This window comes from Pseudomonas sp. ANT_H4 (genome assembly GCF_008369295.1).
Lineage (GTDB): Bacteria > Pseudomonadota > Gammaproteobacteria > Pseudomonadales > Pseudomonadaceae > Aquipseudomonas.
Window position 1 is genome coordinate 57211 of the sequence record NZ_VOBG01000014.1, and the last position, 92471, is coordinate 149681.

Annotated in this window: 72 protein-coding genes, 1 tRNA gene and 3 pseudogenes (1 of these 76 running past the window's edge); 17 read left to right on the forward strand and 59 right to left on the reverse strand. The window is 60.1% G+C overall.

Translation table 11 applies throughout. From position 1 onward, the window contains the following. From FQ182_RS18370 to FQ182_RS18400, 7 genes are all read left to right on the forward strand, one after another. Positions 1 to 315 carry the 3' portion of an SfnB family sulfur acquisition oxidoreductase gene (locus FQ182_RS18370; RefSeq protein WP_149413886.1) on the forward strand. Its footprint begins 927 nt before the window's first position, so 315 of the gene's 1242 nt are visible here — the last part of the coding sequence; its start codon lies beyond the left edge, outside the window; it ends in the stop codon at positions 313 to 315. A 42-nt stretch (positions 316 to 357) separates the two neighbouring features. Beyond that, complete coding sequence (locus tag FQ182_RS18375) at positions 358 to 1551, forward strand: SfnB family sulfur acquisition oxidoreductase (protein ID WP_149413887.1); 1194 nt, start codon at positions 358 to 360, stop codon at positions 1549 to 1551. Continuing rightward, positions 1551 to 2903 carry an LLM class flavin-dependent oxidoreductase gene (locus FQ182_RS18380; protein ID WP_149413888.1) on the forward strand — a complete coding sequence of 451 codons (1353 nt, stop codon included), beginning with the start codon at positions 1551 to 1553 and terminating at the stop codon, positions 2901 to 2903. The genes FQ182_RS18375 and FQ182_RS18380 overlap by 1 nt, the downstream gene beginning before the upstream one ends. A 67-nt stretch (positions 2904 to 2970) precedes the next feature. Further along, positions 2971 to 3780 (forward strand): MetQ/NlpA family ABC transporter substrate-binding protein, encoded by an 810-nt coding sequence (locus FQ182_RS18385; protein WP_149413889.1) that lies wholly within the window; start codon positions 2971 to 2973, stop codon positions 3778 to 3780. A 2-nt stretch (positions 3781 to 3782) separates the two neighbouring features. Then, complete coding sequence (locus FQ182_RS18390; protein ID WP_149413890.1) at positions 3783 to 4901, forward strand: methionine ABC transporter ATP-binding protein; 1119 nt, start codon at positions 3783 to 3785, stop codon at positions 4899 to 4901. Then, on the forward strand, positions 4891 to 5535 hold the full coding sequence (locus FQ182_RS18395) for a methionine ABC transporter permease (RefSeq protein ID WP_032856565.1): 645 nt from the start codon (positions 4891 to 4893) through the stop codon (positions 5533 to 5535). The genes FQ182_RS18390 and FQ182_RS18395 overlap by 11 nt, the downstream gene beginning before the upstream one ends. A 103-nt stretch (positions 5536 to 5638) precedes the next feature. Next, entirely contained in the window at positions 5639 to 6265 is a 627-nt protein-coding gene (locus tag FQ182_RS18400; protein ID WP_149413891.1) for a bifunctional 2-polyprenyl-6-hydroxyphenol methylase/3-demethylubiquinol 3-O-methyltransferase UbiG, read from the forward strand. Positions 6266 to 6498: 233 nt separating this feature from the next. On the opposite strand, the pseudogene FQ182_RS18405 reads toward FQ182_RS18400, so the two are convergent. The 4 genes and pseudogenes from FQ182_RS18405 to FQ182_RS18420 all read right to left on the reverse strand — a co-directional run. Continuing rightward, positions 6499 to 7805, reverse strand: a pseudogene (locus FQ182_RS18405) (glycoside hydrolase); the annotation flags it as partial. Positions 7806 to 7968: 163 nt separating this feature from the next. Further along, positions 7969 to 11028 carry an efflux RND transporter permease subunit gene (locus tag FQ182_RS18410; RefSeq protein ID WP_149413892.1) on the reverse strand — a complete coding sequence of 1020 codons (3060 nt, stop codon included), beginning with the start codon at positions 11026 to 11028 and terminating at the stop codon, positions 7969 to 7971. After that, positions 11025 to 12095, reverse strand: a complete 1071-nt coding sequence (locus tag FQ182_RS18415) for an efflux RND transporter periplasmic adaptor subunit (RefSeq protein WP_149413907.1) — start codon at positions 12093 to 12095, stop codon at positions 11025 to 11027. Before FQ182_RS18415 ends, FQ182_RS18410 begins: the two co-directional genes overlap by 4 nt. Before the next feature lie 11 nt (positions 12096 to 12106). Continuing rightward, positions 12107 to 13210 carry an efflux RND transporter periplasmic adaptor subunit gene (locus FQ182_RS18420; protein WP_149413893.1) on the reverse strand — a complete coding sequence of 368 codons (1104 nt, stop codon included), beginning with the start codon at positions 13208 to 13210 and terminating at the stop codon, positions 12107 to 12109. Positions 13211 to 13401: 191 nt separating this feature from the next. On the opposite strand from FQ182_RS18420, the gene FQ182_RS18425 reads away from it, so the two are divergent. Further along, complete coding sequence (locus FQ182_RS18425) at positions 13402 to 14562, forward strand: AAA family ATPase (protein WP_149413894.1); 1161 nt, start codon at positions 13402 to 13404, stop codon at positions 14560 to 14562. Positions 14563 to 14608: 46 nt separating this feature from the next. On the opposite strand, the gene FQ182_RS18430 is transcribed toward FQ182_RS18425, so the two are convergent. The 10 genes and pseudogenes from FQ182_RS18430 to FQ182_RS18475 all read right to left on the reverse strand — a co-directional run bounded on the left by FQ182_RS18430 (position 14609) and on the right by FQ182_RS18475 (position 22775). Continuing rightward, a complete protein-coding gene (locus tag FQ182_RS18430; protein WP_149413895.1) occupies positions 14609 to 15484 on the reverse strand; it encodes a transporter substrate-binding domain-containing protein in 876 nt (291 codons plus the stop codon). After that, on the reverse strand, positions 15481 to 16257 hold the full coding sequence (locus FQ182_RS18435; protein WP_149413896.1) for an amino acid ABC transporter ATP-binding protein: 777 nt from the start codon (positions 16255 to 16257) through the stop codon (positions 15481 to 15483). Before FQ182_RS18435 ends, FQ182_RS18430 begins: the two co-directional genes overlap by 4 nt. Further along, positions 16254 to 16913: an amino acid ABC transporter permease gene (locus tag FQ182_RS18440; protein WP_063033610.1), complete on the reverse strand. Its 660-nt coding sequence runs from the start codon at positions 16911 to 16913 to the stop codon at positions 16254 to 16256. The genes FQ182_RS18435 and FQ182_RS18440 overlap by 4 nt, the downstream gene beginning before the upstream one ends. After that, entirely contained in the window at positions 16894 to 17559 is a 666-nt protein-coding gene (locus tag FQ182_RS18445; RefSeq protein WP_133103013.1) for an amino acid ABC transporter permease, read from the reverse strand. The genes FQ182_RS18440 and FQ182_RS18445 overlap by 20 nt, the downstream gene beginning before the upstream one ends. A 447-nt stretch (positions 17560 to 18006) precedes the next feature. Next, the gene (locus FQ182_RS18450; protein WP_149413897.1) at positions 18007 to 18789 is read right to left on the reverse strand and encodes a MetQ/NlpA family ABC transporter substrate-binding protein; all 783 of its coding nucleotides are present in this window, start codon (positions 18787 to 18789) and stop codon (positions 18007 to 18009) included. Positions 18790 to 18938: 149 nt separating this feature from the next. Continuing rightward, positions 18939 to 19871, reverse strand: a pseudogene (locus FQ182_RS18455) (sigma 54-interacting transcriptional regulator). A gap of 48 nt (positions 19872 to 19919) precedes the next feature. Further along, positions 19920 to 20501, reverse strand: a complete 582-nt coding sequence (locus FQ182_RS18460; protein WP_149413898.1) for an alpha/beta hydrolase — start codon at positions 20499 to 20501, stop codon at positions 19920 to 19922. 280 nt (positions 20502 to 20781) lie between these two features. Next, positions 20782 to 21183 (reverse strand): biopolymer transporter ExbD, encoded by a 402-nt coding sequence (locus FQ182_RS18465; RefSeq protein WP_149413899.1) that lies wholly within the window; start codon positions 21181 to 21183, stop codon positions 20782 to 20784. Between the two features lies 1 nt (position 21184). After that, positions 21185 to 21910: a MotA/TolQ/ExbB proton channel family protein gene (locus tag FQ182_RS18470; RefSeq protein ID WP_149413900.1), complete on the reverse strand. Its 726-nt coding sequence runs from the start codon at positions 21908 to 21910 to the stop codon at positions 21185 to 21187. A 43-nt stretch (positions 21911 to 21953) separates the two neighbouring features. Then, positions 21954 to 22775, reverse strand: coding sequence for an energy transducer TonB (locus tag FQ182_RS18475; protein ID WP_149413901.1), 822 nt, complete (start codon positions 22773 to 22775; stop codon positions 21954 to 21956). 326 nt (positions 22776 to 23101) lie between these two features. On the opposite strand from FQ182_RS18475, the gene FQ182_RS18480 reads away from it, so the two are divergent. Together FQ182_RS18480 and FQ182_RS18485 are read left to right on the forward strand one after the other, a co-directional pair. Beyond that, on the forward strand, positions 23102 to 24283 hold the full coding sequence (locus FQ182_RS18480; protein ID WP_149413902.1) for a CynX/NimT family MFS transporter: 1182 nt from the start codon (positions 23102 to 23104) through the stop codon (positions 24281 to 24283). Between the two features lie 96 nt (positions 24284 to 24379). Then, positions 24380 to 25300 (forward strand): LysR family transcriptional regulator, encoded by a 921-nt coding sequence (locus FQ182_RS18485; protein WP_149413903.1) that lies wholly within the window; start codon positions 24380 to 24382, stop codon positions 25298 to 25300. Between the two features lie 75 nt (positions 25301 to 25375). On the opposite strand, the gene FQ182_RS18490 is transcribed toward FQ182_RS18485, so the two are convergent. Continuing rightward, the gene (locus tag FQ182_RS18490) at positions 25376 to 26449 is read right to left on the reverse strand and encodes a fatty acid desaturase (protein WP_149413904.1); all 1074 of its coding nucleotides are present in this window, start codon (positions 26447 to 26449) and stop codon (positions 25376 to 25378) included. Positions 26450 to 26564: 115 nt separating this feature from the next. Between FQ182_RS18490 and FQ182_RS18495 the strand changes: the two genes are divergently transcribed. Beyond that, positions 26565 to 27569: an AraC family transcriptional regulator gene (locus FQ182_RS18495; protein ID WP_149413905.1), complete on the forward strand. Its 1005-nt coding sequence runs from the start codon at positions 26565 to 26567 to the stop codon at positions 27567 to 27569. A 372-nt stretch (positions 27570 to 27941) separates the two neighbouring features. Here the strand turns inward: FQ182_RS18495 and FQ182_RS18505 are convergent, their stop codons facing one another. Further along, the gene (locus tag FQ182_RS18505) at positions 27942 to 28307 is read right to left on the reverse strand and encodes a response regulator (protein ID WP_149414224.1); all 366 of its coding nucleotides are present in this window, start codon (positions 28305 to 28307) and stop codon (positions 27942 to 27944) included. A gap of 38 nt (positions 28308 to 28345) precedes the next feature. Continuing rightward, complete coding sequence (locus FQ182_RS18510; protein ID WP_149414225.1) at positions 28346 to 29032, reverse strand: Crp/Fnr family transcriptional regulator; 687 nt, start codon at positions 29030 to 29032, stop codon at positions 28346 to 28348. An 83-nt stretch (positions 29033 to 29115) separates the two neighbouring features. Between FQ182_RS18510 and FQ182_RS18515 the strand changes: the two genes are divergently transcribed. Then, on the forward strand, positions 29116 to 29640 hold the full coding sequence (locus tag FQ182_RS18515) for a DUF962 domain-containing protein (RefSeq protein WP_149414226.1): 525 nt from the start codon (positions 29116 to 29118) through the stop codon (positions 29638 to 29640). A gap of 235 nt (positions 29641 to 29875) precedes the next feature. Here FQ182_RS18515 and FQ182_RS18525 read toward each other — a convergent pair whose 3' ends face one another. The 6 genes from FQ182_RS18525 to dibA form a co-directional block, all read right to left on the reverse strand. After that, positions 29876 to 30856 carry a sulfate/molybdate ABC transporter ATP-binding protein gene (locus FQ182_RS18525; protein WP_149414227.1) on the reverse strand — a complete coding sequence of 327 codons (981 nt, stop codon included), beginning with the start codon at positions 30854 to 30856 and terminating at the stop codon, positions 29876 to 29878. A gap of 3 nt (positions 30857 to 30859) precedes the next feature. Beyond that, positions 30860 to 31732, reverse strand: a complete 873-nt coding sequence (gene cysW / locus FQ182_RS18530; RefSeq protein ID WP_149414228.1) for a sulfate ABC transporter permease subunit CysW — start codon at positions 31730 to 31732, stop codon at positions 30860 to 30862. Positions 31733 to 31745: 13 nt separating this feature from the next. Next, entirely contained in the window at positions 31746 to 32564 is an 819-nt protein-coding gene (gene cysT / locus FQ182_RS18535) for a sulfate ABC transporter permease subunit CysT (protein ID WP_133103001.1), read from the reverse strand. Positions 32565 to 32704: 140 nt separating this feature from the next. Continuing rightward, positions 32705 to 33715: a sulfate ABC transporter substrate-binding protein gene (locus FQ182_RS18540; protein ID WP_149414229.1), complete on the reverse strand. Its 1011-nt coding sequence runs from the start codon at positions 33713 to 33715 to the stop codon at positions 32705 to 32707. A 77-nt stretch (positions 33716 to 33792) separates the two neighbouring features. Further along, positions 33793 to 33975 (reverse strand): sulfur starvation response protein OscA, encoded by a 183-nt coding sequence (gene oscA / locus FQ182_RS18545; RefSeq protein ID WP_003170956.1) that lies wholly within the window; start codon positions 33973 to 33975, stop codon positions 33793 to 33795. A gap of 187 nt (positions 33976 to 34162) precedes the next feature. After that, positions 34163 to 36073 (reverse strand): phosphodiesterase DibA, encoded by a 1911-nt coding sequence (gene dibA, locus FQ182_RS18550; protein WP_149414230.1) that lies wholly within the window; start codon positions 36071 to 36073, stop codon positions 34163 to 34165. Between the two features lie 166 nt (positions 36074 to 36239). On the opposite strand from dibA, the gene desA reads away from it, so the two are divergent. Together desA and FQ182_RS18560 are read left to right on the forward strand one after the other, a co-directional pair. Beyond that, the gene (desA, locus tag FQ182_RS18555) at positions 36240 to 37424 is read left to right on the forward strand and encodes a delta-9 fatty acid desaturase DesA (protein ID WP_149414231.1); all 1185 of its coding nucleotides are present in this window, start codon (positions 36240 to 36242) and stop codon (positions 37422 to 37424) included. Between the two features lie 227 nt (positions 37425 to 37651). After that, complete coding sequence (locus FQ182_RS18560; protein WP_149414232.1) at positions 37652 to 38653, forward strand: sensor domain-containing diguanylate cyclase; 1002 nt, start codon at positions 37652 to 37654, stop codon at positions 38651 to 38653. A 9-nt stretch (positions 38654 to 38662) separates the two neighbouring features. On the opposite strand, the gene FQ182_RS18565 is transcribed toward FQ182_RS18560, so the two are convergent. The 3 genes from FQ182_RS18565 to gabD form a co-directional block, all read right to left on the reverse strand. Further along, positions 38663 to 39871, reverse strand: coding sequence for an HDOD domain-containing protein (locus FQ182_RS18565; RefSeq protein WP_149414233.1), 1209 nt, complete (start codon positions 39869 to 39871; stop codon positions 38663 to 38665). Between the two features lie 134 nt (positions 39872 to 40005). Further along, complete coding sequence (gabT, locus tag FQ182_RS18570) at positions 40006 to 41283, reverse strand: 4-aminobutyrate--2-oxoglutarate transaminase (protein ID WP_149414234.1); 1278 nt, start codon at positions 41281 to 41283, stop codon at positions 40006 to 40008. Between the two features lie 186 nt (positions 41284 to 41469). Next, a complete protein-coding gene (gabD, locus tag FQ182_RS18575) occupies positions 41470 to 42912 on the reverse strand; it encodes an NADP-dependent succinate-semialdehyde dehydrogenase (RefSeq protein ID WP_149414235.1) in 1443 nt (480 codons plus the stop codon). A 394-nt stretch (positions 42913 to 43306) separates the two neighbouring features. On the opposite strand from gabD, the gene FQ182_RS18580 reads away from it, so the two are divergent. Both FQ182_RS18580 and FQ182_RS18585 read left to right on the forward strand, forming a co-directional pair. Continuing rightward, positions 43307 to 43383 (forward strand) — tRNA-Arg (locus FQ182_RS18580). A gap of 80 nt (positions 43384 to 43463) precedes the next feature. Continuing rightward, complete coding sequence (locus tag FQ182_RS18585) at positions 43464 to 44504, forward strand: virulence RhuM family protein (protein ID WP_149414236.1); 1041 nt, start codon at positions 43464 to 43466, stop codon at positions 44502 to 44504. Between the two features lie 69 nt (positions 44505 to 44573). On the opposite strand, the gene FQ182_RS18590 is transcribed toward FQ182_RS18585, so the two are convergent. The 33 genes and pseudogenes from FQ182_RS18590 to FQ182_RS18755 all read right to left on the reverse strand — a co-directional run bounded on the left by FQ182_RS18590 (position 44574) and on the right by FQ182_RS18755 (position 89166). Continuing rightward, positions 44574 to 45194, reverse strand: coding sequence for a hypothetical protein (locus FQ182_RS18590; protein WP_149414237.1), 621 nt, complete (start codon positions 45192 to 45194; stop codon positions 44574 to 44576). Then, the gene (locus FQ182_RS18595; protein WP_149414238.1) at positions 45191 to 45763 is read right to left on the reverse strand and encodes an RNA polymerase sigma factor; all 573 of its coding nucleotides are present in this window, start codon (positions 45761 to 45763) and stop codon (positions 45191 to 45193) included. Before FQ182_RS18595 ends, FQ182_RS18590 begins: the two co-directional genes overlap by 4 nt. A 32-nt stretch (positions 45764 to 45795) precedes the next feature. Beyond that, positions 45796 to 47469, reverse strand: a pseudogene (locus tag FQ182_RS18600) (von Willebrand factor type A domain-containing protein). 133 nt (positions 47470 to 47602) lie between these two features. Then, positions 47603 to 48256 (reverse strand): DUF799 domain-containing protein, encoded by a 654-nt coding sequence (locus FQ182_RS18605; RefSeq protein WP_149414239.1) that lies wholly within the window; start codon positions 48254 to 48256, stop codon positions 47603 to 47605. Beyond that, positions 48253 to 48612: a DUF4810 domain-containing protein gene (locus tag FQ182_RS18610; protein WP_149414240.1), complete on the reverse strand. Its 360-nt coding sequence runs from the start codon at positions 48610 to 48612 to the stop codon at positions 48253 to 48255. Before FQ182_RS18610 ends, FQ182_RS18605 begins: the two co-directional genes overlap by 4 nt. 29 nt (positions 48613 to 48641) lie before the next feature. Continuing rightward, the gene (locus FQ182_RS18615) at positions 48642 to 49322 is read right to left on the reverse strand and encodes a CsgG/HfaB family protein (RefSeq protein ID WP_149414241.1); all 681 of its coding nucleotides are present in this window, start codon (positions 49320 to 49322) and stop codon (positions 48642 to 48644) included. A 41-nt stretch (positions 49323 to 49363) separates the two neighbouring features. Further along, entirely contained in the window at positions 49364 to 49945 is a 582-nt protein-coding gene (locus FQ182_RS18620; protein ID WP_149414242.1) for a hypothetical protein, read from the reverse strand. Between the two features lie 111 nt (positions 49946 to 50056). Then, a complete protein-coding gene (locus tag FQ182_RS18625) occupies positions 50057 to 50533 on the reverse strand; it encodes a hypothetical protein (protein WP_149414243.1) in 477 nt (158 codons plus the stop codon). A gap of 243 nt (positions 50534 to 50776) precedes the next feature. Further along, positions 50777 to 51250, reverse strand: a complete 474-nt coding sequence (gene comJ / locus FQ182_RS18635) for a competence protein ComJ (protein ID WP_149414244.1) — start codon at positions 51248 to 51250, stop codon at positions 50777 to 50779. 41 nt (positions 51251 to 51291) lie between these two features. Next, entirely contained in the window at positions 51292 to 51990 is a 699-nt protein-coding gene (locus FQ182_RS18640) for a transposase (RefSeq protein ID WP_149414245.1), read from the reverse strand. A 374-nt stretch (positions 51991 to 52364) separates the two neighbouring features. Next, positions 52365 to 52847: an SMI1/KNR4 family protein gene (locus FQ182_RS18645; RefSeq protein WP_133103742.1), complete on the reverse strand. Its 483-nt coding sequence runs from the start codon at positions 52845 to 52847 to the stop codon at positions 52365 to 52367. A 1-nt stretch (position 52848) separates the two neighbouring features. Continuing rightward, entirely contained in the window at positions 52849 to 61896 is a 9048-nt protein-coding gene (locus FQ182_RS18650; RefSeq protein WP_149414246.1) for a filamentous hemagglutinin N-terminal domain-containing protein, read from the reverse strand. A 31-nt stretch (positions 61897 to 61927) separates the two neighbouring features. Further along, positions 61928 to 63649, reverse strand: a complete 1722-nt coding sequence (locus tag FQ182_RS18655) for a ShlB/FhaC/HecB family hemolysin secretion/activation protein (RefSeq protein ID WP_149414247.1) — start codon at positions 63647 to 63649, stop codon at positions 61928 to 61930. 376 nt (positions 63650 to 64025) lie between these two features. Further along, complete coding sequence (pgaD, locus tag FQ182_RS18660; RefSeq protein ID WP_133103613.1) at positions 64026 to 64502, reverse strand: poly-beta-1,6-N-acetyl-D-glucosamine biosynthesis protein PgaD; 477 nt, start codon at positions 64500 to 64502, stop codon at positions 64026 to 64028. Beyond that, positions 64499 to 65845, reverse strand: a complete 1347-nt coding sequence (gene pgaC / locus FQ182_RS18665; protein ID WP_149414248.1) for a poly-beta-1,6-N-acetyl-D-glucosamine synthase — start codon at positions 65843 to 65845, stop codon at positions 64499 to 64501. The genes pgaD and pgaC overlap by 4 nt, the downstream gene beginning before the upstream one ends. A 3-nt stretch (positions 65846 to 65848) precedes the next feature. Further along, positions 65849 to 67846 (reverse strand): poly-beta-1,6-N-acetyl-D-glucosamine N-deacetylase PgaB, encoded by a 1998-nt coding sequence (pgaB, locus tag FQ182_RS18670; protein ID WP_149414249.1) that lies wholly within the window; start codon positions 67844 to 67846, stop codon positions 65849 to 65851. A gap of 12 nt (positions 67847 to 67858) precedes the next feature. Next, positions 67859 to 70318 (reverse strand): poly-beta-1,6 N-acetyl-D-glucosamine export porin PgaA, encoded by a 2460-nt coding sequence (gene pgaA, locus FQ182_RS18675; protein WP_149414250.1) that lies wholly within the window; start codon positions 70316 to 70318, stop codon positions 67859 to 67861. A gap of 216 nt (positions 70319 to 70534) precedes the next feature. After that, positions 70535 to 72031 (reverse strand): YdgA family protein, encoded by a 1497-nt coding sequence (locus FQ182_RS18680; protein WP_149414251.1) that lies wholly within the window; start codon positions 72029 to 72031, stop codon positions 70535 to 70537. A 152-nt stretch (positions 72032 to 72183) separates the two neighbouring features. Next, positions 72184 to 72816 carry an NADH:ubiquinone oxidoreductase subunit N gene (locus FQ182_RS18685; RefSeq protein ID WP_149414252.1) on the reverse strand — a complete coding sequence of 211 codons (633 nt, stop codon included), beginning with the start codon at positions 72814 to 72816 and terminating at the stop codon, positions 72184 to 72186. 82 nt (positions 72817 to 72898) lie between these two features. Continuing rightward, positions 72899 to 74341, reverse strand: coding sequence for an efflux transporter outer membrane subunit (locus FQ182_RS18690; protein ID WP_149414253.1), 1443 nt, complete (start codon positions 74339 to 74341; stop codon positions 72899 to 72901). Continuing rightward, positions 74338 to 75228, reverse strand: a complete 891-nt coding sequence (locus FQ182_RS18695) for an efflux RND transporter periplasmic adaptor subunit (RefSeq protein ID WP_149414254.1) — start codon at positions 75226 to 75228, stop codon at positions 74338 to 74340. The genes FQ182_RS18690 and FQ182_RS18695 overlap by 4 nt, the downstream gene beginning before the upstream one ends. Beyond that, positions 75225 to 75434: a DUF1656 domain-containing protein gene (locus FQ182_RS18700; RefSeq protein ID WP_149414255.1), complete on the reverse strand. Its 210-nt coding sequence runs from the start codon at positions 75432 to 75434 to the stop codon at positions 75225 to 75227. Before FQ182_RS18700 ends, FQ182_RS18695 begins: the two co-directional genes overlap by 4 nt. Then, positions 75431 to 77509 (reverse strand): FUSC family protein, encoded by a 2079-nt coding sequence (locus tag FQ182_RS18705; protein WP_149414256.1) that lies wholly within the window; start codon positions 77507 to 77509, stop codon positions 75431 to 75433. The genes FQ182_RS18700 and FQ182_RS18705 overlap by 4 nt, the downstream gene beginning before the upstream one ends. Continuing rightward, positions 77506 to 77937 (reverse strand): MarR family winged helix-turn-helix transcriptional regulator, encoded by a 432-nt coding sequence (locus FQ182_RS18710; protein WP_149414257.1) that lies wholly within the window; start codon positions 77935 to 77937, stop codon positions 77506 to 77508. The genes FQ182_RS18705 and FQ182_RS18710 overlap by 4 nt, the downstream gene beginning before the upstream one ends. A gap of 144 nt (positions 77938 to 78081) precedes the next feature. Then, positions 78082 to 78333 (reverse strand): DUF2789 domain-containing protein, encoded by a 252-nt coding sequence (locus FQ182_RS18715; protein ID WP_149414258.1) that lies wholly within the window; start codon positions 78331 to 78333, stop codon positions 78082 to 78084. Positions 78334 to 78399: 66 nt separating this feature from the next. Continuing rightward, positions 78400 to 80007 (reverse strand): glycosyltransferase family 39 protein, encoded by a 1608-nt coding sequence (locus FQ182_RS18720; protein ID WP_149414266.1) that lies wholly within the window; start codon positions 80005 to 80007, stop codon positions 78400 to 78402. Positions 80008 to 80340: 333 nt separating this feature from the next. Beyond that, positions 80341 to 81189: an ABC transporter permease gene (locus tag FQ182_RS18725; RefSeq protein ID WP_149414259.1), complete on the reverse strand. Its 849-nt coding sequence runs from the start codon at positions 81187 to 81189 to the stop codon at positions 80341 to 80343. Between the two features lie 26 nt (positions 81190 to 81215). Next, the gene (locus FQ182_RS18730) at positions 81216 to 82067 is read right to left on the reverse strand and encodes an ABC transporter ATP-binding protein (protein WP_149414260.1); all 852 of its coding nucleotides are present in this window, start codon (positions 82065 to 82067) and stop codon (positions 81216 to 81218) included. A 1-nt stretch (position 82068) separates the two neighbouring features. Beyond that, complete coding sequence (locus FQ182_RS18735) at positions 82069 to 83094, reverse strand: ABC transporter substrate-binding protein (RefSeq protein WP_149414261.1); 1026 nt, start codon at positions 83092 to 83094, stop codon at positions 82069 to 82071. A gap of 14 nt (positions 83095 to 83108) precedes the next feature. Further along, positions 83109 to 83993: a TauD/TfdA family dioxygenase gene (locus tag FQ182_RS18740; protein ID WP_149414262.1), complete on the reverse strand. Its 885-nt coding sequence runs from the start codon at positions 83991 to 83993 to the stop codon at positions 83109 to 83111. A 272-nt stretch (positions 83994 to 84265) separates the two neighbouring features. Continuing rightward, positions 84266 to 85630 (reverse strand): HlyD family type I secretion periplasmic adaptor subunit, encoded by a 1365-nt coding sequence (locus FQ182_RS18745; RefSeq protein ID WP_149414263.1) that lies wholly within the window; start codon positions 85628 to 85630, stop codon positions 84266 to 84268. Continuing rightward, entirely contained in the window at positions 85620 to 87776 is a 2157-nt protein-coding gene (locus tag FQ182_RS18750) for a type I secretion system permease/ATPase (RefSeq protein ID WP_149414264.1), read from the reverse strand. The genes FQ182_RS18745 and FQ182_RS18750 overlap by 11 nt, the downstream gene beginning before the upstream one ends. A gap of 40 nt (positions 87777 to 87816) precedes the next feature. Beyond that, positions 87817 to 89166: a TolC family outer membrane protein gene (locus FQ182_RS18755; RefSeq protein ID WP_133103588.1), complete on the reverse strand. Its 1350-nt coding sequence runs from the start codon at positions 89164 to 89166 to the stop codon at positions 87817 to 87819. A gap of 339 nt (positions 89167 to 89505) precedes the next feature. Here FQ182_RS18755 and FQ182_RS18760 point away from each other — a divergent pair. After that, positions 89506 to 92471 (forward strand): retention module-containing protein (locus FQ182_RS18760; protein WP_149494038.1); only part of this gene is annotated, 2966 nt, incomplete at its 3' end.

Below are 92471 nucleotides of genomic sequence, written 5' to 3' on the forward strand. Positions count from 1 at the left end.
GCCGAAGCGCTGCTGCGTAAGGCCGGCCAGGTGTTGGACCAAGTCAGCGCTGCGCCGATCACCGCGCAATCTGCTGCCAGGGCTTCGATTGCCGTGGCCGAAGCCAAGGTGCTGACCACTGAAATTTCTTTATTGGCCAGCGAAAAGCTGTTCGAACTGGCCGGCAGCCGCGCCACCCTCGCCGAGTTCAACCTCGACCGCCATTGGCGCAATGCACGGGTGCACACGCTGCACGACCCGGTGCGCTGGAAATACCACGCGGTAGGCGCTTATCACCTCAACGGCACCTTGCCGGCCCGACACTCCTGGATTTAACCGACCAGAACACTTTCTCGACCAAGCTTCTGGAGAACAAAAATGACTTTCTCTCACCACGTCGCGGTCATCACCAGCGATGAACAAGCCCTTATTGTTGCCAGCGACCTGGCCGAAGACTTCCGTCGCGACAGCGCCCTGCGCGACCGCGAACGCCGCCTGCCCCTGGCTGAACTGGACGTGTTTTCCCGCTCCGGCCTGTGGGGCATCCGCGTGCCCAAGGAGTACGGCGGTGCTGGCGTTTCCAACGTCACCCTGGCCAAGGTTACGGCGCTGATCGCCCAAGCCGACGCGTCCTTGGGGCAGATCCCGCAGAACCATTTCTATGCGTTGGAAGTATTACGGGTCAACGGCAACCCTGAGCAGCAAAAACGCTTGTATGCCGAAGTATTGGCCGGCCAGCGCTTCGGTAATGCCCTCGCGGAACTGGGCACCAAGACCGCCCATGACCGGGTGACAAAACTGACCCGCGACGGCGACGGCTACCGCATTACCGGCCGCAAGTTTTACTCAACCGGTGCCCTCTACGCCCAGCGTATTCCCACCTCCGTAGTGGACGAAAACGGCATCCAGCAACTGGCCTTTGTCCCTAGCGACAGCCTGGGCTTGACGGTGATCGACGACTGGAGCGGCTTCGGCCAGCGCACCACCGGCAGTGGTTCGGTGGTATTCGACAACGTATGGGTGGCCGCCGCCGATGTGATCCCGTTTCAAAGTGCCTTCGAACGCCCGACCCCGGTTGGCCCGCTGGCGCAGATCCTTCACGCTGCCATCGACACTGGCATCGCCCGCGCCGCCTTCGAAGATGCCCTGCACTTCGTGCGCACCAAGACCCGGCCATGGATTGACTCCGGCAACGACAAGGCCACCGAAGACCCGCTGACCCTGAAAAGCTTCGGCCACCTGAGCATTCGCCTGCACGCTACCGAAGCCCTGCTGGAGCGCGCGGGCGTTTTCCTCGACCGTGCCCAGGCCCAGACCAATGCCCAGACCGTCGCCGCCGCGTCCATTGCTGTCGCTGAAGTGCGCGCGCTGAGTACCGAGATTTCCCTCGCCGCCGGCAGCACCCTGTTTGAACTGGCCGGCAGCCAGGCGACCCTGGCCGAACATGGCCTGGACCGTCACTGGCGCAACGCCCGGGTGCACACCCTGCACGACCCGGTGCGCTGGAAGTACCACGCGGTGGGTAACTATTACCTCAACGATGAAAACCCGCCGCTGCGGGGGACTATTTGATGAGCAAAAAGAAAATCCTGCTCAATGCCTTCAACATGAACTGCATCGGGCACATCAACCACGGCCTGTGGACTCATCCGCGGGATACTTCGACCCAGTACAAGACGGTCGAATACTGGACCGAACTGGCGCAACTGCTGGAGCGCGGATTGTTCGATGGGCTGTTTATCGCCGATATCGTTGGTGTGTATGACGTCTACCAAGACTCGGTGGATGTGCCGCTCAAGGAGTCGATCCAATTGCCGGTCAACGACCCGCTGCTGCTGGTCTCGGCCATGGCCGCCGTCACCAAAAACCTCGGCTTCGGCCTGACCGCCAACCTCACCTACGAGCCGCCGTATCTGTTCGCCCGGCGCATGTCCACGCTCGATCACCTGAGCCGTGGCCGGGTGGGCTGGAACATTGTCACTGGCTACCTGGACAGCGCCGCCAAGGCCATGGGCCTCACCGAGCAAGTCGAACATGACCGCCGCTACGACCAGGCCGACGAGTACCTGCAGGTGCTCTACAAACTCTGGGAAGGCAGTTGGGAAGACGGCGCGGTGCTCAACGATCCGCAAGCACGGGTCTACGCCCAGCCGGACAAAGTGCACAAGGTCGAGCACCACGGCGAGTTCTATCAGGTGGAGGGTTATCACCTTTGCGAGCCATCGCCGCAGCGTACGCCAGTGCTGTTCCAGGCCGGCAGTTCGGATCGCGGCCTGCTGTTCGCCGGGCGCCATGCCGAGTGCGTGTTTATCAGCGGGCAGAACAAGGCGGCAACCAAGGTCCAGGTGGACAAGGTACGCGCCAGCGCCGTCGAGGCAGGACGCAACCCGGACGACATCAAGGTGTTCATGGGCCTGAACGTGATCGTCGGCGCCACTGAAGAACTGGCCTGGGCCAAGCACGCCGAGTACCTGAGCTACGCCAGCGCCGAAGCCGGTGTGGCGCATTTTTCCGCGTCCACGGCGATCGATTTTTCCCAATACGCACTGGATGAACCGATCCAGTACGTGAAAAGCAACGCCATCCAGTCGGCCACCAAAACCCTACAAAACAATGACTGGACTCGGCGCAAGTTGCTGGAGCAACACGCCCTCGGTGGCCGCTACATCACCCTGGTGGGCTCGCCGGAGCAAGTGGCCGATGAGCTGGAATCCTGGATCAGCGAAACCGGCCTGGATGGCTTCAACCTGACGCGTATTGTCACGCCGGAAAGCTATGTGGACTTTATCGATCTGGTGGTTCCCGAGTTGCAGCGACGCGGGTCGTACAAGACGGCTTACGAGCAGGGGACCCTTCGGGAAAAAGTCTTCCATGGTTCGGCTCATTTACCCGAGCAGCACACCGGGTCTACCTACCGCAATTGATCGTTCCCACGCGCGAGGGAACGATCTACATATTGCTCAACCAAATTTTTATGACTGGAAATCCATTATGAAAAAAGCACTCCTCACCCACCCAGTCAAAGCACTGGCGCTCGCCCTCGGCCTGTTCAGCGCGGCAGTATTCGCCACCGACGCACCGCTGAAAGTAGGCACCACCGCCGCCTTTGCCATCCCCCTGGAAGCCGCCGTCGAAGAGGCTGGCAAACAGGGCCTGAAAGTCGAACTGGTGGAGTTCACCGACTGGATCGCGCCCAACGTCAGCCTGGCTGCCGGGGATATCGACGTGAATTACTTCCAGCACATCCCGTTCCTGGAAAACGCCAAGGCCGCCGCCGGTTTTGACCTGGTACCGTTCGCGCCGGGGATCATCAACAACGTTGGCCTCTACTCGAAGAAATACAAAAGCTTCGATGAACTGCCGCAAGGCGCGACCGTGGCGATTGCCAATGACCCGATCAACAGCGGTCGGGGCCTGCAACTGCTGGCCAAGGCCGGCTTGATCACCCTCAAGCCGGGCGTGGGCTACAAGGCCACTGAAGAAGACATCATCGCCAACCCCAAGAAGCTGAAAGTCCTGCAGGTGGAAGCCGTGCAACTGGTGCGCGCTTATGACGACGCCGATTTGGTGCAGGGCTACCCGGCTTACATTCGCCTGGCCAAGACCTTCGATGCCGAGTCCGCGCTGCTGTTCGACGGTCTCGACCACAAGGAGTATGTGATCCAGTTTGTGATTCAGCCGAAAAGCAAAACCGACCCGCGCCTGATCAAGTTCGTCGACATCTACCAACACTCGCCAGCCGTACGCGCCGCCCTGGATAAAGCCCATGGCAAGCTCTACCAAGCCGGCTGGGAAGGCTGAACATGAGCGCCGCCAACGCCCCATTGCGCGCCCTGGACACGACACTGCGGGACGCTGAGCAAACCGAACTGCACCCCGAGCTGAATCGGGCCCATGTGCGCTTTATCAACCTGGGCAAGACCTACGACGGTCAACCAGTGCCGGCGCTGCAAGGCATCGATCTGGCGATTCAGCGCGGTGAGGTGTTCGGTATCATTGGCCGCAGCGGCGCCGGCAAGTCGTCGCTGATCCGCACCATCAACCGCCTGGAGCAACCGAGCAGCGGTCGGGTGTTGATCGATCAGATAGACATCGGTGACTTCGACGAAGACCGACTGGTGGCGCTGCGCCGACGCATCGGCATGATCTTCCAGCACTTCAATCTGATGTCAGCCAAGACCGTGTGGCAGAACGTCGAGCTGCCGCTCAAAGTCGCTGGAGTACCCAAGGAACAGCGACAGCAAAAGGTCCGTCAATTACTTGAGTTGGTGGGCCTGCAGGACAAGCACAACGCCTACCCGGCGCAGTTGTCCGGCGGGCAAAAACAGTGCGTGGGCATTGCCCGTTCGCTGGTGCATGACCCGCAGATTCTGTTGTGCGACGAGGCCACTTCGGCGCTGGACCCGGAGACGACTCAGTCGATCCTCGGCCTGCTGCGCGAGATCAACAAACGCCTGGGCCTGACCATCGTGTTGATCACCCATGAAATGGCCGTGATTCGCGAAATCTGCGACCGGGTCGTGGTGCTCGAACACGGCAAGGTCGTCGAACAAGGCCCAGTGTGGGAAGTGTTCGGCAACCCGCAGCACGAGGTCAGCAAAACCCTGTTGGCGCCGCTACAACATGGGTTGCCGGAAGAACTGCAAAACCGTTTGCAGCCCAAGCCGGTGTCGGCGGACGCGGCCGTCGTGTTGCGTTTGCAATTTACTGGCAGTGCCCAGGACGAGCCGGACCTGGCAGCGCTGTTCAGTGCTCTCGGCGGGCGCGTGCGCTTGCTACAAGGCGGGGTTGAACGGATTCAGGGCCATGCGCTGGGGCAGTTGCTGCTGGCGGTCACGGGCTCGTCCCTGGGCGCCGAAGAATTGCGCAGCCGCGCCACGCGCTGGGCACAACAGGTGGAGGTGCTGGGCTATGTGGTTTGACCGGTTATTGCAGGGTGCCATCGACACATTGTTGATGGTCGGTGTGTCATCGCTGATCGCGTTGCTGGTGGGTATCCCGCTGGCGGTGTTTCTGGTCACCAGTGACAAGGGCGGCATCTACCAGGCCCCGGCGCTGAACCGGGTGCTGGGGGCGTTCGTCAATCTGTTCCGTTCCATTCCGTTTCTGATTTTGATGGTGGCGCTGATTCCCTTTACCCGGTTGATCGTCGGCACCACCTACGGCGTATGGGCCGCCGTGGTGCCGCTGACCATCGCCGCGACGCCGTTCTTCGCGCGCATCGCCGAGGTCAGCCTGCGAGAAGTCGATCACGGGCTGATCGAAGCGGCGCAAGCGATGGGCTGCCGGCGCTGGCATATCGTCTGGCATGTGCTGTTGCCTGAGGCGCTGCCGGGGATTGTTGGCGGCTTCACCATCACCCTGGTGACCATGATCAACTCGTCGGCCATGGCCGGGGCAATTGGCGCCGGGGGGCTGGGGGATATTGCCTACCGCTATGGGTATCAGCGATTTGACAGCCAAATCATGCTGACGGTGATTGTGCTGCTGGTGATTCTGGTGGCGGTGATTCAGTTGGGTGGGGATCGGCTGGCGCGGGTGCTCAACAAGCGCTGAGAGGGCGGTGGCTTTATTGGAGCTGCCGCACAGCCCCTCGCCACAGCAAGCCCGCTCGTCACAAGGTATAGTCGGCCCCTCTCTTTGCCCGGTGCCGCTCGCCATGAAACTCGCCCCCGACGACCTCGACCAGATCACTTCCACCACCCTGGGCCATTACAACAAGGTGGCCGAGGACTTCCGCGAGGGCACCCGCGACCATGATGTGAGCCAGAACATCGACGCGCTGTTGCGGCACATCCAGGCTGATGCGCCGTTTACCGTGCTGGATTTCGGATGCGGGCCGGGGCGGGACTTGCAGACGTTTACCCGCATGGGCCATATCGCCGTCGGGCTGGACGGCTCGGAACGCCTTGCACAGATGGCCCGCGAAGACAGCAACTGCGAAGTGTTGCAACAGGACTTCCTGAAACTCGACTTGCCTGCCGCTCGTTTTGACGGGATCTTCGCCAATGCGGTGCTGTTTCATATTCCCAAGCAGGAATTACCGCGCATTCTCAAGCAGCTCCATGGTGCATTGAAACCGGGTGGGGTGTTGTTCAGCTCCAACCCTCGCGGTGAGAACCAGGAGGGCTGGAACGGGCCGCGTTATGGGTCCTATCACGACCTTGACGCTTGGCAAGAGCTGCTGACAACCGCGGGGTTTGTCGAGCTGGAGCATTACTATCGCCCGGCCGGGTTACCCCTGGAGCAGCAACCCTGGCTGGCGAGTGTGTGGCGCAAACACTAAGTCACCCGTAGAGCTGTCGAGCCACGGCGAAGCTGCGTCAGGCGCGCCTCGGTCCTGGACCTGGCTCACTCGGCAGCGCGGCCAACGCAGCCTCGCTAGGGCTCGACAGCTGCTACGGCATAAATCGCAGGTGATTGGCCGGGTATCAACGCCGTCACGCTGCTAGCTGCATAACCCTCTCTCGCCTGCCCGGCAAAATTGGCCACCAGCCGCGTCCCATCGGCAAAGGTAGTCTGCTGCACCTGCCGATCGCCCCACCCCAGCACCGGCGTCTGCATGCCGTGGGCAAACAGGATGCCTTGGGCGGTAGTTGCATTGTCGTCTTCGGAGCCCACCGCCACCTTGAGGGCATTGCCGATCCAGCGGGAGGCTTCAATGTTGCCTTCAGCGTTCTGCGCCTGGGTCATGTTGAGCACAGAGCGGTAGCTGTCGAACAGCATGCCAGTGGCGTAGGCATCAAGGAACCAGGCGTTGAAGCCGGCCTTGGCCTGCACCGCCTTTACCCGCGCCTCCAATAGCGGTCGCACACAACGTGGGGCGGTGTAGTACCCGGACTTCTGGAAACCGGTTTTGAGCTGGCCATTTTTCAAGACAATTGCACAGTCGCGATGGGCCCTGCTGCCCAGGTGCGCGGTGGTCCAGTCCGGATTTTCCTTGGCGGACAGGGCGGTTTCATAAGAGTCATAGGGTGCCATCAAGTAACCTGCATCGACTCCTTGTCCAGCAAACCTTTCAGCTCCCCCGCCAGACCGTCATCGCTACGCAGTATCTTGCGCAGTTGCGACCAGTCGCGCACATCGCCAGGGCCCAGCAGGTCGTTGCCCCACAAGTAGACGTGGCTGGCACCCAGCAACTTCTCGGCCTCCGGCGTCTGCCGCAACTTGTCCGCCAACGGCTCGTAACGCCCCTGTTCAACCAGCCATTGTCGATAGCGCTTGGCACCGGCCAACAGATCGGGCCCTCCCAGGTGCAGGCGCAACGTCATCGGCGCAGAGGGGGCCAGGGCGGTGAACTCATGACGCACTGACAACCCCAGGCGCTTGCCCTCGGCCTGCCAGTGCAGACGATTGTTGTACGGATTAGTCATCAACCAGTTGAGGGTAAACGTGCCGGAATCGACCCCCCATAACGGCAGGCTAAAGTCCTGGGTAATGTTCACATCACCCTGCTCCAGCAGGAAGTTCTGCCAAAGCGTGTTGCCGGCGGGCACGTAATGGCCCTCGGCGAGTGGCCAGATCAAGCCCTTGCCCATGGCGCTGGTCGGTTGTTGGAGGATGTTCAGTTCGCCAGCTTCCCGGGCCGTGATGCTCAGGGCGAGGTCGCGCTGGTCGAGAGTGGCGCTCAGGCGAAAGGCGCCGTCGTCCCATTGCCAACTGGCCTGGTTGGAGGTTTGGATCAGTTGGCTGACCTTGTGGGCGGTGACGCCACTGGAGGCCTGCACGGGATCGTTATCGGCAGGCGTGACGCGCAGAGCCAAGGTGACCGGATCGAGTTCGATGCGCCACAGACTGTTTTCCAGCACGGTGCCAGCGAGGGCCAAGGGTGATCAGACCATCAGGGCATGGCGCAGGGAGTTGGTCATGGCAGGGACCTTCTCAAGTGAGGTCAGGAGGGTAGAACAATTGAATTCCGCTCGGGAAACAGGAGATGTTTGCAGATATTTCCAGGATCATTCCCACGCGCTCGCGTGGGAATGATCAATATTAGCCTTCAGATCTTTCTTTCTTCGGCTCGCGAATCTTGTACCAGGCCACATACAGCGCCGGCAAAAACAGCAGCGTCAGCAAGGTGGCGATGATAATGCCGCCGATCATCGCGTAGGCCATCGGCCCCCAGAACACTTCCCGGGCGATGGGAATCATGCCTAGGCTGGCCGCAGCCGCCGTCAGCAGGATCGGCCGGCGCCGGTGCTCAGTGGCTTCCACCACCGCATCCCACGGCGAGTAGCCGTCGCGCTCGTAGGCATCGATCTGCGTCACCAGGATCACCGAGTTGCGGATGATGATGCCGATCAGCGCAAGAATCCCCAGGATCGCCACAAAACCCATGGGCGTGCCCGTGGGAATCAGCGCCAGCACCACACCAATCAACCCCAGCGGCGCGACGCTGGCCACCAGGAACATTTTCTGCACACTGTGCAGCTGGATCATCAGGAAGGTCGCCATCAAAAACAGCATCAGCGGCACCACCTTGGCAATCGGCCCCTGAGCTTTGCCACTTTCTTCCACGGTGCCGCCGGTGGCGACTTTGTAGCCTACCGGCAAACCGGCGCTGAACTTGTCGATTTCAGGCTTCAGTTGTTTCACCAGATCGGTCGGCTGCACCTCATCGCGCACTGCCGCCTTGATGGTGATGGTCGGCTTGCGATCCCGACGCCACACCAGCGGCTGCTCCAGTTCATAGCGCACGGTGGCAAAGGCCGGCAGCGGAATCGAGGTGCCGTTGGGCGTGACGATCTGCAGGTTCTGCAAGGTTTGCGGCGTACCGCGCTCGGCGTCTTCGGCGCGGCCGACCACGTTGATCAGGTAAATATCATCATGTACCTGCGTCACCGCAGCACCGCTGACCACGCTGTTCATCAACTGCGCCACGTCTTCGGACGACAGCCCCAATTGCCGCGCCTTGTCTTGGGCGATATCAACCCGCAGGACTTTGCCCGGCTCGTTCCAGTCGTAGATGATTTCGCCAAGGTGAGTATTTTTATCGAGCAGGGTAGCCAATTCGATGGCGTGTTTGCGCACTTGGTCGATGTCCTTGCCGGAGACCCGGTACTGGATCGGCCTGCCAACAGGCGGGCCCATTTCCAGCGGCTGGACGAAGCTGCCGACGCCGACAAAATCATCGCGCAGGTGTTTTTGCAGGCGGGTAATCAACGCCCCGCGCTCTTCCAGGCCTTTGCTGACAATCACCAACTGCGCGTAGTACGGGTTCTCCAGTTGCTGGTCCAACGGCAGGTAGAACCGGATCGCGCCCTGGCCGATATAGGTACTCCAGCGGGCAATATCGGGGTCGTCCTTGATGATTGCTTCAAGGCGATCCACGGCCTTACGGGTTTCATTGATCGAGGCGTTTTGCGGCAGGTTGAGGTCGACGAGGATTTCCGGGCGGTCGGACGACGGGAAAAACTGGTTCTGCACAAACTGCATGGAAAACACCGACGCGGCGAACAGCAGCACCGTGATGCCGATGGCCCACCAACGGTTGCGCATGGCCCACAGCATGCCGCCATTGAACGCCCGGCCAACACGCCCTGGCTCGGCGCTGTGGGGTTTGACCTTGCTGCTGAGGATATGCACGCCAATCACCGGCGCGAACAACACGGCGACCACCCACGACACCAGCATCGCGACGGCGATCACCGCGAACAGGGTAAAGGTGTACTCACCGGCGGAGCTGGCGTTGAGGCCGATAGGCACGAACCCGGCCACCGTCACCAGCGTCCCGGTCAGCATCGGAAATGCGGTGGAGGTGTAGGCAAAGGTCGCCGCCTGCTCCTTGGTTTCACCTTTTTCCAGGCGCGTGATCATCATCTCCACGGTGATCATCGCGTCATCCACCAGCAGGCCGAGGGCGATGATCAACGCGCCCAACGACACCCGCTGCATGGTGATACCGCTGTACTCCATGAACACGAAGACCAGCGCCAGCACCAATGGAATCGAGCAGGCCACCACCAGACCAGCACGCACGCCGAGGCTGATAAAACTCACCACCAGCACGATGATCACCGCTTCAAACAGCGCGCTGGTAAAGCCGCCGACGGCCTCCTCCACCACTTCTGCCTGATCGGAGACCTTGTGCACACCGACGCCCACCGGCAAGTCGGCAGTCAGGTCATCCATGCGCTGGTGCAGGGCCTTGCCGAAGTCCTGAATATTGCCGCCCTTTTGCATGGCAATGGCCAGGCCGATGGCCGGCTTGCCGTTGAAACGAAACATCGGCCGCGCTGGGTCGACGTAGCCACGGCTGATGTCGGCAATATCCGCCAGCCGATAGAAACGATCATTGAGCCGCAGGTTGACGTTGGCCAGGTCCTTCTCCGAAGCAAACTGCCCCGAGGTGCGCACCGAAATCCGCTCCGGCCCGGCCTCGATCACCCCAGCCGGCGTCACCGCGTTCTGCGATTGCAGGCTCTGCACCACTTGGCGCTGATCAATGCCCAGGGCCGCGAGTTTGCGGGTGGAGAAATTCAGGTAAATCACTTCGTCCTGCTGGCCGATCATCTCGACCTTGCCCAGCCCCGGTACCGAACGAATCTCGGCGCGTACCTGTTCGACGTAATCGCGCAGTTGGCGCATCGACAGGCCATCGGCGGTAAAGGCATACACCGAGCCGAACACATCCCCGAACTCGTCGTTAAACGAAGGCCCTTGCAGCCCCTGGGGGAAGGTGCCGCGAATGTCGTCGATCTTCTTGCGCACCTGGTACCAGATCTGGGGAATATCCTTGGCGCTGGTGGTGTCGCGCAGGAACACGAACACCGTGGACTCACCAGGGCGGGTGTAGCTTTTCACATAGTCGAGGGAGTCCAGCTCTTCGAGTTTTTTCTCGATGCGGTCGGTGACCTGCTTGAGGGTTTCTTCCTGGGTCGCGCCTGGCCAGCGGGTCTGGATCACCATGGTCTTGATGGTGAAGGACGGGTCTTCCTCGCGGCCCAGATTCATATAGGAGAACACGCCCATCAGCAGCGCGACGAACATCAGGTACCAGACGAAGGACTGATGCTTGAGGGCCCAGTCGGATAAGTTGAAACTCCCTTTCATCGCGGGCTGCCCTCGTCGATTTTGACTTTTTGCCCAGGCTTGAGGCTGTTCACGCCGGCACTCACCACCCGTTCGCCGGGTTTTACGCCGCCGTTGAGCAGTGCGCTGTCAGCGTTGCGGCTGATGAGGGTGACGTCGCGTGGCTGAACGGTCTGGCTTTGCATATCGATGACCCAGATTCGGGTTTTGCCATCGACTTCCTGCAAGGTGCTGAGGGGCAGTTCGATACGCGGAGCGATGGCCGAACTCAAGGTCACGCTGATAGCCGTGCCCAGGCGAAAGGCCGCTGGCGTGTCGGCCAGGGTCAGGCGCGCGCGACGGGTGCGGGTGGCGCTTTGGGCCTGGGGCTCGATTTCGCGCACGGTGGCGGTGGTGCTGACATTCGGGTCCATCTGCCCGGCCACGCGGAACACCACGTCGAGCGGCAAGCGCTCGGCCAGGCCGGCGGGCAGGTCGATCACCGCCTCCTTGATATCGGGACGGGCCAGGGTCACTACTTGTTGACCGGCGCTGACCACTTGGCCGGCCTCGGCATTCCAGGCGGTGACGATGCCGGCATGATCAGTGCGCAATTCGCTGTAGTTGAGCTGGTCCTTGGCCTGATTAACCGAGGCCCTGGCCTGATCGAGGGAGGCCTGGGTGGTTTTCAGGTCAGTCTGGGCGATGTCCAGTTGCGCCTGGGCGCCGACGCCACGGTTGAACAGTTCCTGCTGGCGGCGGGCGTTGGCCTGAGCGTTAATCCATTGTGCCTGGACCCGAGCCTGGTCGCCCTGGGCGGCGCGCAGTTGGTTCTGTTGATCGGTAGGGTCGAGGACGGCCAGCAAGGCACCCTTCTCCACTTGCGCGCCTACGTCGACAGCACGCCGGGCGATGCGGCCGGGAACGCGAAAGCCAAGGTTACTTTCGTAGCGGGCCTGGATGGTGCCGGCGAAGCGGCCGAGGTTTTCCTGATCTTCGGATTTCACCTCAACGGACAGCACCGGGCGTATCGGCTCGGGCGCAGGCTCTTCCTTGGAGCAGGCCATCAGCAGCACGCTGGCGGCGAGTAATACCGTCAGCCGTTTCATGGTTGAGCTCTTCATGGTTGAGTGCCTTGAGCCTGGGCCTGATCCGGCGGCTGGGCAATTTCGACCAGCATGCCGGGATGCAGCAGTTGCCCACCCGCCACCACGACTTTTTCGCCGCCCTTGAGACCGTCGCTGATGATCACCTTGCCGGTGAGGTAGCGGCTGACGGTGACCTTATGCAGTTGCGCCTTGCCATCGCTGTCCACCAGCCACACGGCGGGCTCGCTGAGGTCTTTGGTCAGCGCGGCCCAGGGCAGTTCGACACTGGGCTTGGCCGGTGCATTGGCGGTGGCGCTGACCACCGAACCCAGGTCCATGCCCTTGGGCAAGGCGCTCAAGGCGATCTTCACTTGCACCGTGCCGCTGTTGGCGGCCACGGCCGGGGTGACCTCGCGGACTCTGCCCTGGGCCTTGATACTCGGGTTATCCAGCAGGCTGACGGTGATTGGCGCATCGGGCGGCGGCTCCACCAGCAAGGACTCATAGACGTTGAACACCGCGTCACGCTCGCCATCCCGCGCCAGGCTGAAAATCGGCACAGTGGCCTGCACCACTTGGCCGACTTCGGCCTGGCGGGCAGTAATTACGCCGGGAGCGTCGGCAATCAGCGACGTGTAGCCCAACTGCTCACGGGCATTGGCCAGTTGTGCCTGAGCAGCAGCCAGGGCGCTTTGGCTACTGCGCAGGGCAGCCTGGGCCGAATCGTATTCGCTGCGGCTGGTGTAGCCCTTAGGCAGGAGTTTTTCCTGGCGCACAAAGGCGGCGGCGGTCTGTTTGACCCGGGCCTGTTCGGCGACGACCTGGGCCTGGGCGGAATCGACGCTGGTCTGCAAATCCTTGGGATCAAGCTTGGCGAGCACTTGCCTGGCCGTCACCCGGTCACCGACATCGACTATGCGCTGGATGATCTTGCCACCAACGCGAAACGACAGATCGGTCTGCACCCGCGCCTGAATGTCCCCGGTGAGGGTCACGGCAGCGGCAAAATCAGCGGACTTAACGGTTTGCACGAACACCCGGGAATGTTCCTTGGGTTCGGCTTGTTCCTGGCCGCAACCGCTCAACAGCGCCAGCAGGCCAAGGCCGAGAATGATTGTCGAGGTGGGACCGCCCATGCAGGCTCCTTGCTTGATTGACGCGTCTTTGATCATGCGACTCTGAGCGTAGTTGAGGGTTCCACGGGTGCCTCTTTTCTATGGGTTGTGGCGAGGGGGCTTGTCGGATCGCCCCGTTGGGCTGCGAAGCAGCCCCTTACATGCGATGATCTTTTGCCACAACAAGCCCCGTCACCACAGGAAATTGTTCCATGCTCAAAACCCTCGCGGTGGCCAATTACCGTTCGATCAACAAATTGGTGGTGCCGCTGGATCGGTTGAACCTGATCACCGGCCCCAATGGCAGCGGCAAGTCCAACCTGTACCGTGCTTTACGACTGCTGGCGGAGACGGCCCAAGGTGGGGTGATCAACGCGCTGGCCCGTGAAGGAGGGCTGGATTCGACGTTCTGGGCCGGGCCGGAAAACATCAGCCGGCGCATGCTCAGTGGCGAAGTCGAGGTTGAGCCAAGCGTACGCCAGGGCGCCAAGCGCTTGCGCTTGGGGTTTGCCGGGGAGGATTTCAGCTACGCGATCTCCCTGGGTCTGCCGGAGCCCGGCGAGTCATATTTCTCCCTGGACCCGGAGATCAAGAAGGAATGCATCTGGGCCGGCAATGTTTACCGCCCGGCGAGCCTGTTGGTGCAGCGCTCCGGCCCGATGGTGCGCGCCCGCGATGGCCGCGCCTGGGATGTATTGGCCAAGCACACGCCGAACTACCACAGCCTGTTCGATCAGGTTGGTAGCCTGCGGGGTTCGCCGGAGGTGCTGCTGTTGCGCGAGAGCATTCGCGGCTGGCGCTTTTATGATCACTTTCGCAGCGATGTCGACGCCCCGGTGCGTCAGCCGCAACTGGGCACGCGTACGCCAGTGTTGCATCACGACGGTCGGGATTTGGCGGCGGCGTTGCAGACCATTCGCGAGATTGGCGACCCCGAGGCATTGCAACGGGCAATCAGCGATGCGTTTCCCGGGGCTCGGTTGAATATCGAGCCATTGCAGGGCGGACGTTTTGCCATCGAATTTTATCAGGAAGGGTTGCTGCGGCCGTTGTCGGCGGCGGAGTTGTCGGACGGCATCCTGCGCTACTTGCTTCTGGTTGCGGCGCTGCTAACGCCACGGCCACCAACGATGATGGTGCTCAACGAACCAGAAACCAGCCTGCACCCGGACCTGTTGCCGGCGTTGGCGCGGTTGATTATCCAGGTATCGCAGCAGTGCCAGGTGTGGGTGGTGTCCCATGCCAGCCGCTTGATTGCGGCGTTGCAGCAGGATGAGGAGTGCAATTCCATTGTGCTGGAGAAAGTGATGGGGCAGACGCAGATTGTCGGTCAGCGGGTGCTGGATGAGCCGGCTTGGCATTGGCCGAGTTAAGCGGTTAAGGATCGTTCCCACGCGCGAGGGAACGATCAGGTAGAGATTAGCCCTGCCACTTACCGCCTTCAACAATCACGCTTTCGGGCTTGGTGTCATCGCTCAGCTCTTTACGCACATATTGGTCATACAGCTTGAGCAGGAATTTCTCCTCGCCCAGCTTGGCCAATTCACTATTCACCCAATCGCGCAGTTCGATATTGCCCTTCTTTACTGCCGGAGCAATCGGCGCTTCATCACCCAGTTTCTGCTCCAGCACGCGGTAACCAGGGTTCTGCTTGGCCCAGCTGAACAGCACCAAATTGTCCTGGGCATACGCATCACCACGACCGGCGGACAGCGCTTGCAACGACTCGGAGTTTTTCTCGAACTTGAGCAGCTTCCAGTCCGGGTGGTTCTTGGTCAGCCAGATATCGGCAGTGGTACCGGTGGTGACGATGGTGGTACGGGTGGCCAGGTCATCCAGGCTTTTCACCGCACTGTCATTTGGCACCAGGGCCTGGACCGCGACTTTCAGGTTGGGGTTGGTGAAGTCCACCGCCTCCTTGCGTTCCGGGGTCACGGTCATGTTGGCGAGGATCAGGTCGACCTTGTCACTTTGCAGGAACGGAATACGGCTCGCCGGTTCAACGGCGACGAACTCGATCTTGTTCTCGTCGCCCAGCAGATCCTTGGCAAAACGCCGGCCGATGTCCGTATCGAAGCCGACGTAGCGCCCTGCTTCATCGACAAAGCCGAACGGCGGCTTGTCGGTAAATACACCGACAATCAGCTTGTCCCGCGCCTTGATCTTGTCAATGTAGCTCACCACTGCCGGAGCGGCAGCGGCGGGCTTGACGGGTTCTTCGGACTTATTGCAGCCAGCCAGCAAAGCGAGGCCGAACAGTGGCAGTAACAACAGTGAAGATTTGGCAGTTTTCATAACAGCTCCAGTTCCTTGGTCTTTTTGGGCAGTGTTGAAACAAAGGAGAATTTCTCCAGGAACTGCTGCGCGCGTGCGGTTTGCGGGTTCGTAAAGAATTCCTCGGGGGTGTTTTGTTCGAGTATGCGGCCGGCCTCCATAAACACCACGCGGTCGGCGACGGCGCGGGCGAAGGCCATTTCATGGGTGACGATCAGCAGGGTCATACCGTCCCGGGCCAGGCCCTGGATCACCTCCAGCACTTCCTTGACCATTTCCGGGTCGAGGGCGGCGGTGACTTCGTCAAACAGCATGACCTGAGGGTTCATGCACAACGAGCGGACGATGGCGATGCGTTGCTGCTGGCCGCCCGAGAGCTGTCGCGGGAAAGCGTCGCGCTTATCGGACAGGCCAACCCGCTCCAGCAGTTTTTCTGCCTGGGCGCGGGCTTCGCGGGGTTCGCGTTTTTGCACTTTCAGCGGGCCCAGCAAAATATTGTCGAGCACGTTCATATGGGGGAACAGGTGATAACTCTGGAACACCATGCCTACGTTCTGCCGCACCTGGCGCCAGTCGGTGGCCTTGTCCAGCAGTTCACGGCCTGCGAAACGCAAGTGCCCGCTGTGAGCCACTTCCAGGCCATTGAGGCAACGCAACAAAGTACTTTTGCCGCAACCGCTAGGGCCGAGAATCACCACCACTTCGCCGCTTTCGACGCTCAGGTCGATGTCCTTGAGCACCTGCTGCTCGCCGAAGAATTTGTTGAAACCCTGGAACTCGATCAATGCGCTCATGCTTGGGCCCAGCGCCGTTCCAGCACCTTGGAGGCGGCCGACAACGGGTAGCAGATAAAGAAGAAAAACAGGAACAGCGCGCCGTAGATCAACACTGACTCATAGGTGCGCTCGATGATTTGCTGGCCGACCTTGATCACGTCCACCACGCCGATCAGCACCGCCAGGGAGCTGGTCTTGATGATGCGGGTGTAGACGTTGATGGTGGGCGGAGTCATGCGTTTGAGGGCCTGGGGGAGCAGCACGTAACCGTAAAGCTGCGGGTCCGACAAACCAATCGACAGGCCCGCCTCACGTTGCCCGCGCGGCAGGGAATGCAAGGCACCGCGCACCACTTCGCCCACTTCACTGGCGCCCCACAGGGACAGCACCAGCACTGCGCACCAGAAACTGGGAATGCTCAGGCCAAAGAAAATCGGCAGGCCGAAGAACAGCAGGTACAGCCACACCAGCACCGGAATCGCCCGGAACAGCTCCAGGTAAATTCGCAGCACGAGGTTGATGGCTTTCGAATTCAGCGTGCGCAACACGCCGTACAACACGCCGCCGACGGTGCTGAAGGCGATGCTCAAGAAGGAGATCGACAGGGTTTGCGCCGCGCCCTTGCCCAGTTGCGGCAACGACACCCAAAGCAATTCAAGACCCGAACTGGCCATGCTGGAGCCTCCTTTCCAGGCGGCTGAGCAGCAGCGACAGCGGCAGGAACAACAGCACGCAAATCAACGTCAGCACGGCGAGCATTTCGTAGGTTTTGTAGTAGAGGGCGATATAGCTTTTGGCGGTGTAGAGAATCTCTGGCACCGCCACCGCCGAGACCACCGTGGTCTCCTTGAGCAGAAAAATGAAGTTAGCGAACAGTGCCGGCAGGCTGAGAATCCCCGCCTGGGGCAGGATCACGTAGCGCAACAATTGCCAGTGGGACAGGCCGATGGACTTGCCCGACTCGATCTGTGCCAACGGCACCGCCTCAACACCGGCACGCAGCACTTCAGTGAGGTAGGCGCCGCCCAGGAAAGTCATGGTGATGATAGCCGCCCAGAACCCGGAGATATTCACACCCAGGGCCGGCAACGCGAAGTAGACGAAAAACAGTTGGATCAGCAGCGGTGTGTTGCGGGCCAGCTCCACATACAACGCCACCAGGCGCCACAGGTAAGGCGTGCGAAACACCAGCAAGGCTGCGTTGATCAGCGCCACCAGCAGCGATGTGCAGATGGCGATCAGGCCCACTTGCAGCGTCACACCCACGGCCTTGAGAAACGCGGGCAGCGTACTGAGGATAAAAGCGTAATCGAAGGTCATTTGAAGTCCCTGACGCCGCAAGGGTAATGCGGCGCTGGCGCGGTCCGATTCGACGTGGGTAACGCCGAGTAGCGCGAACTTTAAAGGTATAAAAAGTAAAATTTAAATACCTAAATAGCATATTGATATCACCCAAATAGATAACCTGCGGATTCGCGGGGTTGCTGGATGACAGCTACTGTTCTCGGCGTTGTAGGAAACTTCTTTTTATCGGCGCTGAGCTCCAAGGATTGGCAGCGCTTGGCCAGACGGATGGCCACTTAACAGGCGAGGGAATGACCGATGACCGAGACAAAACCGATTGACCCGCAGGAGTTGCTGAAGTGGCTGATGGCGTTGCGGCGGGCGATTAATACCCGAAATCTCTGAAAAAACGCAGGCTAAATGTGGTGAGCGGGCAAGCCCGCTCGCCACAGCCGTCGGCGTTCAAACCTTGAAGGGGGTTTATCAGAACGCTGGCACTACCGCGCCGTTGTACTTCTTCTCGATGAAGGCTTTGACTTCAGGGCTGGTCAGGGCCTTGGCCAGTTTCTGGATAGCCGCGCTGTCCTTGTTGTCTGGACGGGCTACCAGGAAGTTCACGTACGGCGACTTGGCGTCTTCGATAACCAGCGCATCCTTGGCTGGGTTCAGGCCAGCTTCCAGGGCGTAGTTGGTGTTGATCATATCCAGGTCAACCTGGTCCAGAACCCGTGGCAGCAGCGCCGACTCCAGCTCCTTGAACTTCAGGTTCTTTGGGTTACTCGCGATGTCTTTAGGCGTGGACAGAGCGTTGGTCGGGTCTTTCAGGGTGATCAAGCCCGCCTTTTGCAGCAGCAGGAGTGCGCGGCCGCTGTTGGAGCCTTCGTTGGGGATGGCCACGGTCGCGCCATCTTTCAACTCAGCCAGGCTTTTGATTTTCTTCGAGTAACCACCAAAGGGTTCAACGTGCACGCCGATCACGGTGACCAGGTTGGTGCCTTTACCCTTATTGAAGTTTTGCAGGTACGGCAGGGTCTGGAAGTAGTTGGCGTCCAGACGCTTCTCGGCCACTTGTACGTTCGGTTGCACGTAGTCGGTGAAGACCTTGATTTCCAGGTCCACGCCTTCCTTGGCCAGGGCTGGCTTGATCAGTTCAAGGATCTCGGCATGGGGAACCGGGGTGGCAGCCACCACCAGTTTCTCGCCAGCCTGGGCCAGGCTAGCAGTCAGGGCAGCCGCCAGTGCGGTGAATAACAGAACCTTTTTCATGCAGTGTCCTTATCGAAAATCCGGGGCGCCAGCGACGGCCGCTTTTTATATGGTGTGCCAGCGAAGTGCTATCGCGGCGTGAAACGGACAATACCGATATTTTTTATTCCCGAACAATACCTTTTATTCACTTTGATATTCCATTTTGTTCATACAGACGGTAAGCCTTCCAATAGACGCTTCAAAGCACTGCGCTCGGCATCGGTGCCGTCCTGCAGGATCTGCCGGACCTGCTATTCGATCCCCGCCACCGACGGCACACTCACCGGCAAATTCAAATGTTCCGGCAAAATCTCATCGCCACTGCTGACCAGCAGCGCAAAGTGAATGACGTTCTCCAGCTCGCGGGTATTGCCCGGCCAACTGTGGTGTTCCAGCACCCGTTGCGCCGCCTCGCTGATCAATGGCACAGGCAGGTCCAGGCGCTGGCTGTAGATGCCGAGGAAATATTCGGCCAGGGACAGGATATCGCCCACCCGCTCGCGCAGCGCCGGCAACTCAAGATGGCCTTCGTTGAGGTAATGGAACAGGCGCTCGTGGAATTTACCGACAGCCACCGCCTGGGCCAGGTCGATGCTGGTGGCCGCCACCAGGCGCACATCCACCGGGCTAGGCTGGTGAGCGCCGACGCGGGTCACTTCGTGGTTTTCCAGAGCGGCTAGCAACTTGACCTGGATCGGCAACGGCAAGTCGCCGATTTCATCGAGGTACAAGGTGCCGCCGTTGGCCGACCCGAACCAACCGGCGCGACTGCTGGCCGCGCCGCTGTGGCTACCGGCGGCGTAACCAAACAGCTCCGCGTCGGCATAAGTGGGGCTGATGGCGCCGCAATTGACCGAGACAAATAAACCGGCGCGGTCACTGCCGCGGTGGATGTGCCGTGCGAGCAATTCCTTGCCGCTACCGGTTTCACCGCGAATCAACACCGGCAAGGCGCGGGGGGCAAGGCTTTCGAGGTCTTCGCGCAGTTGCCGCGAACGCGGGTCGACAAACACCAGTGCCTTGGCGCGGATGCTAAGGGGACTTTTTTCGGCGTCGGGAAAGGTCAGCAGCGGCTGACCGAAATTTTCATGCAGGCTCATGGCAGGCTCCCACCCCAATCCACTCAGGGACGGGGCGTTCAAGAAATATTACGCACGGCGCCGGGAGTGCTGCTCCAGGCGACTTTGCAGGCGATAGAGGTAAGCGAAACCCTGCTCCCAGCGCTGGTGCCCGGACTTCACATTGATGTGCCCGGCACCGGCGAGAATCCCGGCCTCGGCGCCCCAGTTGCGCGCCAGTTCCATAGCACGAGGGGCGCTGACAGCGCTGTCGTTATCGGAGCTGACGACTTGGCTGGGGAACGGCAGCAAGTCGGTGGGGATCGGTGCGAAATTACGCAGGGCGGGCGCGCAGGCAGGTCGTTCGACATCGGCCGGAGCCACCAGCAAGGCGCCGCGTACCTGGCGCAGGAAATGCACCGGGGCGGTAGCGGCCCAATGGGCGACCGTGATGCAGCCCAGGCTATGGGCGATCAGAATGACCGGGGTGCTGTCGGCGGCAATCGCTTCGGCCAGCGCCGCTACCCAGTCTTCGCGGCGCGGAGTCAGCCAGTCGGCCTGCTCCACCCGAGCGCTGTTGGGCAGACTGTTCTGCCAGTGACTTTGCCAATGGTCTTCTGGCGATCCTTGCCAGCCCGGCACGATCAGATAACGAATCGACTCGCTGTGCATGGGTGTGCCCTCCTGCAGCGTTTAACGTTGCTGACCAGTATAGGGACGAGGTTTATATTCGTTAAGGAATAAGAAGCTATTTATTAATAACCAAAAACTCAAACCTGCCGAAACTGATTGTTCCCACGCAAAGCGTGGGAACAATCACATCGACAGTAAATTTCAGGCAAAAAAAAGGCCGCACCCTGCCAAGGAGACGGCCAAAAAACAGATTCACGCTTTCAGTTGCACGCTACAAGTCAAAGCAGGCTGGCTCTTGCTTGTCGCTTGCAGCTTCGCCCTACCGGGCGGTAATCACCGACAGCTTGGTAATGCCCGCTCGCTCGATAGACGCCATGGCTCGCGCCACTTCGCCGTAGTTCACGCCATCATCGGCTTGCAGTTGTACCCGCACATTGGGGTCCTTGGCCTTGGCCGCCTGCAAGTTGAATTCCAGCAGGTTTGGCTGGATTTCGTCCTTGTTGATAAACACCTTGCCAGCGCCGTCGATGCTCACCACCAGCGGGTCTTTCTGTTCCACCGGGGCCACGGCCTCGGTCTTGGGCAGGTTGATCGGGATCGCATTGGTCAGCAGCGGCGCGGTGACGATAAACACCACCAGCAGCACCAGCATCACGTCCACCAGGGGCGTGACGTTGATCTCGCTCAGTACCTCGTCGCTGTCTTGTGTGGAGAAGGCCATATCAGGACGCCTCCTTCACTTTCTGCGTGCCGCCCTGAGTGGCCGTCTTGTGCAGGGCCGGATGGATCAACACGCGAAACGAGTTCTTCTGCGCCAGGCTGTAGAAGTCGTGGGCGAAGTCGTCGAGGTCAGCGGCCGCAAGCTTCAGGCGACGCAGGAAGTAGTTGTAGACCAGCACCGCCGGCACGGCGACGGCGATACCGACACCGGTCGCGACCAGGGCGGCACCGATGGGACCCGCCACGGTTTCCAGGCTGGCGGAACCGGCGGCACTGATGCCCTTCAACGCTTCCATGATCCCCCACACGGTGCCGAACAGACCGATAAACGGCGAGGTGCTGCCGATACTGGCGACCACGGCCAGGCCGGTTTCCAGGGAGCGACGCTCACGGACTATTTGCTGACGCAGGGCGCGTTCAAGACGGTCCTGGTGATTGATCGCCTGGCTCAGGTCTGCCGCGTGAGACGCATCGCCAACCTGGATCGCTGCATAACCGGCCTGGGCCACGCGGGCAGCCGCGCCGGGCTGGGTCTCGCTCAATTCGGCAGCCGAGTCGAGGCTCGACGCCGCCCAGAACTGTTTGTGGAACTTGCGATCCTGGGCCTTGAGGCGACCGAACTGCACGCCCTTGAGCAGGGCCAGGCCCCAGGTGGCGACGGAAAAGATCACCAACAGCCAGATCACCGTGCTTTCGATGGACTCAAGTGGAGATGCCAATAACGTCATGATGTATTCCCTCGGTGTAAGCGATTTGGTGTTGAGCCCGTGCTCAATGAATCTTGAAGTCGATCGGTACGCTGACCCAGCCGTCCTGGGCGACATCGCCCTGCTTGGCCGGCACGAAGCTCCAACGCTTCACGGCGGTCAGTGCGGCGTCGTCGAGTTGCTGGCGACCACTGCTTTTCTGAATCTGAATCTCGCCCGGCTTGCCGCTGGCCAGCACATGCACCCGCAACAACACCGTGCCTTCCCAGCCACGGCGCTGGGCCAGTGATGGGTATTCAGGCGCCGGATTCTTCAGGTACGCGGCGCTGGCCGAGGCGGGTGTCACCGGCGCTGGCGCGGGCGGGGCCGGCGCTGGAGCAGGTGGAGCCGGTTGCGGTTGCGGCGGCGCGGGCGGTTGCTCGACTGCTTTCGGGGCAGGCCTGGGCTCTGGTTTTGGCACCGGCATGGGCTTGGGTTTCGGAATCGGTTTAGGCGGCGCCGGCTTGGCGGCCAACTCATCGACAACCGGTGGCGGTGGCTCGACCACGGGTGGCGGCGGCGGCGGTGGTACAGGCGGTGGTGGCTCAACCACCGGCGGCGCTGGTTGGGAAAACTCGATGGTCATTGGTGGAATTTCCGGCGGCACTATGGGCAGCACCAGGGTTTCTTTCTGGCTGACCCAGTAGATCACCGCGCCGTGCAGGGCCAACGCCAAGAGCCCTAGCACAATGGCTTCACGGCGACTCAAGACACCCTTGGGGGTTTTCTGCAAACGCAACTGCCCCAACGGCGCGCGATGCCGCCGGCCAAGGTCGACCAACTCACCACCCGGTGCCTGGCGCCATTGCGCCTCTTGAGCACTGGCGGCGGTCTGGACATTGCCCATTGATTAACTCCCTACGATCTTCAGCGAAAAAACCGACGAACCTGCCTGGGCGGCCGTCGAGGGCTGAATCATCGGGGCTAGACACTTATCTCTTAAAGTAATCTTTAAAGTTATAGATAGATCGAAAATGAATATTGGAAATTAGCGCTAACGACAAAGCCGTGGGGCCCGTGGCCTGGCGCCAAGTCGCCGAATTTCGATGCCTTGCAGGCATACAAAATATTCGTCAAAGGCATCGATTTATTTCGTTTCAGAAAACGGCAAAGACTGCACATACTTCCCGCCCTTTTGCCCTCTAAGGAAGATTTCGTGACTGGCTGGCCCTTATGACGCTGAATAACTCGTTCGCCGGAAAACTCGCCGGCTGGGGCCTGCTGGTGGTGTTGGGGCTCAACCTGCGGCCGATCCTCAGTTCCATCAGCCCGTTGCTGGGGGAAATCCGCCTGGCCACCGGCCTGAGTTTCCAAAACAGCGCCCTGCTCACCAGCTTGCCGGCGGTGTGCATGGGCCTGGTGGCATTGGTGGGCGTGCGCCTGGAAGCGCGATTGGGCGAACGTCGGGGTATCGCTCTGGGGTTGATGATGATTCTGCTGGCATGCCTGGCACGCTGGCTGTTTGGCCAGGCGTCGGCGCTGCTGGCCACGGCCTTGCTGGGCGGTGCCGGGGTGGCGCTGATTCAGGCGTTGGTGCCGGCGATGATCAAGCGCCAGTTTCATCAGCGGGTACCGTTGGCGATGGGGGTGTATTCGGCGTCGCTGATGGGCGGCGGCGGCTTGGCGGCGTTGCTCAGCCCCCTGGTCGCCAACCATTTCCAGCACTGGCAGGCCGGGCTGGGGATCTGGCTGCTACCCGCGCTCGGCGCATTACTGCTGTGGGCCTGGTTGCCATTGGGCGCAGCGAAAAACCGGCAGGTGACGGCGCCGTTCCAGGGCCTGCGTAATCGCCGGGCGTGGTTGCTGGCGTTATATTTTGGCTTGGTCAATTGCGGCTACATGAGCATGGTGGCCTGGCTGCCGGCCTACTATCAGCAATTGGGTTGGGGCGTGTTACCCAGTGGTTCACTGCTGGCGTACATGACGATTTTCCAGGTGATCGCCGCGCTGCTGATGCCGGCCCTGGCCCAACGGGGCATCGACCGTCGCCCCTTATTGACCATCAGCCTGCTGGCCCAGACAGTAGGCTACCTCGGCCTATGGCTCGCGCCGCTGCAACAGCCGCATGTGTGGGTAGCGCTGATCGGTTTCGGCCTGGGCGCCTGCTTTGCCCTGAGCCTGCTGCTGACCCTCGACCACCGCCGCGACCCTCGGGAAGCCGGGCAACTGGCGGCATTTGTGCAAGGCGTGGGCTTTTTGATCAACGCCATGTCGCCATGGATGACCGGCTGGTTGCGGGAGCTGACCGGCAGTTTCATCAGCGCCTGGGTAGTGCTGACGGTTACGGTAGTGGCGATGTTGGCCGTGACACAGGTCTTCAGCCCGGCAACCTATCGGACTGCGCCAGCTCTATAAATATGCAATTTAGATCTAACAAGACTATTAATGATTCTTTGACGGAATAAGTAAGGCCATTAAAATCCCCGTTCCCTATGGACGCCGGAAAACCCCATGGACCTTCGCCAACTGCGTTACTTCATCGCTCTCAACGAGTACCGCAGCTTCGTGCGCGCCGCCGATGCCATGGGCATTACGCAACCAGCGTTCAGCCGCAGCATCCAGAGCCTGGAGCAGGAATTTGGCTGCGTCCTGGTGGACCGCGCCCACAAGGAACTGCGCCCCACCCCGCAAGGCCAGGTGGTGTTGCAGCACGCACTGTCCCTGGTCCAGGGTGCGGCGTTGCTCAGTCACGAAGTCACCCACATGACCAAGCTCGACGCCGGCGAACTGCGCTTTGGCAGCGATGCGGTAGCCGCGGTGAATCTGGTGCCCCAGGCGCTCGCGCAGTTCATCGGCGCCTATCCGAAGGTGCGCAGCGGTTTGCAGGTGGATAACTGGGAAAAGCTCGGCCGCAGCTTGAGTCGCGAAGAGATCGAGTTTTTCATTGCCGACGTTCGGCACTTCGAGGCCGATCCGAACTTCCAGACTCAAGCCCTGACGCCCCGTCGCAATGTATTTTTCTGCCGGGCCGGGCACCCGTTGCTGGCCAAGGACAGCCTGTCGACCAATGACCTGTTCGACTATCCGCTGGCCACACCCTTGATCGCACCGGGCAGCCGCAAGTTGCTGGCCAATTTGAGCGGGCGCATCGACTTTTTCCCCAGCATCGAACTGGAACAATTCCCGGCGCTGGCCGCCATCGTGCAGCTCTCCAACGCCATTGGCCTGGGAGCCGAAGAGGCGTTTGTCGAGGCATTCGCCAAAGGTGAACTGGCGGTGTTGCACTGGCGCAATGTGCCCCACACCTTCGACAGTTTGAATAACCGCTGCGCGATTATCAGCCGTACCGGGTTTCGCTTGTCACCGGCGGCGAAAGCGATGATTGAAGTGTTGGTGGCGGTGGACAAACAACAGATCAGCGTCGCGGTTTAGATCGCCATCACGGGCTTGCTACAAGGAGTCCGCCAGCCATCAAAAGTGGTGTAGACACCTATGCAGAGCCACTGGTTAAGCCTCGGCTGTACTACCTTCTTGAGCCTGCATCCGCTCCACCCGCTCAAACCGATTGGCCCGGGCGAACGTGCCGAAATCATTGAACCGCACGCCCATCTCAGCCATTACCTTGTGCGCTACCTTCACCGTCATCTGCCGAATATAAAACGGTTCCTTGACCACAAAATGATGAATCCCATGGGTGCTGCCGAAGTTGAAGCAGAACGCCTGCAACGGCCACATCCACCACGGCTTCAGCACCTGGGTCTGCTGGATCACGTTGCCCAACTCCACGTCGCCGTAGTAGTGCATGTTGGAGCTGACAAAGTGCAGGCAGAAGGTGCGCAGCACGTTGGGCCCGATGATCACCACGGCGGCGATATCGATGACGTGCATCATCGACAGGGTGCCGGCCGACCATTCAATCGGCGCGCCCATCAGGCTGGCGATACCGTTGGCCGCGTGAAATCCGAGAAACACGTACCAAGCGCCCCAATGCAGCAGCGCCAGCGGTGCGTAGACCAGCAACACACGCTTTAGGATGCTCAGTTTGTACTTCCAGGACGGCGCCCGCAGGATGCTGATCAGCGCCGACATGATGTTGTCGCCCACCATCAGCAACCGGGTGATGCCCCAGGGTTCGCCGTTGGTGATCGCGCGTTCTTCGATGTCGGTCGCGGTGCCGGAGACTTTGTGGTGATTGAGGTGCAGATGGCGCCGCACCCACGGGTTGATGGTGCTCGGCCGCGCCAGCCAGACCAGGCCCATCATCAGGTTGTGTGGCAGGCGCTGTTTGCGAAAGTACATGCTGTGGATCAGGTCGTGTTCCAGCTCATGGGCCAGTGACGCCAGGAAAGCATTGAGCAGCAGGCACACCCACCAGGCCATATGCCCCGTGATGTAGAACGCTGCCGAGCCAATCATGCCCATCAGTGCAAAGGCCAGGATGCCCGCGCCCAAGGCGTCCTGATGCAGCAACCAGGGGTGGCGCTGGCGCAATCTGACGCCTTCGGCCAACACCACTTCGCGTATATGCGCTGAGCGTTGCTGTGCGTTCATCTGTTGGGGACTTGCAGAAGTACCGTCCATGCTTCCATCCTCTTAAGTATCAATGCGTGCTTATTCCTGCATGCATCCTGCCAGACGCGGTCGTGCAGGACGCTAGCCCCGCACGCCAACTTGTTGACCGCAAGCGCCAATCCCTATGCCTGAAGCCACTTCCCTCGCCAGCTGGACCCGCGCTCTGCGCAAGCAACTCGACGCCCTGGGCCTCGACAGCGCGGCACTGTGCGCCCAGGCCGGGCTCGACCCGCAGCAGATGGACGATCCAAAAGCGCGTTACCCGTTGTCGGCCACCACGCGGTTGTGGGAACTGGCGGTGCAGGCCAGCGACGATCCGGCTATCGGTTTGCGGGTGTCGCGGTTTGTCAGCCCCACCACGTTTCACGCTCTGGGCTATGCATTGGTGGCCAGCGGCAGTTTGCGGGAAGTGTTCGAGCGGATCGTACGTTATCACCAGGTAGTCAGCGACGCCCTGGTGCTGGAGCTGACCCGGGAAGGCGAGCGCTATTGCTTTCGTTTGCTGCAACCTGGCGACAGCCCGGCGCCGGCCTTCGAAGCCATCGATGCCTTTGCAGCGATTTATGTGCGCACCTGTCGCAACCGCCTGGGACGCGACTATGCACCGCTGGCGGTGTATTTGCGGCGACCGGAACCGGCCGATCCCACGTCCTGGCACACGGTGTTTCGCGCACCGGTATTCTTTGCCGCCGATGAAGACCGCCTGGAGTTCGCCGCCGTTGATTTCGACAGTCACCTGGACGACGCCAACCCGGAACTGGCCGAACACAACGAAACCGTGCTCAACCGTACCCTCGCCCAACTGCAACCGCTGACCTGGGAACGCAGGGTGCGCTCGGCCATCGAAGCGCAACTGCCAGACGGCGAACCCAGCGCCGAGCACATTGCCCAGGCCTTACACTTGAGCCTGCGCAGCTTGCAGCGGCACCTGGCAGATGAAGGCTGTCGGTTTGATGCGCTGCTCAATGAATGCCGGGAGAATCTGGCGTTGCTGCACCTGCGCGATCCCCAATGCTCATTGGCAGAGATCAGTCACTTGTTGGGGTTTGCCGATACCAGCAGTTTCAACCGCGCGTTCAAGCGCTGGACCGGGATGACGCCGGGGCAGTTTCGCGATGGGTTGAGGTAGGGGGCTGCGGCTAAACCGGCGTCCTGCCGGTTTACCCACGGATCAATGCCTGCGTTCAGCCATCGTGGTTAACGGGGCGCCTAAGATCAAAAGCAAAAGCACGGCGGCCTGGTAGCCGACCTGAGTGGTGAGAAGCAAGAGCAGATCCCATGCCCACTGCCCACTGTAGGAGCGAGCTTGCTCGCGATGGTCGTTAACGATGACGCTGGCTTCCTGAATCACCGCGGCGCCCACCCTAAGCCGCCGTTACCGCAGCAGCGGATAGGTACTCAATCACCCCCTAGAACCGAACATGCCGCCCCCCAGCCATCAGAGACGTGTAGATACCATGCCGCGATAAGGCCCTCACAGACACCGCCAAACCACAGCCGATCAGCGCCCGCGATCGCGCCGCAATAACTTCCTCACCCGCGCCACCAACTCCTTGGACTCGAACGGCTTGAGCAAGTAATCATCCTCGTGCAGTTCCAGGCCACGCAGGCGATCCTCAATCCCGTCCTGGGTGGTCAGGAACAACACCGGCGTCTCGCCCTTCTGACGGATCGCCTGCTGCAGCTTCCAGGCATTGAGCCCCGGCAGCATCACATCAAGGATCACCAGGTCGTATTCGCTGCTCTCGACAAAACGCTGGGCAGCCATGCCATTGGCCGCTACTTCAACCGTGTAACTGGCCTCGTTCAGGCCCCGGGCCATCCACTCTGCCGTCTCCGACTCGTGTTCCACTAGCAGCACACGCATAACACACCTCGAATGATCGTAACTGCAGGCTAACACCCTCAGGCGTGGGCCGCCTCCCGCAACCGCTGCGCATCGAGGATTTCGATCTCGCCATAGCCCAAACGCAGGATGCCCTGCCCTTGCAAGTCCTTGAGCAACGCGTTGGTGGTCTGGCGCGATAGGCTGAGCATCGCTGCCAGGTCTTCCTGGGGCAGTTGCAGCACACGTCTTGACCGTTCGATCTCGCCGTAGCCCTCGGCGATCATCAACAAACGGTGGGCCACCCGTACCGACGCCGGCATCAGGCTCAGTTGCTCGATGTTGATAAAGGTCAGGCGCAACTTTTGGCTCATCAGCAGGGCCATGTCACGCCAGTAAACGGGGGTTTCGTCGAGTATCTGCAGCAGGGCCGGCTGCGGCACCTGCAACAACGTGCAGGGCCCGACGGCGCAGGCGTCATGGGTACGCGGCAAACCGTCGAACAGGGAAATTTCGCCGAGCCAGTAAGGCGATTCCGCCAGGCTCAACACCGCCTCCTTACCCTGCTCGTTCACCGCACTAATGCGCAAGGTACCTTCCAACACCGCATACAAGCCACACGGCGGGTCGCCGCGTTTGAACAGGTATTGCCCCGCCGTCAGCTGCCGCAAGCGGGCATGGGCGAGCAAGCTATCCTGTAACTGAGCAGGCAGGTGGCTGTACCAATGACCGGTCGACAGTCGTGGGGGCCATTTCTCTGCGTCCATGAGAACTCCGAAGATTGTCGGCCAGCTGACAGTTGGCCGCAGGCCGACAAGGCATGATCAACCATCCTACAGGAGGAATAACAATGAAAAGCCTCGTCGACCATCTCAGTCAATATGCAGCCTACCACCGTGACCCGCGCAACATTGCCAGCCACTTTATCGGCATCCCCTTGATCGTCGTCGCCGTCGCGGTCTTGCTCTCACGCCCCGAATGGTCACTGGCCGGCTTCTGGCTGTCGCCGGCCGTGCTGCTGGCGCTGTTCTCGGCCTGGTTCTACCTGCGCCTGGAATTGGCCCTCGGCATGTTGATGACGGTGCTGATGGGCTTGTCGGTGTGGACAGGGCATGTGCTGGCGGCGCAAAGCACACTCGTCTGGCTCAGCAGCGGCATCGGCATGTTTGTGGTGGGCTGGGTGATCCAGTTTGTCGGCCATTACTACGAAGGCAGAAAGCCTGCGTTTGTCGATGACGTGTCCGGGCTGATTGTGGGGCCGTTGTTTGTGGTAGCGGAGTTGGCGTTTTTGCTGGGGTTGCGCCAGCAGCTCAAGCACCAGATCGAAGAGCGCTCGGGGCCGGTAGCGGTGCGCAACAAGAATGCCACAGCCTAACGATAGCGCTGCCGAAACGCCCGAGGGCTGACCCCTTTGGCGCAATTGCGCGAGTGGCGGGTGCAGAGCTGGCACGAGCGCAGTGCGCCGCAAGGCTATGCATTTCCAGGTGATCCGCGGGAATGGGAAAAGACCCGGTATGCACAGGCCAGGCTGAATGAGCTTGGAGAAAGAGTTTTAGGGATCACCACCTAACCCTGTAGAGCCGGCTTGCCGGCGCCTACAGGTATATCACTCAGGCCTTCTGCCAAACCTTGGGCTTGAAGAACAACGTCTCGCCGCGCGCCAGGCCGGTCAGGCTGTCGTGGTCTTTCACCACTTCAGCTTCGATCAGTTCGTTCTGGCCTTCGACTTTCAGGGTCACCCGAGTGGTCGCTCCCAGCGGTCGAATATCGCGCACTTGCGCCGCATGGTGATCTTCCAGTTCATGGCGCGACAGCGACACTTCATGGGGGCGGAACAACACATGCTTGTCCTCCCCCAAATACAGGCGGTTGGAGTCGCCCAGGAAGTGGTAAACGAAATCGCTGGCCGGGTTTTCGTAGACTTCGCCCGGTGAGCCGATCTGCTCGATCACGCCCTTGTTCATCACCACGATACGGTCGGCGACTTCCATGGCCTCTTCCTGGTCGTGAGTCACAAACACCGAGGTCAGGTTGATGTCTTCGTGCAGACGCGCCAGCCAGCGGCGCAGTTCTTTACGGACCTTGGCATCGAGGGCGCCGAAAGGCTCATCGAGCAGCAGCACTTTCGGTTCCACCGCCAGGGCGCGGGCCAGGGCGATGCGCTGGCGCTGGCCACCGGAGAGTTGTTCCGGGTAACGGTCAGACAACCAGTCCAGCTGCACCATGTTCAGCAACTCATGAACCTTGACCGCAATCTGGCTCTCGGTTGGACGCTGTTTTTTCGGTTTCATGCGCAGGCCGAACGCGACGTTGTCGAACACTGTCATGTGGCGGAACAGCGCGTAATGCTGGAACACAAAACCCACGTTGCGATCACGCACATCGTGGCCAGAGACGTCTTCGCCGTGGAAGACGATGCTGCCATCATCCGGTGTTTCCAGGCCGGCGATGATGCGCAGCAAGGTGGTCTTGCCGCAGCCGGAGGGGCCAAGCAACGCCACCAGCTCGCCACTCTGGATGTCCAGATTGATGCTGTTCAGGGCCTTGAAGGCGTTGAAATTCTTGCTGACATTACGGACTTCGATCGACATGACTTATTCCTCAGCCGCACCGGCGCGCAGGCGGTTAATACGGTTCTCGCTCCACTGCTTGAGCAGCAGGATGAAGAGCGCCAGGATCAGCAACAGGCTCGCAACGGCAAACGCGGCGACGTGGTTGTATTCGTTGTAGAGAATCTCGACGTGCAGCGGCAACGTATTGGTGACGCCACGAATGTGCCCGGACACCACCGACACCGCACCGAACTCACCCATGGCCCGCGCAGTACACAGCACCACACCGTAGATCAGGCCCCACTTGATGTTCGGCACGGTGACATGCCAAAACATCTGCCAGCCGTTGGCACCCAACAGGCGTGCGGCTTCTTCTTCCTGGGTGCCCTGCTCTTGCATCAGCGGGATTAGTTCACGGGCCACGAACGGCACGGTGACGAAGATCGTCGCCAGCACGATGCCCGGCAAGGCGAAGACGATCTGGATGTCGTGATCCTGCAACCACGGGCCAAAGAAGCCCTGGGCGCCGAACATCAGCACATAGACCAGGCCGGCGATCACCGGCGATACCGAGAACGGCAGGTCAATCAGCGTCACCAGCATGCTCTTGCCACGGAACGAGTACTTGCTCACGCACCAGGCGGCGCTGACCCCAAACACCACGTTGAGCGGCACCGAAATCAGCACGGCGATCACTGTCAGTTTCAGTGCCGACAGCGCGTCGGGTTCAAAGATCGCGGCAAAGAACGCACCCAAACCCAGTTTCAGGCCCTGGGACACCACGATAAACAGCGGCAGCAGCAAAAACAGGGCGAAGACCAGCCAGCCAAGGCCGATCAGGATGCGCCGGGATACGGCGCTGCCACGGCGGGCAGCGTTGGCCGACGAGGCGGCGGCAATAGACGATTGGGACATTGTGCGCGCCTCCTTATGGACGTTCGATGCGCCGCTGCAACAAGTTGATCAGCAGCAGCAGGACAAAGGAAACCACCAGCATCAGCACGCCGATGGAGGTAGCGCCGGTGTAGTCGTATTGGTCGAGCTTGACCATGATCAGCAGCGGCAGGATCTCGGTTTTCATCGGCATGTTGCCGGCGATGAAAATCACCGAACCGTACTCACCGACACCTCGGGCGAAGGCCAGCGCGAAGCCGGTCAGCCAGGCGGGCAGCAACGCCGGTACGAGAATGTAGCGGAACACCTGCAACGGCTTGGCACCCAGGCAGGCAGCAGCTTCTTCGATTTCCCGGGGGATATCGGCCAGCACCGGCTGCACCGTACGCACCACAAATGGCAGCGTGACGAAGGTCAGCGCCAGGGTGATGCCCAGCGGGGTGTAGGCGATCTTGAAGCCCAGGTCGGCGGCGAACTGGCCCACCAGGCCGGCAGGCGCATATAAAGCAGTCAGTGCGATACCGGCCACTGCGGTGGGCAGGGCGAACGGCAGGTCGATCATCGCGTCGATGATCTTGCGGCCGGGGAAGGTGTAGCGCACCAGCACCCAGGCCAGCAGCGTGCCGATCACGCCGTTGATGATCGCGGCGTACAACGCGGTGCCGAAGCTGAGCTTCAACGCCGCCAACACGCGAGGCGCCGAGATGATGGCCCAGAACTGATCCCAGGTGAGTTGGGCGGCATGCACAAACATCGCCGCTAGCGGTATGAGCACAATCAGACTGAGGTACACCAAGGTGTAGCCCAGCGTCAGCCCGAAGCCGGGTATGACGGGGGAGGTACGACGCGACATAAAAGTCCTTGGTTAACGGGTAGATGCCACTGTAGGAGCGCGCTTGCTCGCGAAGAATTCAAGGGCAACGCGTTCATTCAGAATGCCGCGTCATCGTTGACGATCTTCGCGAGCAAGCTCGCTCCTACAAGTAGTGTGGCTTACTGGGCAGTGTAGATCTGGTCGAACACGCCACCGTCATTGAAGAATTTCGGTTGGGCAGTTTTCCAGCCGCCGAAGTCTTTGTCGATAGTCACCAGGGCCAGTTTCGGGAACTGCTGGGCGTATTTGGCGGCCACGTCCTTGTCACGTGGACGGTAGAAGTTCTTCGCCGCGATTTCCTGACCGGCCGGGCTGTACAGGTGATTGAGGTACGCCGTGGCAATCTCGGTGTTGCCCTTTTTCTCGGCATTCTTGTCAACCACGGCCACTGGCGGCTCGGCGAGGATCGACAGCGATGGAACCACGATGTCGAACTTGTCGGCACCGCCGTCTTCTTTCAGCGCCAGGAAGGCTTCGTTTTCCCAGGCCAGCAACACGTCACCCTGACCGTTGTTGACGAAGGTAATGGTCGAGCCACGGGCGCCGGTGTCGAGAATCGGCACGTGCTTAAACAGCTCCTTGACGTATTCCTGGGCCTTGGCTTCGCTGCCACCGGCCTTGAGGCCATAAGCCCAGGCGGCGAGGAAGTTCCAGCGCGCGCCGCCGGAGGTTTTCGGGTTCGGGGTGATCACCGAGACGTCGTTTTTGATCAGGTCGCCCCAGTCCTTGATGCCTTTAGGGTTGCCCTTGCGCACCAGGAACACGATGGTCGAGGTGTACGGGGTGCTGGCGTCCGGCAGGCGGGTCTGCCAGTTTTCCGGGAGGGTCTTGCCCAGTTTGGCGATTTCGTCGATATCACCGGCCAGGGCCAGGGTGACTACGTCGGCACGCAGGCCGTCGATCACGGCCCGGCCTTGCTTGCCCGAACCACCGTGGGATTGCTGGATCTTGACGTTGTCGCCCGGATGCTCTTTCTTCCAGAAGCTGGTGAACTCAGCGTTGTAATCCTGGTACAGCTCACGGGTAGGGTCGTACGAGACGTTGAGCAACTCGTAGTCCTTGGCAACGGCGGAACCTGCAAACACGGCGCTGGCCAGTGCAGCCAGGGCATAACGGCGAATCGACGACATAGAGAAGCTCCTGAAATTCTTGTGTGTTGGCTTTTTCTTATAAGTGCAGGTGACGCAATCGAATCGCCGATCTTGCTTTAGCTCGGTTTGTTACCCGGATTCTGCAAACGGAATTTCTCTTTACGCTCGATCTGTACCACTTGTGCGTTGTGCACGGTGATTTCCACTGCGCCAAACCGCAGGTCGCGCAGGGCGCTCTGGATCTCGCGCAAAATGGCTGCTTCGTCCTGGCCGTCAACGCTACGTAGAGATGCGCTCATGGTCGTGCTCCTGAAATGAGAAGTGCCTGGCAGTGGCGGCACTGCTTGCGGCGTGAGGGCGATAGTAGATAAGCGCGGATATTCTTAAAAATACTATTTAAGAATGTTTATATAACCAGAAAGAATTTTCTACTGGGGCGGGGGGTTGCGACGGTTTTTTGCGGGGAAGATATTTCGTAGCAGGGTTCTAACGAATCGCGGGCGCCCTTGCCCAATCAATCTCCTGTGCCGGCATCGGCTTGCCAAACCAATACCCCTGGGCCATGTCGCACTGCAGGTCCAGCAGGAACCGCGCCTGCTCAACCTGCTCGATGCCTTCGGCATGCACCTGCATGCCCATGCTCTGCGCCAGGGCAATCACCACCCGCACAATCGCCGCGTCATCTTCATCCCACGGCAGACCGGCGACGAAGCCCTGGTCAATCTTGAGCTTCTGCACCGGCAAGCGCTTGAGGCGCAGCAGCGACGAATAGCCGGTGCCAAAGTCGTCGATGGCCAGGCTCAAGCCCAGTTCCCGCAGGCGGTGCAGTTGCTCCAGGGCCACTTCCGGATCGTTCATCACCGCGCTTTCGGTGACTTCCAACTCCAGCAAAGCCGGGTCCAGACCGGTCTCGTGCAACACCTTGGCTACCTGGTCGTACAGTTCGCGCCGGGCAAACAAGCGGCTGGAGACATTCACGGCGAGGAACGACAAGTTCACACCCTCCTCCAACCACTTACACATCTGGCGACAGGCCTGGTCCATGACCCACGCATCGATATCGGCAATCAGCCCAGTGCGTTCGGCGATGGGGATAAATTCCGCAGGCGCAACCAGGCCGCGCACCGGATGTTGCCAGCGCACCAAGGCTTCGACGCCGATCAGGCGGCTGCCTTGCAGGTCGTGCACAGGCTGGTAATAGACCCGCAACTCCTGCTGTTCAAGGGCACGGCGCAGTTCGCTGGCGATCTCTACTCGGTGCTGGGCGTGGGCGGTAAGCTCCTCGGTGTACAAGGCGTAATCTTCGCGGCCGGCACTTTTGGCCTTGAACAGCGCGGAGTCTGCGTTGCGCAGCAGTTGCTCGGCGCTCAGGGCATCGCTGGGAAACAAGCTGATGCCAATGCTGGCGCTGATAAAGAGTTGATTGCCGTCGAAGGTGAACGGATCTTTCATGCTGTCGATGATCAGTTGTGCCATGGCGGCAGCCTGAACCACCTGTGGACAACTTTCCGCCAGCACCGCGAACTCATCGCCCCCCAAGCGCGCCAGGGTTACGCCGGGCCCAAACAGGCCTTGCAACCGTTCGCCCACGGCCTTGAGCAACTGATCGCCGACATTGTGGCCGAGGCTGTCGTTGATAATTTTGAAGTGGTCCAGATCGAGCAACAGCAGTGCGCAGCCACGCTTGTGAGTCTGAGCCGATGCCAGCGCCTGCTCGGCACGGTCAGTGAACAGCAGGCGGTTGGGCAGGTCCGTCAGCGGGTCGTGGTGCGCCAGGTGCGCAAGTTCGTGCTCGGAATGTTTGATCGCGCTGATATCGGAGAATACGGCTACGTAGTGGCTGATTCGACCGTGATCATCATGGATGACCCGGATCGTCTGCCACTGTGGATAAATTTCGCCGCTTTTTCGGCGGTTCCAGATCTCGCCGCTCCATTCGCCGTCGCGCCCGAGGGTTTGGAACATTTCTTCATAAAAAACCGCCGAATGGCGCCCGGATTTGAACAGGCTGGGCTGGCGACCCATGACGTCTTCACATCGGTAGCCGGTGATTTCGATAAAGGCACGGTTGACGTGGACAATCAGGCCTTGGGCATCGGTGACCAGCACCCCTTCGCGGGTGCAATCGAACACCGCTGCAGCCTGGCGCAGGCGCTCGCGGTTTTCCTTCAAGGGTTGCTGGATCAGGTTTGTCCGGGCAAAACGGGCGCACAGTAGAAAAATAACAAGGGCACTCAGGCCAATCCAGGCATACCCCCGCATTATCGACCAGTGGATCAACTCCGTCGGCTCATCGAAAAGATTGATCAATAACCGCTGGCTGAGCTGTATCCACACAATAGAAACCAGCAGGTACACCAGCCCTGCACGCAGGGCACCTCGGTATGAAAACAACATATAGTTAGTAATCCTTACTCAAAAACCAGAATCACCCTACAAAGAGTCAGGATTATAGGGTAGGAAACACTTTGTAAGTCTTATCTGAAACGGTGACTGGTTTTATCCGTGTGCTGAGTGATAATGCGGATGCTATTTTTTTCTTTATCTGAGGGCCATACAACCTATGTGGTACAACGGTTTTCTTGACTTGTCGGCCTGGCAACTGGTGGCAGTCACCCTGTTGATGACCCACGTGACCATTGTCGGGGTCACCGTCTATCTACACCGTTATTCAGCCCACCGCTCCCTGGAGCTCAATGCTGGCCTGAAACACTTCTTCCGCTTCTGGCTGTGGCTGACCACGGCGCAGAACACTCGCGAGTGGACTGCCATCCACCGCAAACACCACGCCAAGTGCGAAACCGTCGACGATCCTCATAGCCCGGTGATCAAGGGCCTGTCCACCGTCCTGCGCAAGGGCGCCGAGCTGTACCGCGCCGAGGCGGAAAACCCCGAGACCCTGCGCATCTACGGCAAGAACTGCCCGGAAGACTGGATCGAACGTAATCTCTACACCCGCTTCCCGATGCTGGGCGTGGCAATCATGGGGGTGATCGACCTGCTGCTGTTCGGCACCATCGGCATCACCATCTGGGCCATCCAGATGATGTGGATTCCGTTCTGGGCCGCCGGCGTGATCAACGGCCTGGGCCATGCCGTCGGCTACCGCAACTTCGAATGCCGTGACGCGGCGACCAACCTGATCCCCTGGGGCATCATTGTTGGCGGCGAAGAGCTGCACAACAACCATCACACCTACCCCAACTCCGCCAAGTTGTCGGTGAAGAAATGGGAATTTGACATGGGCTGGGCCTGGATCAAGGTGTTCAGCTTCCTGCGCCTGGCCAAGGTCCAGCGCGTTGCGCCCATCGCCCACCGGGTCGAAGGCAAGGGCCACCTGGACATGGACACCGCCATGGCGATCCTCAACAACCGCTTCCAGATCATGGCCCAGTACCGCAAGTTGGTGATTGCGCCGCTGGTCAAGCAGGAGCTGGAGAAGGTCGATCATTCCGTCCGTCACCAGTTCCATCGCGCCAAACGCTTGCTGTCGCGGGAAACCAGCCTGCTGGATGACCGCCATCACCTGCGCATCCAAAGCATGCTGGAGCACAGCCAGGCGTTGAAAGTGATCTACGAAAAACGTCTGGCGCTGCAACAGATCTGGCTCAAGACCAGCACCAATGGCCACGACATGCTGGCGGCGATCAAGGAATGGGTCCACGAGGCCGAGGCCAGCGGGATTCAATCCCTGCGTGACTTTGCCCATCAGTTGAAAACCTACTCACTGCGTCCTGCACCGGTCTGATTGGATGCCCGAGGGCTTGTTGTGGCGAGGGGCTTGTCCCCTCGCCACAACAAGCCTTCCCACAGTTTTTTGGCGCCATTACACAGTCACCGAATTTTCCGTCTCAATCGCCACCAATAACGGAACTTCGCTGTAAATCTCCTCTCTCAAACAACACTTCGCCATCCTGGCGCACCTTGTTGTGACCGCTATCTGATCCTGCGGCACACCCAGAGAGAGCTGTGCCGATGGTCCACGAAAAAACCTCCCCTACCGATATTCCCATCGCTGAGCAGGCACGACCTGCGGCTACCGCCACGTTGCTGGCGCTCAAGCATGCCCAGGGCGAAGTGGAGCGCCTGAGTGAACGCGAGCAGTTGTTGAGTTCGTTACTGGTCAGCGTCAACGCCGTGCTGTGGGCGATCGAGTGGGACACCCGTCGCGTGCTGTATGTCAGCCCAGCCTACGAGCGCATCTTTGGGCGCGCGGCGGGCCTGTTGATGGCCGACCACAGAGAATGGCACAACAGCATCCACCCCGAAGACGTCGATTACGCCGAATACAGCCTGGCGCTGGTGCTGGACAAAGGCGCCGTGGAAGACCGCCAGTACCGCATCATCACCACAGACGGGCAGATCCGCTGGCTCAGCGATAAATGTTTTATCAATCAGCAGGCCGAACCCGGTCAGCCGATCATCGTGGTGGGCATCGCTGAAGACATCACCGAAAAAAAGCAGTTGGAGCTGGAACTGCAACGCCTGGCCACCACCGATGCGCTGACCAAAAGCAGCAACCGTCGGCACTTCTTCGAATGCGCCAACCATGAATTCGAGCGCGCCTGCGTCCAAGGCACGCCACTGGCATTTCTGTTGCTGGACATCGATGACTTCAAGACCGTCAACGATACCTACGGCCATCTGGAGGGTGATCAGGTACTGCAGCGTATCGCCGAGAGCGGTCGAGGAGTTTTACGCCGTGGCGATTTGTTCGGGCGCATTGGCGGCGAAGAGTTTGCCGCAGTACTGCCCGGTTGCGCGCCGGAAATGGCCAGGCAGGTAGCCGAGCGTCTGGGGCAGGAGGTTGCGCAGCTGAGTTTCAGCCATGAAGAACAGAGCTACGGGGTAACTGTCAGCCAGGGCTTGGCGAACATGACTGGCGACGATGCGAACCTCGACAGCCTGTTCGCCCGAGCCGATACGGCGATGTATGAGGCCAAGCGCCGGGGCAAGAATCGAGTTATCTCGGGCTGATGATCAGCATCAAACCTTGCGGATGCGCATCAGCTCCGACAAACCGACCTTGAGCAACCGCGCCGTCTTGCCCCTGGCCAGTTCCTCGACGCCTTCATGCTCGCTCAGCCGCGCCAATTGCGCCGCTATGTTCACCACCAGCGCTTCACGGGAATACACCCCGCCTTCCAGGGAATAGATCGCCGCGATCAGCTGACGCAGCTCCAGCGGCAAGCGCCAGCGGATGCGCAACGCCGAGCCGTAGTTGGCGCCGAAGGTATACAGGGACTCGCCAATCAGTTCGACATCCAGTTCGCCACCGCCCTGGCGCCACTCCTGTAAACACCGCAGCAGCGCCAAATCGCCCAACCGGTGGAGAATGCCGGCGCTGTAGCAGCGCTCATGGTCCAGATCAAGCATGCGCGCCAGGGAGCGAGCGTAATCGGCGGTACGCTGGGACAGTTGCCAGTGACGTTCGGCGTAATCCACCAGGCTGGCGTCGCTCAAGATCACGTTGTGCTTTAGGGCCAGGCCCAGGATCAAATTCATGCTCTGCCCGGCCGCCAGCTTGTGCAGGGCCATGGACAAGGTTTGCACCGGAACGCCGTGATGCCCGGCGCTGTTGGCGGCGGCGATCAGTACAGCAGTGATTTGCGGATCAACCTTGACCTGCTCTTCCAAGCGCCTGAGGTCCAGGCCTTCCGGCGCAAGGCTGTGTTGCACCACCGCCTTGACGTCGACCCGCAGCGGCGCGCCATCGGACAGTTCGCGGCGGTGCTCCAGGAACACCGGCAGGGTCATGCCGGCAGCCAGGGCCGGGACTTCACAGCAAACGGTTTCACCCTCGTTAAGTAGCAAGTCCTGCAGACGCTGGGTCAGGCCTTCCATGTTAAGGGGTTTAGTCAAGTACGCGGTCGGCGCCAGGGGCAATGCTTCGCGCACGCTGGCGCTGTCGTTGCGGGTGCTCAGCAGGATGAACGGCAACGCCGGTGTACGCCGACGCTGGCGCACGGTACGCAACAGGCTCAGGCCGTCGACGCCGGGCAGATCCCAGTCGGCGATGATCAGGTCGTAGGGTTTTTCACTCAATAGCGCAGCCGCTTGCTGCCCGTCGGCGCACACGTCCAGCCGTGCGTCACAGCGCACATTCAACAATACCTGCTTGAGCAGATCCCGCGACCAGGGGTCCGCCTCGGCGATCAACACACGGGGTACAGCAGGCAAATCAACAGCAACCATCCAGCACGCTCCCTCTGCAATCCTTGCACCTTAGACAATGCAGGCATTTGGATACAGGAAAATTCCCTCGATATGTTTCTGAGGGTACAAAAAAACCGCCGAAGCGGTTTTTTTGTAGATCAGGTCACGCTAAATCAGAGCTCGGAGAAACACTCTTCAATGATCGCCAGGCCTTTATCCAGTTGCTCGTCCGGCGAAGTCAGCGGCACCAGTACGCGCAACACGTTGCCGTAGGTACCGCAGGACAGCAGGATCAAACCCTTGTCGCGGGCCTTGGCGACCACAGCGGCCACGGCCGGGGCGTTCGGCTTGTGGCTGTCGCCATCGACGAACAGCTCAACCGCGATCATCGCGCCCAGGGCACGCACGTCACCGATCACCGGGTACTTGGCCTGGATGGCCTTGAGGCCGGTTACCAGACGCTCGCCCACCGCCTTGCAGCGGTCCAGCAGGTGCTCTTCTTCGAACACTTCCATCACCGCCAGCGCAGCAGCGCAAGCGATCGGGCTACCGGCGTAGGTGCCGCCCAGGCCGCCTGGCGCAATGGCGTCCATGTATTCAGCCTTGCCACACACACCGGCCAGCGGGAAGCCGCCAGCGATGGATTTGGCGAAGGTGGTCAGGTCGGCGGCAACGCCCATCTGTTCCATGGCGAAGAAAGTACCGGTGCGGCCAGCGCCGGTTTGCACTTCGTCGGCGATCAGCAGGATGCCGTGCTGGTCGCACAGTTCGCGCAGGCGCTTCATGAAGGCTTTAGGCGCGACGTAGAAACCGCCTTCGCCCTGCACCGGCTCGATGATGATGGCCGCGATATCACGCGGCTCGGCATCGTTTTTGAAGATGCGCTCGATGCTGGCGATGGAATCATCCACGCTCACACCGTGCAGGTCGTTCGGGTACAGCGCACGGAAGATACCGCCAGGCATCAGGCCCATGCCGGCCGAGTAAGGCACGACTTTACCGGTCAGGCCCAGGGTCATCATGGTGCGACCGTGGTAAGCGCCAGTGAAGGCAATCACGCCGGCACGGCCAGTGGCGGCGCGGGCGATTTTCACGGCGTTTTCTACAGCTTCGGAACCGGTGGTCACCAGCAGGGTTTTCTTGGCGAAATCACCAGGCACCTTGGCGTTAACTTTTTCACACAGTTCAACGTAAGGTTCGTACGCCAGCACCTGGAAGCAGGTGTGGGTCAGCTTGTTCAGCTGGGCGGTCACGGCCGCGATGATTTTCGGGTGCAGGTGGCCGGTGTTCAGCACGGCGATACCGCCGGCGAAGTCGATGAACTCGCGACCTTCAACGTCGGTCACGGTGGCGTTCTTCGCCGACTCGGCAAAGATCGGGTGAATCTGGCCGACACCGCGCGGTACTGCGGCTTCGCGGCGTTTCATCAGGGAAGCGTTGGTCTTGCTCATCAAAAAAGTCCTCATTCGCCGCTCATCGGGCGGCGTAGCTCAAGGAGTACGTGGCGGGAGGCAACTACGGCAGCATGCGATGATCGACTGCCACAGCTTTCCGGCCACTTGCGTAATAACATTTTGAAACACGCAAAGGGACAGCGCTCTCGTGCCCTTTGCGTTTAACGCAATGCCTTGCCGGGTTTAGATACCCAGGCAGAGGTATTTGATTTCCAGGTAATCCTCGATCCCGTACTTGGAGCCTTCACGGCCCAGGCCCGAAGCCTTGATGCCGCCAAACGGCGCCACTTCGTTGGAGATCAACCCGGTGTTGACGCCGACCATACCGTATTCCAGGGCTTCGGCCACACGGAACACACGGCCCAAGTCTCGGGCGTAGAAGTAGGAGGCCAGGCCGAACTCGGTGTCGTTGGACATCGCGATCACTTCGGCTTCGTCTTTGAAGCGGAACAACGGTGCCAAAGGACCGAAGGTTTCTTCCTTGGCCACGGCGGCGTTCTTCGGCACGTTGACCAGGATGGTCGGCTCAAAGAAGTTGCCTTCCATGACCTTGCCCCCGGCCAGCAGCGTTGCGCCTTTGCTCAGGGCATCGGCGATGTGCTCCTGAACCTTGGCCACGGCTTTTTCGTCGATCAGCGGGCCGGTAGTAGTGCCTTCTTCCAGACCGTTGCCGATCTTCAGTTTGGCCACCGCCACTTTCAGTTTCTCGGCGAACGCGTCGTACACTGAATCCTGAATGTACAGGCGGTTGGCGCAGACGCAGGTCTGGCCGTTGTTACGGTACTTGGAGATGATCGCGCCTTCGACGGCCTTATCCAGGTCTGCGTCGTCAAACACGATGAACGGCGCGTTGCCGCCCAATTCCAGGGAGACTTTCTTGATGTCCTTGGCGCATTCGGCCATCAATTGGCGACCGATTTCGGTAGAGCCGGTGAAGGACAGCTTGCGCACGATCGGGTTGCTGGTCAGCTCGCTGCCGATATCGCCAGCACTGCCGGAGACCACGCTGAAAACGCCTTTGGGAATACCGGCACGCTGGGCCAACTCAGCCAGGGCGAACGCGGAGAACGGCGTTTGCGAGGCGGGTTTGAGCACCATGGTGCAACCGGCAGCCAGGGCCGGGCCGGCTTTACGGGTGATCATCGCGGCGGGGAAGTTCCACGGCGTGATAGCAGCGGTCACGCCGATCGGCTGCTTGATCACGATCAGGCGCTTGTCCGGCTGATGGCCGGGAATCACGTCACCGTAAATGCGCTTGGCCTCTTCGGCGAACCACTCGATGAACGAGGCGGCGTAGACGATTTCGCCCTTGGCTTCGGCCAGCGGCTTACCCTGTTCCAGGGTCATCAGGCGAGCCAGGTCGTCCTGGTTTTCGATGATCAGTTCAAACCAACGACGCAGCTTGTTCGCACGGTCCTTGGCGGTCAGTGCACGCCAGGCCGGCAGGGCCTTGTCGGCCGCTTCGATAGCGCGGCGGGTTTCGGCAGCGCCCATTTTCGGCACGGTACCCAGAATTTCGCCGGTAGCCGGGTTGTTAACCTTGATCGTCTGACCGTTGTCCGCATCGACCCAAGCGCCATCAATGAAGGCTTGCTGGCGGAACAACTGGGTGTCTTTAAGCTGCATGTCGGCTTTCCTTAACAGCACCGCGCACGCGCGGAGCAAATTAGAGTTGTTGAAAGGCGCCTTGAAGGCTGCCGTCAGGGAAATCATTCACCGGGCGCAAGCACATAAATAGCGCACGAAAGACAGATGTGCGGTTCAGCACCCAGGGAGGAGCGTTTGAAATCTCAAACGAATCCTAGGATCAATGGGGGTAAAGGACAATAGTCTGTTCGAAAAAAAGAACAAAAACGGCGTACTTGCCGAAACTTTCTGATCAGCGTACTTGCCCCTGGTTCAGTGCCAACGACCCATACCGCCCGGGGCAGAGCCTCGACACTCCAGAATCCTGCCGGCAGACGGCCGAAAACCAGCATGGACGCCCAAGGTCGACATGGGTATGATGGCGCCCGCACAAGCATCCGTAGCTCAGCTGGATAGAGTACTGCCCTCCGAAGGCAGGGGTCGTGGGTTCGAATCCCGCCGGGTGCACCAGATACAGACGAAAAGCCCCAGGTCGAAAGACCTGGGGCTTTTTTGTAGACTATCGATCAGCCCGATCACAGAGGTCTCACATGAGCGATAGCACCCAGACCGAACATCCTCCCGCACCACAAGGTGAACTGTTGTTGTTCCAGAGCGGTGACGGTTTGGTTCGCCTGGAGTGCCGCTTCGATACCGACACCCTGTGGCTCTCGCAGGCAATGATCTGTGAGCTGTATGGCAAGGCAAAAGCCACCATCAGCGAACATATCAGCCATATCTTCGCCGAGGGCGAACTGGTGGAGGATTCAGTTGTTCGGTTTTACCGAACAACTGCCGCCGACGACAAACCCTACAACGTCAGATACTTCAGCTTGCCGCTGATTCTGGCGGTAGGGTATCGGGTACGCTCTAAGCGCGGTACTCAGTTCCGTCAGTGGGCCACGCAAATCCTGCAGGAATATCTGGTCAAAGGCTTCGCCATGGATGACGAGCGGCTGAAAAACCCTCCCGTGGGTCGTTCGTTGGTTCCTGACTACTTTGACGAATTGCTTGAACGCATTCGCGATATCCGCGCGAGTGAGCGCAGGGTCTATCTGCGAGTCCGGGAAATTTTTGCGATGGCGGCCGACTACACTCCGTCGAATAGTGAAACCACAACATTCTTCCAGATCATCCAAAACAAACTTCATTTCGCCAGCACCGGACTGACCGCTGCCGAGTTAATTACTCAACGTGTTGATGCCGCCAAACCGAACATGGGCCTGACCAGTTTCAAGGGTGATGAAGTACGTAAGGGTGATGTGACCATCGCTAAAAACTATCTTCAGCAGCACGAAATTTCTGCATTGAATCGCATTGTCACCATGTGGCTGGACTTTGCCGAAGATCAGGCGTTGAGACGTAAGCAAATTTTCCTACGCGACTGGCAGGAGAAGCTGGATCAATTTCTAGCTTTCAACGACCGCGAAATTCTGCAAGGTGCAGGACAAATCAGCAAGCATGCAGCCGATGATAAAGCGAAGCTGGAGTACGAACGCTATAACCAACAACGCAGGACTCTGAAAGAAACAGAGGGAGAGACATTGAGCATTGAGGCATTGCGTGCGATGTCACAGAAGAAGAATTACTGAAACGCCTTAGTCTTTAGAACGAAAGCCCTAGGTCAAAAGACCTGGGGCTTTTTTGTGGCCGCCGTTTACTTATGGCTTTTGCAACGCCTCCAGCCGAGTCGGCAAGTCTTCCTGGGGAAAGCGCTTATACAGCGCCAGAAGCTTTTCATCGGCCGCCTTGGCCTCTCCCGCTTGGCGCAGGCGCACAATTTCCTGAAGCCCTTGCTCCAGGGACTGTGGCTTGACAGCCATTCGCTTGCTCATTTTTGCCACAGACTCGTCCGCCATGGCTCCCGCCACCTCAGCCTGAACCTGCACACTGTCCGCCTGGGGTGCCATGGCGAGTCGAGTCATGGGCGGTGCGGGCGCTTGCAACGCTTGCGGCGCTGGGCGAGCGAGTTCCTCGCGGCTGGCGGAGTACTGCGCCGCCGCTGGCGCGGGCAGGTCGGCATTGGGCACCGGCGAGCGCACCACCAAACCAATCATCAGCGCCACACCGGCAACGGTGGCGAATGCCATTTGCCAGCGTGGCCGTTGGCAGGCCAGCAGCCAGCGTTGCCACAGATTTGGTTGGGGCGCCGGGGCTTCGCGGCGGGCGGTGGCCAGCAGGAACGCGTCCAGGGAAGCAGGCGGTTCGCCGCTGGTGTGTGGGCGAAAGTGTTGGATCAGCACTTCGTCGTCGGGATTCGGTGTGTGTCGGGAGTCAGTCATACGGGTACCTCCTCGGCCAGCAGTCGACGCAATTTCTGCTGGGCGTAACGCAAGCGGCTTTTGACCGTTTCCAGTGGGACGCCAGTGAGCGCGGCGATTTGCGGCACCTCCAGGTCACCGTGCAGGCGCAGCAGGAATACTTCCCGCTGGTCTTCGGGCAAGTTTTGCAACGCGGCGTCCAGACGGCCCTGGTCGCGGCTCAGGCTCAAGAGTTGTTCGGGGCTGCCGCTGTCGTCGGGCTGGGCGTGAAGCTGTTCATCGTAGCTGTCGTGCAGCGGATTGTGGACGCCGTGCTTACGCCAGTAATCGATCAGGCGGTTGCGGGCAATCTGGAACAGCCAGGTACGAAAACTCGCTCGCCCTTGAGGCTGAGTGGCGCTGCGGATCAAGCTGAGCCAGGTGTCCTGGTAGATTTCCTCGGCAAGTTCCACTTTGTTGCTCAAGGACACGAGGAAACGATACAGGCCTTGTCGATGGCGCGCGTACAAGGCCTCGAATGCGGCAGTGTCGCCGGTGCGATAGCGGGCCAGCAGCGATTCGTCGCTGGGTGAATCAACTGGAGCGGGCATGGGGGTGGCGAACTCCTTTCTTTTCAGCATCTTCAGTGTTTGACCGAGGCCTTGAGGCTCTGCGCCAGTTCGACCAATTGCACGAACTCATTGCGCAAGCCAAACGGGTCGTCGCCTCGGGCAGAACGAGCCAAGGCAGCCGTGTCTTTCAAACTCATGTTCCCAGTGTAGCGACCGTCACCCTTGATCTGCTGGGCAAAGGCTGCCACGGCGGCTGAGAAGCGTAGGTCATCGCTGGCCTTGCCGGCGCTTTGCTCGCTGCTGATGGGGCGTTCTATCAACTGGCTGCTGCCTCCTTGGACGGTCTTGTAGCGTACGCGCAAGATCGCCAGCTCCCCAGACGTGCCGCCTGATACAGGCTTAGTGGCATAACGCAGCGGCTCCAACCAACCTTTTTCACCCTTGGGGACGATTTCATACAAGGCCGTCACTGTATGCCCCGCACCGATCTCACCGGCATCGACCTTGTCGTTGTTAAAGTCCTCACGCTTCAACGCGCGGTTTTCATAACCCAGCAGGCGATACTCACTGACCTGCGCCGGGTTGAATTCCACCTGCAATTTAACGTCCCGCGCCACCACCGCCAGGGTCGAGCTGAGCTGGTCCACCAATACCTTGCGCGCTTCGCGCAGGTTGTCGATATAGGCGTAGTTGCCATCGCCGGCATCGGCCAATTGTTCCATCAGGTGTTCGTTGTAGTTATCCACACCAAACCCCAGGGTAGTCAGGGATACGCCGCTTTTGCGCTGCTCGACCGCCATCTGCTTGAGGCTGTCGAAGTCACTGATGCCGACGTTGAAGTCGCCATCGGTGGCCAGCAGGATGCGGTTGATTCCCTTGTCGATAAAGCCTTCCCGGGCCATTTGATAGGCCAGTTCGATACCCGAGGCGCCTGCCGTCGAACCGCCAGCGGTCAACTGGTCGATGGCGTTGCGAATCTTCGCCTTGTCACCACCCGAGGTCGGCTTGAGCACCACGCGCGACTCACCGGCGTAGACCACCAGAGACACCCGGTCCTGATCTCGCAGCTAATCCACCAGCAGTTTCAGGGTGCTCTTGACCAGTGGCAGGCCTTCGCGGCGGTCCATGGAGCCAGACACATCCACCAGAAACACCAGGTTGGCCGGCGCCAGGTCTGCCACGGCGCGGTCGGAAGCCTTGATGCCGATGCGCAGTAAACGGGTGTGGGCATTCCACGGTGACGGCGCCACCTCGGTGGTCACGCCAAAGGGCGAGCCATCGTTGGGCAGCGCGTAATCGTAGGGGAAGTAATTGACCATTTCTTCAAGTCGCACAGCGCCTTGAGGCGGCAGGCTGCCCTGGTTGAGGAAGCGTCGGACGTTGGCATAGCTGCCGGTGTCCACATCAACACTGAAGGTCGACACCGGGGTTTCGGCGACGCTATGGATCGGATTGTCCGGCAGGTTCTGGTACTGCTCGCGGGGTTCAGCGCGGTATTCCATCGCGACCGAATCGCTCATCACCAACCGTGAGGCCATCGGCGCAGGCATGGCCATGCGTTTGCTCAACGCACCCTGAGCGCGAGCCGGCTCGCTATGCAATTCGGGGCTGGGGGTAACAGGGGCTGCTTCGGCTGTCTTGGCCACATCCCTGGACGAGGACAGTCCGCACCCGGCGAGCGCCACCAGCAAGGTGACGGCAAAACCCTGGGCTGCGGGGCGCAAGAGAAGAAGAGGACGGGACATGGGCTGAACCTCGGGAGTGAATGATCCGTTCACAAGGTCAGACGCAAGGCAATTACGGTTCGGGTTAAAACCGCAGATTTTAAATACGAAAACTGGCTACCCGAAGGTAGCCAGGCTGTTTATTGCAGGTCAATCAGTCCGACCCATACTTGGGCGAACGCGGCCCGTACAGAATCCCGGTGCGTTGGCCTGCCGACAGCAGACGCGCACTGGTGATGCCGGCAATCGGGTGGCCGGCGTCGGTTGAGCTGTTGATGATTTGCTTGACCGCTGCGGTGATCAGCATCCCCACCAGACCGCCGCCGCCATTGTTACCGCCCTCTTCGCTGGAGGCGCGAGCGGAGCCGGTCCACAGCGTGGCACCGGTACGCAGGTCTACCAGTTTGGCCGACGCCGTCACCGCCGTTTCACTGGAGATCAGCATGTAGCTGGTGCCGTACTCGGTGATGGTGATGTACAGCCCGGCGTCCGCACCGAAGATTTCATGCAGCTTGCCCGGTGCCACGCCCTGGATGTCCGTCGGCGTGGTCAGACCGTTCTGGCGGAAGGTTTCATCCACCAGGGCGATCGGCAACACGTAGTAGCCGGCTTCGGCCAACGGGTAAGTCACCTGCGATACCAGGCTGTAGGACGCCTGCACTTCCGGCGATTCGTTGATCGGCGGCAGCACCAGGATTGACTTGGGCCGGGCCTGTTTAAACGCCGAGTAGTCGACGGTCTTGGGTGCTGCACAACCGCCCAGCAACGCCAGGGCCAGCAAAGCGCCAGTGAGTTTCAAAAGGCTCATTTGACGTCTCCGGTCTTGGCGTTCTTGAGCAGGAAGTCCATATAGGCCGCGGACTCAGGGAACAGCGCCTTCTCGGTGCGAAATTGCTGCACCATCTGGTCATCCTTGCCCATGCTCAGGTACAGCATGCCCAGGTGGGCGTGATAGCCCGGCGGCGCCTGGCGGCCACTGGCGTTGATCTTCTGCAGATCCCGCTCCAGCGCTTCGACCTGGGCTTCCTTGGGCTCACCCTTGAAGTATTCGTAAACCTGCGGCTGGTAGCTCTCCCATTGATAGAGAGGCTTGGGCGCCGTCTGGCACCCCGCTACTGTTGCTAAAACTGTCAGCATCAGCGCCAACGTCACTGCCTTGTTCATCCGTGTACGACTCCTTGTAAATCTGCTGATCAGTTGCGTGGGTTCCAGGCGCCGGCGTTGATGCCGTCTACCAGACGATTGATCGCTTCGCGCATGGCCAGGTCGAGGACCTTGCCATTGAGGGTGGAGTCGTAGCTGGCGGTGCCGCCGAAGCCGATCACTTCACGGTTGGACAGCGCGTATTCACCGGCGCCCTGGGTGGAATACACCACTTCGGAGGTACTGATGTTGACGATGTTCAACGCGACTTTGGCGTAGGCCACTTGGGTCTTGCCACGGCCGAGGATGCCGAACAGCTGGCGGTCGCCGGTCTCTTTGCGGCCGAACTCGGTTACATCGCCGGTCACCACGTAGTCAGCGCCCTTGAGCTTTTGCACGGTGCCTTTGATCGCGGCTTCCTGGGAGATTTCACCCATGTTGTCGCGGTCCAGCACGCTGAAGCGGTTGGTCTGCTGCAGGTGGGTGATCAGGATGGTCTTGGCCTGGCCACCGAGGCGGTCAACGCCGTCGGAGAAGATGCCGCGCATGTAGCTGGAGCGGTTATCGAACTTGCCCACGGCAATCGGCACGCGCACGCCGGAATAGGCGATGTTGGCGCTGGCGACTTGTTCCACCGGCATCGCGCGGTTGCTCTCCGTGGCACAACCGGCCACGGTCAGCAGCGCTGCGGCGGTGAAGCCCGACAGCAGGATTTTGGACAGTGTTTTCACAGGGTGCTCCTAGAGTGAGAAATCGGGTGCAGCAGGTAACGCTAGCGGGACGGAATATCGCGTAAGTCATCGACAATGAAGCGGCTCAACAAACCGGTGTAGAAAGGCTCCACACTGGAATTGCCGGTGTTAGTCAGCGCACCGGCCATGGTTTTCAAATTCTGCCAGTCGCCTTTGTAACCTTTGGGCATCAGCCCTTGGCGCGCCTGGGAAAAGTGCAGTATCTCGGCGCCGGCCTTTTTGATCTTGACCGAATAGTTAAAGTCGACACTGGCGAGGATGGTGTGGTCGTCAACGATGGCCGTCATGAAGCCGCCTTGGGTATCTTGAATACGTCGCGTATAGATAACGTCCACACCCAGCAGGTAATCCGCACTTTCCTTGCTGGTGGCGTAGCGCTTGGCCTTGAGCAGGCGGTCGATCAAGTCGACGCCCAATTGCTGGCGGACCTTGTCATCCGGCAAAAAACGTTCGTTCTTGCCCACCACATCAACGTCAAAGGTGTCGAGCCAGTAGGTAGCGGTCTTGGGAATGGTTACCGGCGCCGGAGAAATGTAGTACTCGGGCTTGGAGGCACAGCCGGCCAAAAAAGAGAGGGCCAGGAGTAAGGCAAAGACGCGCATGTATGAATTCATCCCTGAAAAGTATCCGCGTTGTAACGGCTGCCGCATTTTACGGGGTTAAGAGGGGTTCTCAAGGTGTTTCGGTCCAAGCTCCAGGGGAGCATCACACCGTCACTGGTTCGGGCACTTCAACTCGGTTGGCCGGATATACACCTTGAACGCCGTGTTGCCCTGCGCGTCCTGATACGAATGCTCCTGATAGATCTTGTGCTTGCGCATGTTACTGATCAGCTCCGGCTCTCCACAGGCCAGGGCTTCCAGCTTTTGCTGCAGCTCCTGCTGGCCCTGGGCTTTTTGCGCAGCGCCCAGGCTGTCGGCGGCAAAGTTGACCCGGTAGCGATAAAACAGCGTGTAGCCGTACACCAGCTGGATGCTTTCGAGGGTAGTGGCGGCGTCTACCTGTTTGGGCAGGGTGGTTCGAGTCAGATTATCGAAGTAAGCGGTGAGTTGGGTCAGGTACTCAACCTCTTTTTTCTGCCCGTTGAAGGAGACAAAACGGCCGATGATCACAATGACCACCACGGCGCCTATCGACCAATAAAAGTTGCGAGCACTTCTCTTTTTCTTTGGGCTGAGCTTCATCAGCATGGGTGGAGAACTCCATAACAATAGGGTCAGACTACCTATTCAACGTGGCCAGACGTCGTTGTTTTCTACCGATCGTATTGCTTAAAACGCATAACTCGCCTTAAGCATTACCCCCTCGGTATCAAACCCGCTGCGCGATGGGTGTGATTTGCTGGATGTCATCAGTCGCCGACTCAATGCCGATCCATCCTGAGTAAAAGCCGGGCGGCCTGGGTGCCGCCCGATTTATAGTCGTAAACACGCTTAAGTGGCGGGCACCGCATCAAGATCAAAATCATCCTGGCCGTTAATTTCAGCATCTGCCCTCAGCACTTCAAACCCACAGGCCCCTTTGTTCAAGCGGACATTTATCTCGCACACCCCATCTAAAGAAGGGCTGATAAATTCGACCTGAAGGGCATAGTTTCCTTCTGGTAGCTCTAGAGGAATGACATCTGAGAGGCTACCGATTTCAACATTTTTGTCTTTTACAGTGAACGGAACTCTAAATGCCCGCACCACCCCAGCGCTCAAAGGCGGTTTTTCTTCATTGATGAAAAGATTAATTTTATGATCCCCTTCATCAACCAAAGTTTTAAAGGAAGCGCTTCCTACCCTCCAAGCAAATCCTTGCGAATAGCTCCGATCACTCCAATCGTTATACGGATGATCGAGCGAGCTTAAAAATACACAAATTTGTGAGTACGACACATACGCGCCCTCTTCAAACCTTGCCATCAGCGCCACACCTTAAATCATGGGAAATAGGGGTCAGACCACTATTCTTCTAACTCACATTTTTTTGGACGTCCGGCTATACCCCGAGAAACTCTTTTACCTAATGCCTGTGCGACCTCTGAAGCAAACTTCTTACCACCCAAAACGTAATTGCCGTTTGTAGATAGTCGAATTTTCTCTATTAGCTCAGGGGAAAGCCGGTCTTTGAATATAGACTGGTAAGCTTCTGCTCGTTGCGAAATATTGCTGCCTAAGCTTCTATAAACCGGATGCGGGCTGATAAAATCTGATGGCTCGCACTGTGCGTTCACTCTATAGCTGGTCCAACGATACTCGCCCGGGTGAGCAACCATACCCGCTCTAACCGGGTTCATTTCTATATATCGATAGCAAGCCAAAACATAGTCGTCTTGCTGAACCAAGCAAGAGCGAAAGCGTCCTTCCCAAAGAGTGCCCGTTCGTTGATATGTTCGATTTACATATTGGACGTAACGCTGCCCCAGCCCTTTCATAAGTAAACCAGCTCCTGCACAGCAGGCAGGAGTCAATAACAAATGCACGTGGTTTGTCATCAGGCACAATGCGTGGACTTTACAGCCATACATTTCAGCAAGCACAGTTAAGTTATCAATGTAAAAAAGATAGTCGTCATCTGAATAAAAACATGCAGACCTGTTATTTCCCCGCTGAATAATATGCAATGGGATATCTGGCAATAAAACTCTAGGACGTCGAGGCATAGAAAACTCATAACTGGACAAGAGTTTTTAGCTTAGCCGCCTATCACGAGGGCGACAAAAACAGAACAATTACAAAAAATAAATCATGTTTTTAAAGAGCAACTCTGCCAGCCTTAAAACGTGGTCTGACCCCTATTTTCCTGCTCGCTATATGGAAGCCTCTATCAATTCATAAAGATCTTCATAATCCAGGCCGGTTGAAGCGAATGACTCCTTGAGGCTCTCAAGCCAAGCCAAGCTATCCATCAATTTGTCCTCGGCGGCATAGGGGTCAAAGCAATGGGGACGGTCAACGGGGGCGGATTTATTTAATCGACTCATCTGGAGTTTTTTTAAATTTAATATTTAAATAAATCCGTCCCTTTTACGCTATTTTATTCGGGAGGACGCTCAAAAAGCATCTCTAAAAACGCTGAAAAGGAAGACGCAACAAAAGATAATTCGTCATCGCTACCGGGAGATGCTTCATGATGCCACATCACTACGCCTGGATCTTCAGACTGACGGTTCTCACGATAATCAAAACAGAGCGCATCGCCATTCCCTAGCACCGAAAAAATAATCAAACCTTGAACAAAATCCTCGGGTGGGTGTTGATACTTCATCTCCATTGTTTCAAATGAGCCCTCGATTTCACCGAAAGGCAAAAACATACCGGCGCTGCTCGTGACATCTACTCCGAGGAGACGATTATAAAACTTAAAAACGGGCTTATTCAAAATAAACGCGCCATTAAACCCTATTGAAATCTTTTTGTATTTTTCAGGAAAAACTACACCTGCCAGTGTTTCAAACGCTGCTATTTCAGCAGCATCACCTTGACCATAATACGAATCAAAACTTACGCCTGCGATCATTTTATTGCCCCTTGCTCATCGATTCCCACCCGACGTGGCGCGCACCATTATGGAAAGCCTCGGGAACCAGTTGCATCCTACCGGTATCCTGATGGTGATGCCAAGTATACCCAGGGATCTTATCCTGACCACCGCGGATTGCTTTTAGCTGTACGTCCGTGAATGCGGAACTTGGAACGGCACCACTATCTATCTGCGTTCGCAGGTCACGGGTGGCCATCCTTAACTGCCCATCGTAACTGGCAGCTCGAAACTCGCTGATATTTATATGTGTGTCGAATCTCGTAACATCATCAAATATAGGGAAGCCTTTGTTATCAAAGACTACGCGTGCATTTGAACCATCTGGCAGCACAATATCCTTATGCATTCCCGCCAGTTTCACATTAGGCATCCCCGACGGCGGAACAGTCGTAGATAACACATTATCGGCACCATATTTATCGCTCAATTCCTCCCGTATATTTCGGGAGTCATAAGGCACATCGCCGAGATTACCTTGGATCGAACAACTCCCTGCATTACAGGTATAACAAGGCCCGGTGTTATGCACCCAAGTGCTTAGCTTCCCGACATAAAACGTATGCCCAATATCCACCGTCAGGTTGTATGTCTTTCCCTGCGACTGCAGCAGCTTTATGGATACCACGGAGATCGAAGCATCTTGCGTAGCACCATCCCCCAACGATTGCAGCTGATCGCCCGGTTTGAGCTCTATCAGTGGCACAAAGCCTTTGCGCGCCGGGACGTAGAATGGATGGCCCGGGGTGACTTGCAAGGTCTCTGTTGTACCTTCGCCTGCAGCGCCGTTTTTCACCAGCGTCAGCTGATAAATCGGCTGGTCTGTTCGAATGTGGGTAGCGGAAACCTTGGAGGCGAATGGCTCACCTCCCTCTTCAGGTTTGGTCCAGACGATATCGCCCACCTTGAGTGCATCAATGGCTCGCTCACCATCAGGAGTGGCAACCATCGTCCCAGCAGCAAAACAGCAGGGGCTATAGCCAGCTAATTTCGCCTGAGCTTGGTTGGCAAACTGTTCGGTGCCCTTGCCGGCCGCGGCATCTATGCCTTTACCTGCAACAGACTCGAGACCTTTACCAGCAACCGTTTCAGCCGCCTTCCCTGCAATAGCCTCCGTACCTTTGACCGCCAATACATCCCGCGCAGCCAACTCTTTGATCGCGTTTAAGAGTGTTCCCTTACCTACTCCACCGATAGGCATAAGCTCAGCAAGGAGCTTTAGATCGATATTTGAATTGATGCCGCCGCCCACCAATACACGTAGTCGGTCTATTTGCTCTGCTTGGGAAATGGCGTCAGAACTGAGCGCGGCGATTTCAGGGAGCTTCCTGATAGCCGTACCCTCTCCGTATTGCTCGGCCCACGCATCAGGCACGACCCCCATACCACCGGGTTCATTGTTGTAGGTGGTGTTACTCGAAGGATTGAATAGCCGCGAGTCTGTGTACTGCTTGTCTGTAGACTTGAACGCAACTACCTGAGCCCCGTTCGCGACAATCGGGCTACCATCTGCCCAGGTCAGAAGGACTTTCTCGTTTTGCAGCTTAGTGATCACTTCCCGCGCAACACTCAGGTCGTCACCCAATGCCTGCCCCTCAGGGTTGGTAGGGCTGTAGCGGGCAAGAACTCCTTGGAGCTCATTGTTGGTTTTCTGATCGACTTCACCTCCCGCAACAAACGTCAGGAGAGCGTCCCACTCAAAGCCAGATCGGCTTTTCTTTGTGGCATCTAGACTCTTGGCCTCCTGAGCCAATCTTTTCTCTTCTTGGACGTGCAATTTCCGGTTGTACGATTGTGCATTCCCAGCGATTTCAGAGCCCATGGCGACATCGCCATTAACACTGGCCGCAGCGAGTAAACCCACCAGCTTGGACGCCGCATTGACCAGTCGATCATGCTCTGCTGGATCACTGCTACTGAGCAGAGGCGACTTATCCAACGCCACAATAAGCGCCTCATTAGCGCCCGCAGCAATCGCCCCCGTTTTGAAGTCGCCGCCCATTGCTTCCGAAAGCAACCCGCCCACAACGGCGTGCAGTGCTGTTTTACTCAGGCCACTGTCTTGAAGTTTGAAGGCATTGCCAAAATCACCTACGCCTGTGAACGAGGTCGCCTGCAGTACATCGAAAAGGCTGCCCTTCATGGCGTCCTTGAAGCTGCCTTGCCCAAGCGCTTCAGAAAGCGTTCCGCGCACGGCTCCGCCTGCCAATTGGATCGTTCCGAAACGCCCAATAGCGGCCGGGTCGTTCCAGTGAGGCACTACGCTGGGACCGCTCACTTTGTTGGTAACAGGGTCGCTTTGTGCGCCGAACCAATTGCCACTGGCGTAATTCACGAAGCCTGCTGAGGCGCCAGCGATCAGCGATTGCTTCATGCTGTCGCTGCTAAAGGTTTCCTTTAAAGCCGCGCCCAGGTTGCCCTTGTTGTTTATCGTGCTCACCACGCCGGTGCTGGCAAGAGAGGTCAAAGACGCGGTGGCGATGATGTTTCCTAGACCTGCTGCCGTACCCGCAACTGCCGCCGTCGTAGACGTTGCAGCTGTAGCCGCCGTCGCAGCAGCCATAGTCGACCCGGCACCCACAGCGCTGCCAGCTGATGCCGCGAGTGCACTGGCAGCACCTGCCGTCAATACGGTGACGACAATGATGATCGCCAGCATTGCACCTTGGCCAAGGCTGGAATGGCTGTATTTGAAGGAGTCGTGCAGTTCCTTCACATGCCGCCAATCCACATCCCCACGCTTCTCGGCTTCTTTCAACCAAGCCAACTGTGGATCTGCTTTCACCATCACATCAATCGTCTGGCTGACTGTGTTCTGATCGATCTGCTTGATATCAATCTTCAAGCCATCAACGGCCTTAATCGCCAACTGCCCCTGCGCCATCAACTCACTCTGGCGCAGCGTCTCGTCGGTATTGCCTTTACCCTTGGCGCTGGTCCACGCCAGGTCGCTCTTACTCTTCTCGTGGCTCTCTTGATGCAGGTCCTTGACCGCTTCAAACGTCACCGCGCCGCCGCTGGCAATCGTCAGATCGTTGCCACTGCTGAGCTTGGCCCGCTGATACAGCTGGTCGCCGCCACTGGCCAATGTCAGGTCACCGCCGGTCTTGATCTCAGTGCCGACGTTGGTGACGCGGGTGACTTCATCGCGCTTGGTTTTCTTCGCGCCCCAGCCACCGTTCTCCTTCATGTCATACAAGGTATGCGTGCTGTTCTGCGCCGCCAGCAAATTCAACTTATCCCCGCTATACAGATAAGCCTCATTGCCCGCACTGATCTTGCTCGCCACAATCGTAGTGTCGCGCCCCGCCTGGCTCGTAAAGTCCCTGCCCGCCGTCAGCACACTGGCTAACTGCGTGGTCTGCTCATCCGCCGTCTTGATGCGTTTCTTGCCGTGTTTTTCCTTGCCCTCGACGTTGTGCATGTCGCTGACCGAGGCGACGTTGAGGTCGCGACCGGCGGCGATGTTGAGGTCTTTGCCGGCGGTGGCGGCGGTGGCGGTGCTGCCGATGATGTTGACGTCTTGTCCGGCCTGCATGTTGATGCTGCCGCCCGCCGTGACGCTGGCGGCGAGGTTTTTGACGTCGGTGGTGATGCTGGATTTCTCGCCGCCGTCGCGGGTCTCGTGTTTGACGCTGGTGTCGCTGGCGGCGATGAGGTTTAGGTCGCGGCCGGCGGTGAGGTTGGCGTCGTTGCCAGCGGTGAGGGCGCCGCGGTTGGTGAGGTCGCGCCCGGCGTCGATGGCGAGGTTTTCGCGGGCGACGATGGTGCCGGCGCCGGTGTCGGTGAGGGTGCGCATGCCGACGCCGTCACGCACCTGGATGGCGGTGGTGTCGTTGGTGATGTCGCCTTTAAGCGCCGTGAGGCTGACTTGCTTGCCGCGAATTTCGCCGGCCATGGCGTTGCGAATGCTGTCCTGGGCCAGCAGGCTGAGGTTGTTGCCAGCTTCGACCAGGCCGCCGGTGTAGAGGCTGCCGCTGCTGATGGCGGTAAGGTTGTTGCTGGCGCGCAGGGTGCCGACGTTGATCAGGTCGCCGCCGGTGACCAGGTTGAGGTCGCGGCCCTGGATCAGGCTGTTGCCGCGCACGTTGCGCGAGTCGGCCTGGGCCAGGTACAGCACCGGCACGAGGACGGTCTGGCCGTCGATGACGCGGTTTTCCATCCACACGATGTCGTGGGTCAGGGCGCCGACTTGCTGGCCGGTGAGGGCCACGCCGAGGCTCAGGCGCAGGGCGTCTTTGCTGGCCAGGCCGTTGTCCATCAGGTAGCGGAACTGGTCGGCGTCGCTGTAGAGGCCACCGGCGAGGAAGCGTTGGCCGGTTTGCGCGAGCACGGCGTCGCGGATCAGGCGGGTTTCGTACTGGCCGTCACCGAGCCGGCGCCAGGCGTTGTCGGCGCTGTAGCCGAGCTTGCCGAGCATGTAGTCGGAGCTGAGGAAGCCTGATACGGAGGTGAACTCGGGGTTGGTCTCGATCAGGTAATGGCTGGTGGGGTCGGCGTTCTTGACGAACAGGCCGTACTCGCCCTTGGGCAGTTGGAAGGTCGGCGAGGTGGTGGGGTCGACCGGGGCGAACGCGGTGCCGGTGTAGTCCACGGGCACGAAACCGCCGCCTGGGGCTACGCCCACTACGGGCAATACGCTGCCCGGTGCCTGGGCGCTCGGGTCGTTGGCGTGTTTGCTCAGGTTGATGTTGATGCCGCCGACCGGGATGCCGGTCTGGTCATCGCCGAGGGTGCCGGTCAACTGGGCCAGGGTGTTGTTGTGCAGTGTGCCGTTTTGCAGGGTACGGGCGACGTTGAGGTTGACGGTGCCGCCCGCTTGCAGGGTGGCGTCGTAGCCGGGGCCGCCGTTGTTGGTCCAGGTGGTGACGTCGCTTGAGTGGACGAAAGGCAGTCTATTGGGCGAGCGGCTTTTCAGTTCTTCGAAGCGCGCCTTGTCGAAATGCCCAGCCGCCGTGGCCGCATTGAACGCGGGCACGTCGACATATTGCATGCGTTCAAACAAATCGTCGGAAACGTGACCTGGCGTGCCGATGACAAGCTTGCGCTGACCCGTGCGCGTCGCGGCACCCTGGTTGAGCAGGTCACCGGCGGTGATGCTCAGGTCGCCATTGGCGGCCATCAGGCTGTAGCGGTTCTGCACATTGTCACCTTGCAGCAGCATGTTTTTGCCAGCCACCAGGCGCGCCGAGACCGAATCCTTGGTCGCCGCCTCAAGGTACGTCTCGTAGATGGTGATCTCGCCACGTTCCCAGTTGTCTTTCTCGCCGCAGTGCTGGTGACAGATCCAACTCAAGCTGCCGGTGGTCAGCGTCTGCCCGAGTTCGAATTCATCTTTGGCGTTTTCGATGAAGCCCGCGTTGATGCCGATCGAGCCTTCGCTTTCCACGGTGCCGGAGCGGTTGCTGAACAGCACGGCACGCCCGCCATTTACCGCCGCAAAACTCAGGTTGCCCTTGCTGTAGACGTCGCCGTACAGGTTGCTGAAACCATTGCTGCGCAAGGTCATGTCGCCGCCGCTGAACAGCAGCGTATCGGCAGCATTGGTAATGCCGTTGACGGCGGTGAGGTTCACTGCGCCCTGGGCACCGAGGGTGCCACGGTTGTTGATTTGCGCTGCGGCGATATCCAGCTGCTGGCGGGCGGTGAGGAAGCCGAGGTTGTCCAGGGTGCCGCCGAGGGTCAGGCGGGCATTGGTGGCCGCCAGACGGCCGCCGTTCTGGCTGAGGTTGTTGGCTGCGACGGTGAGTGTTTGCAGGGCCGATACGCGGCCGCTGTTGGTCATCTCGCCGGTGGTGATGCTCACGTCACCGTCGCTAAGCAGCTCGCCGCCGTTGTTCAGGCTCGCCACATCAAGGGTCAAGCCCTTGCCGCTGGCCATGCGGTCGCCGGCCTTGAGGGTCAGGCCCTGGGCGCTCTTGTAGGTGAGGACTTCGTTGAGTTGTACGCGGCCCAGGCCGTCGACGGTGCCGAACGCCCAGTCGGCGGTGCCCATGCCATTGATAGTGCCTTGGCTGCCGCTGAGGCTGGCGGTGTTGAGGCGGAACAGGCCGGTGCCGGCGTGTTGGATCTGACCGGCCTGGTTGTTGAGGCTGGCAGCGTCGAGGCGCAATGTCTGGCTGCCAAATTCGAGGGTGCCGTTCTGGTTATTCAGCGCACCGCTGAGGTTGAGACTGCTGTCGGTGCCGCCCAGGGCGCGCAGTTGCCCGTTGGCGCTGTTGTCCAGGTTGCCGCCGTTGAGGCTCAGGCCCTGATTGGCTTCGATCAGGCCACCCTGGTTGATAAGAGTATCGCGTGAGGTCAGGTTGAGTTGGTTGCCGCTGATCTGGCCGCCCGCGCTGTTGTCGAGGGTGGCGCCGCTGACGGTCACCTGCTCTTTGCCGAACAGTTTGCCGCCTCGGTTGGCCAAGGCTTCGACGGTCAGTTGCAGGTTGCCGACCAGGCTTGCCATCAGGCCGTCGCTGCCGTTGTCGAGCTTGTCAGCGGTGACGGTCAGGCTGTCGCCTTGCACGGTGCCGCCCTGGTTATCCAGGCGGGCGGTGTGCAGTTCGGTAAGGGCGCCGCCGCTGAGGATCAGGCCTTTGCGGTTGCTCACGTCCTGGCCGCTGTAGCTCAGGCCCCCGGCGCCGGCCAGCAGTTGGCCGCCGTCATTGTTATTCAGGTGCTGCGCGGCGATATCCAGACGCTTACCGCGCAGGGTGCCACCGTCGTTGTTAAGGGTGGTGAGATGCTTGACCAATACGCTGCGTTCGCCCGCGTCGATCTGGCCGCCGACGTTGGTCAGCAGGTTGCTGACGTTGAGGGTGATGTCGCCGCCATCGCTGACCAGCGCGCCCTTGTCGCTGTTGTTGAAGCTCTGCGCCGTCACCTCGACGGTTTGACCAAGCAGAATGCCGGCACTGTTGTCGAAACGCTCACCGCGCAGTTGCAGGAGACCTTCGCTCTGGATGCGGCCCTGTGCGTTGAGCAACTGGCCCGGGCCGTTGAGCAGCAGGCTTACGCCCTGGGCGCCACCGGCCAGCAGGCCGGCGTTGCGGTTGTCGAGGCCGGAGGCGCGCACGTCGAGCCCGTCCCCCAACACGCGCCCGGCGCGGTTGTCGATATCACCACCGGCGACGTCGAGCAGCAGTTGCTTGCCGACGATTACGCCGCTTTGGTTATCCAGGTTCGCGGCGTGCAGTTCGATATCGCCCTGCCCGGCCTGTAAGCGGCCCTGGGCGTTGTTGAGCTTTTGCGCGGCGGTGAGGGTCAGCTTGCCGCTGTCGGCGCTCAGTACGCCGCCTGCGTTGCTGCTGAGGTTGCCCGCCTTGACGTTGAGGTCTGTGCTGGCCTGGGCGAAACCCTGGTTGTTGTTGAAGCTGTTGTTGACGGTGAGGTTGAGCGCGCCGCCGTCGGCCTGGATCAGGCCCTTGAGGCTGTTGTCGAGGTCGCTGGCGTTGACTGTGGCGGTCTTGGCGACCAGTACGCCGTTCTGGTTATTCAGCTTGCCGGCGTTGACGGTCAAGTCGTTGGCGATGACTTGACCACCACTGTTGTTCAGGTCGGCACTGCTCAGCACCAGGCTGCCACCGGCCATTTCGATACGGCCTTGGCGGTTGTCTAGGGAGGCGCTGTTGAGCGTAGCGGCCTGGTCCTCGCCGAAGCGAATCAGCCCGCCGAGGTTGACGATGGCCGGTGAGCTAATCGCCAGGCTCTGTTCGCCGAACAGGCGTGCGCTGGCACCTTGGTTGGTCAGTTTGGCGCTGCTGACCTCGACAGTCTTGGCCTGGATGATCGCGCCCTGGTTGGTCAGCGCCTGCGCGGCGGTGATCGCCAGTGCGCGGCTGGCCAGCAGGTTGCCGCTGGTGTTGACGGTCTGCGCGTTGACCACCAGGTCACCGGTGGCGTTGCGGCTGTTGTCGGGCGCAACGCCGGCTTCGATGATGCCCGGGTTGGTGACCTTGATCGCGTTGAGTTCGATGCGCTGACCCGCGGCCAGGCTCTTTTGGTTGACCAGTTCTTCGGCACTGCTCACCTGCACATTGCCGGTGGCGTAGACCTTGTCGGTCAGGTTCACGTTCTGCGCGGTGACCTTGAGATTACCGGTGGCCGCCGTCTGCGCCATGCTCAGGTGCCCATTGGCATCCAACTGGATATCCCCACCACTGGCGGCCAGCGTACCGTCGAGCTTCACGCCCACGCCGGCTTCGGTGCCGACCAGCTTGATGGCGCCTGCGTACATGCCGCCCAGCGCCGAGGAGTCAATCGCCAGCTCCGGCTTGGCGCTACCGTCATCGGCACGCGCGGTGGTCTTTAGGCTTTGGGCATCGACGTCGTTACGCCCGGCGATCACGGTCAATTCGCGTGCGTTGATCTGCGCATTGATCTTGGCCGAGCGGGTGATGATCTCGAAGCGGTCGACGTTACTGGCGTTCAGGCCCTGGCCGTCGATGGTCACGGCACCGCCGTCAACCTGGTAGCGCTGCAACTGGCCGCTCGCGTCGAGCACCGGTTTGCCGGTAGTGAGGGTCACGTTGGGAGTGTTGATGAAGCCGCAGCCGCTGCACGTGACGCCGTAAGGGTTGGCCACGATGACCTTGGCCGACTGGCCCGCCACTTCGGTGTAGCCGCGTAATTGGCTGGGGCTGCCGCCGTTGACTTCGTTGAGGATAACGCTGGCCGCGCCGCCTTTGAGGTTCGGGTTGCCGACGATAAAGCCGCCCAATTGGGTGTTGGTCACCGCACCATTGGCGTTGTTGAGGATCACGCCGTTGGGGCCGACGTTGTAGTCCTTGAATTGGTTATGGGACAAGCCGCTGCCATTGGGAGTGGCGATGTTCACCACTGGTACGCCATTGCCGGCCTGGCCGACGGTGGTGCCTGGCGCACTGACCACAATGCCTTCGGCCTGGGCCAGCAGCGGCTGCCAGAACAACGCGTTGGCCAGGATCAGCGCCAGGCCGCGCTTGGGTAGGCCCCAGAACGAGTCGCGGCTTTTCAGTGCAGAAGAAGGCTGGCGAGCCAGAAAGGCAAAGTGGCGAACATCCATTGTCATATTCTCGATGTAACGGGGCGTTGAGTTACAGGAAGAAATCCATGCGGAAGTAGATCGGCGCTTCGCGCTCGCTCATCACTGCCGGGCGTTCCAGAGAATGGGCAAAGGTCACGCTGGTGCTGACGTATTTGCCGCGGGCGAACAGCTCCAGGGAGTTGCTCGAGACCCGGCCGTGCACTTCACCGTTGTAACGGTCGTTGCTGATCACGCCCTGGTCGTAGCCGACGCTTGCGCCGTATTCGGCAAAGGCCGGGCGCATCCAGTCCCAGGTCACCGGGCGAGCCCAGCGCACGTCGTTGCGCCAGTAGCCGCCGCTGTCGCCGGTGAGCTGCTGGTCTTTAAAACCGCGTACCGAGGCCGAACCGCCGAGGCTCATGCGCTGGGGGCTGAACAGGATGTCTTCACTGCGTTGGCCGGTGGCCAGGCTGGAGAAACTGAACGACTCGCCCCACAGCGTGAACGGCTGCAAGTAGCTGACGGTGGCGGTGTATTTGCGGTAGCGCGCGTTGGGCTGGCGATTGCCGTACTGATCGCGCTCGTTTTCAGCTTGGGCATCGAAGGCGCCGATACCGTTCTGCATGCCCAGGTCGAGGTTGACGAAGGCATTGCCGATGCGTCGGCCGTGGTTGATGCCCAGCTGCAGTTCGCTGAGGCGGTTGCTGCTGGGCTCGGTGCGGACGTCGAGGATGTAGTTGTTGGTGCGCAGGTGCGACACGCCGACGTTCACCGACGTCTTGCTCACGTCGTCACGATGGATCACCCGCTCGGCGCGCAGTTGGTGGTTCTCGTTGTCGCCGTTCTGCTTGAACTTGTAGTCGTTGGTCACGCCGTAAGTGCGGTAATCACTCTCGCTGTAGGTGTAGCTGAAGTTCCACCAGCCCCACGGCACGTTGTAATACAGCATGGAGTTTTTCGAGGTTTTCTGGTGGTCGCTGACGGCATCGTGGCCGCCGCGCAGTACCAGTTGGTCAGCCAGGCCCAGCGGGCTGTCCCACTCAAGGCCTGCGCCCCACTGCTGTTCGCCGGTGCTTTTCTGCCCGTCGTTGTTGCGCGACAAGCTGGTGCGCCAGGGCTTTTGCGGGGCATTTTTCACCAGCACTTCGCTACCGCCTACCTCGCTGCCAGGGGCCAGTTCCATCTGCGCCTGTTTCGACGGCAGGCGGTTCAACTGGTCCACCAACTGCTCGATTTCCCGCAGGTTGAGCTGCTCTCCGACTTTGCCGGGAAAAGCCATGGCCAGTTCGCGTTCGGACAGGTTGCTGCCCTGGGCACCCTTCATGCCTTCGAGCTTGCCCTCGACCACCAGCACGCTCAGGTGGCCGCTGGACAGGTCCTGCTGCGGCAAGTAGGCGCGGCTGGTGACCATGCCCTTGTCGATGTAATAGTCGGTGATGACCTTGAGCAGCCCGTTGAGCTGGGTGACGCCCAGGCACTGGCCAATATAGGGTTTGAGCAGACGCACGCGGTCAGTGGCGGACAGACTGTCGGCGCCCTTGAGTTCGATGTCCTTGATGGGAAAGCAGCGGCTGTCCACCGGAGCGGCGGGCACAACGGGCTTGGCTTCTTTACCGGGCAGTTCCTTGAGTTCTTCAAGGCGCCGGCGCTGTTCTTCCAGCAGGCGATTTTGCCGGTCGCGGATCAGGTCTTGATCCCCTGGCGTGGGTGCGGCAACCGCGCTGTTCAAAACAAGGCAGGCAAGCAGCGAGATACACAGCAGATACCGAATCCGAGGCAATAACGAAGACATGTTCGATCCATCGAAAAACAAGGGCGGCAAACTACCATCGAACTCCAGGACGGCCAAGAATCTGGCTTAGTTGGATTCGATAATTAATAAGTTCGTAAGCCATTTATTAAAAACAACTAAAAAATCAAGTAACGATTACCAACTTGTATTTGGAATTTTTATTCCGACAAGCGGTAACAGTTTTGATGCAGGTCTCGTCAAGGCTCTAGAGAGTTGCCACTAGTTAGCCACCAACCTTGCGTCGAGATTGATTAGTAGCCAGAAGAGAGGAAAAGTTCACGAGCCTTTTGTGAATTGGATCCCATATTTGAATGTTGATCGTTGCCACACTCTGTGGGACGCGGAGCGTGGCAACGATCATCAACAGAGGCTGTATTTAGCCCACTTCCTTGACCCGCCCCCGCACCAGCTTCAACCCCACCCGCTCCACCTCACGGGACACATGAGCGGTCACTTCCCGCACCCCACCGTCTTGGTCGTTATGAATCACCAACACCCCCGGCCGGCGCAGTTGTTCCAACTCGCCCTCGGCCAGGCTGAAACTTTCGCTCAAGCCTTTATCACTCAGGGCCTTGCCCGCAGCTCTGCGCTGGGCAAAACGCTTGCCCCGGCGTTGTTGATAACGTGCCCAACTGATCAGCAGCACCGCGTTAAATACCGCAATCCACAGGTAAATCTGCAAGGTATTCAAGGCCGCGAAAATCGGCGCATCCAGGCGCGGGCCGCCGTGGGTTTCCAGCATCGGCACCAACCCGCGTACCAACAAAATAATCAACCCGGCCCAGGCCATCAGGGTCAGGAATACATCGATTGCCCACATCACCGGGCGCTGAGAGGTTCGAATCAGGTTCATGGCTGCACTTCCTTTTGGGGGGCTTTGATTCCGCGATCCGGACTGACCCAGCGCGCGCGCTTCTGGTGTTGGCGGAACAGCACTTTGGGGAAACTCACCAGCGTGGTGAACAGGCTGACCAGCCAGAACACCAGCGGGTACCAGACGGTCCAGAACAGGGTTTTCCACAGGCCGCGCTCATAACGGCGGTCGATCATGATGCTCACGGCGAACTGCACCAGGCACACCACCGCCAGCAGCAAACCGGTGAAGGCCGGTGGCATCAACGAATCCACGGCAATCGCTTGCGGCAACGGAACAATTTTGCCCACGCCCCAGAAGATCACCGACAGCAGAAAAGTGAAGGCCCAACCGGTGGACAGGCAGTACTCGAACAGCAACGGCCACAGGTAGCGATGGCGCCATTGCCAGATGCCACGGATATTTTTGAACAGTACTTCGGCGCCGCCCTGGGCCCAGCGCAGGCGCTGCTTCCACAAGCCGCCGAGGGTTTCCGGCATCAGAATCCAGCACAGGGCGCGGGGTTCGTAGAAGATGCTCCAGTGGTCCAGTTGCAGCTTCCAACTGACGTCGATGTCTTCGGTAATCATGTCGGTGCTCCAGTAGTCGACCCGGTCCAGGGCCGCACGACGGAACGCCACCACCACGCCGGAGACGGTGAAGATCCGCCCGAACACCCGCTGGGTACGCTTGATCAAACCGATGATCGAGGAGAACTCGCCCACCTGCACCCGGCCGATCAATGTGGAGCGCGTGCGGATGCGCGGGTTGCCGGTGACCGCACCCAATCGCGGGTTGTCGAGCATCGGCGCCACCAGGTAGGCCGCCGCATTGCGGTCGAGCAAGGCATCACCGTCGATGCACACCAGGTACTCACTGCGAGCCGCCACCGCCCCCATGCGCAGGGCAACCGCCTTGCCCTGGTTTTGCGCCAGGTGCAGCACTCGCAGGCGCGGCTCCCGCAACGCCAGGGCATCGAGCACGGCGGCGGTGTTATCGCTGGAGCCGTCGTTGATGGCGATTACTTCGATGTTCGGGTACTGCTGGGCCAGCGCGGCGCCGATGGTGTCGGCGGCGTTGTCGCCTTCGTTGTAGCAAGGGATCAGGATCGAGATCAGCGGGTTGCCCGCCAGCACCGGCGCCGGAGTGTCATCGGCCCACGGCCAGTGGCGCTCCCAGTGCAGCCAGAAGTACAGGCCACCGGCGATCCACAGCCCGGACATGAACAGTGGGTAAAAAAACACGAAGTCCATCAGGAACTGCCCGGTGACCAGAAAGATCAGGCCCAGGGGCACGCCCAACACCAGGGATAAGACGAGTAAAGCCAGGATTCTGTCGAACATGGGTCAAGGATTCCACTGGTTGGAAAGGGCCGGACGCACGGTGTTCAGGTCCGGCGAGTTCTCCAGGAAGTTGTCGGGGTAGTAGCCAAAACTGGTGACGCCCTGGCGCTTGAGCACGCCCATCCACTCGGCCATTTGCGCGCCGGAAAGATCAGGCGCGGCGGCGGTGCGCCAGTCCTTGGCTTGCAACTCGAAGACCGTGCGTTGCAGGGCGCCGGGGCGGACCTTGACGGTGGCCACCAGCTTTTCCAGCCAGGCGTTGGAGTCTTCAAGGCTCTGGCCTTCCATCAGCGGCATAGCCATGGGCGCGGTCCAGTCGTAGCTCTGGAGGAAGTCATCGAGGTTCTGGGCAAACCAGGCTTCGCTGCCAGGGTTAAGCATTGGCTCGGCGAAAATATTGCGTGCGGTCTGCACTTGCGAACCGCGAAGTTTGCGGACCTTGGCGGTCAACTCGTGGGTGAAATCGATCAGGTATCGGCTCTTGAAGCGGGTCCAGCGCTGCATCACCGCAGGGTCGGCACGCAAGGCTTCAATACTGTCTGGCAGGCCGTTGGCGGCATAGGCCTTGAGGGCGGCGGGGCTGGCGTCTTCAAAATCGGAGAGCACCGCATCATCGTGGAACAGCACGCCGTCGATGGCATTGATGCGGGCCAGGTCTTCGTAAATCTCGCCAATGATCTGCCGCACCTTGGGATCAAACGGCGACAGGCGCTGGTATTGGTCCGGGTCCTGGCCAACCTTGCCGGTCTGCGGGTCCCAGCGGGTGACGCGAGGCAGCTTGGCATCAAGGGCGAAGCTGAGCACCGGCATCCAGGCAAACACCCTGGCATGGGCGCGGGTGTGCAACTGCCAGGCGACGCGGTTGAACAGGTCGGCGCGCACCGGCAAATGGCGGTTGGGGAAATACAGCGAATGCACCAGCCCATCGCCCTTGGGGTCGGCGAAGGCTTGCAGGAACACCGTGTCGGCGCCCATGTCCACCACGCGCTGGACCAATTGGTCGAGGTTGCGCGCTTCTTGCGCCTTGTCGGGGTCGTAGACGTTGTCCAGGTCCACATGCAGCACGCGCAACGGCGCCTGGGTCTGAACATTGACGATGGCATTGGCAAAGTGCTCGCCGTCCGGGTCCGAGGCCACCAGGAAACGCGGGCTGCTCATCAGGTTGCCGAGGCTATCGAGGCCGTCTTCCAGGGTCAGGGCCATTTGATAGCCCTGCTCGTCCACCACTCGCAACGTGGTGCCATCCGGGGCGCCATAAGGCCAGACCCACACACGCGGGGCCTTGCCGGTGACAGCGCGGATCTTGTTGGAAATACCCGCCACATCGGTACGCATCCGCGCCTGGAACTGTGCCTCGGTTTCATAGCGACCGGTGGCCGTATCAAAGCGGCGGGTGGTGGCCGCCGGTTGCAGGTTGCCCTGGGGATTGGCCAGCACGCCCTTGTGATTGGCGTCGGTGTGGGCGGCGATTTCCACCAGGCCCGATTGCGACACTTCGCGCACCTGCTGCCAGGTCAGGAAGTCGGAACGCGGGCGCGGCGTGCCGGCGAAATCCACCGGCTGGTTTAACGGCGTGTCGATCCAGGTGCCCACCGGCGCCAGCAGCGCGTGCCAGTTGTAGGCCCTGAGGATCGGCATCACACGGGTATAGAAGCTGGCGTAGCCGTCATCGAAACTAAGCATGATGGCCTTGGGCGGCAGCTGCGGGCCGCCCTTTCGGGCCGCGAGGATCTGGTCGACGGAGACTGGCTGGTAGCCGTTTTCCCGCAACCAGGCCAACTGTTCGATCAACCGCTCGGTGCGCACCGCCACCACCGCCTGATCGGGGTCGCGGTCCTCGACATCGTGGTAGGCAATACCGAGAAAATGGTTTTTCGGCCACGGCGCTTCGTTGGCCGCCTTGGGCCGTTCGGCGGGTGGAGTAAAGGGCGCGGGTTGCTGGGCGCAAGCGCTGCTCAGCACGAATCCCAACACCAGGCAGCAGCGGGAAAGAATGGACATGATCGGACTCTTCTAGAAGCGGTACGTGAGGTCGACGATCAGGCGCAAATCGCTTTCGCGCTCACCGTCATAAGGTCGGCTGATCCAGCTGAGGTTGGCGCCGGTTTCCAGTACGTCGTTCCAGCGAAAGCGCTGGCCATAACCGATCAAACCGACGCCACCAGTGGAATAATCCCGCTGGCTGTAAGTGCCCGCTCCGACCTGGAACTGCTGACTCCACTGGGTCTCGTAGCGGTGATAGAGCACGTGGTTGACGTTCACCGTGGGCAGCACGCTGAAGTCCGAGCGCGGGTTGAAATACGGCGTGCCTTGCTTGCTGTTGCGGCTGGTGCCGACTTCAAGGCCCAGGTCCACTTGCACACCCGGCGAGCTGTAGACGCCTTCGCGCCCGGTCAGCAGGGCTTCGACGCGGTTGTTGCCGTCGCTGAAATGGGACGGGCTCAGGGCCAGTTTCCATTCGCGGCTTTCGTTGGCGCGCCAGCGGATAAAACCGCTGCCGCCGTTGGCGGTGATGTCGGCATTCAATGCCCGCAGCGGGGTGGCGGCGGCGAGGTAGTCGAGGCTGCCGCCGTATTGCCAGTGATCATTGATATCCCGTGCAATCGCCAGCCGGGCGCCTTGCTTGGAACCAAAGCCGTAGGAGTGATTGGAGACTTCGGCTTCGAGGGTCATGTCACGGGTGCGCCGCTCCACGCCCAGGCGCTGCCAACGGTGCTGGCCGGTGCCTTCCTCGAAGTCGGCGGTGGCGTAGCCGACGCCGCCGAACAGGCGCCAATCCTCATCGATAGGCGGGCTGTAGAGCAGGGTTTCGATGCCAAAGTCGCGGCTGCCGACGACCGTGCCGCCGTTACTTTTGCCGGTGTAGGCCTCGACCCGCAGCTCGGCCATGTCGTGAACCTCACGCAGGCGCTTGAGGCGCTGCACCTGGCGGTTGTCCGGAGCGCGGGCGACCACATCATCGGTCAGCGCATCGAGCTGGCGCCACTCCTGCAAATCCAGGGCGGTGTGACCTTGGGAGACCTGCAGGCCGATGTCACGCGGGGCCTGGTTTTCGGTTTCCTTGAGGGCGTTTTCGGCGCGCCGTGGCCAGTCGCGGGCGCGGTACATATCGGCCTGGGCCAGGCGCAGGCCGATGTTGCCAGGGGCTTGTTTCACCAACGCCTCCAGGCCTTTTTCACTGGCTGGCAGGTCGGCGCCATAGGTGCCAGCCTGGGCCGCCAGTTGTTGGGCGTCCATCCAGGCGTCGTTGGGATTGCCGGTGGGCAGGCCCTTGAGTTCTACCCGTGGTTTTTGCGCGCTCGCGAGATTGTCGGCGACGGTGCGGGCTTCGTTGACCTGATCGTTTTCCAGCAGGGCGTAGAACAGTGCAGTGCTGTCTTCAACGTGATCGCCAGCATCCGCGTCCTTGGCCGCGAGGGCCTGACGGTACAGCGGCGCAGCTTTTTCCGGCTGGCGTTGGTCGAGGTAGGCGGCGGCGACCCAGCGCAGGGCGTAGGTGGGCAATTGCACACCCTCGCTGGTGAGGGTCTGGTAGTCGTAGATCAATTCGGCCGTGCGTGCGCGGGCCTTGAGGGCACCCAGGCGGTCGATGCGCCAGCGCACCACGTCGTCATGGGCGCTGGCGTCCGGGGTCCAGGTGGCGAGCAGTTGGTCGTAATCCTTGAGGGCGCGGTCGGCGATGACATAGCGCTCTTTTTCGCTACGGGACGCGAACTCGGCCAGGCGTACGCGCTCGGCGGCGAGGTCACCTTCCAGGCGGCGCTGGGTGATGGGGTCGAGCAAGCCGGGGTGCCGGGCGGCAAGGCGCAGGGCGGGTTCCGGCAGGCGGGCGCGTTGCAGGGCGACGAGGTATTCACCAATGACTTCGGGCCGGTTGCCGGCGCGGATGAAGGCTTGGTCGAACTCGAACAGCGCATCAAAAGGTGAGCCTGCGCGGGACAAGGCGTAACCGAGGGCCAGGCGCCGGTCCACGTCCGCAGGTTTGGCGGCCACCAGAGCTCGGGCGCGCTCCACGGCTTCGGCGGTTTGACCTGCATCGGCGAGGGTCAAGGCCAGGCCCAACTGAAGGTCTGGGTTGTTCGGTTCGCGCACCAGCGCTTGGCGATAGACCGCAATCGCCGGGGCCCAACGTTGCTGGTTGCGGTAGGTACGGGCGACGGTGGCGAGCGCTTGGGTGGTCAGGTTGCGATTGCGCCCCTGGGCCTCGTAGACCGTCAGCACTTCGGCGTCCTGACGTGCCCAACTGGCAATCAGCAGGTGATCGCTGACCTGCCCCGGCGTCTGGCGCTCGGCGGGCAATTGGCGCAGCAGGTTGAGGGCGGGCGTGTAGTTACCCGAGCGGGCCTGATGAATCAGGGCGTCATAGGCCGCATCGGCCGACGCCACGACAGGCCATAGAAGCTGGCTGCACAGGGCAACCCGGATAAACAGGCGCAATCGGCTTGGGATAGAGGGGTGAACATTACGCGACATGTCGTCAGCTTCCTTACCAAGGAAAGCTGTAGCGATAAATTCACCTGTACAACACGCATCAGGCGACCGGTATCTGATGACCCGGCCAAGCTTTCCTGGGGCGCAATATCCATGAGGGGGGTATAAAAAGGTCAATTCAGAACAATTGTTCAGAATTCTCCTACAAGAATTTACCGCCCTGTGGCGAGCGGGCTCACCACAGGGGGTTTTTCAGTTTTACTGAGCGCCGCTTACCGCCCCGACTTTGCTCATCACAAAACCAATGAACTCCTCGACGGTCATTTTCTGGCCATTGAGGGTCACTTCATTGTTGGCGTAGTGCAGCTTGGAGACGAGGTCGTTACCTTCAAGGGTCGCCAATTGGGTACCGACGGCCATGCCGCTGACCATCTCGCTGGCCATTTGGGATTGCTGCTCGATGGCTTTCGGATCAGTCACACCACCGACCTGCGCTTGCAGTGCAGCGACATCAGCGATCATCGGTTTGGACAGCGTCAGGTTAGTGTCCAGAACCGCAATGATCTGCTTGGCCAGTTCAACCGGCGGCAGTTCCATGGTCGACGGCTTGGTCAGGTCCACCAGCAGGTTGAAGCGACTTTCGCCATGGACGGTCTTCAGGGACAGATTTTCCAGGGCCACTTGCGGCTTGGCGGCCAGCAGTTTGTCGACGTTGGCCTGGGCCAGCGCTTGTTCAGCTTCGTTCAGCTGCAACTCAGGAGCAGGCTGCCCGGCTGCGGCGGCGGCTTGCACCGGCTGCATCTTGGCCTGGTAGAGCTGGGTCAGCACCATCATGGCCGGCACATCGACGTTTTTCATGCTCACGGCCATGGCCGCCGAACCCACGGGTTTACCCTGGTAAACGATCTCGTCGATCTTGTAGTCCACGCGCCCGGCCATGTTGTTGTCCTGGACGTCGCTGGTGTCTTTTTGCTCAAAACCCTTCAAGGTCAGCATCAATTGCTGCGGGCCAAAGGTGAGTTGGGTGTTGGTCAGCTCAATCGTATTTTGCCCGGTGAAGAAGCCGAACGAGCTGCGGGACAGATTGCTGGCCAGGGTCAGGCCACTCAGCTCGGCTTTGAACGGCGCGCCGTTTGGATCTATCAGCGAGAGCTTGAGGTTGTCCATGTAACCATTGACCTTGACCTTCTCACCCTTGGCTGTGTTGAAAAAATCCAGGTTCAGGCCGGAGAAATTGACGCTGGAGGTGTCATCCTTGAATTCCAGGGGCAGCAGTTCCAGGTTGCCGTCCACCGAACGATTGAAGGCGATATTGGCGGTGGCTTTGAGCGGCGACACGTCTTTGGTGGCGGCGAACCATTTCTCGGTGGTGGGGTTTTTCTCAAGTGCCAGGTGGCTGGTTGCCAGGACCGGCAGCCATTTGAGGGTCAGCAGGCGGGAGAGCGGCAGCGGGCCGTGTTCGATGCGGTCGATAAACAGCAGTTCGGTGTTTTTATGGTCTTCACCGAACACCGAGCCCTGGGCCTTGAGGCGGAAATGGCCGGTGCTGCTGAACCAGCCGCGGTCCAGGGACAGCATTTCAATGGTCACGGTGCCATCAATCCCAACCATGGAGCGCTGCATTTCCTTGTTGGCGTCCTCGATCGAGGTGTTCAGTACACCTTCCAGTTGATTGCCGGTGTACCAGGCACCACCGGCACTGACTACGCCGACGGCGGCAACAAAACCCAAGAGAACGATTGCTGACTTATTCATGAAGAGACCTGATCAAATCCTGTGCGAAAGTGGGCTGTCTTCCCTGACCCCCTGCTGGGGTGTCGGCTCAAGCCCGCCGAAAAATCCGGTGAAAGATTAGCATAGGCTCCGTAGCAGCGGTCGGACGCGGCCTCGCTGCTACGGGAGGGGGCTCAGGAATATTCCAGATCGATCTCGTCGAGTTGATGATCAAAACTCTTCAATCGCGCCGTCCAGGTGTACACCAGCACTTCGAACTCGCGATGAATCACCGCATTGCCCGGCGTATCGGACTTGGGATCGCAAAAGTCCAGCTGATAACGCTCACGGGCCATGTCGGTGGCAACATCGGACAGTTCTCGCGCGTTATTGAGCCAATGCCGTCCGTCGGCCACTTGCCGGTCCAGGGCCACACATTGTTTTTTCAGGGCTTCGAGGCTTTTTTCCAGGGGCGTGCCGGTGAGTTCGCCCATGACTTCCTGGAAGGTGCGCCCCGGTTGCCAGTAACTGCCCCAGAAATAGCGGTCGAACACCGTTTCGACACGGCGCAGGGCAACCTTGGTGTCCCAGATCGCCACCCGCGTCTTGCCTTGTTCGAGGAGTTTTTTCTTGGTTCGCTGGCCTTGGTAAGAAGCCCAGGCCACCACACCAATGGACAGCACGGCAATCAGCGCACAGGCACTGTCGAGGAACACCATGGCCTTGTCGATCTGATGGGCAAGCATGATGCCGTAGAAGTAAGTTGCCGAGAGCAGCACCAGTGCGAAGAACACGCACCAGAAAGCGGGAGCATAAGGGTTTTTCATTATTGGAATCCCCATGAGCAACGCGAGCAGTGATCAGCGGGGCCATCACGAAAGCCCAACTGATCAAAGCATAGCAACCGTCTCAGGGTTTGCTGGGTTCTGTGCCTTGCGTTCGTCCGCTTTCCCAGCCACCGCCCAGGGCCAGGAACAAATCGATCTGGCTCATGGCGACCTGGGTGTTGGCCTGGGCCAACTGGGCGCGCATGTCGGTGTAGGTGCGGGTAGCTTGCAGGTCTGCCAGGAACGACGCGCGGCCGGCCTGGAAGAAGCGATGGGTCTGGTCGGCAGCCTGTTGCGCCGACTGTTCGGCATCGGCCAGGGCGTCGCGGCGCTCCAGCTGAGCGGTGTATTGCGCCAGGCCGGTCTGGGTTTCGCGGATGGCGTTGAGCACCACCCCGTCGAAATGCGCCAGCGCGCCCTGGGTCGCCGCTTCGGCTTCGTGGATGCGCGCGCGGGAGCCATTGGACGGCACCGTCCAGCTCAACAAAGGTCCGAAGCCCCAGCGGTTGGCGGCGGGTTTGCCGAGGTTTTCCAGCAGGCCGACGGTGCCGATGGAGGCCCCAATGCTGATGTCCGGGTACAGCTCGCCGGTGGCGACACCGATGCCAGCGGTGGCGGCAGCCAGGCGGCGTTCGGCCTGGCGCACATCGGGGCGACGCTTGAGCAACGTGGCGCCGTCGCCCACCGGTAGCAGTTGGGCGATGTGCGGTAGCTCGGCGCAATCGCGGGTGCCGGCAGGCAGTTGGTCGACGGGCTTGGCCAGCAGCATCGACAGGCGGAACAACCCAGCCTGGCGCAATGCTTCATAACGCGGCAGTTCGGCGCGCAGGGATTTGAATTGGGTTTGTGAACGGGTGACCTGGGTCTCATCACCACGGCCGGCGTCCCGCAGGCGTTGGGTCAGGCTCGTACTTTGTGCTTGCAGGTCGAGGGAATGCCGGGCGATTCCCAGCTCCTCATTAGCCGCGCAGACTTGGGTGTAGGAACGCACCACATCCGCTACCAAGGTAATACGGGCGGTATCGACGGCCGCCTGGGTCGCATCGGCATTGGCCTGGGCGCCTTCGATACCGCGCTGCAAAGTGCCGAACAGATCGAACTGATACGAGGTGGTAATGCCGACGTCACCGACGTTGCCCACTGGCACTTTATCCGCCAGCAAAAACGCTTCGCCGGATTCCTGCAAGCGCTGGGCACCCAGCTTGACTCCGCCGCTCCAGCCGCCCGCAGACTGCGCTTCTTGCACCTGGAAACGCGCCCGTTGCAGGTTGGCTGCCGCGACGCGCAAGTCGGTATTGGAGGCCATGGCCTGTTGCACCAGTTGATCCAGTCGCGAGTCCTGATAGAGCTTCCACCAATCGGCGGGCACCGGTGCCGAGACCACGTTGGCGCCCTGCCCGGCCATCTGCCCTTGCAGGTCACCACGGTTCACCGCGGCCTGATCCGGCAGTTGATAATCCGGCCCAACCACTTGGCAAGCCGACAGCAACAACCCCAGCCCAGCGGTTGCTAACAGCCGTTTCATGGTTTGTCTCCCGCATTGGGCTGGTCGTCGATGATCGATACCGTGGCCGTGCGCCCGGCGATCATGCGAAAGTTCGCCGGCACCTCGTCAAAGGCGATGCGCACCGGAATCCGCTGGGCCAGGCGCACCCAGCTGAACGCCGGGTTGACGTTGGGCAACAGGTTGGCGCCGCTGCTGCGGTCGCGGTCTTCGATGCCGGCGACGATGCTCTGCACATGGCCGCGCAGGCGGGCGCGGTCACCGACCACGCGGATGTCGACTTTCTGGCCGACGTGAATGCCGTCCAGCTTGGTCTCTTCAAAATAACCGTCGATGTGGAAGGAGTTGCTGTCCACCACCGACAACACCGGGCGCCCGGCGGTGACGAACTCCTTGACTCGTGGTGCGCGGTCGTTGACGTAACCATCCACGGGGCTGGTGATTACCGAGCGGTCGAGATTCAACTGAGCGCTGTCCACCGCCACTTGCGCTTCGGCAAGGGCCGATTGGGCGCGGGCCACGCGGGACTGGCTTTCTTCCAGTTGCTCGCTGGCCACCAGGTTGCCAAGGCCACGGTTACGTTTGTTTTCACGCTGGGCCTGGGCCAGAGTTTCCTGACGGTCGGCCATGGAGGCCTGGGCTTGGCGCAAGGCCAACTTGAAGCGGTCCTGGTCGACGGAGAACAGCACCTGGCCGCGCACCACCAATTGGTTGTCGCGCACGTCCACTTGCTGGATCAGCCCGGAAACGTCCGGGGCGATCTGCACGATGTCGGCGCGGATGTGCCCGTCCCGCGTCCAGGGCGCAAACATGTAGTACATCACCATGCGCCAGACCACGACGCAGGCGAAGGTCACCACCAATAACGTCAGGACCACGCGGCCGATGGTCAAAAAAGGTTTTTTCATGTCATCAGGTATCGACTGAGTGAATCCACTGCGCCCAGTAACAGAGCGTAGAGACCCACATTGAACAATGCCCGGTGCCAGACCAGGCGATAGAAGTGGAAGCGCGTCAACAGCCCGTGCACCACCAGGTACAACACATACGTAATGCCCATCAGCACCAGCAGCGTGGGCAGGAACACCCCGCTGATATCCAGATCACCGATCATAAAGGCGCTCCATCAGGTAGCGGCGCGTCCATCTCGCCTGCGCTGACAAACTCCACGCCCGGCAACAGTGACAAGCGCAAACCGCTGAGGGCATGGAGCAGGTGCAAGCGGGTCTCGTCTTCGCCTTGCAGGCCTTGCCCGTTAAGGGCGCGGCGGGTGCGGTCCAGGGTCATCAGCAGACCGCTGGGAGTCGGCAAGCGTTCACCGGCTTTCAGGCACGCCTTGAAATAGACGCCGACGTCCTCCACCACCTGGTTGAGCAGCACCCGAGGCACGCCGAGGATTCTTGGCGAGTAGGCCTGCAAGTCCATCAGGCTCAGCGCCACGCCCAACTCGCGCAGGGCGATCCCGGTGTCTTGCCCGATGATGGCCAGGCGCGGCAGGTGTTGCATCAGCCGGTCGAGCATTTGCGCGCCCATGTGCCGATGTTCGGCCAGGGTTGCAGGCTTGGTGAGGCTGACGATGTCGCGCCAGCTGAAGCGGGTCAGGCGCTTGGCCGCCAACTCCGCGCCGAACGGGCGGGCGATCAGGGTCCAGAGGAAGGCGAACAACAAGCCCACGGGGCCGGCCAGGTTGGAATTGGCGAAGCTTAGAAAATCTGCGTCGTAGGCGCCCTGAATGCTGATAAACGAGGACGTGTTGACGATGGTCAGCAGCATGCCCAGGTAAAAACGCGGCTGTACGGTCAGGGTCCCGACGCAGATAAACGGCACCGCGAAGGCCAGCACCAGCATCGGAAAATCATGCAGGTTGGGCAGGATCAGAAACAGGTAGAGGCTGGCGAACACCACCGACAGCGCGGTCCAGAAAAAGAACTTGTAGATCTGCGGCGCCGGGTCGTCCATCGAGGCAAAGAAGCTGCACGCTACCGCCGCGAGAATTACCGCGCTGCCGCCGTCGGTCCAGCCCAACAGAATCCACAACACCGAGGCGACGATGATCGCGCTGACCGTGGAAAACGCCGAGTAGAACATCAGGCCTCGGTCGAGGAATGGCGTCAGCCGGCCCAGGCGCCAGTGGCGGTAGACAGCGCGCCAGGTGTCCAGGTTTCCGCACTGGATGGCCACTTGCAGGCTGCGGCAGTCTTGCCACAAATCGATCCATTCGCCAAGGCGATAGAGGGCGTTGGAGAACAGCAGTTGATAGCGGTCGTCCAGGGCGTCGGCGTCGGGTTGCAGGGCTTCAAGTTGATCGCGCAGGACGCGCCAGCGTTCGACGGGCGCGTCCTTTTTGGTGCTTTCCAGCCACTCGGTGGTGGCCGCCAACAGCGGCGCTAATTTGCCGACCAGCTCCGGGGTGCGGCGCTCCAGGGCATACAAGGCGTCATCCAGGGCCTCCACCACCGGCAGCAGGTGGATCATCCGCCCGCGCAGCTCTTTGGTGTTGCGCACCGTTTGCGGCCGCGCGCCCTCGTGGGGGAGTTGGCCGATCATTAATTCCAGGGTGTTGAAGGTGGCGACCATCCCGCCGCGCAACGTGCTGACCTCTTTGGGCTGCACATTACGACTGAGGAAACGCTGGCTGTAGACCTGCGCATCGGCAAACCATTTGCTGACCGAATCATCAAACACCGGCGCCAGGCGCCGAGGCCAGAACATCGCGCCGACCACCGCCGCCACGGCGATACCGAGGAAGATTTCTTCAGCGCGCGCCTCGGCCACGTCCCACACCGCCAAGGGGTTATCCACCACTGGCAGGGCGATCAGCGGCAAGGTGTAGCCGGCCAGCATCAGCGCGTAGCTGTTGGCGGTGCGCAGGTGCAAGGACAGGAACAATAGAATTCCGGTCCACAACGCAATGACCACCACCAGCAGGTAAGGCGTCTGCACAAACATCGGCACAAAAAACACCGCCGCCATCGCCCCGAGAAAGGTGCCGATGGCGCGGTACAACGCCTTGGAACTGGTGGGGCCTACAAAGGGACTTGAGACGATATACACGGTGGCCATCGCCCAATACGGACGCGGCATTTGCATGAGCATGGCGATGTACAGCGCGATCATCGAGGCGGCGAACGTTCTTACTCCATAGAACCAGTCTCGTGCCGGCGGCATGCCGGTAAAAAATCCGTTCAAGAAGGCACTACCGCAGGGTGCTGATGGGCGCCTTCGAAAGCGCGCAACACGCGCAAGGCGGCCTCCAGGTCTTGGGGAGCAATGTCCGCCAGCACTTCACGGCGCAGGCGCACCAGTTGCTCTTCCACCGCTTGCACCAGCTCACGGCCACGGGCGGTGAGGCTCAGGGCCTTGGCGCGGCGGTCGTGAATATCTTCGCTGCGGCACACAAAACCTGCGCTGCACAGCTGGTCCAGCAGGCGCACCAGGGATGGGCTTTCCATCCCTGACGCCTGAGCGACCTTGACCTGATGCACTCCGTCGCCGAGACGGCCGATCATCAACAGCGGCACGGCGCAGGCTTCGGAAATGCCGAAGCTCACCAGCGTGGTCTGGCAGATTTTTCGCCAGTGCCTGGCACCCACCACCATGCTGCTGCTGATGTTCATGTGAAGTTGTTCGAGATTTGGGGACACTTGATTGTTCGCATACAGTTAGTTTGCTAACTATCAATATGGTGGATGGATACGAGCCCGTCAAGTTTTGATACAAATTGGTGGATTTGGAGACGCAGAGTAAGCAGTGCTGCATTCCTACGCGTTCATGTCTCGGCTACGCCGCAACATCAAATTCAATTCATCCACCACCTCCGCCCAATCCGCATCATCCAAAATCTCATCCCGCAAGAACGCCTTCTGGCTGTCCGTCCAGAAAAACGCATCCGCCAGGTGCAGTTCGGGCTTGAGTGGAGAGTGGACGGCGACGAAACGCTCGATGCTGATCGGGTCATCGGGCAGGCCGAGTTGCTTGAACAAAGACGGCAAGCTGTGGACTGGGGATTGCATAGTGTGTTCCTGAGCAGGGGGTTCACTTGAGTCTAGCCTCACAGGCGAGCATAAGCCTGGCGCAGCTTAATCGCAGCCCTCCCGGTGAATCGCCTCCGGCACGTTACACAGCACAAACAGGCGCGCCCGAGCGCCGCCGCCGCCCTGCTGACTGATCTGGCGCCAGCCTTCGGGCAGAGGGGCAAAGTCATCCGGCGCTTCATTGCTGCTGATCAACCACACGCGTCGAGTATCGGCAGGTATAGCCGACAAACGATCGAGGTAGATCCGCCCACCGTCCTGATCCACCAGGGTGCCAAAACCATAGGCATTGGGGCGCGTTGGCGTGCCATCGGCCTTGGGCGGAGTGTAGAGCTGCAACTGGGCATCGGTCTGGTCGTAATAGACGTAGCTCAGGTACCACATCATGTCGCTGAGGACGATGCGGTCATCCTCCTGGTAGTTGCGGTTGACGAACTCCACCGGGACGTTGAACTGGTCATGCTCATCGACAGCGAAGTTGTTTTTCAACCCCACCAGCTCCACGGCGATACACAACACGAACAGGGCTGCGCCAAGTATCGAAAAACGTACCAACAAGCGATCCACCGCCAATGCCAGGAGGATCGGCAAGCCCAGGGCATACACCGTGAGATAACGCTCGATAAAGACCGGGGAAATGAACGAAACCCCAAAGACCAACAGCAATGGCAGCATGAAAAACAGTGCCAGCAACCCACCAAACCGGTAGCTGCCTTGATCCCGCCAGGCGGTCACGCCCACCACTGCCAATAGCAACACCGGCAACAGCAAAAACAATGGCTGCCATAGGCCGTCGCCTTCGTCCTGGATGAGAAACTGCCAAATCATCGCTGGCACGGAGAACAGGTTGACCGGCTCTTCCCAACCGATATCACCGCCCACCTTGAGCTGTTCGATGTGCTGCACCAAGCCCAGAAAGTTCGGCAGCCAGGGCAAATACAGCACGACGATGGCGACATTGGCCCACCACCAGGGCGCGCGGGTAACAAGCCGCAAGCCAGACGTGCGTAGCAGTCGCAGCAACGCCAGCCACGACCAGTGCACCAGCACGCACAGGGCGGTGAAGTAATGGGTATAGAAACCCGCCGTCATCAACAGTACATAGACGACCAGATACCGCGTCCGCTGCGGTTGCCGGGCCCAATAGACCAGCGCCAGGGTGGCGCCCAGCAGCCATACGCCCAGCAACGAGTACATCCGCACTTCCTGGCTGTAGCGCACCGCCGTGGGTAGCAGCGCCAGCAGAATCGCTGCCAGCACCGCCGCGCGGCGGGTCGCAATCACGCGAGTCAGCCAGATACCCAGGCCGACGGCGATGACACCGGGGATCGCACTCATGCTGCGAATGGAGAAAATCCCGTCACCAAACAGTTCAATCCAACCGCGCAGCAGGAAAAAATACAGCGGCGGATGAACGTCATGGGCGGCGTGGAACCACAGGTCAGTCAGAGAATACTCACTGAGCAATAGGCTTGAACCTTCATCACCCCAGATCGCTGAGGCGGTCAAGCCATAGAAACGCAAGGCCATGGCCAGCGCCAGGAGCGGCACCCACCAGAGCCGACTGATCCAGCCTGCGCTCCCCCACAGGTCGGGGTTGAGCACAGTACAGGCCCCGACCTTGTCGTCTTGTTCCGCCACAGAGCGTCGCACCTCTATTTCCTCACCCACGGCCCTTCTCCAGGGCAAAACCCGCGCTTGCGCGAACACTCGCCACTCTAGGTCAAAAGACCTTGATTCGCCTGCCGTTTTGCCACCAATCGGACAAATCTGAATTCTTCGTAGGCCTGCACTGATGCCTTTGCAGGTTCGCGCTATCATTGCCGCCTTCCAAGGATTCAGGATCAAGGACACCTCATGCACATCGGTCTTCTGGCTGTGCCTGCTCCGACACGGTAATGCGTGACGCCGATTAACCACGGCCTCAGGCAATTCCAACCCCCGGGGTCCTCGGCACAGGTTTAGTGTTTCTATTCGCTGACGCTATTAGCGCTGCATGCCCCAACGTTTCACGGTGACCCGCTCCAGGGTGTCAAACACCAGGTTTTCCACCAGCAGCCCGATGAGGATCACCACTGCCAGCCCGGCAAAAACCTTGTCGGTGTACAGCTCATTGCGGTTCTGGAAGATGTACCAGCCCAGGCCACCCTTGCCGCTGGTGGCGCCGAATACCAGTTCGGCGGCGATCAGCGTACGCCAGGCAAACGCCCAGCCGATTTTCAGCCCGGCGAGGATCGACGGCAACGCCGCCGGAATCAGGATGAACAGCACAAAGCGCATGCCCTTGAGGCCATAGTTGCGCCCAGCCATGCGTAGGGTTTCCGAGACGCCGAGAAACCCCGAGTAAGTGTTAAGCGCCAATGCCCACAGCACCGAATGCACCAGCACGAAAATCAGGCTGTTCTGCCCCAGGCCAAACCACAACAACGCCAGCGGCAACAACGCAATCGCCGGCAACGGGTTGAACATCGAGGTCAGGGTGCTCAACAGGTCGCGGCCCAATTGGGTCGATACCGCCAAGGTGGTCAGGGCGAATGCCAGCACGATGCCGATCAGATAGCCCTTGAGCAGCACCACCAGCGAAATGCTGACCTTGCCCAGCAACTCGCCGCTGGCAATGCCGTCGTAGAACGCGTGGAAGGTCTGCAAAAAGCTCGGCAGCAGCAAGTCGTTGTTCTGATAACGAGCGGCCGCTTCCCAGAGGATGGCGAGCACGATCAGGATCATGCTTTTGCGCAGCCAGCCTTGTTGCCACAGACGCTGACGCAGAGGCAGCTCGCGTTCCACGGGGACGCTGAGCAGCGGTTGGAGGGTGACTTCATATTCCTGGCGCATGCTGTAATCCTTCAAGGTGCAGCCCTTCAATAAGCGATGCGGATATCGGCGAAACCCAGCTCACGTTCGGCTTCAGGCACTTCATCAAACAACAGCCGATGAATGCGCCGCGCCGAGGCCTGGAACTCCACACCGCCAAGGCTGTGCAGGTCATATTGATGGCTGTGGATTTCCGCGCGAACCCGTCCCGGATGAGGCGACAGCAACAGGATGCGATTACCCACCACCAGCGCTTCTTCAATGGAGTGGGTGACGAACAGCAAAGTGAAGCGCACCTCTTCCCAGAGCAGCAGCAACTCCTCCTGCATCTTGCGCCGGGTCAAAGCGTCGAGGGCAGCGAAGGGCTCATCCATCAGCAGGATTTTCGGCTGCATGGCCAAGGCTCGCGCAATCGCCACACGCGCTTTCATGCCGCCGGACAGCGTGTGCGGATAGGCATCGGCAAAGGCCGTCAGGCCGACTTTTTCCAGGTAGTGCAGTGCCCGCTCCTCGGCTTCGCGGCGCTTGAGGGTTTTGGAGGCGAGCAGTGGGAACATGACGTTCTGTTTGACGGTTTTCCACGGTGGCAGTTGGTCGAATTCCTGGAACACCACGATACGGTCCGGGCCCGGCTGGTCGACCTTTTGCCCCAACAAGCGGATCTCGCCTTCACAGGGTTTGATAAACCCGGCGATGGCCTTGAGCAACGTTGATTTACCGCAGCCCGAAGGCCCCAGCAGCACAAAGCGGTCGGCCGGGTCGATCTCAAAGCTGACCTGATGCGTGGCCCGCACCACCCGTTCAGGCGTGCGGTATTCAAGGCTGACATGGTCCACCGACAGCAGCGCGGAAGGGGTCTGCAGGTTGCTGGCCGTGTGGCCTTGCAAGGGCGCGTTCATCTCAGCTCCCTTGCAACGGCTTGGCATCCTGAAAAAAGTAATCCTTCCACGATTCAGGTTTGTTTTTGATGGCGCCGACGCGGTAGAGGAACTCGGCCAGCGGGTAGGTATTTTTCGGCGTAACGCTGAATTCAAATTGCGGGTTATCAATGATTTTCAGCAGCGCAGCACGGTCGATCTTGGCCTTGGTCACGCGGATGTAGGTGTCGGCGGCAGCGCCTTTATCGTTCTGGGCGAACTGCGCGGCTTCGGTCAATGCCTCGACGAAGGCCTTATAGGTTTTCGGGTTGTCGTTGCGAAATTTCTCGGTGGTAAACAGCACCGTCGGCGAGTTTGGGCCCAACAGGTCATAGGTATTGAGCACCACATGGACGTTGGGGTTGGTCAGCGCCTGATCCTGGAACGGCGGATTGGAGAAGTGCCCGGTCAGCTCAGTGCCGCCGGCGATCAGTGCAGCGGTGGCATCCGGGTGCGGAACGGCGACGGTGTACTTGTCCAGGCGATCGAATTCCTTGTCGCCCCATTGCTTGGCGGCGGCGTATTGCAGGAAGCGCGACTGCACGGAAACGCCGACGGCAGGCACGGCGATGCGGTCTTTCTCGGTGAAGTCAGCGATGGTCTTGACCTTGGGGTTGTTGCTCACCAGGTAGTAAGGAAAGTTGCCCAGGGAGGCGACAGCCTTGACGTTCTGCTTGCCGTGGGTGCGGTCCCAGATGGTCAGCAGCGGACCGACACCAGCGCCGGCAATATCAATGGAGCCGGAGAGCAACGCGTCATTGACCGCCGCGCCACCGGACAGTTGGGTCCAGTCGACCTTGATGTCGATGCCCTCCTGCTTGCCGTATTTCTCGATCAGGTTCTGGTCGCGCACCACATTGAGCAACAGGTAGACGATGCCGAACTGTTCAGCGATGCGAATTTCGCCTTCCGCCTGGGCTACGGCCGGTGCGATCAGGCTGCCAGCCAGCAGGCTGACGCTTAGGCCAAGTGTTGCGGCCAGTCGTGCGAATGGAGTTTTCTTGGACATGGTGCTGCTCCGAATCAGAAAGGCGCGTCGCCCTGGATGGTGGTGCGGTACAGCTTGCGGCGCAGGTAGCTGGGGCAACCGGCGGCCAGGTGGACCAGCGAGCGGTTGTCCCAGAACACCAGGTCGTGGGGCTGCCATTGGTGGCGGTAGATGTTTTCCGGCAGCACGCTGTGGGCGTAGAGCTGGGCCAGCAGGTCGCGGCTTTCGTCCTCCGGCAGGCCGACGATGCGGGTGGTGAAGCCTTCACTGACGAACAGCGCCTTGCGGCCGTTTTCCGGGTGGGTGCGTACGATGGGGTGTACCACTTCGGCGACCTGGGCCAGTTGCTCGGGGGTTAGCGTCGGGCGCCAGTTGCCTTCGAATTTGGTTTCGCTGTAGCGCGCGGTGTAGGAGTGGGCGGCGCTGCGGCCTTCGATGGCCTGGCGCAAGTGCTCGGGCAGTTGCTCCCAGGCTTTGTGCATATCGGCGAACAAGGTGTCGCCGCCTTCGGACGGCAGCTCCTGGGCGTGGAGCATCGAGCCCAGGCTCGGCAGTTCCTTATAGGAAAGGTCCGAATGCCAGAACTTGCCGGCGTCTCCCAGGCCGATGGATTGGCCGTTCTCGATGATGTTGGAGACGATAAGGATTTGCGGGTGGTTGGCCAGCAGGAACTGTTTGAGCACGTGGATCTGCAGCACGCCAAAGCGGCGGCTGAAGGCGATCTGCTGTTCGGGGGTGATGCGTTGGTCGCGAAAGACCACGACGTGGTGGTCCAGGTGAGCGCGGTGAATGCGGGCGAAGTCCTGGTCGTTGACCGGGCGGGACAGGTCCAGGCCAATCACCTCGGCGCCGACGCTGCCGGGGAATGGGCGGATGTCGAAAGTTTGGGTGGTGGTTGGAACAGCGGAGGTTGCAGGCATGGGTTCACTCCCGAGCGATCAGGAGAGTGACTTTATAGATATAAGAACCGCAGTTTAAATACCGTTAGAGAATATCTATATGGCTTTTGGGCCGCAGCGTCAGAGGGCCGCCGGGGTGCGGCCCTCTCCACTTTCGTAGCAGCCGCCGAGCTTTAGCGAGGCGGCGACAGGTGCAACTCCGTGCCGAGGCCAGGCTTGAGGTCGGTGGTGCAGCCGACGTAGCCTCGCTGGCGCTCGACAACTGCTACATCAACTCCTGTATTCAATCTGGATTAGCGCTCGTGCAACGCCTCTGCCCGCGCCCGGATGATGGGCTTGAGCAGGTAGCTGAGGATGCTTTTCTTGCCAGTGATGATGTCCACCGAGGCGACCATGCCGGGGATGATCAGCAGCGGCTTCTCATCGGTGCCCAGGTGGCTGCGGTCGGTGCGCAGGGTGATCATGTAGTAAGTGTTTTTCTTGTCTTCATCGGTGATGGTGTCGGCGCCGATGCGTTCCAGCTTGGCCTTGAGGCCGCCGTAGATGGTGTAGTCATAGGCGGTGAACTTGACGATCGCCTCCTGCCCCGGATGCAGGAAGGCGATGTCTTGGGGGCGGATCTTGGCTTCCACCAGCAGGGTGTCGTTGAGCGGCACGATTTCCACCATGTCGCTGCCTGGCTGAATCACGCCGCCAACGGTGTTGACCAGCAGTTGCTTGACGATGCCACGTACCGGCGAGGTCACCAGGGTGCGGCTGACCCGATCTTCCAGGGCCTTGCCGGTGGACTCGGCCTTGTTCAGTTCGGTGCGGGCTTCGTTGAGTTGGGTCAGGGCTTCACTGCGGAATTTGCCGCGGGTCTCGTCAATTTTGCGCTGCACTTCCTTGATCGCCGATTCGGCGCGGGGAATGGCCAGGGTAGTGGCATCCAGTTGCCCACGGGTTTCCATCTCGGCGCGCTTGAGGCGCAGCACTTCCACCGGCGATACCGCGCCCTGGGCCACCAGCGGCTCGGACATGTTGATTTCCTGGCGTTGCAGGCTCAACTGGTTGCGGTACTGACCTTGCTTGGAGCTGAACTCGCGCAGTTCCTGTTGGCGCTGCACCAGTTGCTCCTGCAAGCCGCCGATCTCATCCTTGAGCTGCTGGCGACGGCTCTCGTACAAGGAGCGTTCGTTGGCCGCCTGGCTTGGCGCAGCCTTGAGCACGTCGTCAGTGATATTGAGCGGACGATCATCCACCTGGGCGCTCAAGCGTTCGACTCGCAGCACCATGGACAGCCGCTGCGCTTCGGTTTCACCGGCGTTGGAGGCAAAGCGGGTGTCATCCAGGCGAATCAGCGGAGCACCGGCTTCAACGATCTGGCCTTCATGCACGTACAACTCGGCGACAATACCGCCTTCCAGGTTCTGGATTTTCTGTAGCTTGGAGGACGGAATGGCTTTGCCGTCGCCACGGGTTACTTCGTCGATGCTGGAGAAATACGCCCAGGTCATCAAGAACAGGAAGAACGCGATGATCGCCCAGATGGTCAGGCGGATGACCCGCGGCGCATCTTCGATCAACGCCTTGTTGACCTCGGGCAGCGGTTGATCATGAAGAGATTCGGAGCCTTTAAAATAGCTGCCGATCGAAGCTTTGATAGAGTTAAGCGACACTGATTTGCCCCTTCTTCAACGCTTCCATAACCACGGCTTTCGGGCCGTCCGCGAGGATCTGCCCACGGTCGACCACCAGCAGGCGGTCCACCAGGGACAGCAGCGAGGCACGGTGCGTGACCAGCACCACCGTCTTGTTTGCCACCACAGCTTGCAGGCGTTGTTTCAAGCGTTCTTCACCAGTGTTGTCCATGGCGCTGGTCGGTTCGTCGAGCAGCAGGATAGGCGGGTTGAGCAGCAGGGCGCGAGCCAGGGCGACGTTTTGCCGCTGGCCGCCAGACAGGTTCTGCCCACGCTCGCCGACTTGCAGCTCGTAGCCCTGGGGGTGCAGGCTGGCAAACTCATGCACACCGGCAAGCTCGGCGGCTTGCAGGACCACCTCGTCTTCGACGTAGCGGGCGCCGGAGACCAGGTTGTCGCGCAGGGTACCGGCCAGCAGTTGGATATCTTGCGGTACATAGCCGATGTTGTGGCGCAATTCACTGACGTCGATCTGGCGGATGTCGACGCCGTCTACCAACAGCGCACCGGAGTCCGGTTGATAGAGGCCCACCAGCAGTTTGGCCAGAGAGCTTTTGCCCGAACCGCTGCGGCCGATGATGCCGATTTTCTCGCCGGGCTTGATCACCAGGTTGATGTTCTTCAGCGCCGCGTTCTGTTGGTTCGGGTAGGTGAAGTTCAGGCCACGGCACTCGATGGCGCCTTGCAGGGTGCGGCGGCTCATAGGGCGTTCTTCGAAATTGCGCTCTTGGGGCAACTCCATCATCTGGTCCACCGAGGTCATAGTGACCTTGGCTTGCTGGTAACGGGTCAGCAGGCCCGACAGCGAGGCCAGCGGGCTCAGGGCGCGGCCGCTGAGCATGTAGCAGGCGATCAAGCCGCCCATGCTGAGGTTACCGTCAATGATCTGGTACACGCCGAAGACGATCATGATGACGCCGGCCAGTTGCTGGATCAGCAAGGTTATGTTCATCGACAGGCCCGACAGCAACTTCACCCGCAGTTCAAGACGGCTGAGGGTTCCGATGGTCTGTTCCCACTGGTACTGGCGTTCGCTTTCGGCGTTGTTGACCTTGACCGCGTCCAGCCCGGCTAGGGTTTCGATCAGGCTCGACTGGCGCTCGGCGGCCAGGGCCATGGTTCGTTCCATGGTCGCCACCAGGGGTTTTTGCAGGGCGTAGCCGATCCCCAGGGCAATCGGGAACGCCAGCACCGGAACCCACACCAGGTGACCACCGAGGATGGCGATCACCAGGAAGATCAGCAGGGTGAACGGCAGGTCGATCAGGCTGGTGAGGGTCAGGGACGCGAGAAAATCGCGCAGGCTCTGAAATTCGTGGATGTTCTGGGCGAAGCTGCCGACCCGCGCCGGGCGGTACTTCATGGACATGCCGACAATGCGCTCAAACAGCGTGGCCGAGATGATCAGGTCGGTCTTTTTCCCCGCCAGGTCCAGGCATAAGCTGCGCAGGCTCTTGAGGATCAGGTCGAACAAGTAGGCGCCGCCGATGCCGATGGCCAGCACCCACAGGGTGGCCGTGGCCTGGTTCGGCACCACGCGGTCGTAGACGTTCATCACAAAGAGCGGCGCGGCCATGGCGATGATGTTGATCAGGAAACTGGCGGCGATGGCGTCGGTGTAGAGCCAGCGCGAACGCTTCAAGGTGTCGCGAAACCACGAGCGGGCACGGGGAATCAGGGTGCCGTGGTTGACGTCGAATTTGTGCTGGGGCTGGGCGAAGAACACTTTGCCGGTGTAGTCATCGGCGAGCTGCTCGCGCTTGATGATCACTTCACCGCCGTCGCTTTCGCTGAGCAGGATTCGCGCTTCGTCCTCGCCTTGCCAGCCGACTAGCACGGTGCTACGACCGTCCTTGAGCAACAGCAGCGCCGGCAGGGCAATGGTGGGGATCTGTTCGAGCTTGCGTTGCAGCAAACGCCCCTGCAACCCGGCACGGGCGGCGGCACGAGCCAGCAGATCAGCACTCAGGCGCTGCGCGGGCAGCGGCAGGCCGGTGGTGAGCATCGCCGCACTGGCCGGCTTCTGGTGCAGGGCACAAAGCGTCAACAATCCGTCGAGTAACGGGTCGTCGTGCAGCGCGCGTGGATCATGACTGAGATAATCTCGACTGACTTCTGATTCCACGCGAACACTCTCAACTAACGATTGGACAATGAGTTTTTACTCAATTCATCCCAGGCAGTTGAACCTTCGGCTTCACATCGTTTTGTACGACGGAGGCCATCGGTGCGACCACTCCCTGGCTCTTGAGCAACTCGCCCATGGTCGCCTTGATTCGGTACTGAGTAAATAACTGAACGTTTTTTATCTCTTCCAGGCGCCGGGAGGCAGTGAACAGCTCGTTCTCGCTGTCGAGCAAATCCAGCAGGGTCCGCTCGCCGAGGCTGAATTGCTTCTGATAGGCGCTACGCACGTTGTTGCTGTGGTCGACATATTGCTGGGCGATCGGCACCTGGGCATTGGCGTTGTTCAGGGCGTTCCAGGCCAGGCCCAGCTCTTCGTTCAACTGGCGCAAGGCGTTGTTGCGGATATCCAGGGCCTGGTTGGACTGGTAGGACTTGGATTGCAGGTCGGCCTTGTTGCTGCCACCGGCGAACAGGTTGAAACGCATACGCACCATGGCTTCCCAGCCATTGTTGTGGCTGGCGTCGCCGTCGATGTTGTTATCGGCGTTGGTGCCAAGCTCAGCATCAAAACGCGGGTAGAAGGACGACTTGGCCGCTTCGTACTGCTTTTCGGCGGCAACGATATCGGATTCGGCAGAGCGCAGGATCGGGCTGTTGTCGAGCATCTGGCGGCGCGCTTCATTCAAGTCGACCGGCAGCAGTGCCATGAATGGGGCAGGACGTTCCAACTGGTCCGGCATCTGGCCAACGGCGCTGAGGTAGTTGGTTTGGGCATCGGCCAGGTTGGTCTGTTCGGTGATCACATTGTTGCGGGCCTGGGCCAGACGGGCTTCGGCCTGGTCAAGGTCGGCACCGCTGCCCACGCCACGCTGGGTGCGCAACTTGATCTGGTCGTAGATTCGTTCGTGGTTGCGCAGGTTGTCTTCGGCCAGGCGCACAAATTCACGACGAGTCAGCACGTCGAGGTAAACCTGGGCCACTGTCAATCCAGTGCGCTCGGAGGTGCCGAGCAGGGAGTACGCGCGGGAGTTAACGTTGGCTTGTTGACGCCCGACTTCGCTGGAAGTAGCAAAGCCGTCAAAAATCATTTGCTGCAGGCGCAAGCTGGATTCACTGCGATTGAGCGTGTCCCAGTGGTTGCTGCTATTGGTTCGGGTAGACGAGCTATCGGTGCCTTCACGACCGTACCCGGCGTTCAGATCGACGCGCGGCAAATAACCGCCCTGGGCGGCTCGCAACTGGTAGTCGGCAGACAGGCGGCTGTTGACGCCCGCCTGGATCTCCGGATGCACATCCAGCGCTTGCTGCATGGCCTGGGGCAATGTTTGTGCTTGTACGAAGCTGGCGGCGAGGACGAACGGTATAGCCTTGAGCAGTTGCAAACGCATTAAAAAATTCCCCAGGACTTCTTGTCTCAAATCACAGCAACTCATGTCGCTGCGTCGAAAAATGGCAACCGTAATGACCGTGCGTCGGAAAGTTCAAAAGCGGAACTGGATCACACACCGTAGGACGATTCGCCACGTAAATATCAATGTGACATTAGTGGGACGATTGTTTAGGATGGAGCCCATAAGGTCAATAGTTTGGCATAAAGTTAATTTCCAAAAAATTACAGCCAAATTATTGACGATTAATCTGTCAAAACTTAAGCACCTCCAAACTGGCATCTAAATGATTGTCAGGACTATGGAAGTCACCCGAACGGATCGCCGGAGAAATCTTCAATGAGCAGCGTTGTTGCCATCGTTAAAAGCATTGTTGGCCAAGTGTTCGTCATTTCTCCGGAAGGGGTCAGACGTGTCCTCGTTGAAGGTGATCGTCTGTTCGTCGGAGACCAGATAGACACCGGTCTCTCCGGCGCCGTGAGTCTGGAACTGGCCGACGGCCGGACCCTGGACCTGGGCCGCGACACCCAGTGGAGCGCCGACGCCCCCGACTCCAGCACCGACCTGGCCGAGGCCACCGCGCAAGCCGCACCGTCGGTTGCCGAACTGCAGCAAGCCATCGCCGCCGGCGCCGACCCGACCACCGAGCTGGAAGCCACCGCTGCGGGCACAACCGCTGCAGGTACGGGCGCCGCGGGTGGTGGTCACAGCTTCGTGGTGCTCGATGCAACCGCAGGCCGCGTTGACCCAACGATTGGTTTCCCGACTGCCGGCCTGGCCGTTACCACGGCCCCATTGACCGAGCGCCTCGCCGCGCAACCGACCACCAACGCTGACCAAGCGGGCCCAGCCGCGCCCGTGCCATCGACCCTTACCCTGGGTGCCACGCCGACCATCACCGAAGCTGGCGGCGTGCTGACCTACACCGCCACTGTGACCCAAGCACCCACCAGCGACCTGAGCATCACCCTGTCCAATGGCTCGGTGATCACCATCCCGGCAGGCCAGTTGACCGGCACCGTCAACGTGCCCATGGCGCCGAATGACAGCCCTTATATCGATCCAAGCCAGATCAGCGTCACCGTTACCGGCACCACCGGCGGCACCAACCTGGATCTGACCATCAACCCGGCGCCGGCCGTGACCCAGATCACCGACACCATCGACACCACCACCGTCACGCTGACGGCGGGCGAGAGCGTGACCGAAGGCGGCCAGATCACTTACACCGCGACGCTGACCAACCCGGCACAAACGCCGGTGACCGTCACCTTGAGCAATGGCTCGGTGATTACCATTGAAGCGGGCAAGTCCACCGGCACGGTGGTGGTCGATACCCCGGCCAATGACGTTTACAACAATGGCAGTACAGTCAGCACCACGATTACTGGGACGACGGGTGGGAATTTTGAGAGTCTGGTGCCCAATACTGCGCCGGCTGAGACGAAGATTGTCGACTCGCTGGACAACACCGGCCTGAAGCTGAGCGCTGAAGGGTCGATTGTTGAAGGCGGCAAGATCACCTACACCGCCACACTGACCAACCCTGCCGACACCGCCGTGACCGTGACGCTGAACAGCGGCGCGGTGATCACCATCGAAGCCGGGAAAACCAGCGGCCTCGTCGTGGTCGATACGCCGGTCAACGATGTTTACAACAATGGCAGCACCGTTACGGACTTCATCAAGTCCACCACCGGCGGCAATTTTGAGCAACTGACACCTAACACTGCGCCGGTTGAGACCAAGATCGTCGACTCGCTAGACAACACCGGCCTGAAGCTGAGCGCTGAAGGGTCGATTGTTGAAGGCGGCAAGATCACCTACACCGCCACACTGACCAACCCTGCCGACACCGCCGTGACCGTGACGCTGAACAGCGGCGCGGTGATCACCATCGAAGCAGGGAAAACCAGCGGCTTCGTCGTGGTCGATACGCCGGTCAACGATGTTTACAACAATGGCAGCACCGTTACAGACTTCATCAAGTCCACCACCGGCGGCAATTTTGAGCAACTGACACCTAACACTGCGCCGGTTGAGACCAAGATCGTCGACTCGCTGGACAATACCGGCCTGACGCTGAGCGCTGAAGGCTCGATTGTTGAAGGCGGCAAGATTACCTACACCGCCACACTGACCAATCCCGCCGACACGGCCGTGACCGTGACGCTGAACAGCGGTGCGGTGATCACCATCGAAGCCGGGAAAACCAGCGGCTTCGTCGTGGTCGATACGCCGGTCAACGATGTTTACAACAATGGCAGCACCGTTACAGACTTCATCAAGTCCACCACCGGCGGCAACTTTGAGCAACTGACGCCTAATACCGCGCCGGTTGAGACCAAAATCGTCGACTCGCTGGATACTACAACGATCAAACTGACCGCCTCCGGCGAAGTCAGCGAAGGCGGCCAGGTTACTTACACCGCGACGCTGAGCCACGCGGCCGGCAGCAACATGACCGTCACCCTCAGCAATGGGGCCGTGATTGAAATCGTTAAGGGCAACCTCTCCGGCGAAACGAAATTCAACGCTCCAACCGATGACGTCTTCAAAGACGAAAGCACTGTCTCGGCCACCATCAAGCCAGACGGCATCGTCGGCGGTAGCTTTGAGAAGCTGGAAATTGTCGGCGGCGCAGCCGACACCCTCGTCAAAGACACCATCGACGAAGTGACCGTTTCTCTCCACGCCACTCCAAGCATCAATGAAGGCGGCGAGATCACCTATACCGCTTCTTTGCTGGGCAAAGACGGCAAGCCAGTTCTAAACCTCGGCTCCGACCTGGTCGTAAAACTGGCCAACGGCGAAACCATCACCATCGCCAACAACGCTTCGTCGGGCACCGCAACCATCACCGTTCCGGCGGACGTTTACGTTAATCCCGCGATCTCCAACACCATTACCCAAGTGGTCAGCGGCGGCGAGAAGTACGAAAAACTTACCGTCAGCGATAAACCGGCTGGCACCACCGTTATCGATACTGAAACTCCGTCGACCATCAAGTTGACTGCATCGGGTGAAGTCAGCGAAGGCGGCCAGGTTACTTACACCGCGACGCTGAGCCACGCAGCCGGCAGCAACATGACCGTCACCCTCAGCAACGGGGCCGTGATTGAAATCGTTAAGGGCAACCTCTCGGGCGAAACGAAGTTCGACGCTCCAACCGATGACGTCTTCAAAGACGAAAGCACTGTCTCGGCCACCATCAAGCCGGACGGCATCACGGGCGGTAGCTTCGAGAAGCTGCAAATTGTCGGCGGCGCAGCGGACACCCTCGTCAAAGACACCATCGACGAAGT

What these genes read in the sequence shown, in the direction of transcription:
- comJ (WP_149414244.1), bottom strand. Translation starts at nt 51,250, where the DNA reads ATGGCAAGGTTTGAAGAGGGCGCGTATGTGTCGTACTCACAAATTTGT.
- FQ182_RS18440 (WP_063033610.1), bottom strand. Translation starts at nt 16,913, where the DNA reads ATGGCCAGTTCGGGTCTTGAATTGCTTTGGGTGTCGTTGCCGCAACTG.
- FQ182_RS18450 (WP_149413897.1), bottom strand. Translation starts at nt 18,789, where the DNA reads ATGAAAAAGGTTCTGTTATTCACCGCACTGGCGGCTGCCCTGACTGCT.
- FQ182_RS18685 (WP_149414252.1), bottom strand. Translation starts at nt 72,816, where the DNA reads ATGAAAAACCCTTATGCTCCCGCTTTCTGGTGCGTGTTCTTCGCACTG.
- FQ182_RS18435 (WP_149413896.1), bottom strand. Translation starts at nt 16,257, where the DNA reads ATGAGCGCATTGATCGAGTTCCAGGGTTTCAACAAATTCTTCGGCGAG.
- FQ182_RS18595 (WP_149414238.1), bottom strand. Translation starts at nt 45,763, where the DNA reads ATGCCCGCTCCAGTTGATTCACCCAGCGACGAATCGCTGCTGGCCCGC.
- FQ182_RS18560 (WP_149414232.1), top strand. Translation starts at nt 37,652, where the DNA reads ATGGTCCACGAAAAAACCTCCCCTACCGATATTCCCATCGCTGAGCAG.
- FQ182_RS18475 (WP_149413901.1), bottom strand. Translation starts at nt 22,775, where the DNA reads ATGGGCAATGTCCAGACCGCCGCCAGTGCTCAAGAGGCGCAATGGCGC.
- FQ182_RS18590 (WP_149414237.1), bottom strand. Translation starts at nt 45,194, where the DNA reads ATGACTGACTCCCGACACACACCGAATCCCGACGACGAAGTGCTGATC.
- FQ182_RS18625 (WP_149414243.1), bottom strand. Translation starts at nt 50,533, where the DNA reads ATGCTGATGAAGCTCAGCCCAAAGAAAAAGAGAAGTGCTCGCAACTTT.
- FQ182_RS18715 (WP_149414258.1), bottom strand. Translation starts at nt 78,333, where the DNA reads ATGCAATCCCCAGTCCACAGCTTGCCGTCTTTGTTCAAGCAACTCGGC.
- pgaB (WP_149414249.1), bottom strand. Translation starts at nt 67,846, where the DNA reads ATGTCCATTCTTTCCCGCTGCTGCCTGGTGTTGGGATTCGTGCTGAGC.
- FQ182_RS18640 (WP_149414245.1), bottom strand. Translation starts at nt 51,990, where the DNA reads ATGCCTCGACGTCCTAGAGTTTTATTGCCAGATATCCCATTGCATATT.
- FQ182_RS18755 (WP_133103588.1), bottom strand. Translation starts at nt 89,166, where the DNA reads ATGCGTTTGCAACTGCTCAAGGCTATACCGTTCGTCCTCGCCGCCAGC.
- FQ182_RS18655 (WP_149414247.1), bottom strand. Translation starts at nt 63,649, where the DNA reads ATGTCTTCGTTATTGCCTCGGATTCGGTATCTGCTGTGTATCTCGCTG.
- FQ182_RS18565 (WP_149414233.1), bottom strand. Translation starts at nt 39,871, where the DNA reads ATGGTTGCTGTTGATTTGCCTGCTGTACCCCGTGTGTTGATCGCCGAG.
- FQ182_RS18525 (WP_149414227.1), bottom strand. Translation starts at nt 30,856, where the DNA reads ATGTCGATCGAAGTCCGTAATGTCAGCAAGAATTTCAACGCCTTCAAG.
- FQ182_RS18510 (WP_149414225.1), bottom strand. Translation starts at nt 29,032, where the DNA reads ATGGACGCAGAGAAATGGCCCCCACGACTGTCGACCGGTCATTGGTAC.
- FQ182_RS18465 (WP_149413899.1), bottom strand. Translation starts at nt 21,183, where the DNA reads ATGGCCTTCTCCACACAAGACAGCGACGAGGTACTGAGCGAGATCAAC.
- FQ182_RS18385 (WP_149413889.1), top strand. Translation starts at nt 2,971, where the DNA reads ATGAAAAAAGCACTCCTCACCCACCCAGTCAAAGCACTGGCGCTCGCC.
- FQ182_RS18460 (WP_149413898.1), bottom strand. Translation starts at nt 20,501, where the DNA reads ATGCACAGCGAGTCGATTCGTTATCTGATCGTGCCGGGCTGGCAAGGA.
- dibA (WP_149414230.1), bottom strand. Translation starts at nt 36,073, where the DNA reads ATGTTGTTTTCATACCGAGGTGCCCTGCGTGCAGGGCTGGTGTACCTG.
- FQ182_RS18495 (WP_149413905.1), top strand. Translation starts at nt 26,565, where the DNA reads ATGCCTGAAGCCACTTCCCTCGCCAGCTGGACCCGCGCTCTGCGCAAG.
- FQ182_RS18735 (WP_149414261.1), bottom strand. Translation starts at nt 83,094, where the DNA reads ATGTCCAAGAAAACTCCATTCGCACGACTGGCCGCAACACTTGGCCTA.
- FQ182_RS18485 (WP_149413903.1), top strand. Translation starts at nt 24,380, where the DNA reads ATGGACCTTCGCCAACTGCGTTACTTCATCGCTCTCAACGAGTACCGC.
- FQ182_RS18390 (WP_149413890.1), top strand. Translation starts at nt 3,783, where the DNA reads ATGAGCGCCGCCAACGCCCCATTGCGCGCCCTGGACACGACACTGCGG.
- gabD (WP_149414235.1), bottom strand. Translation starts at nt 42,912, where the DNA reads ATGCAGCTTAAAGACACCCAGTTGTTCCGCCAGCAAGCCTTCATTGAT.
- pgaD (WP_133103613.1), bottom strand. Translation starts at nt 64,502, where the DNA reads ATGAACCTGATTCGAACCTCTCAGCGCCCGGTGATGTGGGCAATCGAT.
- FQ182_RS18480 (WP_149413902.1), top strand. Translation starts at nt 23,102, where the DNA reads ATGACGCTGAATAACTCGTTCGCCGGAAAACTCGCCGGCTGGGGCCTG.
- FQ182_RS18725 (WP_149414259.1), bottom strand. Translation starts at nt 81,189, where the DNA reads ATGCGCCAGGAATATGAAGTCACCCTCCAACCGCTGCTCAGCGTCCCC.
- FQ182_RS18605 (WP_149414239.1), bottom strand. Translation starts at nt 48,256, where the DNA reads ATGAGCCTTTTGAAACTCACTGGCGCTTTGCTGGCCCTGGCGTTGCTG.
- FQ182_RS18420 (WP_149413893.1), bottom strand. Translation starts at nt 13,210, where the DNA reads ATGGGCGGTCCCACCTCGACAATCATTCTCGGCCTTGGCCTGCTGGCG.
- FQ182_RS18700 (WP_149414255.1), bottom strand. Translation starts at nt 75,434, where the DNA reads ATGATCGGTGATCTGGATATCAGCGGGGTGTTCCTGCCCACGCTGCTG.
- FQ182_RS18585 (WP_149414236.1), top strand. Translation starts at nt 43,464, where the DNA reads ATGAGCGATAGCACCCAGACCGAACATCCTCCCGCACCACAAGGTGAA.
- gabT (WP_149414234.1), bottom strand. Translation starts at nt 41,283, where the DNA reads ATGAGCAAGACCAACGCTTCCCTGATGAAACGCCGCGAAGCCGCAGTA.
- desA (WP_149414231.1), top strand. Translation starts at nt 36,240, where the DNA reads ATGTGGTACAACGGTTTTCTTGACTTGTCGGCCTGGCAACTGGTGGCA.
- FQ182_RS18395 (WP_032856565.1), top strand. Translation starts at nt 4,891, where the DNA reads ATGTGGTTTGACCGGTTATTGCAGGGTGCCATCGACACATTGTTGATG.
- FQ182_RS18470 (WP_149413900.1), bottom strand. Translation starts at nt 21,910, where the DNA reads ATGACGTTATTGGCATCTCCACTTGAGTCCATCGAAAGCACGGTGATC.
- FQ182_RS18650 (WP_149414246.1), bottom strand. Translation starts at nt 61,896, where the DNA reads ATGGATGTTCGCCACTTTGCCTTTCTGGCTCGCCAGCCTTCTTCTGCA.
- oscA (WP_003170956.1), bottom strand. Translation starts at nt 33,975, where the DNA reads ATGAGCGCATCTCTACGTAGCGTTGACGGCCAGGACGAAGCAGCCATT.
- FQ182_RS18490 (WP_149413904.1), bottom strand. Translation starts at nt 26,449, where the DNA reads ATGGACGGTACTTCTGCAAGTCCCCAACAGATGAACGCACAGCAACGC.
- pgaA (WP_149414250.1), bottom strand. Translation starts at nt 70,318, where the DNA reads ATGTCGCGTAATGTTCACCCCTCTATCCCAAGCCGATTGCGCCTGTTT.
- FQ182_RS18540 (WP_149414229.1), bottom strand. Translation starts at nt 33,715, where the DNA reads ATGTCGTCGATTCGCCGTTATGCCCTGGCTGCACTGGCCAGCGCCGTG.
- FQ182_RS18380 (WP_149413888.1), top strand. Translation starts at nt 1,551, where the DNA reads ATGAGCAAAAAGAAAATCCTGCTCAATGCCTTCAACATGAACTGCATC.
- cysW (WP_149414228.1), bottom strand. Translation starts at nt 31,732, where the DNA reads ATGTCCCAATCGTCTATTGCCGCCGCCTCGTCGGCCAACGCTGCCCGC.
- FQ182_RS18740 (WP_149414262.1), bottom strand. Translation starts at nt 83,993, where the DNA reads ATGCCTGCAACCTCCGCTGTTCCAACCACCACCCAAACTTTCGACATC.
- FQ182_RS18505 (WP_149414224.1), bottom strand. Translation starts at nt 28,307, where the DNA reads ATGCGTGTGCTGCTAGTGGAACACGAGTCGGAGACGGCAGAGTGGATG.
- cysT (WP_133103001.1), bottom strand. Translation starts at nt 32,564, where the DNA reads ATGTCGCGTCGTACCTCCCCCGTCATACCCGGCTTCGGGCTGACGCTG.
- FQ182_RS18375 (WP_149413887.1), top strand. Translation starts at nt 358, where the DNA reads ATGACTTTCTCTCACCACGTCGCGGTCATCACCAGCGATGAACAAGCC.
- FQ182_RS18415 (WP_149413907.1), bottom strand. Translation starts at nt 12,095, where the DNA reads ATGAAACGGCTGACGGTATTACTCGCCGCCAGCGTGCTGCTGATGGCC.
- FQ182_RS18410 (WP_149413892.1), bottom strand. Translation starts at nt 11,028, where the DNA reads ATGAAAGGGAGTTTCAACTTATCCGACTGGGCCCTCAAGCATCAGTCC.
- FQ182_RS18445 (WP_133103013.1), bottom strand. Translation starts at nt 17,559, where the DNA reads ATGACCTTCGATTACGCTTTTATCCTCAGTACGCTGCCCGCGTTTCTC.
- FQ182_RS18645 (WP_133103742.1), bottom strand. Translation starts at nt 52,847, where the DNA reads ATGATCGCAGGCGTAAGTTTTGATTCGTATTATGGTCAAGGTGATGCT.
- FQ182_RS18400 (WP_149413891.1), top strand. Translation starts at nt 5,639, where the DNA reads ATGAAACTCGCCCCCGACGACCTCGACCAGATCACTTCCACCACCCTG.
- FQ182_RS18425 (WP_149413894.1), top strand. Translation starts at nt 13,402, where the DNA reads ATGCTCAAAACCCTCGCGGTGGCCAATTACCGTTCGATCAACAAATTG.
- FQ182_RS18430 (WP_149413895.1), bottom strand. Translation starts at nt 15,484, where the DNA reads ATGAAAACTGCCAAATCTTCACTGTTGTTACTGCCACTGTTCGGCCTC.
- FQ182_RS18695 (WP_149414254.1), bottom strand. Translation starts at nt 75,228, where the DNA reads ATGAAAAAACCTTTTTTGACCATCGGCCGCGTGGTCCTGACGTTATTG.
- FQ182_RS18610 (WP_149414240.1), bottom strand. Translation starts at nt 48,612, where the DNA reads ATGAACAAGGCAGTGACGTTGGCGCTGATGCTGACAGTTTTAGCAACA.
- FQ182_RS18680 (WP_149414251.1), bottom strand. Translation starts at nt 72,031, where the DNA reads ATGAATAAGTCAGCAATCGTTCTCTTGGGTTTTGTTGCCGCCGTCGGC.
- FQ182_RS18690 (WP_149414253.1), bottom strand. Translation starts at nt 74,341, where the DNA reads ATGAAACGGCTGTTAGCAACCGCTGGGCTGGGGTTGTTGCTGTCGGCT.
- FQ182_RS18515 (WP_149414226.1), top strand. Translation starts at nt 29,116, where the DNA reads ATGAAAAGCCTCGTCGACCATCTCAGTCAATATGCAGCCTACCACCGT.
- FQ182_RS18710 (WP_149414257.1), bottom strand. Translation starts at nt 77,937, where the DNA reads ATGAACATCAGCAGCAGCATGGTGGTGGGTGCCAGGCACTGGCGAAAA.
- pgaC (WP_149414248.1), bottom strand. Translation starts at nt 65,845, where the DNA reads ATGTTCGACAGAATCCTGGCTTTACTCGTCTTATCCCTGGTGTTGGGC.
- FQ182_RS18620 (WP_149414242.1), bottom strand. Translation starts at nt 49,945, where the DNA reads ATGCGCGTCTTTGCCTTACTCCTGGCCCTCTCTTTTTTGGCCGGCTGT.
- FQ182_RS18730 (WP_149414260.1), bottom strand. Translation starts at nt 82,067, where the DNA reads ATGAACGCGCCCTTGCAAGGCCACACGGCCAGCAACCTGCAGACCCCT.